Raw genomic sequence first — 107032 nt, 5'->3', positions numbered from 1 at the left:
GGAGAGCTTCCGCCGCCCCTGAGGGCTCCGGTCCTCGCGGATCTCGAAGGTCATCGCATCCCCTGAACTGGGGTGTTGCAACAACCACTAGAACCCAAGATCGAGCGTCCCGGGCCCTGCCGCGTTCCGGAAGCCGTTCCGGAAGCCGCTCCTGAGGCCGCTCCTGAGGCCACGGAGCTCCCGGGTCAGCCCGCCTTGTTCCACGGCTGGGTGGACATCAGCGCCTTCACATTGGCGACGTACCCCGGGTTGGGGATGGACAGGCTGCCGACGACCTCGCCGGTGGTCGGGTCGGTGACGGTGTTGTAGTGCACGTTGCCCGCGCCCGCGTTGTACGCGGAGACGACCAGGTCGAGCAGCGGCGTCCTGCCGGTGGCGGGGTCGGGGGAGAGGTCGTACTTGCCGCCGAAGGAGGAGTCGCCGTAGTAGGCGACGAGCCAGTCGAGCAGTTGGGAGCCCAACTGGACGTTCCCGGCGAGCGTGTTGGCGTCCGAGGTGGTGCCGAACTTGCCGTTCATCCAGCTGACGGTGTTCGGCATGACCTGCATGGTGCCGATCCCGCCGTCGCACGCGAGGATGCCGGACTGCCAGCCGCTCTCCTGCCAGGCGATCGCCTTGACCAGGTTCACGGGCAGCGGCGGGAGCTGGTCGGTGCCGCCGCTGCTCAGCTTGAGGGCGCGGGACTGTCCGGCGGCCGACGTGAGGGCCGCGCCCACGGCCTCCTTGGGGTCGTCCGGGCGGGGCTTGCTGGGGGTGCAGCCGCTCTGCAGCGGTGGCACGTGCGGGGTCGGCGGTGCGGGCGGCGGCGGGGGCGCGACCGGGCCGGGCTTGGCGGTCGGCACCGGGGCCGCGATGACGGGCTTGGCGACCGGCGGCTGGGTGGTCACGCCGGCGGGCAGGTTGCCGCCGCCGGCGGCCTTGGGGACGCTGCTCGGCTGAGTGCCCGGCTGCGTTCCCGACCCGGCCTTCGCGGACTTGCTCGCGCCGGCGGTCGGGCTCTGCGGGGCGCCGGGGCCGGCGCTCGCCGAGGCGGTCGGGCTCGGGGTGCCGCTCGCGGACGGGCTCACGCTCGGTGGCGCGGCCGGCGTCTCGGTCGGCGCGGTGCTCGCGGCCACCGGCGTGCTGCCCGAGCCCGCGTCCTGGTGCGTCCCGGCGTGTTCGGTGCCGCAGCCGGTCAGGACTGCGGTCGACACGGCGACGGCCGACACCAGCACCAGCGCTCGCCGCGTGGTGGTCGTTCTCATCTGTGGTCCCCCCGGGTGTCACCGGTGGTCCCGGCGAGTGGCGGTCATCCTATGGGGCGTCTTTCCCGTCCCCGGCGGGCGGGTGCCGGTCGAGTGCCTGCCGCAGGACGGCCGGGGCGGTGACGAGGGACGGCCCGTACCAGGTCAGGTGCCGTCCGCTGACCAGCGCCACCGGTGTGCCCGGGAACGCCTCGGGGCCGTCCTCGGCGGTGAAGCGGTACGGCTCGTCCGGGAGTACCACCAACTCCGGTCGGCAGGCGAGCAGTTCGGGCAGGGGAATGGCGGGGTAGCGCTGCGGGTGGTCGGCGTGGACGAGCCGAAGGCCCAGGCGGTGCAGCAGGTCCCCGGCGAAGGTGTCGCGGCCGAGGACCATCCACGGGCGGCGCCAGACCGGCACGATCGTGCGCGGGCCGCCGGGCTCGCGGAGCGTTCCGCCCGGGGCGATCCGTGCCCAGGCGGCCTCCGCCTCGTCCAGCCAGGCGGGGCGCGGCAGCCGGCAGGCGGTGGTCAGCAGCCGGTCCAACGAGCGGAAGGCGTCGTCCAGGGTCCGGATGTCGGTGACCCAGACCGGGACTCCGGCCGCCCGCAGGGCCTCCAGATCGGGGCGCCGGTTCTCCTCGTCGTTCGCGAGGACGAGGTCCGGTTCGAGCGCCAGGACGCGCGGGACGTCCGGATTCTTGGTGCCGCCGATCCGGGTGACGGCCAGGTCGGCGGGGTGACTGCACCAGTCGGTGGCACCGACCAGCAGCCCGGGCGCGGTGACGGCGACCGCCTCGGTCAGCGAGGGCACCAGCGAGACCACCCGCCGGGGCGGCCGGGGCCCGAGCCGGACGGGCAGGCCGAGATCGTCACGGACATCACTGCCGTCACGGACATCACTGCCGTCGCGGACATCACTGCCGGCACGGACGTCACTGCCGTCGCGGACATCGCCGATGGTGCGGTGGCAGTTGCCGTCGCGGTCGGCGGTGTCGTGGCGCGGGGTGGTGGGGTCGGCCATTCGGCCAGCCTACGGGGGGCCGGGGCCAGGCATCGGAGCCCGACTCGGATCGATCGGTTCGTTCGAAGATCCCCGGAACCCGCCGCCCGGGCCGTCCGACTACCTGGTCCGGGTCCGCAGCACGGGCCCGAGCACGGACCACCGACCGGGAGAGTTCTCATGCGTCCACGCGTTGCCTGCGGAATCGCGGCCGCCGTCGCCCTGTTCGCCACGGCCTGCGGAAGCAGCGGCGGAAACGGAACCGGAAGCGGGGGCGGTGGCGGGGGCGCCGGACAGGGCTCCTCCGCCACCGTCCACCCCGCCCCGGCCGGCACCTACCCGGTCGAGGTCGCCGACTGCGCGGGCAAGGAGACCACGATCGCCAAGGCGCCCACGAGGATCGTCACCAGCAACGCGGCGAGCCTGGAGATGCTGCTCCGACTCGGCGTCGGCGACCGGGTGATCGGCACCGGATTCCCGCCCGGCAAGGGCACCCTGCCGGCGGCGCTCGCCGAGCAGGGCGCCAAGGTGCCGGTGCTCGGCGAGAAGGGCATCCCCAAGGAGAAGCTGCTCGGCTCCGGCGCCGACCTCTACCTCGACACCTTCGGTGCGATGCCGATGATGGGCGGCGGGGCCACCGGGCCGAGCGAGGAGGAGTACGCGGCGGCCGGGATCCAGCACGTCTACCTGCTCTCCACCGCCTGCGCCGGGACGCCGAAGGCCGCCAAGGCGCCGCGCACCGACTTCGCGGAGATCGAGAACGACCTCCGCCGGCTCGGGGCCGTCACCGGCACCGGCGCCCGCGCGGAGGAACTGGTGGCCGGGATGGAGAAGCAGGTCGGCGAGGTCCGCGCCGCGCTGGCCGCCGTGCCGCAGGAGCAGCGGCCCAGCTACTTCGTCTTCGACTTCGACGCCGGCACCAAGCAGCCGGTGGCGGTCTGCGGCCGCCAGGTCGCCAACGCCGTGATCACCCAGGCCGGTGCGCGCAATGTGTTCGCCGACTGCGACGCCGACTTCAAGCCCGGCTCCTGGGAGGACGTCGTCGCCAAGGACCCGGACTGGATCCAGCTCGCCGTCCGCAACCGGGGGAGCGAGGAGGCCACCCGCAAGGCCTACGACGACGCCGAGGCGTTCCTCAAGGGCTTCCCCGCGACACAGGGCCTGAAAGCCGTCCGGGAAGGCCGCTTCGTCCGGCTCGGCTCCGAGGTGACCACCATCGCGGGGGTGCGCAACGCGGACGCCGTCCGGCAGATCGCCGCGACCGTCCACCCCGACCTGATGCCCGGCTCCGCCAAGGACGGGCAGTAGAGCGTGACTTCGCCCGCCCCCGCAGAACCGCGCGCCAAGCGGCGCGACAAGCCGCAGGACGAGCCGCGCCCGGCCCGCACGCTGCGGGCCGGACCGCTGGCCCTCGCCCTCACCGCCGCCCTGGTGCTCGCCCTGACCGCAGCCGTGTCGCTCGGCTCGGTGGACGTCCCGCCCGGCGAGGTCTGGACGGTGGTCGCCCGCCGCCTCACCGGGCACGCCGCCGAGCCCGGCACCCGGGACCTCATCGTCTGGCAACTACGCGTCCCCCGCGCCCTGTTGGCGGCCGTGGTCGGCGCCGGGCTCGGCCTGGTGGGCACCGCCGTCCAGGCCCTGGTCCGCAACCCGCTCGCCGACCCGTACCTGCTCGGGATCTCCTCCGGTGCCTCCCTCGGGGCGGTCGCCGCCATCGTCCTCGGCACCACCCTCGGGCTCCGGCTCTCCTTCGGCGGCTCGCTCGGCCTCACCGTCTCCCTGGCGGCGTTCGTCGGCGCGCTCGCCGCGTTCTCGCTGGTCTGGCTGATGGCCCGGCGCGGCGGTGGCTTCTCCCCGCTGCGCTTGGTCCTCGCGGGCATCGGCATCGCCCAGTTCCTCGGCGGCCTCACCAGCTACCTCGTCCTGCAGACCCGCGACGAACAGCAGACCCGGGGCGTGCTGTTCTGGCTCATGGGCAGCCTCGGCGGCGCCGTCTGGGCCCAACTCGCCCTTCCCGCCCTCGTCGTGGCCGTCGGACTGGCCCTGCTGCAGGCCCGTGCCCGTGGGCTCAACGCGATGCTGATGGGCGACGAGACGGCCGCCGGGCTGGGCGTGGACGTCGCCCGGCTGCGCCGGGAGGTCTTCGTCGTCACCAGCGTGCTGACCGGGGTGCTGGTCGCCGTCTCCGGCGCGATCGGCTTCGTCGGGCTGATGGTGCCGCACGTCTGCCGACTGCTCGTGGGCGCCGACCACCGGCGCCTGCTGCCGCTGTCCGCGCTCACCGGCGCGCTGCTGCTGGTCGTCGTCGACACCGTGGCGCGCACCGCCCTCGACGGCCAGGAACTGCCGATCGGCGTGGTCACCGCCGTGCTCGGCGCCCCCACCCTGCTCTACCTGCTGGACCGACGACTGGAGCGCAGTTGAGGATCGCCGTCGAGGAATTGAGCGTCACCCTGGCCGGTCGGACCGTGGTGGCCGGTGTCCACCTGGTCGCCGAGGAGGGGGAGATCGCCGGACTGGTCGGGCCCAACGGGAGCGGCAAGTCCAGCCTGCTGCGCACCGTCTACCGGCACCTGCGGCCGAGCGCCGGCCGGGTGCTGCTGGCCGGTCAGGACCTGGCCGGGCTACGGCCCGCGCAGTCCGCCCGGCATGTCGGGGCGCTGCCGCAGGAGCGCGGCGGGGACTTCGAGTTGAGCGTCCGGGAGGTCGTCGCGATGGGGCGCACCCCGTACAAGCGGGCCTTCGCGCCCGACGACGCCGAGGACCACCGGATCACCGCCGGGGCGCTGGCCCGGGTCGGCATGGCGCAGGCCGCCGACCGGCGGTTCGCCCAACTGTCCGGCGGTGAACGGCAGCGGGTGCTGCTGGCCCGCGCGCTCGCGCAGCAGCCGGACGTCCTGGTACTGGACGAGCCGACCAACCACCTGGACGTCCGGCACCAGGTCGAACTCCTCGCCCTGCTGCGGGAACAGCGCCGCACCACCCTGGTCGCCCTGCACGACCTCAACGCCGCCGCCTCCGTGTGCGACCGGCTGCACGTGCTGCACCGCGGCACCCTGGTGGCCTCCGGGGCGCCGCGGGAGGTGCTGACCGCCGAACTGCTGGCGGAGGTCTTCGGGGTGCGGGCCGCGGTGGTCGAACACCCGCTCACCGGTGATCCGTTGATCGCCTTCGACCACCGCAGCCCGGTCGCTGCGAAGGCGGCCGCCGCCGACGCGTAGACCGGTGCTCAGCAGGCCTCGTCGGGGCCCACGTGGTGGTCCTCGTAGTGGCTCGGCCGGCCGTCTCGCAGCACCAGCCGGCCGCGCCGCGCGGCCTCCTCGTTTCGCAGGAACTCCCAGGTGCCGTCAGCCCGGTGGAGCAGCGAGGAGTGCCAGGGCGTGGTCCAGGCGTCGGCTGCGGCCAGCAGCCGGATGCCGAACTTCGCCACGCCGGCCGGCTGCGGGTGGATGGAGAGCCGGACGGCCCGCGGGTGGTGCTCGGCGATCAACTCCCCCCAGGCCCGGCTGCGCTGGATCACGCCGTAGGCGCGACGGCGGCACTCCCGCTGCAGGGCGGAGCGGGTGCCGGGGAAGCCGACGGTGTCCTCGGTGAGGAAGCGGGTGATGCCGCGGTACAGCCGCAGGGTCTCCTCCTCGGCCAGCACCTGCTCGCGCAACTCCTCGGCGCTGGGCGCGTACTGCTCGTGCACCCGGGCGCGCTTCTCGTCGTACGACAGGTCGCCGAGGACGGCCCGCAGGTCGAAGGTCGAGAGGTGGTCCAGGCCTTCGCGGTCGATCATCGCGGTCAACTCGTCGGAGTAGGCGTCGATGTGGTCGTCCGGGACGTTGATGAGGTCGCCGAAGACGTGGCCGTCGGAGCAGATCAGGATCCGTGCCCCGGGCTCGTGGAGGCGGCCGATCTCGGCGCAGAGCCGGTCCAGGAAGGTGAGTGACAGCCGCTCGCCCTCGTCGGGCAGCCGGCCGAGCACTTTCGCCGGGTTCGGCGACTTGCACGGGAAGCCCGGCAGGGTGAAGACGATCGGTTCGCCGGCGGCGATGAAGTCCGTCAGCTGGGCCAGTTGGAGCGGGAAGTGCTCGGGGCGGGCGTCGAGCCGAGGATCGGAGGCGCGTCGGTGCGGGAGCAGCAGGCCGAGGACGCGGGCGGCGAGCCGCACCGGCGAGGCGCGGTCCTCGGTGCCGGTGGTGAGGGGAGTCGGGGCGGTGGCGGTGCCGACGGGCGGCATGGCGGGTCCTCCACGGGTGGTGGTGTCGTACGGGTCGCGGGCGGGTGGAGCCGGGCTGCTTGCCGGCGGGGGGCGCGTCGGCGTCCCGGATCAGCGGCGACGGTCGTAGGAGACGGGCAGGCGGTTGACCCCGCGGGCCAGGACGGCGGGGATCCAGGTGAGGTCGTCGAGGCCGTCGCCGGGGGCATCGGCGGGGCGGAGGCCGTCCAGGCGGGCGAGCAAGGTGGCGATCGCGATCCGGAGTTCGGCCCGAGCCAGGGCGGCGCCGGGGCAGTAGTGGATGCCGTGGCCGAACGCGAGGTGGGCGTTGGGGGAGCGGTCGAGGTCGAGGCGGTCGGCCGCGGGGAACTGCTCCTCGTCGCGGTTGGCGGCGCACAGTGAGACGATCACCGAGTCGCCCGCCGGGACGGTGGTGCCGAACAGGTCGCTGTCCTCGGCGAAGAACCGCCAGGTGGTGAGCTCGAACGCGGCGTCGTGGCGCAGCAGTTCCTCCACCGCCCGGGCGAGCAGACCCGGTTCGCCGATGCCGTCGCGCAACCGGTCGAGCTGCTCGGGGTGGCGCAGGAGGGTGATCAGCATGGTGGTGATCTGGTTGGTGACCGGTTCCTGCCCGGCGACCAGCAGCTGGAACACCATCGAGTCGAGTTCCTCGCGGCTCAACTCGCCCGCGTCGTGGGCGGCGACGAGCCGTCCGAGCAGGTCCTCGGATGCCGCCCGGCCGGGGGTGAGGCAATCGGCGCGCTTGCGGGCGACGACGTCGGCGATGTACGTCTGCAGGCCGCGCAGCCGTCCTTCGTATGCCGGGCGGCCAGGGTCCTGCGGGCCGACGGGCTGGACCACCTTGCCCCAGTCGCGGTCGAAGCGGGCCGCCAACTCGGCTGGCAGTCCGATGACTTCGGCAAGGACACGGAAGGGGTAGTGGGCCGCGAAGCCGGCCACCAGGTCGGCGCCGCCGGTCTCGGGGAGTTCGTCGACCAGCGCGTCGGCCAGCTCCTGCAGCCGGGGGAGCAGGCAATCCACCCGGCGCGGGGCGAAGGCGTCCAGGACGAGCCGGCGCATCGAGGTGTGCTTGGGCGGGTCCTGGTGGAGCAGGTGGACCTGGAGCTGCGAGTGCTGCGGCTCGGGCATGATCGACGCGAGCCGGCGCCAAGTGTCGTTGCCCAGCGCGTGGTTCTTGCCGAGGCGTGGGTCGTTGAGGGTCGCGTGGGCGGCGCGGTATCCCGTCACCAGCCAGGCGTGGATGCCGCTGGGGAACTCCACCCGGTGCACCGGCCCGGCCTCGCGCATCCGCCGGTACAGCGGGTACGGGTCGCTCTTGTACGCCGGGCCGTGCAGGGGCACGGGGGAGGGGAGGCGGTCGTGTCCGTACGGGCAGTGCGGGGTGTCGGTCCCGGCCGGGCCGGGGAGCGTGTCGGTCATCTGGGGGATCCTCCGGTGCGGGGGTGGGGCGGTGTGGACTGGGGTGTGGGGCGCCCGGGGCGTCAGGTCGTTGGGCGTCAGGTCGTGGGGCGGCGGGCGGTGGGGCGTCAGGTCGTGGGGGTGCGGTGGAGGGCGAGCAGCGCGACGGCGGCCGCCGCGAGCGCGGCGGCCAGGGCGATCCCGACCCGGGCCCCGGTGGTGTCGCCCGGGCCGGCCGGGGAGGCGGCGGTGGCGAGGGCCGGGCCGAGGGCGAAGCCGAGGCTGCGGGCCGACTGGACCGCGGAGCCGGCGGTGGCCAGCGTCCCGGGTGGGGCGGCGGTCATCACCAGGGCCTGGGTGGGGCCGCCGTTGAGGCCCATTCCGGCACCGGCGAGGGCGAGCCTGGCGACGAGGTCGAGGGCGGACCAGTCGGCGTCCAGCGGGACGAGCAGGGCCAGGCCGAGTGTGGTGACGGCGGCGCCGGTGAGCGCGGTCGGGCGGGCGCCCCAGCGGTCGGCCAGCCGGCCCCCGACCCGTCCGGCGAGCACCATGCCGAGCGGGAAGGCCAGCATGGTCAGCGCGGTGGCCGTCGCGCTCTCGCCCCGGGGGCCGCGCAGGTGCTGGACGAGCAGGTACTGGCAGGCCGCGAAGCCGGCGGCCAGCGCCAGCACCGAGGCGTTGGCCCCGGCCGTCCCGGCGGCCCGCACCACCTCGGCCACCGGCCGACCGCCGGGCCGGCGCAGCCACAGCAGCACCAGTGGCACGGCGGGCAGCGCCAGGAGCAGCCACTGCGGTGCGTCGGGGGCCAGGGTGAGGCCGAGCAGGACGGCGGCCACGGCACCGCCTATCAGGGCGGCGTCCCCGAGCGAACCCCGCTCGGGCGGGCGGAGCGCGCCGCGGCGCGGGGCGCACCGCAGCACGATCAGCACGGCGGCCAGGCAGACCGGAAGCTTGACCAGGAAGACCGCCCGCCAGTCGAGGTGGTCCAGCAGCAGGCCGCCGATGACCGGGCCGGTGACAGCGCCGAGCGGGCCGAGGGTGGCGGGCACGCTCATGGCCCGGCCGCGCAGCTCGGGCCGTACGGACGTCGCGGCGAGCACCGGCATCAGGACGAAGAGCACGGCCCCGAAGGCGCCCTGCAGCAGGCGGGCGGCGATCAGCCAGGCCGCCCAGGGCGCGCAGGCCGCCAGGACGCTGCAGCCGGCGAAGCAGCCGACCGCGAGCAGCAGGGCGGCGCGGGTGCCGACCTGGTCCAGCCACCGGCCGGCAGGCAAGAGGAGGGCCACGAGCGGGAGTTGGTAGCCGAGGACGGCCCACTGGGCGACCCCGGGGGAGACATGGAGGCCGGCCGCGATGTCGGTGAGCGCGAGGTTGACCACGTTCATGTCGAGCATCGCGACGAACGAGAGCAGGCCGGCTGCCACGACCAGGCTCCAGCGGTCGGCTTCCTCGGAGTGACTGACCGTCAGTGCTGGCGCTGTCTTGGGCGGTTGTGCTGCCATGGCGGGCCCTCCGTTCCCGAGCTGCTGTACCGGCCACCGCCTCGGCGGCGGGGTCCGGTACAGCAGTCGGGGGCGCGGTGGCTCCGGTTCCGAACACTTGGGGGAATTTTTCCGGTGGCAGCGTTCGGTGTCCGTCAGCTGTTCGCCGACCCGGTCATCATCAGGCGGCCGCGAGCTCCCCGGCCTCGGCCGCCCGCAGGCGCGCCACCAGTTCCTCGCGTGCCCGGGCGACCCGGGAGCGGACGGTGCCGACGGGACAGCCGACCACCTCGGCGGCCTCGGCGTAGCTCAGGCCGACCACCTGGGTCAGCACGAAGGCCTCCCGCCGCTGGGCGGGCACCCGGTCGAGCAGGTCGTCGAGGGCGATGCCGTCCTCGAACCCCGCCTCCGGCAGGCCGCCCTGCCGCTCCGCCGCCTCCTGCCAGTCCGGCAGCGCCGCGCAGCGCGGCCGGGCGGCGGCCATCCGGTACCGGTCGATCACCGTGCGCCGGGCGATCGACAGCAGCCAGGTGCGGGCCGAGGAGCGCCCCGCGAATGCGGGCAGGCTGCGGAGCGCCCGCAGGAAGGTCTCCTGCGCCAGGTCGTCGGCGGACTGCACGTCGGTCAGGTGGGCGACGAAGCGCCAGACGTCCCGCTGCGTCGCGCGGACGAAGGCCTCCACGTCGGCCGCCCGGCCGGAGCGGGCGGTCAGCGCGAGGGCGGTGAGCTGTTCGTCATCCATGCCGGCCTCCGACCCGGCCGGTCCCGGCACAGGGGCAGTGCGGGACGATGGTCCTATGAGATGCGCGCAGTTCCGGACCGCACTGTCCGCCCGGCTCGATGGCGAACCGAGCGGTCTGTCGAACGCTCGGCTCGACAAGCACATCGCGCGCTGCACCGGCTGCCGTGAGTGGCTGGCCCGGGCGAAACAGCTGAGCGGCCACGTACGGGCGGCTGCCGCCGAGGGGCCGTCGGGTGAGTGGTCCGCCCGGCTGCTGGCAGGTCTGGAAGCGGCAGCGCCGGAGCGGGCTTCGCCGGGCCGGGTCGGAGCGGAGCGGGCCGGACCGAAGGCGGCTGGAGCGAAGATCGCTGGAGCGAAGGTGGCCGAGCCGGAGGAGGCCGGTCGCAAGGAGGCGGGGCCGGTCGGTCACGCTACGGAAGGCCCGCAGGCCGCCGAGCGGTAGGACGGTGGCGCCGGCCCGAGCCGGTGCGCCGTCGTAGTCAGGCATGGAAAGGTCCCGAGGGGAAGGCGGGGGCGGCGCCGCGCAGGCGGCACCGTCGGCGTCCGTGGGCGACCGCGCGGCACGGCGCGCCTCCCGGACAGCCGGGCCGGCGCGGCGGCGGACGCGGGCCCGCACCTTGGCAGCACGGCGGCGGAAGACGCGGCCGTGCGGCAGGGCGACCTGCCCGTCGCGGGGCTCCGAAGGCCGGGGCGGCCGGGGAGCGCAGCGGCGGGCGCGTCAGCAGGCGAAGGCGAACGCCGGCGGCCCGCGCCGGACCACGGTATGGGTGAGCAGCACCGACCGGGGCGGTCGGGCCCGGTCGTCGGCCGGCCGGGGCGGCGCCGGGGCCCGGTGGCCGAAGGGGCGCGCGAAGAGCGCCAGCAGCGGGAGCAGCAGCACCCCCGCGACGACGGTGCCGAGCGCGCCGAGGAGTTCGAAGAGCCGGACCAGTGCCGCGTCACCGCGCCAGAGCAACAGTGCGCAGGCCAGCGCGGCCAGCGCGTGAGCGGAGACCATCCCCGGCGACGTGCCGTGCGTCATGCCGGCCGCCGTTCCGTCGGACAGGGCGCCAGGCATCGGGTGCATCATCCCCGGCATCCCCGGCATCCCCGGCATCCCCGGCATCCCCGGCGTTCCGGGTACCCCCGTCATCCCGGGCAGGCCCGTGTGCAGGGCGATCCCGTCGGCCGAGGTCCCCAGGCCCGCAGCTCCGTGGTGCATCGCCGTCATCGGGCGGAGGCCGCCGGTGGCCGGCGTGGCGTCGGGATCTATGCCCGCCATCCGGGCCAGTTCGACCGGAGAGAGCCCGCCGGGCATGCGGTCAGGGTTGCAGAGCAGCAGGGCCGCCCAGTCCGTGGTGGCGAGTCGACCGAGGCCACCGCCTTCTCGTGCGAGCGCCCCGGCTTGTTCGAATGCCAGGTGCAGGGCGGTCTGCGCTGCGACCATCCACGCGCTGATCGCGCCGAGCCCGCGCCGTTTCCCGGCGAGCAGCCAGGTCAGTCCCAGGACCGCCCCGAACGTGCCCGCCAGCACCGCCGGCGAGACGCCGGAACCGGCCATGGCGACGTGCGCCGTGGCAGCCATCGCCACGCACAACGCGGCGAAGACCGCGGCGCGCAGGAGGCGGATCCGGTCGGTCATCACGATGGCACTCATCGTCGCACTCGCCGTGCCCGGCGCGTACCGCACCCTCCGGTTCGGCCGGTTCCCGCCCGTGAGACCATGCCCGGCCGCTCGTTCGGCACCCCTGTGACGGCCGCCTGGCCCGGGGGCGGGCGCCGCGGCTGGGGTCGATGCCGTCCGGCCCGCGCGATCGACCCGAACAACCGCTTGCAGGGCCGTCAGGGCGACTTGACAAGCACTCACCGGTTGCTCACTAAATGTGCACGGTCCGATGCGTTCCGTGCGGGTCCTTGCGCCCGGGCGCTCCGGACGTGTCGGAACCATCCCGTCCAGAAAGAGGAGGTTCGGCCTTGGAGACCCCGGCGGAAGCGACGGAGCCCTGTGCCGACTTTGCCGACCTTGCCGAGTCCGCGGACCCGGACCGTCCCGTCGGCCCCACGGACCCGGACCGTCCCGTCGGCCCCGCCCGTCCCGCCGACCCTGCCGACCCTGCGCCTTCCGTCGACCTCACGGCCCCCGGCTTCTGGCGGCTGCCCGCCCCCGCTCGCGCCGCCGCCTTCGCCGAGCTGCGCCGCCGCCCCGGCCCGGTGTTCTTCGGTGACCGCGCCAACGGCAAGGGCTTCCACGCCCTGGTCCGCCACGCCCACGTGGCCGAGGCCAGCCGCACCCCGGCCGTGTTCCTCAGCGGCCCGGGCGTCACCACTCCGGCCCCCGCCCGCTGGGTCCGGCTGCTGTTCGGCGACTCGATGGTCAACCTGGACGATCCCCGCCACGCCCAGCTGCGCCGGATCGTCTCGCGAGCCTTCAGCCCGCGGTTGCTCACGCGGGTGGAGGAGGACGTCCACCGGATCAGCGCGGCCCTGGTCGATCGGGTCGAGCGGGACCGGCCGGAGGACTTCGTCACCGCGGTTGCCGCCGAACTCCCGTTCCAGGTGATCTGCACCATGATGGGCATCCCCGAGCAGCCGCGTCGCGCCATCCTCGACCTGGTCGACCGCACCTCCGCGGAGATCGGCGTCGCCCGCCCGCTGCGCAGCCGACTCCGGGCGCCCGGGCGTGCGCTGCGCGCGCTCGCCCGGATGCAGGGCATCGTGGCCGGGATCGGCCGGGAGCGTCGCCGACGGCCCGCGGAGGACCTGATCTCCGCACTCGTCACCGCCGACGTCGACGGCCGTCGGCTCAGCGGCCGCGAACTCGGCGCCTTCTTCACCCTGCTGCTCGTCGCCGGAGTCGAGACGACCCGCAACGCGCTCGCCCACGGCCTCCACCTGCTGACCGCCCATCCCGAGCAGCGCGCCCTGCTCCTCTCCGACCTGGACGGGCGGCTCGGCGGCGCGGTGGAGGAGATCGTCCGCCACGCGACGCCGATCATCCAGTTCCACCGGACCCTCGCCGTCGACCACGAACTCGGCGGCCCCGGCGGCCCGCTGCTGCGCACGGGAGAGAAGGTCGCGCTGTTCTACGGCTCGGCCAACCGCGACGAGGCGGTCTTCCCCGACCCGGACGCCTTCGACATCACCCGCACGCCCAACCCCCACCTCGGCTACGGCGGTGGAGGCCCGCACTACTGCCTCGGCGCCCACCTGGCCCGGCAGGAGATGGCGGCCCTGTTCCGCGAGCTGTTCACCCGCCTGCCCGACGCGCGTTCGCTTGGGGAGCCCGTGCTCGTGCCGTCCAGCTTCGACCACCGGGTCCGCTCGTTGCGCTTCACCTTCTGAGTGCTCTCCCGCCCGGACGGAAGGCCTACTCGCTCGGCTCCCACACCGCGTGGTCGTGTGCGAACAGCACCCGGCGCGGCCCGACTGCGGCCACCCGGTCGAGCCACGCCCGGTAGCCGGGCAGCGGAGCCGCCACGCCTTCGTGCGCCGCCCGCCGGGCGAGCACCGCCTGGCCGTACTCGGAGGCGAAGTCGTACGCCTGACCGGCCAGCAGTACCGGGCCGTCCGGGCGCTCGATCAGCAGCGACTGGTGGCCCGCGGTGTGGCCGGGGGTGGGCAGCACCCGGACACCGGGCCAGACCTCGGCCTCGCCGTCGAGCAGGCGGTAGTCGGCGCCGGGGAAGTCGACCAGCGCGTCGATGGTGTGACCGCCGCTCCTGGCGGTGGCCAGTTCAACTGCCTGGACCAGGACGGGGGTGCCGGCGAGCAGTGGGTTCCCGCCGCAGTGGTCGAAGTGCAGGTGGCAGTTGACCACGAGGTCGATGTCGGAGGCGGAGACCCCGGCCGCGGCGAGCGCCTCCGGGAGCGGACGGCGGACCGGCCGGTAGTGCGCCTCGGTCTCCGGCTCCCCGCCGCCGATCCCGGTGTCGAACAGCAGCAGTCCCTCCGGGCGCCGGACCAGGTACGCGAGCACGGGCTCGACGCGTGGCTCCGGGCCGCCCACCTCGGAGGCGGGCCGGACGAAGTACCCCAGGTCGAGCCGGCGGATCACGTGCATTCGTCCCCCCAGGTCCTGCCGCGTTTCACCCTGTCCCCGTACGGGCCGCCTCGGCGCCCCGGTTCGCACCCTACCCGCCGACCGGCAGCCCCCGATCGGCCTTCACCTGCTTCATCGTCAGGTGGGAGTTGACCTGGGCGATGCCCGGCAGGCCGGACAGGACGTCGGTGATGAAGCGCTCGTAGGCGGCGATGTCGGCGACCGCGATCCGCAGCAGGTAGTCCGGCTCGCCGAACAGCCGGTGTGCCTCCACCACCTCCGGCAGCTCGGCCACCCGGCGCTCGAACTCGGCGACCGTCACCTGGTCCTCGTGACGCATGGTGATCGTCACGAACGGCTGGAACCCGCGTCCGACCGCCGCGCCGTCCAGGACCGCCCGGTAGCCGCGGATCACGCCGTCCTGTTCCAGTTGGCGCACCCGGCGCAGGCAGGGCGAGGGGGTGAGGTCGACGCGGGCGGCCAGTTCGGCGTTGGTGAGGCGGCCTTCCTGCTGGAGCTCGCGGAGGATTCTGCGGTCGATTCGGTCCATGGCGCAACATTCTGCCAAAACGCCGCTCCGACGAGCAGGAAGTGGCCATCGCGTGCCGGTCGTCTCGGGCTACCTTCAGTGACCGCACCGGTCCCGCTCGCGCGTACCCGTACCCAGGCTCCCGGGTACCGGGGTACCCGCGACCCGCCGCCCGGCCGCACCCGGACCACCCCGGTACCCCACCGCGACGAGCACGACAGGCCACCCACGCCCATGGACACCCACGCCCTCCTCCTCTTCCTCGGAGTCGACCTCCTGCTGGTCTGCACCCCGGGCCCGGACTGGCTCTACATCGCCGCCCGCGGCCTCGGCCAGGGCCGGCGCGCCGCGCTCGTCGCGGTCGGCGGCGTCTGCGCCGGGTACGCCGTCCACACCCTGCTCTCCAGTGCCGGACTGGCCGCCGCGCTGCGCGCCGTCCCCGCCGCTCTGCCCGTGCTGCGCCTCACGGGAGCCGCGTACCTGCTGGTGCTCGCCGTCACCATGCTGTTCGCGCTGCGCAAGGGCGGGGGCACAGCCGCCCTGGCCGCACCCAAGCCGCAGCCCACCGCGACGGTGCTCCGCCAGAGCATGCTGACCGCGCTGCTCAACCCCAAGGGCCTGCTGCTCTACCTCTCCCTGGTGCCGCAGTTCGTCGACCCTGGCGCCGCCCTGCCCGTCGGCGGGCAGGTGCTCGCGCTCGGCTCGCTCAACGTGCTGGCCTGCGCGGTGGTGTACGGGCTGGTCGCGCACGCCAGCGGGCGCCTCGGGGGCCGGTTCGGCGGCTCCCCGCAGGCCGCCCGCCGGATGACCATGGTCTCGGCGGTACTGCTGATGCTGGTGGCGGGCGTCACGGCGAGCGCCTGAGAAGGGGAGCACAATGCCGGGCATGACCGATCGTTCGTTGCCCGAAGCGTCCTCAGGATCCGCATCGCCCGCAGGGTCCGAATCGCCCGAAGAACCTGCGACGCCCGCAGGATCCGCACCATCCACAGGATCCGCCGACCGTGGGGCCGCCGACCGGGAGCCCGCCGACGGTGCCCTCGCCGACGCCTGGGCGGCCCTCGGCGGCCCGGCCGAGCTGTTGGCGCGGGTGGGTTTCCACGGTCCGGTCGACGTCCTGCCCTCCGGCCTGCCGGTGCGGCGCCTCGCCCGGGCCACCGTGGCGGCCTGCTCGCTCGCCGCCGCCGAGCTGGCCGCCCTCCGCGGCGGCCCGGTCCCCGCAGTCCGGGTGGACCAGGGCGCGGTCGCCACGGCATTCGTCAGCGAACGGCACCTGGCGATCGACGGCCGTTCGCCGGTCAACTTCGCCCCGCACTCCGGTTTCTGGCGCACCGCCGACGGCTGGGTGCGCACTCACGCCAACTATCCGCACCACCGCACCCGGCTGCTCGCCGCCCTCGGCCTCGCCCCGGACGCCGGGCCCGAGCAGCTCGCCGAGACGCTCGGCAAGCTGCCGTCCGAGCAGGTCCAGGAGCGTGCGTACGCGGCGGGGGCGCTCGCGGTGGCCGTCGCGCCGGTGAGTGCGACCATGCACCCCCTCGTGGAGCACCTGGAGGTCACCACCTCGAACTCCGCGAACGCCGGAAGCGCCTCGAACGCCGGAAGCGCCTCGAACTCCGCGAACGCCGGAAGCGCCTCGAACGCCGCGAGCCTCCCGGCCGCGCGTCCGCTCGGCCCGGCCCCGGTGGACCGGCCCGCCGCCGGGATCCGGGTCCTCGACCTCACCCGGGTGATCGCGGGACCGGTCGCCACCCGTACCCTTGCCCTCCTCGGCGCCGACGTCCTGCGCGTCGACTCGCCCCGACTGCCCGAGTCCGACGACGCCCACGCCGACACCGGCTTCGGCAAGCGCTCCACCCGCCTCGACCTCGCCGATCCCGCCGACCGCACCGTCTTCGAGGACCTGCTGGCCACCGCCGACGTCGTCGTCACCGGCTACCGCCCCGGCGCCCTCGACGCCCTCGGCCTCGGCCCCGACGCGCTCTTCACCCGCCGCCCCGACCTGATCGTCGCCCAGGTGTGCGCCTGGGGCTGGACCGGTCCGTGGGCCGGGCGGCGCGGCTTCGACAGCCTGGTCCAGGCGGGCGTCGGGATCGCCGCCCACGAAGCCGCCCCCGACGGCCGCCCCGGCGTCCTGCCCGCCCAGGCCCTCGACCACGGCACCGGCTACCTCATCGCCGGCGGCGTCCTGCGCGCCCTCACCGACCAGCGCACCAGTCGCCCCGGCGGCCGCCACCTGCGCTTCTCCCTCGCCGGCACGGCCTCCTGGCTCCTGCACGGCATCGAACGGCGCGAGCCGGACCGGGTCGGCTCGGAGCCCTACGACCCGTCGAGGTGGCTCGTCGAGACCGACTCCGCGTACGGGCGGCTGCGCCACGCCCTGCCGCCGATCGGGTACGAGGGCGCGCCCGCCGACTGGTCGCGCCCGCCGGGGCGTTGGGGCACGGACGCGCCGGTGTGGCGCTGAGCCAGGGGCGCTGAGCCCGGCCGGGGTGGGCCCTGGGCGCCGATTCCGGGGGCGGTGGGGCCGGATGTCGGACCCGTCTGACAGCATCGGCCCATGACCGCCGCACACGCCACCGACTACACCTGGTTCGAGAAGCGCTACCCCGTCCTGGGCGAGGCCTACTGCCTCACCCAGGTCCAGGGGATCTCGGCCGGAGAACTGCTGCGCCGCTTCGACGCCCTGCCCGGTCGCGAGGTGACCGGCCTGGAGGCGGTGGTCGAGGCCTGGGAGACGTTCGACGACGGCGAGGACGAGGAGGCCGCGGCCCTGCTCGGCGAGGACGACGACCGGCTGCTCGTCGCCGTCACCGAGGCGGACGGCTGGGCCCTCGCCGTCGAGGTCTACGGCTACCTCGGCAGCCTGCACGAGGTCATACCCGGGCTCGGCGACGGCACCCGGCTGGTCTCGCACTTCCGCAACGTCAACGCGGTGGACCACTTCAACTGGTGGGAGCACGGCACCTGCCGGCTCCGCTTCGAACCGCTCTTCGCCGACCAGCGGGACGGTTCGGACGCCGACGCCCCGGGGACCGTCGAGCTGATGGCCGCCTGCGGCTTCCGGCTCGACGGGAACCGCTACGACCTGCACACCGAGGCCGCGTTCGCGCTGGCCGAGCGGCTGACCGAGGTCCGGCTCACCCCGGAACGGCTGGAGGCCGCCACCTTCCGGCTCGGCTACGCCCCGCGGCCGTAACGGCGGCGGGGCGGTCCGGCCGGAGGCGGCGGCCTCCGGGCCCTCTCCGGCTCGGGGGCCCCGTGGGTCAGGCCCCCGACGGGAGCCGCTTGGCCCGGCTGCGCACCTGGATCGCCGTCGCGAGCTCGACCACGCCCAGGATCACCAGCCAGCAGCCGGCCAGCACGGCCAGCGCGGTGATCGACCCGGCCGGCCAGACCATCAGCAGCACACCGGCCAGTGTGTTGGCCACGCCCGCGAAGGCCTGCCAGCTGCGGGCCGGCATCAGGGGGTCGGAGATCGCGGCGGCGAGCTGGGTGATGCCGCGGAAGAGCCACCCGATCCCGATCCAGAGCGCGAGCAGCAGCACGGACTGAGCCGCGCTGCGGAAGCAGAGCAGCCCCAGCAGCACGCAGATCGCGCCGCTGATGAAGGCCAGCACCCGCAGCGCGGTGGTGGCGTGCGTGCCGAACGAGGCGACCAGTTGCACGACGCCGATCACGAGCAGGTAGAGCCCGAAGAGCACGCCCACCACGAGAAGCGTCTCGCGGGGCCAGGCGAAGACGACGATGCCGAGGGCGAGCGAGGCGAGTCCGGCGACCATCAGGATCTGCCAGGCGGCCTTGGCGAGCATGCCGAGCGGGCCCTGGACCGGGGAACCGTCGGGGGTGATGATCGGAGAGACCACGGTGGTGTACTCCTCGGGCCGGCGACGGTGACGTCGGGCTTGGCGGGGCGGACAGGGAACGGGCCCAGCCTTTCCGAGAGGCCTTCGGGTCGCGCGCCGGATACCGCCGTTCGGGCGGTCCGCCGCGGTCGCCGGAACGACACCCGCCGGACACCAGCCGTGGATATCATCCGTCGGTATGACTTCTGAAGGGTGGGGGACCCCTCCGGTCGAGCCGATCAGCCAGCACTACATCGTCTGCGGGGGCAACGCGCTGGCACACCGACTGGTCCTGGAACTCGTCGAGCACTACGAGGTACCCGTCGTCGTCCTGGTCGCCGACCGGACCCGCGACCACGCCCCGCGGATCGAACAACTCACCGGCGTCGCGGCCGTCGTGGAGTACGCCAGCATCACCGACGAGGCCCTGCGGGCGGTGTCCATCGGCACCGCCCGCGGCCTCGCCCTGGTCGAGGGGAGCGACCAGGAGAACATCCACGCCGCGCTCAGCGCCCAGAACCACAACCCCGACATCCGCATCGTGTTCCGGATGTTCAACCAGCGGCTCGGCGAGAACATCGAACGGCTGCTCAAGAACGGTGCCGCGCTCTCCGGCTCCGCCACCGCCGCCCCGGCCTTCGCGGCCGCCGCACTCGGACGGCCCAACTCGGTCGAGATCGACGGGCGTTACCTGCACATCGCGTTCGACGACGCCATCACCGCCGACCGGGTCTGCGTGGTCGCCGACCAGATCGACCGGCAGGACCTCAGCAAGATCCGGCTCCTGCCCGAGCAGCAGGGCGACTCGGCCGAATTCGTCAGGCTCGCCGCGGAGTTCGGCGACGACGGACCCGTCCGGCCGGGAGGCGCGCGGCGCGAACCGGAGCCGACGGCGGACCCCGGGGCAGCCGCGGCCCGTGAACCGGCTGCGGCCCACGAACCGGGGACGGAGCCCGCGTCGGTGGGAGACCCCGATTCGGTGGGAGACCCCGAACCGGCCAGAGACCCCGAACCGGCCGCGGAAACGGGCGGTACCGCCGCGCTGCAGGTGCTGCGGATCGAGCCGCGGGAGCCGACCGGCTGGCGGCGGCGGTTGCGCTGGCGGCTGCTCGACACCATGCGTTTCTTCACCAGCGCCCGGATGCGGCTGGTGCTGCTCACCGCCTTCGCCGCCGTGCTGATGTCCTTCGGTGTGCTCTGGTACCTCAACCGGAACTTCGGCTGGACGGTCTACATCTCGCTCCTCGACCTGGCCGGAGCCGCCCAGCCCGACCAGCTCGCCGACATCGCCGCCGGGACGGGCACCGGCGGGCTGTGGCAGCGGGTCGCGCAGGTGGTGATCACCATCTGCGGGATCACCTTCGCGCCGGTCGCCACCGCGATCGCGGTCGAGGTGCTGGCCTCCGGGCGGCGCGGACAGCCGCGCACGCCCGGGGCCGGCACCCGCGACCACGTCATCGTCGTCGGCCTCGGCAACGTCGGCACCCGGGTCGCGACCCAACTGCACGACCTGGGCGTCCCGGTGGTCTGCATGGAGCGGGATCCGCAGGCGCGCGGCGTCGCCGCCGTCCGGGCGCTCGGGATCCCGGTGGTGATGGGCGACGGCCCGTTCGAGGAGCAACTGCGCCGGGCCCGGCTGAAGCACAGCCGGGCGCTGGTCGCGGTCAGCGGTGACGACGCCACCAACCTGGAAGCGGCACTGGAGGCGCGCCACGGAAATCCAGAGGTCCGCGTGGTGGTGCGGCTGTTCGACGACGACTTCGCCGGGCACTTCTACCGGACGCTGGACAACGCCGCGTCTCGGTCGGTCTCCTACCTGGCCGCGCCGGCCTTCGCGGCGGCACTGATGGGGCGCGAGGTGCGCGGGACACTGTCGGTGTTCCGGCACGCGCTGCTGATCGCCGAGTTGACGGTCGAGGACGGCAGCGGGCTGATCGGCCTGAACCGGCACGACCTGGAGGACCCGGGCGGCGTGCGGGTCATCGCCGCCCGCTTCGCCCGTACTGCGCAGCTGCAGTGGAACGTCCCCGACCGCACCCGACGGCTCACCCCGGGCGACCGGATCGTGGTCGCCGCCACCCGCAGCGGTCTGGCCCGGCTGAACACGGTCGCGGTGGACGAGGGGTGAGCGCGCAGCGGGGCCCCACTGCGGAGGGCGAACAGAGTTCAGCTGACAGATTTCATCATCTGAAGTCTGTCAGCTGAAACTCGTCAACGAGCGCCGAGCCGCCAACCGAGCGCCGTCGGCCGAAGGTCGGTCGGGCCGAGCGCCGCCGGCCGCAGGTCCGTCGACCGGGCGCCGTCAGCCGAGCGCGGTGAGCCGAGCGCGGTCACTTGAACGCGGGCAGTTGAACGCGGTCAACTGCCGACCGTCAGCGGTTGGTGAACGACGGCGGCCGCTTCTCGGCGAAGGCCGCCATGCCCTCCTTCTGGTCCGCCGTGGCGAACGCCGCGTGGAAGAGCCGCCGCTCGAAGCGGACGCCCTCGGCGAGCGTCGTCTCGAAGGCGCGGTTGACGCTCTCCTTCAGCATGACCGCCGCCGGGGTGGACATCGCCGCGACGGTCTCGGCGGTGGCCAGGGCCTCGGCGAGCAACTGGTCGGCGGGGACGATGCGGGAGACCAGTCCGGCCCGCTCGGCCTCCTCGGCGCCCATCATCCGGCCGGTCAGGCACAGCTCCATCGCCTTCGCCTTGCCGACCGCCCGGGTCAGTCGCTGCGAGCCGCCGATGCCGGGGATGACGCCGAGCTTGATCTCCGGCTGCCCGAACTTCGCGGTGTCCGCCGCCAGCAGGATGTCGCACATCATCGCCAGCTCGCAGCCGCCACCGAGCGCGAACCCGGCCACCGCCGCCACCACCGGCTTGCGCAGGGCGGCGAGCCGGTCCCACGGGCCCAGCCAGTCGTCCAGGTAGACGTCCGGGAACCGGTTGCCCTGCATCTCCTTGATGTCGGCGCCGGCCGCGAAGGCCTTCTCCGAACCGGTGATCACCAGACAGCCGATCTCCGGATCCCGGTCGAAGGCGGTCGCGGCGGCGACCACCTCGTTCATCAGCCGGGTGTTCAGCGCGTTGAGCGCCTTGGGCCGGTTGAGGGTGATCAGCCCCACCCGGCCCTTGCGCTCGACCAGGATCGTCTCGTAGGTCTCGGTCTCGGCCTCGGTCATCGCCGTTGACTCCCATTCCGCTGCTCGGCGCCGCGCGGGCGCGCCCTGACCACCCAACGATCTACGACCCGGCCCGCCTCGCGCCAGTCTTGACATGCGAGACACCGGTCACGAGTCGGCGGGGCGCCAGGCCGGGCGCCGCTCGGCGGTCCGGCCCGTGGGCAAGGTCGGGGCAAGGTTGGGGCAAGGTCGGGGCCAGGGCCCTCGGCGGTTCAGGCCAGGCCGAGTTCGTCGCCCTCGCGGGGGGCGAGGAAGCGGGCGACGTCCACCTCCGTCACCCCGGCGAGGGTGGCGGGTTCCCAACGGGGGTTGCGGTCCTTGTCGATCACCTGGGCGCGGATGCCCTCGACCAGGTCGTGGCCGTCCAGCGCGGCGCAGGAGACGCGGTACTCCTGGTCGAGCACGGCTTCCAGCGAGGGCAGCGTACGGGCCCGGCGCAGCGCGGCCAGGGCCGCCTTGACGGCGGTGGGGGAGTTCCCGAGGAGCAGTGCGACGGCCTCCTTCGCTTCTGGGACGCCGGAGTTCAGCAGGCGCTCGACGATCTCCTCGGCGGTGTCGGCCGCGTAGCACTCGTCGATCCAGGCGCGCTGAGCGGCCAGGGCGGCGGGCGGCGCGGGCTCGGTGTGCGCGGCGACGACGGCGTCGACGGCGGCGGTCGTGACGGAGGCGGTCGTCACGGCGGAAGGCGTGGTGGCGGAGGTCGGGTCGGCGGAGGTCGACGCGGCGCTTCGGGTGAGGGCGTCGAGCAGCTCGGGGATCCGCGCGGAGGGCACGTAGTGGTCGGCGAACCCGCACAGGAGCGCGTCGCCCGGGCCCATCGAGGCCGAGGTGAGTCCGAGGTGGATGCCCAACTCGCCCGGGGAGTGGGCGAGCAGGCGGCTGCCGCCGACGTCCGGGACGAGCCCGATCCGGGTCTCCGGCATCGCGACGGTGGAGCGCTCGGTGACGATCCGGATCGCGCCGTGGGCGGAGAGGCCGACGCCGCCGCCCATCGTGATGCCGTCCATCACCGCGACGTACGGCTTCGGGTAGCGGGCGATCAGCGCGTTCAGGCGGTACTCGTCGCGGAAGAAGGCCCGGGTGCCGGCCCCGCCCGCCTTCGCGTCGTCGTGCATCGCGCGGATGTCGGCGCCCGCGCACAGGCCGCGTTCACCGGCGCCGCTCAGTACCACGACGCGTACGCGCTCGTCGGCCGCCCAGGCGTCGAGCGTCGTGCGCAGGGCGGTGATCATGCGGTGGGTGAGCGAGTTGAGCGCCTGCGGGCGGTTCAGCACGATCCGCCCGACGCCGCCGTCCAGGTACGTCCGGACCTCCGGAACCTCTGCGCTCATCGGGCCCGCTCCCGTTCCTCGGTGATGTCGGTGTCCGTCGCCGCCTCGCGACGTCCGCCGTTCGCTTCCACTGCTTCCGCCGGTTTCCGCCGGTTCCTGCCGCCCACCGTACCGGGGGCGGTGCGGAGTTGTGATCACCGGGCCGGGGGCTCGACCGGGATGGCCGGGATGGCCGTGCGGTCCGGGGCCTGCGGCTCCGGTCACGGCCAGGCGCGCAGGGCGAGTTCGGCGGTGCGGGTCAGGTCGGCGGTGGTGGCGCCGTCCCTGGCCTGCTGCGACATGCCCTGGATGACGGTGGCGAGGAAGCCGGCCAGCGCCTTCGGATCGGCCTCGGGAGCCAGCTCGCCGTCCTCCTGGGCCCGGCGCAGCCGCGCCTCGAAGACCCGCAGGTTCCCGGTGCGAAGCTCGCGCAGGTGGGCCTGGACCCCGGCATCCTGCGGGGAGACGTTGGTGGCGGCGGAGATCACCAGGCAGCCGGCCGGATGGGACGGGTCGGTGTAGACGGCGGCGGCCTCCCGCAGGATGCGGGCGAAGGCGCCGTGCGCGGTGGGTTCCTCCTCCAGCGCCACGGCCGCGAAGGCGCCGACGGGAGAGCGGCCGTACTGGCGGACGACCTCCTCGAACAACGACCGCTTGTCTCCGAACGCCGCGTAGAGGCTGCCCGGGCGCATGCCGGTGGCCTCGGTCAGGTCGCTGACGGAGGTGGCCTCGTAGCCGCGCTCCCAGAACAGCCGGGTGGCGGCGGTCAGGGCTTCGGCGCGGTCGAAGGCCGGCGGGCGGCCTCGCCTGGGGCGGGGCGGGGCGTCGGCCGGGGCGCGCTCGGGCACCGGCACCGGCGCTTGCTCCTGCCGATGTTCCCGACGCTGCTTCCGCGCCTGCTCCTGGGCCCCTGCCTCGGTCATGGGTCGAATTTTAGAGCACTCGCTCAAAAAGTACGTGTTAGGTTATTTATTGAGCGATCGACCAACAATCATTGGACGCAGGAGGAGGGGGCTCTGCCATGGGTGTGTACGGACTCCGGGGCAAGACGGCGCTGGTCACGGGCGGCAGCCGGGGGATCGGCCGGGCGATCGCCCGTCGACTCGGACGGGACGGTGCCACCGTCGCCGTGGGCTACGCCCGCGACGAGGCGGCGGCGGAGGAAGTGGTGGCGGGCATCCGCGCCGGCGGCGGCCGGGCGTTCGCACTCCGGGCCGCACTCGGGCGGCACGGTGACGCGGCCGCGCTGTGGGAGGCCTTCGACGCCGCCGTCGGAGCGCATGCGGCGGACGGCGGGGTGGACATCATCGTCAACAACGCCGGGATCGGCCGCAGTGCGGACCTCGACTCGCTGACCGAGGAGCAGTTCGACGAGGTGTTCGCCGTCAACGTCCGGGCGCCGTTCTTCGTGGTGCAGCACGGGCTGAAGCGGCTGCGGGACGGCGGCCGGATCATCAACGTCTCCAGCGGGGCCGCCCGACTGGCGATGCCGGAGATCATCGCCTACGGCGCGACCAAGGGGGCGCTGGACACCTTCACCCTCAACCTCGCCAAGCAACTCGGGCCGCGCGGGATCACCGCGAACTCGGTCGCGCCGGGCATCGTGGACACCGACGTCAACGCGGGCTGGCTGCGCGGCAACGCGGAGGCGCAGAAGTACGCGGCCTCGGTCGCGGCGCTCGGCCGGGTCGGGCAGCCGGAGGACATCGCGGACATCGTCGCGTTCCTCGCCTCGGATGACGCCCGTTGGGTGACCGGGCGGGTCATCGACGCCACGGGAGGCGCGGGGCTGTAGGGGCGGCCGCAGGCGACGACGGCCGCCGGCTGACGGCCGGCAACCGACAACCGACAGATGACAGCTGACAGATGATGAAATCTGTCAGCTGTCATCTGTTCACCGTCTGCCGTCTGCCGTCTGCCGTCAGCCGTCTGTCCTCGTCGTGGAGGCAGCTCCCCCGGCTACCCGCGCACCCGCCCGGTGACCTCGCCGAACCCGACCGCGGCGCCGTCCGGCCCCGGCGCGGTGGCGGTGATGGTGACCTCGTCGCCGTCCTCCAGGAAGGTCCGGGTCGTCCCGTCCGCGAGCTTCAGCGGCTCCTCACCGTTCCAGGTCAGCTCGATGAGCGCGCCCCGGGTGTCCGGCTCGGGCCCGCTGACCGTGCCCGAGGCGAACAGGTCGCCGGTGCGCAGCGAGGCGCCGTTGACGGTCATGTGGGTCAGCTGCTGCTGGGCCGTCCAGTACATGGTGGCGAACGGCGGGCGCGAGACCATGTGCCCGTTCAGCCGGACCTCCATGGCCAGGTCCAGGCCCCATGGCTCGCCGTCCCGGTCGTCCAGGTACGGCAGCGGCTCGACGTCCCGCCGCGGCGGCGAGACCCGGGCGTGCTGCAGTGCGTCCAGCGGGACGATCCACGGCGAGATCGACGTGGCGAAGGACTTGCCGAGGAACGGGCCGAGCGGCACGTACTCCCAGGCCTGGATGTCGCGTGCCGACCAGTCGTTGAGCAGGCAGACGCCGAACACGTGCTCGCGGAAGTCGTCCAGTGGGACCGGCGTGCCCAGCTCGGACGGCGTGCCGACGACGAAGCCGACCTCGGCCTCGATGTCCAGTCGGCGCGACGGCCCGAAGCTCGGCGCGGCGTCGGCGGGGGCCTTGCGCTGCCCGTGCGGCCGCACCACCGGCGTGCCGGAGACCACGACCGTGCCCGCCCGCCCGTGGTAACCGATGGGAAGGTGCTTCCAGTTGGGGGTGAGCGGCTCCGAGCCCGGGCGGAAGATCCGGCCCAGGTTGGTGGCGTGGTGCTCGGAGGCGTAGAAGTCGACGTAGTCGGCGACCTCGAACGGCAGGTGCAGCTCGACGTCGCCCACCGGCAGCAGAGCAGGCGACAGCGCCTCGCGGAAGGATTCGTCCGTGAGCCAGGTGGTGAGGTCCGCCCGGACCTGCGTCCAGGCCGAACGCCCGGCGGCCATCAGCGGGTTGAGCGAGTCCGCGGCCAGCAGGACGGACGGTGCGCCCGCCGCGCGGGCGGCCGCGCCGGCGTCCAGCACGAAGTCTCCGACACGCACGCCGATCCGCCGCCGGCCTGGCGAGTCGGCGGCGGTGAAGACGCCGTACGGCAGGTTGTGCACGCCGAACGGCGAGTCCTGGGCGCTGGCGAGCCAGCTGCGGGCGGTGGTCAACGGTCCTCCTGGTGCAGTGGACTGGGAGGCGACAGCAGGCCGAGCGCGGCCAGGTCACCCAGGGGTTCGACGATGCTGCAGGTGCCGAACCCGGTGAACGAGTTGCGGATCACCGTAACCTGACGATCGGTCAGCGCGCGTACCGCCTTGGCCAGTGCCTCGCCGTCGCGCTCCGCCAGTACCGTCGCGGCGGCTGCCGGGTCGGTCTCCTGCGCGGCGAGCAGCACGTTCAGGAAGCCGTGGTGCTCGAAGCCGGTTTCCGGGTCGGTGTGCCGGACGGCGTTGTGCAGTCCGGCGGTGCACTTGTACGGCAGCCCGCGCTGTGCGCAGCCGGTGAGGAAGGCGGCCAGCTCCTCCTCGTCCGGGAACGCCTCGGCGACCAGTCCGCCGGTGCGGAACTTCGCCCGGTACGGGCTGTCCACCAGGATGTCCAGGACGGCGTCCAGCCCGTCCCCGCGCAGGAGTTCGCGCGGCAGCTCGATGGCGGCCGGGACGTCCGGCGGCAGCAGCCGGTCGAGTTCGGCGACCGCCTCGGCGGCGTCCCGGGTGGCCAGCTCGACCCCGGCCAGCTCGAACGGTGCGGCGGCGGAGAGCGCGGGGGCCAGCTCGGGGCTGCCCCCCGGCAGCACCAGGCCGACCCTGAGCGGCGCGCCGCCCGCCCCCACCGGGCCGCCCGCGGCCGAGGCCGAGGCCGACGGTGCGGTCGAGGCGGGCGGTGCGGTCGAGGCGGCCGCGGCCAGCTCGTCCAGACGGCCCGCCCCGCAGAGGAACGGGCCGACCGCCTCGGCGTACCAGGCCGTGCGGTGGGCGCGGTGCGCGGGCACCGCCCGGACGACCGGCAGGTTCCCCGGCGGGAACACCGCCGCGTCGTCGAAGAGCCCGCGGAACAGCTCCGGAATCACCCCTCCGGAAGGCACTGCCCCCGAGGGCGCCTCTCCCGAAATCCGCCCGCCCGAAGGCATCCCGCTCATTGTCCGGGCCCCCGGCCGGACCAGGTCCAGGCGTAGCGGGTGTCCTCGCCGGCCCGGCCGCCCTCGCCGAGCTCCAGCGGGCGGAAGGTGTCCACCATGACGGCGAGCTCGTCGAAGAACTCCGCGCCGATGCTGCGCTCGTACGCGCCCGGCTGCGGTCCGTGGGTGTGCCCGCCGGGGTGCAGCGAGACCGAGCCCTGGCCGATGCCCGAGCCCTTGCGGGCCGCGTAGTCGCCGCCGCAGTAGAACATGACCTCGTCGCTGTCCACGTTGGCGTGGTAGTAGGGCACCGGGATCGACAGCGGGTGGTAGTCCACCTTGCGCGGGACGAAGTTGCAGATCACGAAGTTGTTGCCCTCGAACACCTGGTGGGCCGGCGGCGGTTGGTGGATCCGGCCGGTGATGGGTTCGAAGTCCCGGATGTTGAAGGCGTACGGGTACAGGCAGCCGTCCCAGCCGACCACGTCGAAGGGGTGGTGCGGCACGGTGTAGCGGGTGCCCGAGATGCCGTTCGGGCCGCGGTGCTTGACCAGCACGTCGACGTCCCCGGCGGTGTCGGCCAGCAGCGGGCCGACCGGCCCGCGGAAGTCCCGTTCGCAGTACGGCGCGTGTTCCAGCAGCTGCCCGTACTTGGAGAGGTAGCGCTTGACCGGGGTGATGTGGCTGTTGGCCTCGATGCAGTACGCACGCAGCGGTTCGTCGCCCGCCGGCACCCAGCGGTGCGTGGTGGCGCGCGGGATGAGCACGTAGTCGCCCTGGCCGATCTCGATCGAGCCGAACACCGTCTCGACCGTGCCGGAGCCGGACTCCACGTACACGCACTCGTCGCCGAGCCCGTTGCGGTAGAGCTCGCTCGGGGCCCCGGCGGCGACGTACGAGATCCGTACGTCGCCGTTGCCGAGGACCAGCCGGCGGCTGCTCACGACGTCGGCGGACTTCCACTCCTGGCCCGCGAACAGCTCGTGCAGCTTGAGGTGGCGGGGCAGCAGGGGGTGGTTGGGCACGGTGGACTGGTCCGGCAGCTCCCAGGGCACCGCGTTGACCACCGCCGAGGGGATGCCCCGGTGGTAGAGCAGGGAGGAGTCCGAGGAGAACCCCTCCTCGCCCATCAACTCCTCGTAGTACAGCCCGCCTTCGGGGGTGCGGTGCTGGGTGTGCCGCTTGGGCGGGATGCTTCCCAGCTGCCGGTAGTACGCCATCTCCGTGGTCCTCCTCGACCGTTCGTCAGAGCTCTCCGAGGCTCACAGGTTGCCGCGCCGGTCCTGCTCGCGCTCGATCGACTCGAAGAGCGCCTTGAAGTTGCCCTTGCCGAAGCCCAGCGAACCGTGCCGCTCGATGAACTCGTAGAAGACGGTCGGGCGGTCGCCGATCGGCTTGGTGAAGATCTGCAGCAGATAGCCGTCCTCGTCGCGGTCGACCAGGATGCCGCGCTTCTTCAGCTCCTCGATCGGCACGCGCACCTTGCCGATGCGCTCGCGCAGCTCCGGGTCGTCGTAGTACGCGTCGGGGGTGTTGAGGAACTCCACGCCGCGCGAGCGCAGCACGTCGACGGTGGTGAGGATGTCGTTGGTGGCGAGCGCCATGTGCTGGCAGCCGGGGCCGGTGTAGAACTCCAGGTACTCGTCGATCTGGGACTTCTTCTTGGCGATGGCCGGCTCGTTGAGCGGGAACTTCACCCGGTGGTTGCCGCTGGCGACGACCTTGGACATCAGCGCGGAGTACTCGGTGGCGATGTCGTCGCCGACGAACTCGGCCATGTTCACGAAGCCCATGACCCGGTTGTAGAACGCCACCCACTCGTTCATCCGGCCCAGCTCGACGTTGCCGACGGCGTGGTCGAGGGCCTGGAAGAGGCGCTTGGGCGAGCCCTCCGGGTGGGTGACCTTGCTCTCCGCGACGACGTAGCCCGGCAGGTAGGGGCCGTGGTAGCGGGAGCGGTCGATCAGGGTGTGGCGGGTCTCGCCGTAGGTGGCGATGGCCGCGCGGCGCACGGTGCCGTTCTCGTCCGAGACGTCGTTCGGCTCCTCCAGGACGGTGGCGCCGGCCGCGCGGGCGTGCGCGATGCACTTGTCGACGTCCGGGACCTCCAGGGCGAGGTCCACGACGCCGTCGCCGTGGCGGCGGTGGTGGTCCAGCAGTGCGCTGTCCGGCTGGACGCCGCCCTTGATCACGAAGCGGCAGGAGCCGGAGCGGAGCACGTACGCCTTGCGGTCGCGGCGGCCGGTCTCCGGACCGGAGTAGGCGACCAGCTCCATGCCGAACACGACCTGGTAGAACTGGGCCGTCTGGGTGGCGTTGCCGACCACGAAGACGACCGCGTCCTGGGCCGTGACCGGGAACGGGTCGGCGGCCGCGTCGTGCTCGACGAGGCCGACGAGGCGGCGCAGCTGGTCGGCGTCAAGACCGGCCTCCCGCTCCTCGGGGGTCAACTCAAGGGCGTCGGACTGCGTGGTCATCGCTCGTTCCTCCACTTCGGGCCTCGGTTCCGAGGCTCCCGCTGGATCGCGACCGCACCGCGGACGGGTGGGCGGTGCGGTTGCGGAGAGCTTGCTCCTGTCGGGGTGGTTGGGCAACAGGTCGGTTTTCCACTGCTCAATGTGTACAAGCTGATCAGGAATTCCCGCGCCGAGCTGAGCAGAATGTGCTGCCGATCCGGGTGGACGCACGAAGTCTGCGCAATCACCGCTCACGGCGTCTCGGCCGAGGACCCGGGTAGGGGGAGGTGGCGCAGGAACCAGTTCCGGGCCAGGTCAGCGACCTGGTCGAGGGTGCCGGGCTCCTCGAACAGGTGGGTCGCGTGCGGCACCACCGCCAGTTCACTCTCGCAGCGCAGCCGGCTTTCGGCCCGCCGGTTGAGGTCGAGCACGGTGGTGTCCAGGGAGCCGACGACGAGCAGTGTCGGGGCGCTCACCCGCTCCAGCGCCTCGGGCCCGGCGAGGTCCGGGCGCCCACCTCGGGAGACCACGGCGCGCACGGCCGGGCCCAGCTCGGCGGCTGTGTGCAGGGCGGCGGCGGCGCCGGTGCTGGCGCCGAACAGGCCCAGCGGCAGGCCTCGGGTCTCGGGTACGGTCCCGGTCCCCGTTCCGGCGTCGGTTCCGGGGGCGGCGCCGGTCCGGGGACCCGCGGTGTCCTCGGCGCCCAGGTGCCGGGCGACGGAGGTCAGCCGGAAGCCGAGCAGCCCCACGTCGAAGACGTTGCGCCGGTCCGGCTCTTCGGCGTCGGTGAGCAGGTCGAACAGCAGCGTGGCCAGTCCGGCGCGGTTCAGGTACTCGGCGACGTACCGGTTGCGCGGGCTGTGCCGGCTGCTGCCGCTGCCGTGTGCGAAGAGCACGACGCCCCGCGCACCGGCCGGGACGGTCAGCCGCCCCGCGAGCCGGACCCCCGCCACGGGCAGGGCCAGCTCGCGGTCGACTCCGGCGGCCACCGCGGGCGGAGCGTTCCAGGCCTCGGCGAGCAGCCGCAGCACTTCGTCGTCCGTGGTCTGCGAGAAGTCGACGTAGAACGCCCCGATGGCGAAGAACGGCGACGGCGTGTCGACGCAGACCAGTTCGTCGGCGACCTCGTCGAGGCGGTCGGTCCAGTCCCCGGGCGCCACCGGCACGGCCAGCACCACCCGGGCCGCGCCCCGCTCCCGGACGATCCGGCAGGCCGCCCGGGCGGTGGAGCCGGTGGCGATGCCGTCGTCCACCACCACCACCGTGCGGCCGCGCACGTCCGCAGGCGGGCGGTCGCCCCGGTAGCGGCGGGCCCGGCGCTCCAGTTCGGCGCGCTCGCGCCGCTCCACCTCGGCCAGCTGGTCACCGGTGACCGACGCGACCCGGATGACGTGCTCGTTCAGCACCCGGACGCCACCCTCGCCGATCGCGCCCATGCCCAGCTCGGGTTGGTAGGGCACACCGAGCTTGCGGATCACGCAGATGTCCAGCGGTGCGCCGAGCGCCGCCGCCACCTCGGCGGCGACCGGCACCCCGCCCCTGGGCAGTGCCACGACCACGGTGTCGGGGCCGCTCAGCTGCCCGAGGCGGGCGGCGAGCCTCCGGCCGGCGTCGGTGCGGTCGGCGAAGGGGGTGAAGTGGGTTCCGGTGACGTGCATGACACGGCCTCCGGTTCCACCGTACGTCGTTCCGGGCGTGGCCGTTCCGCCCGCGCCCTGTCCCCGGTCCGCCTGCTCTCCGTCCGCTCCGGCCGGCCCGCGCCGGGAGCGGGATCCGGCCGGGATCCGGGTGGGATCCGGGTGGGACCGGGCCGGGATCTCGCCGGAGCCGACCGGGATCCGGGTGGGCCCGGGACGGGACGGAACCCCCGTGCGGTCGGGACAGCGGGCGCCGGACGGTGGATCACAGAGGCGGACCGGAAGGCCCGCCGACCGACCGGAAGGAGCGCCCGACATGCCGGGCACCGTCATCACCGATCTCCGCCGACGCGGCGCCGTCGACCCCGGCCGCCTGCTCGCGGGCCCGCTGCGCGGCGTCGGCCTGCAGCGACTCGAACCGGGCCGCAGCACCGAGGTGGCCGCCGCCGGCGTCGAACACGCGCTCTACGTCACCGCCGGCTCCGGACTCGCCCGACCGCCGGAGGCCGCGGCACGGTGCGATGCCGAGGCACCGGACACCGAGCCGTCGGAGGCCGAGGCGCCGGACACCGAGCCGTCGGAGGCCCCGTCGTACGGCTTCGAGCCGCCGGACCCAGGCATCCCCCTCGTCGAGGGCACCGCCGTCGTCCTCCCGCTCGGCGCCCGGACCGTCCTCACCGCCGGCACCGCCGGGATGGAGTACTTCCACGCCGTCCTGACCGTCCCCGCCGACCGCCCCGCCTCCCGTCCCGCCCCGCTGAGCGGAGATGAACCCGCATGATCGTCACCACCGACACCGGCGCCGCCATGGTCGTCCTCGGCCCGAACGGCGAACGCGTACGGATCCGTTCCCTGGCCCGGCGCCCGCTGCTCGCCAGCGCCTGCGAGGCCTTCGACCACCTGCGGCTGAGCCCGGGCGCCCAGCACGTCCTGACCGGGCGGCCCGACGCCGAGACCGTCCTGCACGTCCTGCGCGGAGCCGCCGTCGTCGGCAGGCTCTGCGACGAGCCGGACCACCTGGCCTCCGAGGGGGACCTGCTGCTGGCCGGCCGGGGCCGCACGCTGCACCTCGAAGCCGGGCCGCTCGGCGCGGAACTGCTCTGCCTCACCCTCGCCGTTCCCCGGCGCCGGGCCGGTACCCGGGCCGCCCGGGCTCGGCGCGGTGCCGCCCGCCGCGACCGGCCCTGAGCCCGCGCTCCACACCTCCCTTCCGTCCCCGGCGTGTTCGCCCCCGTCCGAGGAGGCCCCTCGTGATCGTCGTCCCCGCTGCCGTCCCCCGCACCGCGCCCGTCTTCCGGCGCCTGATCGACCCGGAGCAGCGGCCGTCCGTCCGCGCCGGCCTGACCGTCGAGACCCTGCCGCCCGGTGTCCGGGTCGATCAACTCCCGTACGGTTCGGCGGAGTCGGTGACCGTGGTGCTCTCCGGTCGGCTGTTCGCGGCCGGCCGGGTCCTCACTCCGGGAGAGGCCCTGCACCACCGGCCGGGCAGCACCTGCCGGCTCGCCGCCGTCCGGGGCGCGCCGACCGCTCTGCTCACCGTCCGCCCCGTTCCGTCCCGCTCCGACATCCCTGCCCAGCGGTCGGGCCCCGCGACGGCCCGGGCCTGGCGGCAGGTGGACGTGGATTCGGTGGAGCTCGAACCTGGCGGCCTCTGCGGACCGTACGAGGACCGGGCGGCCGACGCCTTCCTGCTGGTCCTCTCCGGGCCGGGCGCCTTCCTCGGCGATCTCGGCGAAGTGCCGGTTTTCCCCGGTGACTTGGTCTACGTCAGGGCGGGAGAGCGGTACGGCCTGCGGGCCGGGTCACGCAAGCCGGTCACCGCCGTGCTGGGCCGGATCGGCGCCCCGGGCGCCGTCCCGGGGGCGGCGCGGGACGCCGGGCCCGTGCGCTCGGAGCGGGTCCGTCCGTGGAGTTGAGAGCGAGTGCTCGGCTCCGACCGATCCTGGGCCTGGCTCCGACCGGTCCCGGTCCCGGTCCCGGGGCCGGATCGGAGCGGTCCCAGCCCGGATCCGCTCCCGCCCCGCCCGCCACGCGGACGACTCCGGGGCACGTCACGGAAAGTAGCGGGATCGCCGCTGATAGTGTCGGCCGGGTGGATGAAAAGCTGCCGCCGGCACCCTCGACCCCGGGTGACACAACACCCGTCCGTGTACTGATCGTCGATGATCACCCCCTCTTCCGGGAGGGGCTCAAAGCGGCGCTGGAGAGCGCCGCGGGCGTCCTGGTGGTCGCGGAGGCCGAGCGGGTCGCCGAGGTGCCGGAGGCGGTCGCCGGGCACCGCCCCGACGTGGTGATCATGGACCTCTCGCTGCCCGACGGCTCGGGGCTGGAGGCCGTCCGCGCGCTCGCCGCGCAGGAAGCGCCGCCGCCGGTGCTGATGCTGACCATGTCGGACGACGACGGCAACCTGCTCGCCGCACTCCAGGCCGGTGCGCGCGGCTACCTGGTCAAGGGCGCCGGCCGGGAGGAGGTGCTGCACGCGGTGCGGACGGTCGCGGCGGGCGGCGCGGTGTTCGGCGGCGAGGTGGCCGGGCGGATCGCCGCCCTGCTGGCCGGGGCCCGGATGCGGGAGGCGGGGCAGCTGTTCCCGGACCTCACCGCCCGTGAGGCCGAGGTGCTGGGCCTGGTCGCGCGCGGGCTGGACAACCGGCGGATCGCCCGGGAGCTGGTGGTCGCGGAGAAGACCGTCCGCAACCACATCACGCACATCTTCGAGAAACTGCACGTCGCCACCCGTGCCGAGGCGGTCGCCCGGGCCCGCGACATGGGCCTCGGCGACGGCTGAGGCCCGCCCGTGCCGCCCGCCCGGAGGGCCGCCCGGGCGCGGGGCCGTGCGCCCGCCCGGAGGTGAGCCCGGGGTGCCGGTCCGCCGACCGGCACCCCAGGGGGCCTTCCGTGCCGCGGCCGTCGTTACGGCTGCATCTCGTACGCGCCCGAGAGCGCCTCGACCCGGCCCCAGACCCGCTCGGCCCGCGCCGCGTCCGACACCGGCCGGCGCACGTTCGCGAGCGCCCAGGCGGCCTGCTCCTCGGTGGTGGAGGCCTTGCCGTGCAGCTCGGTGGCGTGCGCGGAGAAGTCGCGGACCAGGGCGTCGAAGATCTGGTCCAGCACGTCGCGGCCGTCTTCGGTGGCGTCCAGGCCGGTCAACTCGGCCTGCTCCAGCACCAGCTGGCCGTAGACGAGCAGCGCGAAGAGCTGGCCGATCTCCAGCAGGAAGTCCAGGTCGGCCTGCTGCTCCTTGCTCGGCGCGTGGTTGAGCAGCAACTCGCAGAAGCTGTCGGCCTGTTCGCGGAACCGGGCGACGTTGGGCAGCTGCGCCTGGCGGTCGTAGGCGGTGCGCCAGTCGTGGAAGCGGATCGCGCCGAGGCCGCGGGCCGGGCCCTGGCGGAACAGGAAGGCGTCGTCGGCGGCGTCCAGCCGGCTCGGCACCGGGGCGTAATCGGCCGGGGCGAACAGGTAGTTGCCCATGAACTTGAGGATCAGCGCCAGGTTGACGTGGACGGTGCCCTCCAGCTTCGGCAGGCCACGGATGTCCTTCGCCGCCTTGTCGAAGTAGGTGTCCGCCTCGAAGCCCTTGGCCGCGATGACGTCCCACATCAGGTCGATGACCTTCTCGCCCTCGGTGGTGACCTTCATCTTGGTCATCGGGTTGAACAGCAGATACCGGCGGTCCTCGGGGGAGGCGGTGCGGAAGTAGTCCACGGCCCGCGCGCTGAACAGCTTCATCGCGACCAGGCGGACGTAGGCGTCGGTCAGCTCGCGCTTGACGTGCGGGAAGTCGGTGACCCGCTTGCCGTACAGCACCCGGTTCTGCGCGTGCGTGACGGCCTCGTACATCGCGTGCTCGCAGATGCCGATGGAGGCGGTGCAGAGGTTGAACTTGCCGACGTTGACCGTGTTCAGGGCGGCGTCGAAGGCGGCCGGGCCGGTGTGCAGCACGTCCTCGGCGCGCACCGGGTAGTCCTCCAGGCGGAACTCGCTGACGTACATCTGGGCGTTGACCACGTTCTTGACCAGGTGGTACGCCTCGTGGCGGCTGTCGGCGGCGAAGAACACGTAGCCCTCGGGGCCCTCGACGTCCGAGCGGCGGCCGAAGACCGAGACCAGGCCGGCCACGTTGCCGTTGCCGATGTAGTACTTGGAGCCGGTCGCGGTGAAGCCGCCCTCGCCGTCCGGGGTGAGGATCATGTCGGTGGAGTAGATGTCGGCGCCGTGGGTGCGCTCGGAGAGGCCGAACGCCATGACGTGGCCCTCCGCGAGGAGCTTGGCCGCGCGGGCCCGGACGGCCTCGTTCTCGCTCTGCCAGACCGGGCCGAGGCCCAGGATGGTGACCTGCCAGGTGTACCAGTAGCCGAGGCCGTAGAAGCCGAGGATCTCGTTGAGTTCGGCGATCCGGGCGGTGTCCCAGCGCTTGTCGGGGTCCGCCGCCGAGGGGGTCAGGAACTCCGCGAACAGGCCCTCCTTCGCGGCGAATTCGAGGAAGTCGGCGTACCAGCTGCGGTCGATGTAGGTGTCGATCAGCGCCTTCTTGCCGCGGGACTCGAACCAGTCCACGGTCGCGCGCAGCAGCCGGCGGGTCGGCTCGTCGAACTGCGCGGGGTCGTAGGTGCGCGGGTTGAACAGCATCGAGGACTCCCGGGGGTCGAGGGTTCGGGAAGGAGCGGGGAATGCGGGGAACGCGGGCATGGCAGTGGGCGCGGCGGACGCCGGAAGGGCGGTCCGGAACGCGGGGCGCGCGGCCGGTCGGCGCGTCAGGTCGGCCGGTCGGCGGCGAGCCGGCGCAGGGTGGCGAGCACGTCGTCGAGCCAGGCGAGGGTCATCCGCTCGTACTCGATCCCGCCGCGCAGCACCACGTGCTGCAGCTCCTGCCGGGTGTCGAGCGCGGTGAGGTCGGGGAAGTCCCGTTGCTCGCCGTGGAGGTAGCGGGCGAGCAGCGTGGCGTGGCTCTCGCGGTGCCGCTCGACCTCGGAGACCAGTGCGGCCGGATCGTCGAAGGCGGCGGCCCGGATCTTGACCGCGAGCTCGTGCCGGACGGACTCCGGTTCGACCGGTTCCCGTAGCCAGCCCGCCAGGGCGGCCCGTCCGGCCTCGGCGGCCGAGTACACCTTCTTGTCCGGGCGTCCGTCCTGGGAGACCTCCTCCGCGGCCACCCAGCCGTCCGTCTCCATGCGCCGCAGCACCCGGTAGATCTGCTGGTGGGTGGCGGTCCAGAAGCGGCCGATGGACCGGTCGAAGCGTCGGGCCAGTTCGTAGCCGGAGCCGGGCTGCTCCAGCAGCGAGACGAGGATCGCGTGCTCCAGTGCCATGCCCGCATCCTGCTATGCAACGAGTTGCATAGGCAATGGCCCGGCGGCTGGGTGAGACACAGGTCACCGGCGTGATCGGATGGTTATCGCCTATCTCGGACAAGTAGGTGCAAAACATTGGAGAAGGGACAGAATGGGTACGGGGCGAAGCGCTTCACGCGATCGCCTTCCAGGTTCCGGACCACAGGAGGTGGTATCGGTGGCAACCCATATCCCGACGGGCATGGAGCACCATCCGGACATCGTCGAACTACGCGAACACTACGAGCGGGTCACCTCGACCCCACGCGCCCAGGGCATCGAAGCCCTGGCCGTACTGGCCGGCCTCTTCCTGGCAGCATCGCCATGGATCGTCGGCTTCACCGCGTTCAGCACCCTGACCGTGACCTGCCTGATCGTCGGTCTGGCCTACACGGTGCTGATGGCAGGCTACGGAACGGCCTACGAGCGCACCCACGCGAGGGCCTGGGCGGCCACCGCGCTGGGCGCCTGGACGATCATCTCGCCCTGGGTGGTATCGGGTTCCGTCGCGCACGGCAAGAACATCGTCACCTGCATCATCGTCGGTGCCGTGATGTTCCTGCTGGGCCTGGCAGCGATCTCGATGGCCACTATGACGTCGAACGGAGCAGCAATGCGACGCGGCCGGGCAGGCCGTGCGCGAGCCAGGGGCTGACCTTCCCCGCAGCCCGTGACCGGGGCGCGGCGGGCGTGACCGCCCACCGCGCCCCGGCGCACGCCCCACGGCGTACCGGCCCCTGGGGCGCCCCGCTCGCCTCCTGGGTGCCCGGTTCGCCCCGGGCCGGTCCAAGGCCGGTCCCGGGCCGGCCGGGGTGCCTACGGGTGCGTCATGCGCAGCACGTCCAGCGCCTCGTCCAACTGCGCCTCGGTGAGCCTGCCCTGCTCGACGTAGCCGCGCTCCAGCACCACCTGGCGGATCGTCTTGCGCTCGGCCAGCGACTGCTTGGCGACCTTCGCGGCCTCCTCGTACCCGATGTAGCGGTTCAGCGGCGTCACCACCGAGGGGGAGGACTCGGCGTACTCCCGGGCCCGTTCGACGTTGGCGGTGATGCCGTCCACCGTCCGGTCCGCCAGCAGCCGGGCGCTGTTGGCGAGCAGCCGGACCGACTCCAGCACGTTGCGGGCGATCACGGGCAGCATCACGTTCAGCTCGAAGTTGCCGCTCGCGCCGGCCAGCGTCACCGTCGCGTCGTTGCCGACCACCTGGGCGGCGACCATCAGCACCACCTCGGGCAGCACGGGGTTCACCTTGCCCGGCATGATCGACGAACCCGGCTGCAGGTCCGGCAGGTTGATCTCGCCGAGGCCGGTGCGCGGACCGGATCCCATCCACCGCAGATCGTTCGCGATCTTGGTGAACCCGACGGCCACCGTGCGCAGTTGACCGCTCAGTTCGACCAGGGCGTCCCGCGCGCCCTGCGCCTCGAAGTGGTTCCGCGCCTCGGTCAACGGCAGGCCGGTGACGCGCGCCACCTCCGCGATGACCGCCTCGGGGAAGCCGGGCGGGGTGTTGATCCCGGTGCCCACCGCCGTGCCGCCGAGCGGGAGTTCGGCGACCCGGGGGAGGGTGGCGAGCAGCCGCTCCCGCCCGTGCCGCACCTGCGCCGCGTAGCCGCCGAACTCCTGGCCGAGCGTGACGGGCGTGGCGTCCATCAGGTGCGTGCGGCCCGACTTGACCACCTGCGCGAACTCGGCGGACTTGCGCTCCAGCGCCTCCGCCAGGTGCTCCAGCGCCGGGACCAGGTCATGGGTGACGGCACCGGTGGCGGCGATGTGGATCGAGGACGGGAAGACGTCGTTGGACGACTGGCTGGCGTTGACGTGGTCGTTCGGGTGCACCGGGCGCCCCAGGCGCTCCCCGGCCAGGGTGGCGATCACCTCGTTGGTGTTCATGTTGGACGAGGTGCCCGAGCCCGTCTGGAACACGTCCACCGGGAACTGGTCGTCCCAGCGCCCCTCCGCGACCTCCTCGGCCGCCGACGCGATCGCCGCGGCCGTCTCCTCGTCCAGCACCCCGAGTCGGGCGTTCACCCGCGCCGCGGCGGCCTTGATCCGGGCCAGCGCGGCGATGTGCGCGCGCTCCAGCCGCTGACCGGACACCGGGAAGTTCTCCACCGCCCGCTGCGTCTGCGCCTGCCACTTCGCGGCAGCCGGCACCCGGACCTCGCCCATCGAGTCGTGCTCGACCCGGAACTCCCGGGGCTTGGTCTGCTCGTCACCCATCGCGCGCTGCACCTCCTGTACGGGCCGGACCGGCCCGGAACGGATCTCCGATCACCACAGCCGCGAGCGGGCCCCGGGTATTTCCGGCGGGGCCACCCGGTGCTCAGCCGCCTTGCCCCATGACGAGGATTTTCAAAGAGCAAACGACCGATACTCACTCGAAGGAGTGAGTCGCGGGGGAGATCGCTTCAAACCGGCGTACGGCCCTTCGTACGCTCCTCCCGGGCCGGGCGCACGCCGGCCGGACCCGCAGGGCCGCAGTTCGGCCCGGGGGACCAGCGCGAGGGGCGGACGGATGACCACACGACGCGGCGTGACCGGTAGCACCGGCGGGACGGACAGGCCCGGCGAGGCGGGGCCGACGGAGGCAGCGCAGGACGGCGCTCCGCGTCGGGGCGGCGGGCTCACCCGGCGGCGGCTGCTCGGCGCGTCGGCCGCGCTGGGCGGCGCGGCCTGGGTGCTGCGCGGCACCGTCGGCCCGGACAGCGCCGAGGCCGCCGCGCCCGTGCCGCCCGCCCTGCCCGCCGGGACGGAGCTCTACCAGCGGGTCTTCCAGAACTGGTCCGGCGAGATCCGCACCGACCAGCTGTGGACCTGTGCGCCCCGCACCCCCGAGGAGGTCCCGGCCCTCGCCGACTGGGCGCACGCCAACGGCTGGCGCCTGCGCGCCTCCGGCTACCGGCACACCTGGGCGCCGCTGACCGTCGCCGACCGTACCCCGGAGGACGCCCGCGTCCTGCTGGTGGACACCAGCCGCCACCTCACCGCCATCACCGCCGACTCGCCCGACACCGTCCGGGTGCAGACCGGGGCCACCATGGAGGCCCTGCTCGCCCACCTGGCCGACCGGGGCCTCGGCCTGACCGCCTGCCCGGCTCCGGGAGAGCTCACCGTCGGCGGCGTGCTCGCCATCGGCGGGCACGGCACCGCCGTCCCCGCCGCCGGGGAGGTGCGGCCCGACGGGCAGGGCTACGGCTCGGTCGGCAACCAGGTCGTCCGGCTGACCGCCGTCGTCCTCGACCCCGCCGCCGGCCGGTACGCGCTGCGCACCTTCGACCGCGCCGAGGCGGACAGCGCCGCCTTCCTGGTGCACCTGGGCCGTGCCTTCGTCACCGAGGTGGTCCTTCGGGCGGGCGCCGACCGGCCGCTGCGCTGCGTCAGCCGGCTCGACATCCCGGCGAGCGAACTCTTCGCCCGCCCCGGCGGGACGGGCGCAGGCGCAGGGACGGGGGCGGAGACGGGCGGTGGGCTGCTCGGGGGACTGCTGGGCGGTGGGGGTGGTCCGCGCACCTTCGCCGAGTTCGTGGAGCGGGACGGCCGGGCCGAGGCGATCTGGTTCGCCTACACCGACCGACCCTGGCTCAAGACCTGGGCCGTCGCCCCGACCAAGCCGGTCGGCTCCCTGACCGTCGAACACCCCTACAACTACCCGTTCTCCGACAGTGTCCCGGAGCCGGTCGCCCGGCTGGCCGGCCAAATCATCGGCGGTGCCTGGGGATCAGCCCCGCTCTTCGGGCAACTCCAGTACCTGGTGGCCAAGGTGGCGCTCACCGGCGACCTCACGGACGTCCTGCTCTCCGGCGCACTGCTCCGGGGACTGCTCAGCGGTGACGTGCTCACGCACCTGCTCGCGGGCGGCCTGCGCTCCGACCTCTGGGGCCCGTCACGCACCCTGCTCCAGTACGTCCGGCCCACCACGCTGCGGGTCACCGCCAACGGCTACGCGGTCCTCGCCCGGCGCGCCGATCTGCAGTGGGTGGTCAGCGAATTCGCCGCTTACTACCAGGAGTTGCTCGCCGCGTACCAGGCCCGGGGCGAGTACCCGGTGAACGGCGCGGTGGAGATCCGGGTCACCGGCCTGGACGACCCGGCCCACTCCGGCGTCCCCGGGGCCCGCCCCCCGCTGCTGTCCGCGCTGCGCCCGCGCGCCGACCGCCCGGAGTGGGACACGGCGGTCTGGTTCGACGTCCTCTCCTTCCCCGGCACCCCCGGACTGGAGCGATTCGCCCGGGACTTGGAGCAGTGGCTGCTGCGCACCTTCGACGGCACCCGGGCGGGGCTGCGCGTCGAGTGGTCCAAGGGCTGGGCCTACACCGCCGACGCGGCGTGGGCCGACCCGGAAGTGCTCGGCCGGGTCATTCCCGAGAGCCTGCGGGCAGGCGGCGGGCCCGGCTGGGACGAGGCGGTCGCCGTCCTGGACCGGTACGACCCGCACCGGGTGTTCGGAAACCCCTTCCTGGACGCCCTGTTGAGGTGAATCCACCTCGCCTGTCGGTGCGTCAGATGTGCTCCATCACGATCACTGCCAGGGTGTCCGGGGCAAGGGCGCGGAACACGTGCGGGGCGTCGCCCGGGTAGCTCACGTAGTCGCCGGGGCCCAGTTCGACGGGGGCGTCCGTCGGTCCGGCCAGCGCCCGCCCGGAGCCGATCATCACGTGTTCGACGGTGCCGGGCATGTGCGGGTCGGAGGCCCTCGTCTCGCCGGGCTGGGCCTCGATCCGGTAGATGTCGCGCCTGGCGTTGGGCGGGCAGGAGGAGAGCACGGTGGCGGCGTAGTCGGCGCGCTCGGAGTGGGTCACCGGGCCCTCGCCGGCCCGGATCACCTTGACCACCGGGCGGGGCGGGTCGACCAGCCGGCTGAACGGCACGTTCAGCGCCACCCCGAGCGCCCACAGCGTCTCCACGCTCGGGTTGCCGGCGCCCGACTCCAGTTGCGAGAGCGTGGACTTGGCGATGCCGGCGCGCCGGGCCAACTCGGCCATCGAGAGTCCGCTGCGCTCGCGCTCGCGTCGGATGGCGACGGCGATCTGGCCGATCAGCTCGGTGCCGGAGCCACTGGGGTTGCCGGCGCCGCCAAGGGCACCGACGTCGGCGGCGCTGCCGCCGGCGCCGATGGTGCCGCCGGCACCGGTCGGGCTGGGGGTGGCGGCCGGGGTGGTCTGGTCGCTCATGTCGCCGCTCACGCTTTCCTCTGGCTCCTTCTCCGGCCGCCGGACCTCGGTGCGGCTGGTGCCCGTTCATGCTGCCACGGCCGACCGGCTCGCAGGAGGCGCCCGGGCAGGTGAACGTTCGGTCTGCCGGTACCTTCGTTCGACTTGACGAACCACGGGTGAGCGGTTCACTCTGATGAACATGCGTTCGCTACCCCGAACACTGGAGCGCGCCACTCTCCGCGACATCGCTCTGGTCTGCCTGGCCGACGCCCTCGTCGGCGCTTCCTTCGGCGCCGTCAGCGTCTCCGGCGGTCTGCCCCTCTGGGTGCCGATCGCGCTCTCCGTCCTCGTCTTCGCCGGCGGCTCCCAGTTCGCGGCGGTCGGCGTGGTGCTGTCCGGCGGCGGGGCGCTCGCGGCCGTCGCCACCGGACTGGTGCTCAACGCCCGGCTGCTGCCCTTCGGCTTCACCGTGGCCGACGTCCTCGACGGCCCGAGGTGGCGGCGACTGGTCGGCGCTCAGCTGATCACCGACGAAACCGCCGCCTTCGCCCTCCAGCAGGGCGAGCCGCGTCGGCGCAGGGCCGCCTTCTGGCTCTGCGGAATCGCGCTGTACGTGGTCTGGAACGTCTCGGTGCTGCTCGGCGCCCTCGCGGGCGGCCTCATCGGCGACACGGACGCCCTGGGCCTGGACGCCGCCTTCCCCGCCGTGCTGCTCGCGCTCGTACTGCCCTCGCTCGCGGACCGCCACGCCCGCACGGCGGCGGTGGTGGGCGCGGTGGTGGCCGTCGCGGTCACGCCGTTCGTGCCGGCCGGGCTGCCGGTGCTGTTCGCCCTCGTGGGCCTGCTCTTCGCCGGGCGCCCGGCGGGCGGGGCGGAGGCGGTGGACGGGGCGCGTCCGTCGGAGGCGGCGGAGGCGGCGGAGGCGGCGGAGGCGGAGAAGGCGGCGAAGTCGGCGAAGTCGGCGGAACCGGCGGAGTCGGAGAGGTCGACGGAGCCCGCGAAGTCAGCGCAGAGAGAGCAGGTCCGATGATGCCGCCGTACGCCGTGCTGCTGCTGGCGGTCGGGACGTTCGCCTTCCGGGTCGCCGGGCCGCTGCTCGGCGGCCGGCTCACCCTCTCGGACCGGCTGCGGCACCTGCTCGCGGTCGCGGCGGCGGTGCTGCTGGTCGCCCTGGTGGCGACGGGCGCGCTGACCCAGGGGCACGGCTTCGCGGGCTGGGCCCGCCCGGCGGGAGTGCTGGTCGCGGGGGTGCTCGCGCTGCGCCGGGCGCCGTTCCCCCTGGTGGTCGTCGCGGGCGCCGCGACGACGGCGGTGCTCCGGTTGTGCGGGGTCGGGTGAGCTCGGTGCTCCCGTCAGCCGTCCAGCGTCTTGAAGAAGATCGTCGTCGGCTTCGGGGCTCCCGTCGGGTCCGTCGCGTAGTCCGGGACCGACCCGACCCTGGTCCAGCCCGCCGCCTCGTACATCCGCTCGGCCGGGCTGCCCGTCTCGGTGTCCAACACCAGGAGCCGCAGCCCCAGTTCGCGTGCCCGGTCCTCCAAGGCCGCCAGCATCCGCCCGGCCAGCCGGTGCCCTCGGTCCGCCGGACGCACCATGAGCTTGGCCACCTCGCCCCGGTGCCGACCGTTGGCGGGCACCGCCGGGCGCAGCTGCACCGTTCCGGCCAGCCGGCCGTCCGCCCCCGCCCGGGCCGTCCACAGCAGCAGCCGGCCGTCGGCGACGTCCGGGCCGAGCGCCCGCCACCACGCGGTGGCCTCGCCGTGGTCCAGCGGGGCGAGGAAGCCCAGTGAGGCGCCGCCGTGGACGGTCTCCACCAGCAGCCCGGCCAGTTCCTCTGCCGCGCCGGGCAGTTCCTCCGCCGTCACCAGGGCGACGGTGTAACCGTTCCCGCCGCTGCCGGTCCTGCCGGTCCTGCCGGTCCTGCCGGTCCTGCCGCCGCCGGTCCCGTCCACGCCGGTCCCGGTCCCGGCCCCGAAGCCACCCATGTCGCTTTCCTCACTCACTCGTGCCCGCCCACCGCCAGGCCGCGTGCGGGATACTCGCCGGTGCTCCGACACTCCACCGACTCCCCGACTCCCCGCTCCCCGACTCCACCGACCCCGCTGGTTCCCCCGAGTCCCCCGACTCCGCCGAGACTACAAGGAGCTTCGATGACGAAGCCGACCCGGATCGACCCGTCCGACCTGCTCGCCGTCGGCGACCTCCTCTCCGACGAGGAGCGGCTGATCCGCGACACCGTCCGCCGGTTCACCGAGGAGCGGATCCGCCCGCACATCGGTGACTGGTTCGAGCGCGGCGTCTTCCCGGCCCGCGAACTCGCCCCGGAACTCGGCGCCCTCGGCGTGCTCGGCATGCACCTCGACGGCTACGGCTGCGCGGGCGCCGACGCGGTGGCGTACGGGGTGGCCTGCATGGAGCTGGAAGCGGCGGACTCCGGACTGCGCAGCTTCGTCTCCGTCCAGGGCTCGCTCGCCATGCGTTCGATCCACGCCTTCGGTTCGGAGGAGCAGAAGCAGCGCTGGTTGCCCGGCATGGCCGCCGGTGAGCTGATCGGCTGCTTCGGCCTCACCGAACCGGACTTCGGCTCGGATCCGGCCAACATGCGCACCCGGGCGGTCCGGAAGGGCGGCGAGGCCGGTGACTGGGTGCTGTCCGGCAGCAAGATGTGGATCACCAACGGCAGCATCGCCGACGTCGCGGTCGTCTGGGCGCAGACCGAGGAGGGCGTCCGCGGTTTCCTGGTCGAGCGCGGCACCCGCGGCCTGACCGCCACCGACGTGCACGGCAAGCTCTCGCTCCGGGCCTCCGTCACCAGCGAGCTGGCCTTCGACGACGTGGTCCTGCCCGCCGACGCCGTCCTCCCCGGGGTGGTCGGCCTGCGCGGGCCGCTCTCCTCCCTCAACGAGGCCCGCTACGGAATCCTGTGGGGCACCGTCGGGGCCGCCCGCGACTGCTACACCGCGGCCCTGGACTACGCCAAGAGCCGGATCCAGTTCGACCGTCCGATCGCGGGCTTCCAGCTGACCCAGCAGAAGCTGGTCGAGATGATGCTGGAGGTCGAGAAGGCCTACCTGGTGGCGCTGCGGATCGGTCGGCTCAAGGAGGAGGGCGCGGCCCGGCCGCCCCACGTCAGCTTCGGCAAGCTCAACAACGTCCGTGCCGCGCTGGAGATCGCCCGCAGCGCGCGGACCGTCCTCGGCGCCAACGGCATCACCACGGAGTACCCGGTGCTGCGGCACGCCAACAACCTGGAGTCGGTGCTCACCTACGAGGGCACCAGCGAGATCCACACCCTGGTCCTCGGTGAGGCCATCACCGGCGAGTCGGCGTACCGCTGACGGGCCGTCCGACCCCCGGCGAGCAGCCGATATCCGGTAGCCGGGCCGGCCGCGGCCCGGCTACCGTCCTCGCTCATGAACAGCACGCCCGCCCCGACGCCCTCGACGACCACCCTCTGGCGCCCCACCGGCCCGGAGGAGCTGGCCCTGGTCGAGGCCGCCGGCTGGCGTGCCTGGCCGCCCCGCCTGCCCGATCAGCCGATCTTCTACCCCGTCCTGAACGAGGACTACGCGATCCGGATCGCCCGGGACTGGAACGTGCCCGCCTCCGGCGTCGGCTACGTCACCCGCTTCAAGGTCGAGACCGACTTCCTCGCCCGCTACCCCGTCCGGCAGGCCGGCGGCCGGACCATCCTCGAACTCTGGGTGCCCGCAGACGAGTTGGCCGAGTTCAACCGGCACATCGTCGGCCGCATCGAGGTCGTCCACGAGTTCCGGCCCCAGTCGTGACGCGTCCGGCCGCGGCGGCGCGCACGGCGCCCGGGACCGACCGCGTCCTGCTCACCTCCGCCCAGCGGACCAGCACCACCCTGCTGCTCGCCGAGGCCGCCGCCCGGCGCGGCCTCGTCACCGCCGTCCTCGACGGTCCGGGGACGGTCGGACGCCTCGCCGGGCGGCCCGTCCACTGGTACGGCGGCCCACTCGCCGCCGCCCGGATCGCCGGGCCGCTGGGTCTCGCCCTGCTCGAACCCGACGACGACTGGCTGGCCCGCCTCCCCGAGGAGTTCACCCGCCGCCGGATCGAGCTCACCACCCTCGCGGAGGCGTGGACACTGCGTCACCCGGCGTTCGTCAAGCCGCCCGCCGACAAGTCGCTGCCACCCGCCGTCTACCCGGACGGCTCCCGGCTGCCGCGCACCGGCGAGCGGATCGGCCCGGACACGCCCGTCCTGGTCAGCGAGCCGGTGACCTTCGCCGCCGAGTACCGGCTGTTCGTCCGCGACGGGGAGGTGCTCACCGGCAGCCGCTACGCCCGCTTCGGCCGGCTCGACCCCGCGCCGCCGACCGCCGCCGCCACCGCCTTCGCCCGCCGCCTGCTCGCCGCCGTCGGCGACACCCTGCCCAGCGCCGTCGCCCTGGACGTCGGCCCGATCGCCGACCCGTACGACCCGGCCGAGCACTGGGCCGTGGTCGAGGCCAATCTGCCGTGGTTCGCGCACAGCTACGCCGCCGACCCGGACCGCGTCCTGGACGTGGTGCTGCGCGCCGCCGGACCGGCCGCCGAGTTGGCGGAGGCCGACCGCCGGTTCGTTCGCACGGCGGTGTGACGCCCCGCGCGACGGCGGTGCGGACGCCTCGCGTGACGGCGGTGCGGACGCCTCGCGGACGGCGGCGTGATGCCCCGCGCGAGGCCCGGTCGACAACCGTCTCGGCACCCGGGCCGCGCCCGCCCGACACCCGGCGGACACCCGCCGTTCGACAGTGCGACGCCGACTGGTGCGGCGGCCGGTGGAGCATGGCGCGGTCGGCCGCGCCCCCGGCGGGGGCGGCCCGACCGTGCGCACAACCGAAGGGAAACCCCATGTCCGCTGCCCAGTGGCCCCGCCCCCGCGTGCTCGTCGTCGGAATCGACGGCGTCCGCCACGACTACCTGGCGCAGGTGCCGATGCCGCGCCTCCAGGACGTCGCCGAGGCGGGGTTCCTGGTGCCGGTCACCGTGGCGGACACCACGCCCACCATGTCCGGACCGTGCTGGGCCACCATCGTCACCGGGGTCGAGCCCGCCAAGCACGGCGTCTGGGGCAACCACCTGGGCGGCAACCGGCTCGACGTGTTCCCTGACTTCGCCACCCGCCTCAACCGCGGCGACCGCCGCCGCACCTTCGTCGCGGCCGGCTGGGATCCCCTGATGATCAGCGAGTCCGGCGGCCCGCTCTTCCGCGCCCCCGGCCGACTCTCCTACGTCGCCCCGGCCGAGGACACCCCCGAGGCGTGGGAGGCCGTGGACGAGGAAGTCACCCGCGAGGCCGTCCACGTCCTCGCCACCGCGGACCCGGAGGCCTCCTTCGTCTACCTCGGCGCCGTCGACGAGACCGCCCACTTCCTCGGCTGCGGCGACGAGTACCGGGCCGCCATGCGCACCGCCGACGAGCGCCTGGGCCGCCTCCTGGACGCCGTCCGCGGCCGCGCCACGTACGCCGAGGAGCAGTGGACCGTCATCGTCGTCACCGACCACGGCCACGTCGACGCCGGCGGTCACGGCGGCCGCACGGTGGAGGAGCGGACCGCCTGGGTCGCCTGCGCCGGGCACGGCATCCCGGCGGGGCCGCCCGCCGGCGAGATCCGGCACCCGGACGTCGCCGCCCAGGTGTACGCCTCCCTGCTGCGCCCGATCGACCCGCACTGGACCCTCGACGGCCGGCCCTTCCCGGTCGCCCGCGTCGACGGCGCTCCCCGCCCGGTGCCCGCGAAGGTCTGACGGGGCGGCCCGAGGGGTGGTCGGAGCGCTCGGCGGAGGGGCTCGGCGGAGGGGGCCGGCCGGACGCGGCTCGGAGGCGCTGGGCCGAGGGCTGGTCCGATCGGCGGAGCAGGGTGACCGCGACCCGGCCGCCCGATGCCCTCGGGTGCAGCACCCCGGGCTGCGGCGGAGCCGCGCCTGAGCGAGGCTCGACCGGGGCCCGGGCCGCGCTCGACCCGGATGCGCCGACCCGTGCGGGGCTCGGGGCCTGCGGAGCCTCAGGGCCTGCCGGCCTCAGGGCCTTCGGAGCCTCAGGGCATCTGCCGAAAGGCGTACGCCGGAAGGTGGAGACCGTACCCCGTGGGTCGGAGACCGGATCACGACTTGGTGGTGACGCTTCGCCGGTCCGCCGCGGGCCACGATGGTTACCCGGACGGTGGACCCCGCCGCCCGGACAGGCAGCGTCACGAGGGCCACGCTCATCGGCCCGGCCCACCGGCCGGACGAACCGGCCACGGACACGGACACGGAGAGGGCAGTCGGGCATGAAGAGCATCGTGAGCAAGGTCGCGCTGGGAGTCGCGGGCACCGGCATGGCCGTCGCCGTGGCGGTCGTGGCGATCGGCCCGCGTGCGTCCGACTGGTACGCCGAGCGCCACCAGGAGCAGACCGCGTACGAAACCGGCACCCAGGCCAAGGCCGACCGCCGCTCGGTGCCCGCCTGGCTCCCCGACAACGCCTCCGGTGTCAAGTACCTGATGTCCACCACGGGCGACGACCGCCTGCTGCGCGCCACCCTCCCGGAGGGGCGGCTGCCCGCCGGCTGCACCGCCGGTCTGCCGGGCAAGTCGGCGCACCAGGTGCCGGAGTCGCTGAAGGCCGGCTGGTTCCCGGAGAACGTCGCGACCAAGGCCAGCGGCACCTGCGGGCACTACAACGTGGCCCTGACCGGGAACCAGCTCTACGCGTGGCAGGACGGCGCGGCGGTGCAGGCGGCGCTTCGCGCCGAACGCGTCGCCAAGCACTGACCCGGGTGCCCTGCCGAGCGGTCCGGTCGGGCGGCCCGGGCGGGGCGCACTGTCCGGGCATCAGCCTTCCGATCAGGGAACGAAAACGGCCCCCGAGCGGCCCGCCGAGCACCGGAAGGTGCGGGCGGGCCGCCGTCGTGTATGTGCCGCGAGGAGCCGCAGAGCACCCCGGGGGCATCGGCACACGGCGGCACAGGGTGCAACCGTGCAGCGGCACAGCGGCACAGCGGCACAGCGGCACAGCGGCACAGCGCGCATCGGCACAGCGGCGCACCGGCGCGCGGAACACGGCGCACCCCCTGCTGTCGGAACCGGACCGGGCTGCGATAGGACGGAACGCGCACGAACCCGACGCCACCCGTCCGTAAGGAGCGCCATGCCCGGCCCGACCGTCGGCCCCGCCGACGACACGTCGACCGCTGCCGCCACCCCACCCCACACCGGCCGGACCGGCCCCGGCCGGGCCACGATCGCCGTCCTCGGCGGCCTCACCGCGCTCGGACCTCTCACCACCGACCTCTACCTTCCGGGCCTGCCCGCGATCGCCGACGACCTGGCCGCCGAACCGGCCGCCGTCCAACTCACCCTCACCTTCTCGATGTTCGGCGTGGCGGCCGGGCAACTGCTCTTCGGACCGCTCAGCGATCGCTTCGGGCGCCGCCCGCCCCTGCTCGTGGGGCTCGCCGTCTACACCCTGTCCAGCGTGCTGTGCGTCCTCGCGCCGAACCTTCCGGTGCTGATCGCCGCCCGCTTCGTCCAGGGCGCGGCCGGCTCCGCCGGGCTGGTCATCGGGCGCGCCGTCGCCCGGGACCGCTTCCAGGGCGTCGCGATGCTGCGGTTCCTCGCCTCGATCGCCCTGATATCGGGCCTGGCGCCGATCCTCGCCCCGATCATCGGCGCTCAGCTGATGCGGTTCACCTCGTGGCGCGGCACTTTCGGCGCGCTGACGGCGCTCGGACTGCTGCTCACCCTGGCTGCGTTCGGAGCGCTGCGCGAGTCGCTGCCCGCGCGGGCCCGGCGCGGCGGCGGGGTGGGGGCCACCCTGCGGACGATGGGGCGGTTGCTGCGCGACCTGCCGTTCCTCGGGCTTGCGCTGACCAGCTCGCTCGCCTTCGGGGCGCTGTTCGGTTACATCAGCGGGTCGTCGACCGTGCTCCAGCACGTGTACCAGGTCTCGCCGCAGACCTACAGCCTGCTGTTCGGGCTGAACTCGGTGGCGATCGTGGTCATGACGCAGCTGAACGGACGCGTGCTGGCACCGCGCTTCACGCCTCGGGCGCTGATGCTGGGTGGGCTCGCGGCGGCGGTCGTCGCCGGGGTGGCGCTGGTGCTGCTGACGACGGTGTGGGACTTCGGTCTGGCCGGGTTCTGCCCGCCGCTGTTCGTGATGATGGGCAGCCTGGGGGTGATCCTGCCGAACACCGCGGCGCAGGCGCTCAGCCTGGTCGAGCCGCAGGTGGCGGGCACGGCGTCGGCCCTGCTCGGGACGAGCAACTTCCTGGCCGGAGCGTTGGTCGCGCCGCTGAGCAGCCTCGGTGGGCGGCCGTCCGCGGTGCTGCTGGCGCTGGTGGTCCTGGCCTGCACGGTGTCGGCGGCGACGGCGTACCTGGTGCTGTGCCGACCGGGGCGGGTGACGCCAACCGCTGACGGCGGGCGCGCCGGTCATCAGCCGGCAGGAGACGGGCGTCGGGTGACGGGCGACAGATAGCACCTGACAGCCGACAGCCGACAGCCGGCAGGTAACGGGTAACAGGTAACAGATGACGGATGACAGCTGACAGACGATGAAATCTGTCAGCTGTCATCCGTTCGTTCGTCATATGTCAGGCGTTACCGGACGCTTCCCGGTCTGCCCTGGCTCAGGCGATCGAGAAGTCGTCCCCGTACACGTTGCCCTGGCCGTACCAGCCGTGCAGGTACACGGTGACGGTGCCCGAGGCGCCGGTGGTGAAGGGGACGGACAACTTCGTCCAGCCGGCGGAGTTGGCCCAGGAGCTGGCGGTGGCACCGCCGCTGACGCCGACGTAGGCGTAGTTGCCCTGCACCCAACCACTCAGTGTGTAGCTGGTGTTGGGCTTCAGTGTCACGGTCTGGGAGCACTCGCCGGTCTGGCTCGCGGTGGCGGCGGCCTGCAGCGCGTGCGCGCCGGAGTGCACCGGGGTGGCGACCACGGCGCCGCCGCTCTGGCAGGTCCACGGGGCCGGACTGCCGCTCTCCAGACCGCCGTTGACCAGCCCGGTCGTCCCGCCCGTCCCGGTGACGGTCAGCGCGTAGGTCGCGGTGTGGGTGCCGGAAGGTGCGGTGGCGGTCACGGTCAGCGGGTAGGTGCCGGCCGCCGCGGCGGCGGTGGTGGTGATGTTGAGCGTGGCGCCGCTGCCGGCGGTGACGCTGCCGGGGGTGACGGTCGCGGTGACCCCGGCCGGGGCGCCGCTGACGGTGAGGTTGACGCTTTGCGCCGAACCGGCCGTCACGGCCGTCGCGATACTGGCGGACGCGGCCGAACCGGCTGCGACCGTACCGGAGTTCGGGTTGACGGCCACCGAGAAGTCGTTGCTCACCGTCGAGCCGCTGGTGAACGGCGCGAAGATGTGGGTGAAGTCCCAGGTGTTCTGGGTGATTCCGGAGCAGGAGTCGCTTCCGGCCGTGCCCGGGCAGCCCCCGTTGTCGCGCTGGAGTGCCCAGAAGGAGAGGGTGTTGATGCCCTTGGAGACGGCCCAGTTGTACACGGTGGTGGCGTTGGCCACGGTGAAGGTCTCGGCCGCGCCGTAGTCGTCGATGCCGAGCATCTCGGTGATCCCGATCGAACCCCACAGCTGGGCGGGGGACTTGCTCGGGTACAGCTTGGCGAGCTGGTTGTAGAGGCCCTGCGCGGAGGTCTGGGTGTCAGCCGCCATGTCGTGGCCGGCGCCGTCGTAGTAGTCGAAGGTCATCATGTTGACGACGTCGATCCGCGCGTTGTTGCTGACCGCGTTCCGCAGCACCGCGAGGCCGTTGTCGGCCAGTCCACTGGTGGTGGTGGGCAGCGTGTAGGAGAACTGGATGCTCCGGCCCTTGGTGGCGGCCCAGTCCTGCACGAGCTTGATCGCCTTGTTGCGGCGGTCGATCCCGGCGGTGTTGGTCAGCGAGTTGTCCTCGATGTCGAGGTCGATCCGACTGATGTCGTAGGTCGTGATGACGTTCTCGAAGGCGGCCGCGATCTGGTTGACGTCGGTGCAGCTGTCGGCCAGCTCGGTGCCGGTGTTGTCGGCGGTGTAGCCGCCGAACGACGGGATCACGTCCCCGCCGTTGGCGCGGATGGTGGCGATGTCGGCGCCGAAGGTCGAGGAGGCGACCGGCATCGACGAGTCCCCGTTCCAGTACGGGGTGCACGAGCCCTTGGTGGCGGCCTGCAGGAACGCCATGGTGAGGTGCTTGGCACCGGACTGCGCGGCCAGCGCGGCCGGGCTCTGGCCGGTCCACGCCTCGAAGTAGGGGGCGAAGACCCGGTTGGGGAGCGGAGTGGCGGCCTGGGCGGAGCTCGTCCCGGTGGCTACCAGGCCGGCCGAGGCGGCCAGCGTGACGCAGGCCGTCAGCGCGGCCTGGATCGTTCTGCGAAGGCGCATGGATTCTCCAACAGACTTGGTGGGGCAGGACGTTGGGGAGATTTCGGTGGCCTGGGCCGCGGCGGTCGTGTGGGGTCGACCGGGCGGTCCTGGTCCGAGGTGTCGGGATCGGGTGGAGCGCGGTGGGGCGGGGGTGGAGATCGGGGCGGGCGGAACCCCACCGACTCGCGTGGACGCGGGCGGCGGTGCGCGTGCACGCGCCGTACGGAGCGGGGGTGGGGCGGGTCAGGGCAGGGCGGTGCCTCAGCCGCCGGTGGTCACACCCCCACAGTGCATCCCGGTCGGATCGACATGCCTATGTTTGGACTAGACCACTTGTCTGTCAAGAGACCTAACAGTTCGTCGGCATACGGGCCGCGAATGGGAAGGGAGTGGATCGGCGGTCGGGGCAAGGCAGTTGCCGGGGCCGGGGCGGCCGGGAGCCGCGTGGGCCGGGAGGTGAGTCACCCGGGAGTCGAGTCACCCGGGAGCCGCGTCGGCCGGGGCGGGACCGTCCGGAGGCCGGACGGTCCGGAAAGCAGAAAGGCCGTGGCCGCGCGCCCGACGGGGGCGGCGGCCACGGCTGCCCGGAGTCCAGGACGCCGGGCGTTCGGGGTGTCGTGGGTCAGTGCGGCGCCGGGCAGAGTGTGGCGCGCAGCGCGTCGTTGATCTTGGCGGCGGTGTCCGCCCCGAAGCCCTGTGGGTGGTCGGGCGTGGTGAAGCGCTGGTTGGCCAGCTCGACCAGCTTCCCCGCGTCCTTGGGGAACTGGTACATCGACTGGCACTGGTTGCGCGCCCGGTCCACGGCCTGGTCGGGCTTGCCGCCGACGATCGCCGGGTCGATCGCGTCCAGCGCGGCGACCAGCTTTGCGGTGACGTCGGCGGCCGGCTTGGCGGGCAGTCCGGCGTCGGCGGGCGGCGCGGGCTTGGCCGGCGCGGGGGCGCCCGAGGCGCCGCCGTCGGGCGCGGGCGGGCTCGTGGTGCCGCCGGGCGCGGGGGCGGCCGGGGTGGCCGCGCCGGGCGCGGGGGCCGACGGCGTCGAGGCCGCGTCCGGGGCCGCATCGGTGGGCGCGGCGGAGGTCGCGGTGGTCGAGGCGGCGGTGGTGGGGGAGCCGGCCGCGGAGGTCGCCTTGCCCGAGCTCGATCCGGAGCTGGAGCAGGCAGCGAGGCTCACCGCGGCGAGTGCCGTGAGGGTGGCGGCGAGGAGTCGAGTGCGCATGGCGCCCACCCTGTCATGTGCGCGGCGCGGAAGGGAAGGTCCTTCGGGAGGGCGGCCGGAGCGGTGCCCGCTCGCCCGGGCAGGGCCTCGTACAGGGCCCCCGGACGGGCGTCGGGCCGGGCCTCGGGACGGGCGGACGGCGGACACCCGTCCGCCCGTCCGCCCGTCCGTGCCGGGGATCAGCCGAGACCGTTGGACTTCAGCCAGTCCTTGGCCACCGCCGACGGGTCCTCCTTGTCGACCGCGACCCGCTTCATCAGCGCCGTCAGCCCCGCCGTGTCGAGCTTGGCCGACACCGCGTTGAGCGCCGCGGTCGCCGTGGCGTCCACGCCCGCCTTGTTGACCAGCGGGGTGACGTTCTGCGCACCGAAGACGTTCTTCGGGTCGCTCAGCGGGACGAGCTTGTACTGGACGATCTTCGGGTCGGTGGTGAACACGTTGCCGACCTGGACGCTGCCGTCCTTGATCGCGTTCGCGGTGGTGTCGGCAGTGGGCTTCCACTCCTTGAAGGTCAGCCCGTAGGCGTCCTTGAGCTGCTGCTCGCGGCGGGACTTGAACTCCGGCGGGCCGCCGATGGTGAACTCGCCGGCCTTGGCGGCCAGGTCCGAGATGCTCTTGAGGTTGTCCTTGTCCGCGACCTCCTGGCTGACGCTGAGCGAGTCCTTGTCCTCGGCGGGGGAGGAGTCGAGGATCCCGAGGGCCGCGGGCAGGGCCTTGGCGAGCGCCGCGTTCACGTCCTGCGTGGTGACGGCGGTGGACTTGGCGTCCAGGTAGGCGAGCAGCGCGCCGTTGTACTCGGGCAGGACGGTCAGGTTGCCGCTCTGCAGCTGCCCGTAGAGCACCTCGCGGCTGCCGATGTTGAACTTCTCCTCGACCTTGACGCCCTTGGCCTTGAGTGCCTGTGAGTAGATCGAGCCGAGCAGGACGTTCTCCGGGAAGTTCGCGGAGCCGACGACCACCGTCGAGCCGGCGCCTCCGCCCGAGCCGCCGGAGCCGCCCGCTGACGAGGAGGCGCTCGAACCCCCGCCGAGCGGGTCGCCGCCGGAGGAGCCGCAGGCGGTGGCGCCGAGGGCGAGCACGGCGAGCGTTCCGAGGGCGACGGCGCGTCGGCTGGGCTTCATTGTCGACATGGTGACAGATGTCCTTCCGGAGGGAATGGGAGAGGGCTTTCAGCGAGCGGTTCAGCAGGAAGTTCGGCAGGCGGCGCCGCAGAGCGTGCGGCAGCACGTTCGACAGCACATCCGGCAGGGCGTTCGGGGCCGTTCAGCGGTCCTGGCGCTGGGCACGCACCCCGGGCGGGAGCGCGAACCGGGCGAGGAGGGAGAAGAACAGCTGGGCGGCGACCGCGAGCAGCACCACCAGCAGCGCGCCGCCCACCGTCACGGCGTACCGGCGGGTCGCCAGGCCGTCGATGACGTAGCGGCCGAGGCCGCCGAGCCCGACGTAGGCGGCCACCGTCGCGGTCGCGATCACCTGGACGGTCGCGGTGCGGAAGCCCGCCAGCATGGTCGGCGCGGCCGACGGCAGGCAGACCTGCCACAGCACCTGCGGGTGGGTCAGCCCGATCCCCCGGGCGGCGTCCCGGACGTCCGGATCGGTGCCGCGCACCCCCTCGACGGCGGCCACCAGCAGCGGCGGCGCGGCGAGCGCGACCAGCGGGATCAGCACGGCCGTGTCGCCGACCCCGGCGAGCAGCACCGCCAGCGTCACCAGGCCGAGAGTGGGCAGGGCGCGGGCGGCACCGGCGAGCGCGGTCACCACGGTGACGCCGCGCCCGGTGTAGCCGATCAGCAGCCCGAGCGGGACGGCGATCAGTGCCGCGAACAGCAGGGCCTCGCCCGAGAGCAGCAGGTGCTCGGTGACCCGGTGCACGATCGCGTCGGAGCCGCTGCGGTGGTCCGGGGCGGTGAAGAAGTCGCCCAGCCAGTTCAGCCAGTTCACGAACCCGCCCCCTTCTCCCGGACGGCCCAGGGCGCCAGCAGCCGCCGGGCGCCCACCAGCACCAGGTCGACGGCCAGCGCCAGGACGGCGATCAGCACGATGCCGGCCAGGATCGGCGTCGGGAAGGTCCGCTGGAAACCGTCGATGAACAGGTAGCCGAGCCCGCCGCGGCCGACCAGCGCGCCGACGCTGGCCAGCGAGATGCTGGACACCGCGGCGACCCGGAGGCCGGCGATCAGGTACGGGACGGCAGCGGGCAGTTCGACCGACGTCAGCCGGTGCCACGGCCCGTACCCCATCGCGGTGGCGGCCTGCCGGACGGCGTCCGGGACGGCGCGCAGCCCGTCCACGGTGGTCGGCAGCAGGACGGCGAGGGCGTAGAAGGTGAGCGGGATCATCACCGTCGCCTGGGTGGCGAGCCCGGTGTAGGGGATGAGCACGACGAACACGGCCAGCGAGGGCAGCGCGTAGACGATGTTGAAGACGGCGGACAGCGGCTGGTAGAGCCGGGGGAAGCGGGTGCAGGCCAGACCGAGCGGGATGGCCAGCAGCAGTCCGATGAGCACGGGGACGAGGGCGATCACGGCGTGGTCGGCGAGCAGGTGGCCGAGGTAGCCGAGGTGGTCGCCGATCCAGTACCAGCGGACGATCGGTTCATCGTCCACCGTCGGCTCCGTCCGCCCCGACTGCTCTGCCCGCGTCGTCCGCCCCGTCCGTGTCGGCGCCGACCTGGCCGGTTCCGGCGGCGGCGCTCGCGCGACCGCCGGCCTCGGGCCGGAGCGCCGCCAGGACGGCCTCGCGGCTCGCCGTGCCGGTGGCGCGGCCGTCGGCGTCCAGCGCGACCGCGACCCCGGAGGCGGAGAGGACGGCGGCGTCCAACGCGGTGCGCAGGGTGTCGACGTCGGGCCGGAAGCCGGTGGCCGGGTGCAGCTCGGCGGAGACCGCGTCGCGGTCGATCCAGCCGATCGGGCGGCGCTCGTCGTCCAGCGCCAACTCCCACCCGCCGTACGTGAGTCCGTCGCTCACCGGGCGAAGTGCCACGGCGCGGGCGGGACGCAGGCCGAGGCCGCGCAGTCCCCGGTCGCGGCCGAGGAAGGCGGCCACGCCGTCGTCGGCGGGGGTGGTGAGCAGGGTGTGCGGGTCGGCCAGCTGGGCGACCCGGCCGTGCTCGCGCAGCACCACCACCTGGTCGCCGAGCCGGACGGCCTCCTCGATGTCATGGGTGACGAACAGCACTGTCTTGTGCAGCTCGGACTGCAGCCGCAGCAGCTCCTCCTGGAGTCCCGCGCGCACCACCGGGTCGACGGCGCTGAACGGCTCGTCCATCAGCAACACCGGTGGATCGGCGGCCAGCGCGCGCGCCACGCCGACCCGCTGCTGCTGGCCGCCGGACAGCTGGAACGGGTACCGCTTGGCGGTCTCGGGCGCGAGGCCGACCAGTTCGAGCAGTTCGGCGGCCCGGGCGCGGGCCTTCTTGCGGTCCCAGCCGAGCAGGTAGGGGACGGTGGCGATGTTGTCGATCACCTTGCGGTGCGGAAAGAGTCCGGCCTGCTGGATCACGTAGCCGATGCCGCGCCGGAGCTTGGCGGGCTCCAGCTTCGCGACGTCGGCGCCGTCCAGCAGCACCCGGCCCGAGGTGGGCTCGACCATCCGGTTGACCATGCGCAGCAGGGTGGTCTTGCCGCAGCCGGACGGTCCGACCAGGACGGTTATCCGGCCGGTCGGGACCTCAAGGTCCAGGCCCTCGACGGCGACGGTCCCGTCGGGGTGGCGCTTTCCGGCGCCCTCGAATCTGATCACGGGGTGTTTCCTCGTCAGGGCGCCCCGCGGAGGCGGCGCCTGTGTCGGTCGGTCGTTCGGTTGATGGCGGTTCGGGGCAAGCGCTGGTGCGGGTTGTGGTGGCGCCTGTCGTACCAGCCGCCCGGGCGTTCTTCCGCCCGCCTGGCTGCCCAGGTTCGGACCTGCGGAAACTCTGATCAGACTATGACCTGCATCATCTCCTGTCTCTGATTTACCGCTCGGCGCGTGCCGGGGGCCCGCCCGCCGCGGGAGTGCGCCCGGCCTGCGCCTGCTGCGCGGCCCCTGCCTCAGCCGCCCTGACGGGTCGGCAGCCCGGCGGCCGCCCAGCCGACGAAGCCGCCGTCCAGGTCGGTCGCCCGGTGCAGGCCCAGCTCCCGGAGCGAGGCGGCCGCCAGGCTGGAGGCGTAGCCCTCGGAGCAGACCACGACCACCTCGACGTCGTAGCCCGAGGCCTCGGGGATCCGGTGACTGCCCGTAGGGTCGAGCCGCCACTCCAGCACGTTGCGCTCGATGACCAGCGCGCCGGGGATCTCGCCCTCGGCGGCCCGCTGCGCCGCCGGGCGGATGTCCACCAGCAGCGCTCCGTCCAGCTGGGCCTGGTACGCCTCCCGAGCACGTGGGCGGTGGACGCCCTCGCGGGCCCGCTCCACCAGGTCGTCGATCGTGGTCACCATTGCTCCGGTCCTTCCTCCGAGGTGGGGACGAGCCCTCCGGCCCGCAGGTCGTAGTGCGCCATCGAGTCCAGCGGCGGCGAGTAGGCGTGCAGGGTGACGGCGGGGCCGGACCCGGTGTTCCGCACATCGTGCACGTACTCGGGGCCGAAGGCGCGGGCGGTGCCGGCCTGGATCCGACGGATCAGCAGGCCTTGGTCGGGACCGCCGAGGGACAGCTCCTCCAGCTCCCCGAGCGCCACGGCGAAGGCGCCGCGGGAGCCGCCGTGGTCGTGGAAGCCGGTGGACTGGCCGGGCAGCCAGCTGATCAGCCACACCTCGTGGTCGTCCTCGGCCACCAGGCGCCGGTACCAGCGCTCGTCGGTGGACAGGCGGACGAGGTGGATCCACCGTTCGGGCCGCTCGGCCAGCTCGCGGACCACGGTCCGCAGGGCGCTGGGCGTGAGCGGGGCGTGGGCTTCCCGGGTGCGGGCTTTCCCCGCGGCCTCGGCCGCCTGTTCTGCCTCGGCCGCCTGTTCTGCCTCGGCCGCCCGTTCGGCCTCGGTAGTCCCGGCCGTCTCTGCCGCCTCCGCTGCCCCGATGGTGGTCGGGGCGGCCCGGGCGACTTCCGTGGTCCGGGCGGTGGGGTCGGCGGGGCAGGTGGGGTCGGCCTGGGTGGTGTGGGCGGTCGAGTCGGGCGTCGGGGCCTCGGAGGCGAGGTCCAGGCTCGTGTTCAGACTCATCAAGGCGTCCTCGGGTGCGGCGGGAACGTCGGCAGGGTGGGCCCCGGCTCCGGTGGCGGTGAGCGGGCGCTCGGCCGACGGAACGGCCCGGCGCGCACGGATGCGCCGGTGCGGGGGCGGGAGGTCAGAACTGCGGGTGCGGGTGCGCGGCGCGGGCCCTGGCAGGATTCACAGGGCGGGAGCGGCGGGGGAGTGCAAGGTCAACAGGCACAGATGGAACTCGCCTGGCGTCGCAGATCGACGTGCAGGCGGCAGACCAGAGTGGCGCCGGATTCCATGCGCCGGATCCTTCCCGAGCGAACCGGACGAAGTCAAGCCGGGCCGGCGGCCAGTCGAGGTCCGTACCCGGTGCGGGGGCGCCCGTCGGCGACACCGCGAACGACCGGCCGGCTACCCGTCGGCCTGACGGCGCGGAGCCGGGGGAGCGGCGGCGGACGGCCCCGAGGCGGTACCGCCGGGCGGCTGCGCCGGCAGCGGCGGGGGCACCGGTGCGGCGGCGCCCGCGGCCGCGGTGCCTTCCGGGGGCGCGGTGCCTTCCGCGGCCGCGGTGCCTTCCCCGACCGAGGAGCCTTCCGCGGCCGTAGCGGCAGTGGCCAGGGCCTCCTCGATCAGTGGCCCGGCCTGCTCGCCCAGGTAGCGGCCGAGGGACTGGTAGGCGTCGAACTGCCGGTGGTCGAACCACTGGTCGCTGGTGCCGTCGTTCGGGAAGGCCCGGTTCTCCATCGCGTAGGCGTGCAGCTCGTAGGGCAGGTCGGGGGTGAGCGCCGCGCGGAGGACGATCAGCCGGCCGCGCCGGTCGGACTCGGGCCCGTCGGTCACGTCCGGGTAGCGGATGTCGCCGGTGATCACCGCTCGGGCCGAGAGCCGGGCGGACAGCTGCGCCGCGAGCCCCTGCAACGGTGGTCGGCCGCCGCAGCCGTCGTCCGCTGCGCAGGGCCCCTGCGCAGCGGCGCTGCCGCGGAGCAGCAGTTCCGGCTGGTGCAGCCCGATCTCGACGCCCAGCTCCTCGCGGGCCAGGGTGATCGCGGCGGCCAGGGCCGCGGGGTGGTCGACGTCGCTGCTGGCGTCGATGCAGACCGCCGTGCGCACCCGGTGCCGCAGCAGCTCGACCAGCCCGAGCCGCTCGTAGTGGCCGCCGTCGGTGGTGAGCAGGAACCGGTCGTCGGCCGGGAAGCGGCCGGTCAGTTCCCGCAGCTGGTACGGGAGCCGACGGACTGCGGGCTGCCCGGGGCGGCGCCAGTCGTGGGTGCCGGACCAGTCCGGGCCGAGCACCGCCGGGTTGGGCAGCCACGTGCCGAGGCGTGCGTTGGTGACCGCGAACAGCCCCTGGTAGACGCGGGATTCACGCCCCATGGCGGAGGAGAACGCGGCCCCGGAGACGGCCATCGCGGACTGGACGGTGAGGTCCCGGGCGATGTGCCGCCGGGTGCGCCGCTCCAGCACGTCGGTGCGCGCGTAGCCGACGTCCGGGCCGCCCACGTAGTCGTGCGAGAGCGAGAAGGAGACCGCCCGGCGGCCCGGTGGCGTACGGGAGTTGCCGGACAGGTTGGCCGCCGCGGAGAAGATCACCTGCGGGAAGTCGGGGTGCCGGGCGCCGTAGTGGCTCAGCCAGGTCTGCTCCTGGAAGAACCGGTACGGGCGGGCCGCCGACCGACCGCCCTCGGTGACCCGGCGGACCGCGAACGCCGAGGCCAGCCGCAGGCGGTAGAACGGGTGCAGGCTCATCCAGGTCTGGTCGAGGTTGAGCCCGACCGCGCCGAGCACCAGCGGCAGCAGCACCTGGACGGCCGTCGGCCAGGCGTACCCGGTGGCGACGGCCCAGCCGAGGGCCAGCAGCGCACCCGCCGTCAGCGCCAGCACGGCCGCCCACACCACCGCGTACCGGGGGAGGTCGGCGAGGAGGCTGCCGCCCGGCCGACCGGTGCGGCGCAGCGCACCGCCGATCGCGGCCGCGCCCCGGCCGATCGCCCGGCGGTCGCGCCACAGTATGCCGGGCAGCAGCGCCAGGTAGCTGAGCACGACGGTCAGGCTGAGCCCGGCGCCCGTCAGCCGGGGGCCGGCCGACAGCGCCTGCTGGAGCCGCACCGCCCCCCAGGCCAGCCCCGGGACGGCGAGCACCCCGACGGCCAGCAGGCCGGCCAGCCCGAGCGCGGCGAAGTAGAGGCGGCGGAGCAGTCGCGGCAGCAGGGCGTGCCAGCCGAGCGGGGGGAAGGCCAGCAGCCACAGCAGCCAGCACCCGGCGGCTGCCGCCAGCAGTGTGCCGAGCGCGGCGACCGCGGGTCGGCGGAGCGCCAACGGCCCCGGCGGGGCACCGATCCGGCGCAGGCCGACGGCCGCCAGGTGGCCCAGGTCCGTGAGCGGGACGACGTGGTAGAAGCGGCTGAGCCCGAGGCCGAGCACCAGGACGGCGGCCAGCAGCAGGGTGAGGGCCGACAGCACGCCCCGCAGCAGTGTCCCGAGGGCGACCAGCCACTCGTGGGCGCCGTCGGCGATGTACTTCCCGTGCCGGCGGAGGTGGTCCTCCTCGGGGGAGCCGGGCTCCATCACGGTGTCGGCGGTGAGGCCCGAGACGGCGCGCACCGGGCTGTCGGGTGCGGAGTCGCTGAGCGCGAGCTGCAGCGCGCCGACCGTGTAGCCGCCGCCGGAGACGGAGACCAGGTAGCGGGCCCGCTTCAGCCAGGGCCGCAGAGCCTGGAGTGCGCCGAGTGTGACGCAGGCCGAGCGGATCCCGCCGCCCGAGGCACAGAACCCGAGCCCGCCGGGCTCGCGGCCGGGAGGCACCCGGGAGGCGTCGCGCCAGTGGGCGTGCCGCTCGGGCGCGGGCGCGGCACCCGGCGGGTGCGGGCGCGGCGACCGGCCGGCTCCGGCTGTCGGCGTCCCGTGTCGCGAGGTGGTCGGCCACGGTGGGATCAGCTCCGGTGGATCGGAGGAGCCGCTGGCCGCGGGGGAGCCGGATGTGCCGGCCCGCGACGGCCGGAGCCCGCGTGCCGCCCGGGCGGCGGTGACGACCAGGACGCCCAGCGCGACCGACCCGGCGGGCAGGAGCAGCAGCCACTTGACCGTGGCGAACGCGGTGGCGGCGGCGAAGGGAGCGTCCGAGGCGCCGCCGCTGGAGCCGGCGGGACTGGTGGGGCCCGTGGAGCCGTGGGCGCCGAAGCCGTCGAGTCCGGCGCGCAGCAGTGCGTCCTCGGTGAGGTCGCAGCAGGCGGCGAGCAGTCCCGCGCCGCCGAGCACGAGCGCCAGGGGTCGGGGGCGCGACCGCCCGAGCAGGTACCCGCCGAGCAGCGCGGCGGCCACCAGCGTCAGCGCGTAGCCCCCGGTCAGCCAGACGTCCGCCCGCAGCGCGGCCAGGTAGTCCGAGGCCCGCCCGCCCACCACCGCCTCGGCGGCGGCGCGGGAGCCGGCCAGCTGGAGGGCGACGTCCCGCACGTCGGGCGCCCGACGCTGGAACAGCAGCGCGCCGACGGTGACCGGCAGCAGCGCACCGAGCGCGAGCAGCAGCCCTGCCCAGGCGGGCAGGGCGGGAGGGGCGGGCGGCCGCTCCGCCGGGCCCCCGCCTGCCGCCGGATGCGCCGTACCCGCCGCGTCCTTCGTCACCGCCGTCATCCGTCACCCCCCGTGCGGCCGCTCCGGTCCCCGTGGCCGGCCCACCGAACTCGTCTGGAAACACTGCGGGCTGAGACCGGCAGTGATCTTCGGGCGCGTCCTACCCGGCGATGACCGGCCCCGCACCCGGAACGCCTCGGTTCACTCGAATGAGTAAGGAGGGCACTCACGGGGTAGATGTGCCTTTCATCCCACCCGGGACCTCCCGCGTGTCCGCACGACAAGATCGCCCCAGACGTGTTTCCGCCGACGTATTGTCAGGCCACCGAGGCCCGGCCTACGGTCTAGAGATCGCTTTCTACGCACGTAGACCCATGCGGATCCCCGAGCGGATCCGCGGGTCAGACCCGCCCCGTCAACCCTCATACCGCGGGCCCGACCGCACGGCCGGGCCGCGGAGTTGCGGAGGTACCCATGTCGCAGATCGTCCGTGCCGCGCTCGTCCAGACCCGCTGGACCGGCGACCAGGAGAGCATGATCGCGCTCCACGAGCGGTACGCCCGGGAGGCCGCCGCCCAGGGTGCGAAGATCATCGGCTACCAGGAGGTCTTCAACTCCCCCTACTTCTGCCAGGTCCAGGAACCCGAGCACTACCGCTGGGCCGAGGCCGTCCCCGACGGTCCGACCGTGCGCCGGATGCAGGACCTCGCCCGCGAGCTCGGACTGGTCATGGTCGTCCCGGTCTACGAGGAGGAGCAGACCGGCGTCTACTACAACACCGCCGCCGTGATCGACGCCGACGGCAGCTACCTCGGCAAGTACCGCAAGCACCACATCCCGCAGGTCAGGGGCTTCTGGGAGAAGTACTACTTCAAGCCCGGCAACCTGGGCTGGCCCGTGTTCGACACCGCCGTCGGCAAGGTCGGCGTCTACATCTGCTACGACCGCCACTTCCCCGAGGGCTGGCGAGCCCTGGGCCTGGCCGGCGCGCAGATCGTCTACAACCCCTCCGCCACCAGCCGCGGTCTGTCCGCCTACCTCTGGCAGCTCGAACAGCCCGCCGCCGCCGTCGCCAACGAGTACTTCGTCGCCGCCATCAACCGGGTCGGCACCGAGGAGTACGGCGACAACGACTTCTACGGCACCTCCTACTTCGTCGACCCGCGCGGCCAGTTCGTCGGCGACGTCGCCTCCGACAAGGAGGAGGAACTCGTCGTCCGGGACCTCGACCTCGGCCTGATCGAACAGGTCCGCCAGCAGTGGGCGTTCTACCGCGACCGTCGGCCCGACGCCTACGGACCCCTCGCCGAGGCCTGAGGAGCAGCGAGATGACCACCCCCGACCCGCACCGGCGCACCATCGTCCGCGGCGGCCTCGTCATCACGGCCACCGAGGAACTCCCCGCCGACGTCCTGATCGAGGGCGAGCGCATCGCCGCCCTCGCCACCACCGGCAGCTCCGCCGCCGAGGCGTGGAGCGCCGACACCGTCCTCGACGCCACCGGCCACTACGTCATCCCGGGCGGCGTCGACGCCCACACCCACATGGAGCTGCCGTTCGGCGGCACCGCGGCCTCCGACACCTTCGAGACCGGCACCAGGGCCGCCGCCTGGGGCGGCACCACCACCATCGTCGACTTCGCCGTCCAGCCGGTCGGCGGCTCGCTGCGCGAGGGCCTGGACGCCTGGCACGCCAAGGCCGACGGCAACTGCGCCATCGACTACGCCTTCCACACCATCGTCTCCGACGTCAACGACGGCGTCCTCAAGGAGATGGACACGCTCGTCGACTCCGGCGAGTCCACCTCGTTCAAGCTCTTCATGGCCTACCCCGGCGTCTTCTACAGCGACGACGGCCGCATCCTTCGCGCCATGCAGCGCGGCGCGGCCAACGGCGGGCTGATCATGATGCACGCCGAGAACGGCATCGCCATCGACGTGCTGGTCGAACAGGCGCTCGCCGCAGGGAAGACCGCCCCCCGCCACCACGGCGAGGTCCGCCGCGAACTGCTGGAGGCCGAGGCCACCCACCGGGCGATCAAGCTCGCCCAGGTCGCCGGCAGCCCGCTCTACGTCGTCCACGTCTCCGCCGCGTCCGCGCTCGCCGAACTCGCCCAGGCCCGCGACGCCGGGCTCAACGTCTTCGGCGAGACCTGCCCCCAGTACCTCTTCCTCTCCACCGACAACCTCGCCGAGGAGGGCGCCGACGGCTTCGAGGGCGCCAAGTACGTGTGCAGCACGCCCCTTCGGCCGCGCGAGCACCAGGAGGCGCTCTGGCGCGGGCTGCGCACCAACGACCTCCAGGTCGTCTCCACCGACCACTGCCCGTTCTGCTTCGCCGGCCAGAAGGAACTCGGTCGCGGCGACTTCTCGAAGATCCCCAACGGGCTGCCGGGCGTGGAGAACCGGATGGACCTGCTGCACCAGGCCGTCGTGGACGGGCACATCAGCCGACGCCGCTGGATCGAGATCGCCTGCACCACGCCCGCCCGGATGTTCGGGCTGCACCCGCGCAAGGGCACCATCGCGCCGGGCGCCGACGCCGACCTCGTCGTCTACGACCCCACCGCGGTGCAGACCGTCTCCGCCGCGACCCACCACATGAACGTCGACTACTCCGCGTACGAGGGCCGCCGGCTCACCGGCCGGGCGCGCACGGTGCTCTCCCGGGGCACCGTCGTGCTGGACGACGGCAACTGGCTGGGCCGGGCCGGCCACGGCACGTTCCTGCGCCGCGACACCTGCCAGTACCTCGTCTGACCCTGCCGTCCCCTGCCGTCCCCGCTGTCCGCGCCGTCCCCAGGCCTCCTGCCGGCCGATCCGCTGCTGCCTGGCCCCTCGCTGTCAACCTTCCGTTCCCCGTTGTCAACCTGCCGCCGCCCGGGCCCGAGACCGGCGGTCGGGCGGCGGCCCATCCCTTCTCGGAGCCACCCATGGACATCGGCCTCGTCCTGCAGACCGACCCGCCCGCCCGCCTCCTCATCGACCGGATGATCCGCGCCGAGCAGGCCGGGTTCAGCCACGGCTGGACCTTCGACTCCTGTGTCCTGTGGCAGGAGCCCTTCGTCATCTACAGCCGGATCCTCGCCGAGACCGAACGCCTGACCGTCGGCCCGATGGTCACCAACCCCTCCACCCGGACCTGGGAGGTCACCGCCTCCCTGTTCGCCACGCTGAACGACATGTACGGCAACCGCACGGTCTGCGGGATCGGCCGCGGCGACAGCGCCATGCGGGTCGCCGGGCGCCGCCCCGCGACCCTCGCCCGGCTCTCCGAAGCGATGCACGCCATCAAGGAGTTGGCCGAGGGCCGCACCGTCGAGGTGGACGGCACCGAGATGCACCTGCCGTGGGTCGGCCCGGACGCGTCGCTGCCGATCTGGATGGGCGCGTACGGGCCCAGGGCGCTGGCGCTGACCGGACAGCAAGCCGACGGATTCATCCTGCAGTTGGCCGACCCCTACCTCACCGAGTTCATGGTGAAGGCGGTGCGGGCCGCCGCCGTCGAAGCGGGCCGCGACCCGGACTCCGTCACCATCTGCGTAGCCGCCCCGGCCTACGTCACCGCCGACGAGTCGCCGGCCGCGCTCGCCCACGCCCGAGAGCAGTGCCGATGGTTCGGCGGGATGGTCGGCAACCACGTCGCCGACCTGGTCAACCACTACGGCGAGCACTCCGACCTGGTGCCGGAGGCGCTCACCGACTACATCAAGGGCCGCCAGGGGTACGACTACAGCCATCACGGGCGGGCCGGGAACCCCGACACGACCTTCGTCCCCGACGAGATCGTGGACCGCTTCTGCCTGATCGGCCCGGCCGAGGCGCAGCGCGCCCGACTGGCCGAACTCCGCTCGCTCGGCGTCGACCAGTTCGCCGTCTACGCCATGCACGACGCGATCGAGGCCACCATCGACGCCTACGGGACGGACGTCATCCCGCACGTGTGATCCCGTGACGCCGTGACCGCCCGACGCTCCGTCCCGTGGTACCCCGATCCCCATGTGATCCCAGTTGCAGCAGACGGGAGTTACCCATGCCCGACACCGCGACCGACGGCGGCAGACAGCGGCAGTACCCCGACGGCCGGGTCGAACTCGACTCGTCCGCCGGGGATCTGCCTCCCAACGGCTTCACCAGCGACGACCTGCGTCCGGTCCCGGTGGCACGGCGCACCTGGACCACGTACAACTTCCTCGCCCTCTGGGTCGGCATGGCCCACAACATCCCGTCCTGGACCCTGGCTTCGGGCCTGGTCGCGATCGGTATGGACTGGAAACAGGCGGTGCTGACCATCGCGCTCGCCAACCTGATCGTGCTGGTACCGATGCTGCTCACCGGGCACGCCGGCACCAAGTACGGCATCCCCTTCCCGGTGTTCGCCCGCGCCTCCTTCGGGCTGCGCGGCGCCAACCTGCCCGCCCTGCTCCGGGCGGCGGTGGCCTGCGCCTGGTTCGGGATCCAGACCTGGATCGGCGGCGAGGGGATCTTCCTGCTGGCCGGCAAGTTGCTCGGCCAGTCCTGGCGCACAGCCGGGGAGTTGGGCGGCTACCCGTGGACGCAGTGGCTCTCGTTCCTGCTGTTCTGGCTGCTGGAGATGGCCATCATCGCCCGGGGGATGGAAGCGCTGCGGCGCTTCGAGAACTGGGCGGCGCCGTTCGTCATCGTCGGCGCGCTCGCACTGCTGGCCTGGATCACCGTCAAGGCGGGCGGATTCGGCCCACTGCTCGACCAGCCGTCCACGCTGGGGTGGGGCGGCGGGTTCTGGAAGGTCTTCTTCCCGTCGTTGATGGGCATGATCGGCTTCTGGTCGACTCTGTCGCTCAACATTCCGGACTTCACCCGCTTCGGTGGCAGCCAGCGGGCCCAGATCCGGGGGCAGGCGCTCGGCCTGCCGACGACGATGACGCTCTTCGCGTTCCTGTCCGTGCTGGTCACCTCCGGCTCCCAGGCCGTTTACGGCACACCGGTATGGGATCCGATCCAGCTCGCCGCCAAGATGGAGAGCCCCGTCGGCATCCTGTTCGCGTTGCTGACCGTCCTGGTCGCGACGCTGTCGGTGAACATCGCCGCCAACGTGGTCTCGCCCGCCTACGACCTGACCAACCTCCTGCCCCGGTTCGTCAACTTCCGTACCGGGGCGCTGATCACGGGCGTGGTCGGCATCGCCATCTTCCCGTGGCGGCTGATCGCCGATCCGCACGTCTACATCTTCACCTGGCTGGGCGTGGTCGGCGGGCTGCTCGGCACCGTCGCCGGTGTCCTGATCGCGGACTACTGGCTGCTGCGCGGCACCCGCCTCCGACTCGCCGAGCTCTACCGCCCGGGCGGGGCGTACTGGTACACCGGGGGGTGGAACTGGCGGGCCGTCACGGCCCTGCTGGTCGGCGGCCTGCTGGCCGTCGGCGGCTCCTACTCGGCCGTCGACGCCCACGGCGCGAAGCAGGGCCCCTTCCCGGCGGACGGCCTGATCCCCCTCCTCAAACCCCTGGCCGACTACGGCTGGGCGGTCGGTCTCGCGGGGGCGTCGGTGGTCTACGTCCTTCTCGCCGGCCTCCTGGGCGGTCAGTCCGGATCGCGGCGGCGGGCAGCAGGCGGTCGGCGGCGGGCGGCGGCGGAGTGACCGTGGGCAGGTGGTGGCCGGTGAGTGACAGGGGGTGCACGACAGCGGGTGGATGACATCCGACGGCGAACAGTTGACAGCAGACAGCTTTCGAAATCTGTCGGCTGTCATCTGTTCGCTCTCCGTTGTTCCCTGTCACCCGGCCGCCGCCGCCGCGCGTTCCACGGCGGTGAGGACCTTCGCGGTGCCGTCCTCGCTCGCGAGGGTGGCGGCGACGGACTGTGCGCGGGCGAGGTGGTGCGGGTTGTCGAGGGCGCTGCGGATCGCGGCGGCGAGCCGGGCGGGGGCGAGGGCCCGGAGCGGGACGGGGCCGGGGGAGACGCCGAGGGCAGTGAGTCGGCTCGCCCAGAAGGGCGCGTCGAGCTGGCCGGGAACGGGGATGCTGGGAGTTCCGGCGCGGAGGGTGGCGGCCGTGGTGCCCGCGCCCGCGTGGTGGACCACGGCCGCCATCCGGGGGAACAGCCAGTCGTGCGGGGCGTCCCCGATGGTCAGGACGGTGTCCGAGTCCTCGGCGGACAACCCGCTCCAACCCGACTGCAGCAGGAGCCGCACCCCGGCGGAGCGGGCGGCGGCGACCGCGGTCGCGGTGAGCCGTTCCGCATCGCCCACCACGAGGCTGCCGAAGCCGACGAAGACCGGCGGCGGCCCCGCGCCGAGGAAGTCGAGCAACCGGGCCGGGGGCTGCCAGTCCGGCTGGGCGGGCGGCCACCAGTAGCCCGCCACGTCCAGGCGGGGGTGCCAGTCGGCAGGCCGGGGGACCACCGTCGGCGAGAACCCGTGCAGGACGGGGCGGTGGCGGCGGGCCCGGGCGATGCTCTGCGGCGGTAGGCCGAGCCTGCGGCGCAGCCCGCGGACGGCGGGCGCGAACAGCTGGTCGATCCCGGTCTGCACGGCGTGCCCGGCGAGCAGGTTGCCGGGCCGGGAGAGCGATCGGGTGCCGGTGACAGCGGGCGCGAACTCCCGGGTCGGGTCGAGGGGTTGGAGGAGCAGTTCGATGATGGGGACGCCGGCGGCCTCGGCGGCGACCTGGCCCAGCGCGCTGGTGGTGCCGGTGGTCAGCAGGACGTCGGTGCCGAGGGCGACGGCCTCGACGATGCCGTCGCCCAGTGCGGGCATGAACTTCCGGCCGAGGCGCAGGAGTTGGAGGATGGCCCCGGCGCCACTGCCGGCCCGCAGCAACCGCTGCCCCTGTGCGGAGGCGAGTTCGGCGCGCGGGTCGAGCGGCAGCGCCCGGAACTCCAGTCCGGCCGCCCGGACGGACTCGGCGAACGAGGCATGGGTGGCGACGGCCACCTGGTGGCCGGCCGCCCGGAGGCGGACCCCGAGCCCGGCGAACGGCGCCACGTCCCCCCGGGACCCGGCGGTGGCGATCAGGATGCGCATGGCCGCAGTATTCCGGCGCGGAGGGCCTGCGGGGAGCGCGCCACGCGTGGCGGCGTGGCGGCGTGGCGGCGCAGCGGCGTGGCGAAGGCGGTCGGTGGCCGGTTGGTCGGTGGCCGGTACCGACACTGCGCCCTGCGGCGTCGGAACCGGGCGCCGAGCGGTGGCGTCCTCCGGAGCAGAGCGGACGGGCGGGGCCGTCGCGCCGATACGGGAGGGACGACGGATGAGCATCATCGCGTGGATCGTGCTGGGCCTGCTGGCGGGTGCGCTGGCCAAGCTGCTGCTGCCGGGCAAGGACCCGGGCGGCCTGATCGTGACCACCCTGATCGGCATCGCCGGGTCCTTCGTCGGCGGCTGGGTCGCGTCGCACTTCCTGCACCGGTCGATCACGGCGCACTTCTTCGACGGGGCGACCTGGGTGTCGGCGATCGGCGGCGCCCTGGCACTGCTGATCGTCTACCGGCTGCTGTTCGGCAACTCCCGCCGCTGAGAGGCGGGCTCGGCGCGGATCCGGGCCGGCGGGCACGGCTGCGCGGAGCTGCCGGACGCCCCGCACGTCGGAAACCAAGCGGCGGCGGCGTCCGGCGTTCTCCGGAGCTGATCCGGTGGCTCGGCGGGGTTGTCAGGCTGCGCCCGTCGACGCTTCCGGGTCCGGCCGCCGCCGAACACACCTCACGCGCGATACCTGATGCGGCATCATCTCAGCTTCAGACCGCCGAGGACGAGCTTCCAGACGGCCTCGAATCGGTCGTCGGCGCCCGGGGCGGTCCAGGTCGACGCGTAGGCCGGATCGTGGAACGGGGCGGTGGCGTCGAAAACGGCGCGGGCGGTGTTGACGATGTGGGCCGGCTTGAACTCCTTGCTGTCCATGCCGTCCTGCACGATCTGCGAGATCTGCCTGACCAGGGTGTCGATGTGTGCGTCGACGGTGTCGCTGTGCTCCTCGACCAGCGCCATGTAGGTCGCGAACAGCTCCGGGTCCTCGAGCGCCTTCTTCCGCTTGGCCGCGAACAGGGTCGTCAGCCAGCGGTGCAGCCGCTCGGAGGCGGGGCCGCCCTCGATGGAGATCGTCGAGAGCTCGTAGTGCGCCTGGTCGAGCCAGCGCTGGGTGACCGCCTCGCGCAGCGCGGCCTTGCTCGGGAAGTGCCGGTAGACGCTGCTGTGACTGACGCCGAGGATGCGGGCGACATCCACGACGGTGGCCTTGGCCGGGCCGAACCGCCGGAGGACGTCCTCCGCCGCGATCAGGATCTGCTCGGCGGTGAGTGTGGTGTCCGTGGTCACGGGGCGGGTCCGTCCTTAGGGTCGTGCGGTCGGGTGGCGCTGCGGTCCGGACCGGCCGGTGGAGCCGGTCGGCCGGACCACCTGGTGGGGCTGGTGGGGCTGGCGGGGCGGGCGGCGTCGGTCGGCCGGGCCGGTCAGCGCTCGCTGTCCAGGTGGGACATCTGCGCGGCAGCGTACCGGTCGCCTGCGGCGGAGTCGGCGGGGACGGCCGCCTCGATGGCGGTGAGGTCGGCCTCGGACAGGGCGACGTCCAGCGCGCCGAGCGCCTCGGTCAGACGCTCCCGGCGGCGGGCGCCGACCAGCGGGACGACGTCCTCACCGCGCGAGGCGACCCAGGCGATGGCCACCTGCGCGACGCTCGCCCCCTTCGCGGTGGCGATCGCGCGCAGCGCCTCGACCAGGGCGAGGTTGTGGGCCAGGTTCTCGCCCTGGAAGCGCGGGCTGCGGGTGCGGAAGTCGGTGCCGGCGAGGGCGCGGTCCTGGCTCCAGTGGCCGCTGAGCAGGCCGCGCGAGAGCACGCCGTACGCGGTGACGCCGATGCCGAGCTCGCGGGCCGTGGGAAGGATGGCGGCCTCGATCGAGCGGGTGAGCAGCGAGTACTCGATCTGCAGGTCGCCGATCGGGTGGACGGCGGCGGCGCGGCGCAGGGTGTCCGCGCCGACCTCGGAGAGGCCGATGTGGCGGACGTAACCGGCCTTCACCAGGTCGGCGATGGCGCCGATGGTCTCCTCGATCGGGACCTTCGGGTCGAGGCGGGCCGGACGGTAGACGTCGATGTGGTCGGTGCGCAGGCGGCGCAGCGTGTACGCGAGCGCGGTCTTGGTGGCGGCCGGGCTCGCATCGTAGCCGAGCCACTGGCCGTCCGGGCTGCGCTGGGCGCCGAACTTGACGCTGATCTCGACGTCCTCGCGGTTGCGGCCGCGCAGGGCCTCGTGGATCAGCAGTTCGTTGTGGCCCATGCCGTAGAAGTCGCCGGTGTCGAGCAGGGTGATGCCGGCGTCGAGGGCGGCGTGGATGGTGGCGATGCTCTCGGCCTCGTCTGCCGGGCCGTACATGTCGGACATGCCCATGCAGCCGAGGCCGAGGGCGGAGGTGACGGGCCCGGCGGTGCCGAGTCGGCGTTGGGCGGGGCGCGTGGTCGAGGACATGGGGCACTCCGAGGTTCGGGGGCGGGCGCGACGCCTGGGGATTGACGGCGGGGCGCGGGCAGGGCGGCCCGGGTGCCACTATGGCACGAACAGCGAACAGATTTCAAAATCTGTTCTCTGTCGTCTGTCATCTGAAAGTTGAAATCTGTTGACTGTCATCTGTTCGGCGCTCGCGGGCGGCGCCGAAGGCCGGCGCCGCCCGGGCCCAACGCCCCGGGGCCGTGGAAGGTCCGCAGAGCCTCGGCGAGGAACGGCGGGCGGTCTCGGTGGGTGGCAGGGGACTGTCTCGGTGCGCGGTGGAGCCGGGCCCGGGGTGAAGTTGGTCGGTGGTCGTGCCGGCGACGCCGGGCAGGGCGGAAGCGCCGCGAATCGTCGGGTCAGCGGCGCAGACCCCCGGCGGAAGTCGAGGGTGCGGTCGCCCGGAAGGCCGGGGCGCTCCGGAGCCGACCGGCCCCTAGCATCGAGTCAGTCCGACGCACCGGACCGCGCTGCACCGGACTGCACCGGTCCGGTCCGGGCCGGTCCGGTCCGGGCCGGAGAGGGCGCGGGGGCGGGGACGGCGTCGGCGGAAGGCGCAACGCGCCACGGGCAGAAGGCGCTTGGGGCGAGGGAGGGAGCTCCTGATGCGCAGGACGGACCGGGCGCCGCGGACGACGCCCGGTCCGGTTCCCGGGCCGACGCCCGTGCGCGGGCCGGGTCGTAGCGATGGGAAGCAATCGGCTCAGCAGCGAAGGAGGACGCGTGATCCGAACCATGGTGGTCGACGACGACGCACTCGTCCGCCTCGGCCTGGTCGGCCTCCTCGCCCAGGACCCGGCGCTCGCTGTGGTCGCCGAGGCCGCCGACGGGTTGCAGGCGGTCGAGCTCGCCAGGCGTCGGCGGATCGATGTCGCGCTGATGGACATCCGGATGCCCCGGCTCGACGGCATCGCCGCCACCCGTCGCCTGTGCGAACTGCCCGACGGGCCGCGGGTCATCGTGCTCGGCACCTTCGACCTGGACGAGTACGTGTACCGAGCGCTCGCCGCGGGGGCCGACGGCTTCCTGCTCAAGGACACCCCGCCCACCGAGATCGCCCGGGGCGTGCACGTCGTCGCGGAGGGCCAGGGGATGTTGCACCCGGCGGCCGCACGGCGCCTGATCGACCGCTACCACCGCGTCGGCGCACCCCGGTCGGTTGCCGCCCGCAGCCGGGTCGCCGGGCTCACCCCGCGCGAGACCGACGTGCTGCGCGAACTCGCCGAGGGGCTCTCCAATGCCGAGGTCGCGGGCGTCCTGGGGATGCGCGAGAGCACGGTCAAGGTGCACGTCAGCCGGATCCTGGCCGGCCTCGGTGTCGGCAACCGGGTCCAAGCCGCGCTGCTGGCGCGCGATGCGGGACTGGTCGGGGACGGCCGCTGAGGGCGGCGGGACCGTCAGCCTTCCAGCGGCCGCGGAGTCACCCCCCATCGTGCGGGCGGTCAGAGCGGTCAGAGCGGTCAGAGCGGTCAGAGCGGTCAGAGCGGGCCAGAGCGGGTCAGAGCGAGTCAGAGAGGTCGAAGCAGTCAAAGCGGTCAGGGGAGTCGGGGCGCGGTCAGGGGAGTGGGGGCGCGGTCGGGGCGACGCGGGGCGGTGCACGGCGGGGGCGCCGAGGCTCGTCGGGGCATCGCACCAGCCGGTGTTCATGCGGGCGTTCCCCGGACGTCCCTGCGGAGACAGGCCCGGCGGAGGATGGGCTTCCCTGAGCCGTCGCGTGCTCCCGATTCGTACCGAGTGCTGAGCTGTTGTCACCCATCCGGCGTGGAAATGCCGTGCCTTGGCGGTTTGCGATGCCGAACTCGGGCGGCGGGTCCATGGTGGAGATGGGCGCGATCCGGCGACCGTGTCCGCGCGCCGAACCAGGCCCGCGTGCCGTGCGCCCGCCGCGGTTTCTCCGGCGGGTGTCCGAGGTCGGGCCCGGAACCGGCACGCTGGGAGCAGGGCCACCTCGCAGGAAACCGAACGGTTCTTCTAGGCTCACATCTCGGCTTCCCTGCGGCGGGCCGGCCACTGTGCCCGCCGCCAGGAGGCCGCCGTCCACGGGGCTCCGGGCGGACCGGGGCCACCGGATCGAGCGAGGAGGACGCAATGCCAAGCACGCCGCCCAGCCGTTGCACCGCACTTGGGCCAGACGGGCCGCTCCGGCGGGCCGCCGGCCATCCCGGCCGATCGGGGCGGTCCGGTCGGGCCTGGTACCCCGGTGGGAGCGGCCGGCCGGTACGGCCGCTGAATACCGGCGGCGGCCGCGGAGGCGAACGTTGAGTCCCCAGATCGTCGGGTCGCCCGCCGCACCGGGAGCCGCCGCGGAACCCGACCGCGCCCAGGTTTCGCTCCCGACCGCCGCCGACGGCGAAGCCGCCGCCGCAGCTGCTGTCACCGGTGCGACTTCCGCAGCCGCTGTGACTGCCGCAACTGCTGTGGCTGCCGCAACTGGCATCACCCCGGCGACTTCCGTCACTCGCGGAACGGCTGCAACCCCCGCAACCACCGCAGCGACAGCCACGGTCTCCGCCACCACCGTGACCGTCCCCGCCGTGACGACCCCCGCCGTGACCGACCCCGCCGCGCCCGCGGCCGCGAACGCTCCGGTCACCGCGGCGCTGCCCGGCCTGCCGCAGGCACTCAGCGCCCGTGCCCGTACGCTCGCCGGTGCCGTCCGGCGCCGCTGCGTCGACCTGGCCCGGATCGAGTCGCCCAGCGGGGACGCCCCCCGACTCGACGCCCTCGCCGAGGAGTTGGCCGCGGGTTTCCAAGCCACCGGGGCCACCGCCCGCCGCGAACCCGGTCCGGCGGGGGATCACCTCGTCCTGGAGTGGGCGGGGCGGGACGAAACCCTGCCGCACCTGCTGATCGTGGGCCACCACGACACCGTCTGGCCGGCCGGGACCTTGGCGGACTGGCCGGTCACCGAGCGGGACGGTCGACTCACCGGCCCCGGTGTGGTCGACATGAAGGGCGGACTCGCGATCCTGGAAGGTGCGTTGGCGTTGCTCGCCGACCTGGGCGAACGGCCGCACCGGACGGTGCGCCTGGTCGTGGTCTCCGACGAGGAGGTCGGCAGCCCGGACGGACGACGGCTGGTCGAGCGCCAACTACGCGGCGCAGCAGCAGTGTTGGGTCTCGAACCGCCGCATCCGGACGGCCGGTTGAAGACCGCGAGGAGGGGCAGCACCCGGGTCCGGCTCACGGTGACCGGCCGCGAGGCGCACGCGGGCAACGACGCCCACGACGGCGTGTCGGCGGTCGACGAGCTGGTCGACCAACTGGTGGTCGTCCGCGGTATCGCCGGCCAGCCCGGTACCGAGCTCAACGCCGGTCGGATCAGCGGCGGTTCGCGGGCCAACGTGGTCGCGGGACGGGCCGAGGCCGAGCTCGGCCTGCGGTTCGCCACCGGTGAGGCGCAGCGCCGCACGCTGGACAACCTCGCCCGGCTCACCGCACTGCGCCCGGGTGCCCGGGTGCGGACGGAGGTGCTGTCCAGCCGCCCGGCCTGGCCGGAGCGGACCGGCAACCCGCTGCTGCGGCACGTGCGTTCGCTCGCCGCCGTGCTCGGGCAGCAGCTGGACGGCGCCCCGGCCGGCGGGGCGGGGGACACCAACCTGCCGGGCTCGCGCGGGCTCCCGACCCTGGACGGTTTCGGTGCGGTGGGTGCCGGGGCCCATGCCCGGCACGAGTACATCCGGCTGGACCAGCTCGCCCCCCGGATCGCCCTGCTGGCGGCGTTGCTCGCCGTCCCCTTGCCGCGACTGCGCGACCGCACGGAGGGGTGAGCGGGTGGTGGGCTGACGGCGAGGTGGCGGTAGCGGCGGCGGTCACGGCAACGGCATCGGTGACGGCATCGGCGACGACATCGGCGACGCACCGAACCGGCAACAGCTGACGGCAAACGGATAACTGGTAACAGGTAACAGATGACAGATTTCGTAATCTGTCATCTGTTACCTGTTACTCGTTTCCGTGCCTTGCCATCCCTCCACCCCGCCGCGCAGAATGGTACCGACCGAACGGTCAGTCGGTTGGGCTTCGGGCTCGGCACGGCAGGACTCAGCAGGACACGAGAGGGGACCGTGGTGACAGCAGAGGTGGCCGAGGCGCTCCCCGCCCAGACACCGGAGGACCGGTTCGAGGCGGTCGTCGCCGCCGAACAGCGGATCGAACCCAGGGACTGGATGCCGGACGCCTACCGGGCCACCCTGATCCGCCAGATCGCCCAGCACGCCCACTCCGAGATCATCGGCATGCAGCCCGAGGGCAACTGGCTCACCCGGGCCCCGTCTCTCCGCCGCAAGGCCATCCTGCTCGCCAAGGCCCAGGACGAGGCCGGCCACGGCCTCTACCTCTACGCCGCGGCCGAGACCCTCGGCGTCGACCGCGCGGAGCTCACGGAGAAACTGATCTCCGGCCGCCAGAAGTACTCCTCGATCTTCAACTACCCGACCCTCACCTTCGCCGACGTCGGTGTGATCGGCTGGCTGGTGGACGGTGCGGCGATCTGCAACCAGGTCCCGCTCTGCCGCTGCAGTTACGGCCCGTACGCCCGCGCGATGGTGCGGATCTGCAAGGAGGAGTCCTTCCACCAGCGCCAGGGCTACGAGCTCCTGATGACGCTGATGCGCGGCACCGAGGCCCAGCGCCGGATGGTCCAGGACGCCGTCGACCGCTGGTGGTGGCCGTCGCTGATGATGTTCGGGCCCTCGGACGCCGACTCGCCGAACTCCGCCCGCTCGATGGCCTGGCGGATCAAACGGCACAGCAACGACGAGCTGCGGCAGCGGTTCGTCGACATGTCCGTCCCGCAGGCCCAGCACCTGGGCGTCACGCTTCCCGATCCCGAGCTGCGCTGGAACGAGGAGCGCGGCGGCTGGGACTTCGGCGAGCCGGACTGGTCCGAGCTGAACCGGGTCATCCGGGGCCAGGGCCCCTGCAACGCCCAGCGGATCGAACGCCGTCGCGCCGCCCACGAGGACGGTGCGTGGGTGCGCGAGGCGGCCGTCGCCTACGCGGCCAAGCACGCCGCCGAGCAGGCCGCCTCGCATGTTGCCGAGCAGGCCGCCTCGCGTGCCGCCGAGCCCGTCCAGCACGCCACCGAACAGGAGAACGGAAAGTGACCGAGTCCAAGGCCGGCTGGCCGCTGTACGAGGTGTTCGTGCGCCCCCGGCGCGGGCTGAACCACGTCCACGTCGGCTCGCTGCACGCCTCCGACGACCGGATGGCCCTGCTCGCCGCCCGAGACCTGTACACCCGCCGCAACGAGGGCGTCAGCCTCTGGGTGGTCCGCTCGGACGCGATCACTGCCTCCACCCCGGACGAGCGCGACCCGTTCTTCGAGCCGAGCGGCGACAAGGTCTACCGCCACCCGACCTTCTACGACATCCCCGAGGATGTCCCGCACATCTGACGGGGGAACCGCCATGCAGGACCGCACCGCCACCACCGCCGCCGCGGACCAGGACGACCACGTCTACCTGAGCCTCACCGAGGCCGCCCCCGGCCCCGAGGGCGAGGGCCGCTGGGCGTACGGGACGGGCTTCGCTGACCCGCTGCTCGGCGTGGACACCGCCCTGCCCGCCGGTCTCGACGGCGCCGACCTCGCCGCCTACTGCCTGATGCTGGGCGACGACGCGCTGGTCCTCTCCCAGCGGCTGATCGAGTGGTGCACCCGGGCGCCCGAGCTGGAGGAGGAGGTCGCGCTCGCGAACCTCGGCCTCGACCTGCTCGGCCAGTCCCGACTGCTGCTCACCCGGGCCGGCCAGGCGGACGGCTCCGGCCGCACCGAGGACGACCTGGCGTACTGGCGCGAGGACTACGAGTTCCGCAACGTCCGGCTGGTCGAGGCACCGAACGGCGACTTCGCCCACACCGTCGCCCGGCTGCTGCTGTTCGCCACCGCGCGCGGCGCCCTCTACGAGGCGCTGAGCGCCCACCCCGATCCGGTGCTGGCGGCGGTCGCCGCCCGGGGCGTCAAGGAACTGGCGTACCACCGCGAGTACGCCACCGCCTGGACGCTGCGCCTCGGGGACGGCACGCCGTACTCCGCCGAGCGGATGCAGGCCGGGCTGGACGCCGTCTGGCCGCTGCTGGAGGAGCTGTTCACGGCGCACCCGGTGGAACTGCGGGTGGGCGTCGACCCGGAGACCCTGCGCGAGCCGGTGCTGCGCGCACTCGCCGCCGTCCTCGCCGAGGCCGGGCTGGCCGTGCCGGACGTGCCGCCGCTGGCCACCGTCCTCGGCCGGGCCGGCCGGGACGGCGTGCACACCGAGGCCCTGGGCCTGCTGCTCGCCGAACTGCAGGTGGTGGCCCGCGCCCACCCGGGGGCGACGTGGTGACGAGCGGCGCGGCGACGAACCCTGCGGGCGCGGCGACGAACCCTGCGGGCACGGCGGCGGAAACCGCTATGGCGGCGGACCGCGACCTGGCCTGGGCGGTCGCCGCAGCCGTCCCGGACCCGGAGCTGCCCATGCTGACCCTGGCCGACCTGGGCGTCCTCGCCGGGGTCGAGGTGGACGGCGGCAGCGGCGCGGTCACCGCCTGGCTGACCCCGACCTACTCGGGCTGCCCCGCCGTCGCCGAGATGGCCGCCGACGTGGACCGTCGCCTGCGCGCGGCCGGGTACCCGGACGTCCGGGTGCGCCTGCGGCTGGACCCGCCGTGGTCCACCGACCTGATCACCGCGGAAGGCCGCCGCAAGCTCGCCGAGGCGGGCATCGCGCCGCCGCGGCCGACCGAGGCCGCCGGGCCGACCGGACCGGTCGCGCTGACCCTGGGCCCGACCCGTGCCGGAGCCGTGACCCGTGCCGGAGCCGTGACCGGTGCCGCCGCGGCCGCCCCCGTGCCCTGTCCGCTCTGCGGTGGCGCGGAGACGGAGGAGCTGTCCCGCTTCGGTTCCACCGCCTGCAAGGCGCTCTGGCGCTGCCTCGCCTGCCGGGAGCCGTTCGAACGCGTCAAGGAGATCTGAATGCTCGCCGCTTCCCCCGCCGGCACCCCGGCGACCGGTATCCGCCCGGCCCGCCGCCCCGCCTTCCGTCGGCTGCGGATCGACCGGGTGGAGCGGCTCTGCGAGGACGCCGTGGCGGTCACCTTCGCGGTGCCGGACGAGCTCGCGGACGAGTACGCCTTCCGCCCCGGGCAGACCCTGACCCTGCGCAAGGTCGTGGACGACGTCGACGAGCGCCGCTCGTACTCGATCTGCGCCCCCGTCGGAGGCCCGCTGCAGATCGCCGTCCGGGAGGTGCCGGGCGGGCTGTTCTCGCGCTGGCTGGTGCGCGAGGCGCAGCCGGGCGAGGAGGTGGAGGTCCTGACGCCCTCGGGCCTCTTCACCCCCGAACTCGGTGTCCCGGCCGACCACGTGCTGCTCGCGGCCGGTTCCGGCATCACCCCCATGCTGTCGATAGCCGGCTCGGTACTGGCCGCCGACCGCTGCTCCACCGTCACCCTGCTCTACGGCAACCGGCGCAGCGACACCGTGATGTTCGCCGATGAGCTGGCGGACCTGAAGGACCGCTACCTCGGCCGCTTCCAGCTGGTCCATGTGCTCTCCCGGGAGACCAGGGACGCCGAACTGCTCAGCGGCCGCCTCGACCCGGAGCGGGTGCGGGCGCTGCTGGCGGCGCTGGTGGACGTCGGGAGCGTCGGGCACTGGTGGCTGTGCGGCCCGTTCGGCATGGTCGCCGGGGCCAAGGAGCTGCTCGGCGAGCTGGGCGTCCCGGGCGAGCGCGTGCATCAGGAACTGTTCCACGCCGAGGACGAGCCGTTCGCGGAGCGCGACGACGACCGGGACGGGGCGGACACCTCATCCGACGGCGCGGGCGCTGTGCACAGCGAGGTCACCGTCGTCCTCGACGGCCGGGGCAGCACCCTCTCCCTCCCGCGCGACCGCTCGATCCTGGACGGCGCCCAGCGCTCCCGCCCCGACCTGCCGTTCGCCTGCAAGGGCGGTGTCTGCGGCACCTGCCGCGCGCTGGTCACCGAGGGCGAGGTGGAGATGCGCCGCAACTTCGCCCTGGAGGAGAAGGAGCTGGCCGCCGGCTACGTGCTCACCTGCCAGGCCCGACCGCTCACCGACCGGGTGACCGTCGACTACGACCGCTGAGGCGCGACCCCGGGGTGCGACCCCCGGGGTGCGACCGCCGAGCCGTGACTGCTGCGGAGCCCGGTACCCGGCCACCGGTGGCCGGGCGTCCGGCGGTCAGGCGGTGGCCGGCACGGGCAGCTTCGCCGGATCCCCGAGGAGCTCGACCAGGTCGTTGACGGCCGCGCGCCCGGCCCGGTTGGCGCCGACCGTGCTGGCGGACGGGCCGTAGCCGACCAGGTGGACGCGCGGATCGGCGGTGGCCCGGGTGCCGGTGAGCGCGATGCCGCCGCCGGGAGAGCGCAGTCCGAGTGGGGCGAGGTGGCCGACCTCGGGCCGGAAGCCGGTGGCCCAGACGATCGCGTCCACCGCCAGCTCCTCGTCGCCCCAGGCGACCCCGTGCTCGGTGAGGCGGTCGAACATCGGCCGCCGGTGCAGCGCACCCAACTCCTCGGCACGCCGGTAGGCGACGGACGGCCCGAGCCCGGTCACGCTCACCACGCTGCGCACCGGCAGGCCCTGCCGCACCCGCTCCTCGACCCGGGCGACCACCGCCCGCCCGTACTCGGGGGTGAACGGCCCGTCGTGGAAGACGGGTTCGGAGCGGGTGACCCAGACCGTCTCGCCGACCGCCGCCACCTCCGACAGCACCTGGATCGCCGAGGCTCCGCCGCCCACCACCAGGACGCGTTTGCCGGCGAACTCCTCGGGGCCGCGGTAGTCGGCGTAGTGGAGCCGGCGGCCGGCGTAGTGGCCGGGATAGTGCGGCACGAACGGGCGGGTCCAGGTGCCGGTGGCGTTGATCAGCGCGCGGGTGGACCAGGTGCCGCGGTCGGTCTCGACCAGTAGCCGGGAGTCCGGGCGCTCGGACTCCGCGCGTACGGCGTGCACCGCGACGGGGCGTACGACGGGGAGCGCGTGCCGGGCCTCGTACGCCGCGAAGTACCCCGGCACCACCTCGCGGGCGGGGGCCTGGGGATCGGGCGGCGGCAGCACGGCGTCCGGGAGGTCGTGGAAGCCGTGCACGGTGGCCATCCGCAGGGACGGCGAACGGTGGGCCCAGGCGCCGCCGGGTGCGGGGTTGGCGTCGAGGACGACGAAGCCGCCGTCGGCGTCGGCCCGGTGGGGGGCGAAGCCGCGGCGGCGCAGGTGGTAGGCGGCGGACAGGCCCGCCTGTCCGGCGCCCACCACCACGACGTCCACACGCTGGGGAGCGCTGTTCGTTGCACCGTAAACAGTCACGCCGGTGAAACATCGGGGGCCGGACGACTGTTCCCGCGGCTCCCGCCGTTCCCGCAGTTCCCGCAGTTCCCGTCGTCTGTGCCGCTTGGGCCGCTCGCGTCGCCTGTGCCGTCTTCCCCGAGCGGGCGACTCAGGCGATGGGCGAGATCACCGCGGCGGTGCCGTAGGCACAGACCTCGGTGCCGACGTCGGCGGCCTCCGTCACGTCGAAGCGCATCATCAGGACGGCGTTGCCGCCGCGCGCTTTGGTCTGCTCGACCAGCCGCTCCATCGCCTCGTTGCGGCTCTCGACCAGGGTCTTCGTCAGACCGCGCAGCTCTCCGCCGATCAGCGACTTCAGCCCGGCGCCGATCTGGCTGCCGAGGTGGCGGCTGCGGACGGTCAGCCCGAAGACCTCGCCGATCACGTGGTCGACCCGGAAACCGGGGATGTCGTTGGTGGTCACGACCAGGACGTCGGCGTTCGGGCCCTGCCCACCGCCGTACTCATTGATGTCAGCCATGGCACTCATCCTGCCGATGCCACGCGTCCGAGTGACAGAGGCGGGGCCGGTCGGTGGCCGAGAAGGCTTCCGGAACCAGGCTCGGACCGGTGATCGGGCGACCGAAAGGCCGTACCGTAGCCCCATGGGCGAGCGAAGCGATCATCCACAGGGGCCGGGCGCGGCGGAGGACTCCGGTGCGCAGGAGATCGAGGCGACGGTGGTGCTGGGCCTTCGGATCACCGACTGGCCGGCTCTGCGCGCGGCCGCGATCAGGGCCGTCGAGGAACTGGACTTCGAGGGCATCGACCCGGCCGGCCAGCGCCGCGAGCTGCTGCGCGAGGTCACCGAGGACGCCAACGCGGCGCTCGGTGCCCTGCTGCACCCGGACCGGCTGGTGGCCGCCATTCCCGGGGTCGAGGCCGTCGGCGGGACGCTGGAGATCAGCGTCACCGAGGACTTCACGCCCGACTTCGCCGAACTCTTCCCGCTGGAGGGCGAGGACGAGGACGGCGGCGCGGGCGGGGACTGGACGCTCACCCCGCGCACCGCCTGCCTCCTGCACGCCCAGCTCCTCGGCCTCGCCGACGCGGCCTACGACGACCTCGACGAGCACGGGGACGAGGCGGTCGTCGACGGCGAGGACGTGGACTGGACGGTCTTCGCCCGGCTGCCCCAGCGCACCTGGCGGATGCACCAGGGCTGGCGCCGCGCGATGGCCCGGGCCTTCGACGACCTCGCCGACGACCTCGCGCTCGGCGAGTGGCCGCTGCCGCGCTGCCTGGCCGAGGAGATCGCGCTGCGGATGGCGCTGCTGGACGCCCGGACGCTGCTCGGCGCACAGCCCGAGTCGGTGGCGGACATGATGGGCGACCTTCCGGCCGACCTCTACGACTACGACTGGGACGGCTGCCACGACGAACTGTTCGGGGTCTTCGGGCCGGACGACGGAGATCCGGAGCTGACCGCGGAGCAGCGGACGGAGGTGCTGCTCGCCGCCACCCACCCGGAGGGCTGGTTCCTGATGTACGAGGACGCGGAGGAACGGGACCCCCAGCGCGGCTACCGGCGCTGACCGGACGTTGTGCTGACCGGCGCTGACCGGACGCCGCGCCGCCCGGTCCGGGGGCGTCGGAGCGCCCGGTGCCGGGCGGGGCCCCGGCGGACGGGGCGACTCCGCAGGCGGCCCGTTAGGCTGCGGACATGTCCCATGTGTCTGGTATGTGCGATCCGTCCACGGGTGGTCCGGGTGACGAGGACGGCCTGGTGGCCGCCGGCGAGGAGCCCGAGACCGAGCCGGAACTGGCTCGGATCGCGCTCGGGCTGGACGGCGTACGGGCGGCGCAGCGCGGACGGACCGCCGAGGCGCGGGCCGGCTTCGAGGCGCTCTGGGAGGCCCTGGGTGAGCAGGACGTCTTCCACCGGTGTGTGCTGGCGCACTACCTGGCCGACCTGCAGGACGACCCGCAGGCCGAGCTGGAGTGGGACCGGCGGGCCCTGGCGGCCGCCGACTCGCTGACCGTCGAACGCGCCCGCACGTACGGGTCGACCGTCCAGGTGCGCGCCTTCTACCCCTCGCTGCACCTGAACCTGGCGTCGGACCACCTCAAACTCGGCGAGCCCGACCTCGCGCGCGAGCAACTGGAGCGGGCGGTGCGCAGCCTCGACGCGTTGCCGGAGGGCGCCTACGGGGCGAGGATCCGGGCGGCCGTGGACGAGCTTCGGCAGCGACTGCGCTGAACGGGGCGGGCCGAACCGGGCGTGGAGGGGCTGGCATGCTGGACGGGTGACTTCTCCGTTCGATGCCCCGGCTTCCGCTGCCCCGGCTTCCACTGGCCCGGCTTCCACTGCCCTGCCTTCCGGCCCCACCCCCGACCCTGAGTCCCGCCCCGGCGCCGGCTCCGGCGACTCCCCGGCCGGCGAGGACCGCGACGCGCGGCCGCAGTACGTGCTGCCGCTGCTCGTCCGGCTGGAGCGGGCCACCCCGCCGGGGCGGACGGACGCGCTGGAGACCTCGGCCCGGGCGGTGCTCACCCTGCTGGCCGACCCCCGGGTGACCGACGCCGACGGCGAGTGGGCGGAGCGGGTCGAGGCGTGGGAGGACGCCAGGATCCGCAAGGTGGTCCGCCGGGCCCGGGGCGGGGAGTGGCGCCGGGCGGGCGAACTGCCGGGGATCACGGTGCGGGGCCGGGAAGCGGAGGTGCGGGTCTTCCCGCCGGTCCTGCTGGACGGCTGGCCGAAGGAGCTCGCCAAGCTGCAGGTCTCCGGGACGGACCTGGAGGAAACCGTCGAGGTCGGCGCACCCGAGCCGGGAGTGCCGGTGCTGTGGCTCAACCCGGAACTGGAGATGAGCGCGGGAAAGACGATGGCGCAGACCGGACACGCCGCCCAGCTCGCGTGGTGGCGGCTGGACGGCACGCAGCGCAAGGAGTGGGCCGAGGCCGGTTTCGCGCTGGCGGTGCGGACGGCCTCGCCGGAGACGTGGGAGGAACTCCTCCGCAGTGAGCTGCCGGTGGTCCACGACGCGGGCTTCACCGAGATCGCCCCCGGGCCGACCGTCGCATTCGAAGGGGGCGAGCGCTACTGCCGTCTCCCGCGCCTTCGACGTTCGTGACGCACCGTCCGGCCCCAACCCGGCGACGCGACAGGTCAGGTACGCGCTTCCCGGGCGGGCCGGGCGTCCCCAGCAGGTCTTCTTGGCGGAGCAAGGGATGGCGCTCCCGCCGACGGGCACGGACCGTGCGGCCGGAACACGCCTTGTCGGCCGCAGCCCGGTCAGGCCGTGCCCTGGGCCGCCCGGGAACCATCCCGGAACCGTTCGGGGAGCGCAAGCCCGCGAATGCCACAGAGCGGTGATCGGATATCCGTGCGGGCGGTCCGGGGCGGCTGCGACAATGAGGAACGAGCAGCGGATGCGGCCGGGGGAGCAGCAGACGCACCCGGTCCGCGTGACCGGAACATGCGATCCGGGGGACCATGCCGAAGAAGCGCAACGCCGCCCAGCGCATCGGGGCGATCGGAGAGGCCCGGTTCCGGCTCTCCTGCGAGCAGAACCTCATCATCCCCAACAAGGTCGAACACGACTTCGGGTTCGATTTCCTGTGCCAGCCGGACCTGGCCGCGGGCTTCGGCCGGACCGGGCCGGTATCCGGAGTCTTCGTCGGCTTCAGCGTCCGGGCGACGGACCGGGACGACGGGCGGATCAGGCTGAACCGGGCGGACGCCGAGTGCCTGCTGGCAGCCCAGTTCCCGACCGGTCTGGCCTTGGTGAAGCTGACCGGGCCGGAGTCCGCGGCCGTCCATTTCCGGATGATGGACGCCGCCTTCATCGTGGAGCTGTCCCATTTCCTGGCGTCCGCCAAGAAGTCCAAGCACTTCACCCCCAAGGACATGCGGCCCGTGGCGGAGATCCGGGACGCGATCAGGGAGGTCAGCGCCCCCGGCTACCTCGAGCAGGCGCGTGCCGACGCTGCCCGGAAGATCGCCGAACCGATCACCGGACCGGTCCGGATCCAGATCCACCGCGATGCCGACAGCCAGGCGAGCCTCATCACATCCCTGGACCTGTACGCGTGGTTCGAGCAAGGAACACCCGCCGAGCGGGAGGCGCTCTACCTGGCCACCTTCGGAGAACCGGCGCGACGCGACCGAAGGATGCGCGAACTCGCGCTGAGCGGCAAGGTCATGGGAGGCCTCGCGCACCTGCCCCAGCCCTATGTGCTGGCAGGTTTCGTCATGGACCACCCCACCGGGGTGTGCGTCGAGACCACTCCCGCGTCCGCGGAACTGCCGGTGCTGCGTACCGCCAACGAGCACCACTTCGGTTACGTCCACCCGGCGGGCTTCGCCCTGACCGTTTCCGCCCGGGTCGAGAAGGACGGTCAGCACGTGCACCTGATGCGGGCGCTCGCCGACCCGGACAGCGACGCTCTCCTTGGCGACCATCCGCTCCTGCTCGACTTCCTCACCACCTGTGCCCCCGAGTCGGTCCTCTGTTTCGACGACGGCGACGGACTGACCCTCGACGCGACGTACTTCGACGGCTTGGGCGACCTGGCCCGGTGCGCGGCGGCCTACCGCGCTGCGCAGAGCCTGGACGGCTGGGACGCGGTGCCTGTCATGGTCAAAGACATGGCCGGCCCGGAATCCCGGAACTCCCTGATGTTCCTCGGCTCGGCAGCCGACCCGCAGGCCCAACTGATCCCCCGGGCACTCCTCCTGGCGGCGCCGGAGGTGCAGGAGAAGGACTGCGACACCGCGTCCGGGACCATTGACGTCCCGGTTGTCTGCAACCTGGCCGACTCCAGCGTCGTCGCCTGGTTCTCCGGCCACGGATCCGTGCTGTTCCATGAGGGCGATCCGTGCGGATTCAAGGTGCCCGCCTTCCGCGTGGACACCATCGAGGTGCTTCCCCGGGTGCCGAGCCGGTCCCCGTTCCCACGAGTTCTGCTCGGGCCGCGGACGCTGATCCATGACAACGGACGGTGGCAGGAGGGCGACGCCGAAACAGGGCAGTGGGCAGAGGACGTCCGCCTGCGCTTCCGGCTGGACTAACCAGGCAGCGCCCTCGCCACAGCCGGCCGGAACGGTCGGGAGGACCCTCTGTGCGCTCGGTGCGTACCGGCGCTGGTGGAGCAGGTCGGTGAAGCGGTGGTGGCGGGCGCCGCGGGGGTGGGCAGTACCTGGTAGGGGTTGCTGCCTCAGCGGGTGCTGTGACGGTCGACCGCTCAGGCGTGGAACACGGCGTTGCGGCGTAGCTGTCCTGCACACCACCGGAAGTGCCAGTCACGGTCGTCGAGGCCGAAGAGGTCGTAGGTCGTGAGGGCGTATGCGGCCTGGTAGGCGGTGAGGGTGGCTGGCGGGTAGCCGAGCTCGTGGGCGAAGAGCCGGGTGAGTTCCTCAGTGTGCTCCTCGGCGTGCGGCCCGTACATGTCGTAGACGGAAGCGGTGACGGCGGCCTCGAAGGCAGGGTCGCCCGCGGTCGTGTAGAAGCCGAAGTCGAGCACCGCGACGGGCCGACCCGCTGCGTCGATGTGGATGTTGGGTGGGACCAGGTCGCCGTGGATCGCGGTCACCGGCGCGTCGGGGAGGACGCGCAGTGCCTGTTGCGTGCGTTCGACCCCCGCCTCGAAGTCCGGCACGCAGGCAGCCAAAGCCGCTCCGTGCCGGGCCGCGGCCCTGGCGACCAGGGCCGCGAGCGCGTCGCGGAAGTGGTCGTGATCCCGCCACAGCGGACGGTCGTCACCCTGAACGGTCAACCGGCGCATCGCGTCGGTGCCCGGTACGGAGGCCAAGCCGCGCAGAACGGCAAGTAGCGCGTCGCGGTGCCGGGTGGGCAGCTCGCGCTCGTAGGCGGCGTGTGCGGAGTCGACTCGCATCGCGTCTCCGGGCAGCTCGCGCTCGTACGTCACCACGACGCCGTCGTGGTCCTCGATGTCGAAGATCTCCGGAGTGGAGAACGGCAGCGGGTGCCGCGCAATGTCCGCGTACACCTGGCGGGTGAGATCGAAATCGGTTGGCGGCCGACCACTCCACACCTTGGCGGCCCGGCCATCGCCCAGCCTGTAGACGACACCCTCGACACCGGCGCCGACACGGCGGACAGCCGGGTGCCCGCGGTCGGCGAAGTACGCGAGCCAGGGGTCGGAGAGGGGGGCTTCCGCGTTCGGGAGGTTCTCCATTCGTGTATTAGACCAGCAACCGCAGCCGACGATCTCGCGCTGGGCTGGGGCGACGGTGAGTTGACGATACGTCAGGTCTCTTGTCCGGTGCGCTCCGCTGTGCCCGGCTCTTCGTCGTACCGGCCGGGCGGCGAGCAAGTGGCGGTGGACGTCGAACGGCTGACAGCTGGCGGATGGCGGATGGCGGCTTCCGAAATTCGCCATCTGCCAGCTGTGATCTGTCGGCCGGCGGCCCGGGAGCGGCTATCCGCCGGAAGGCTCGTACCGGCGCATGGCCCGCAGCCCGCCGTAGACCGCGAGAGCCGTCCAGGCCGCCATGACCAGCAGTCCGGTCCAGTGGCCGTAGTGGACGTCCGGTTCGGGCTGGGTGCGCATCGCGTGCAGTCCGGCCCGGTCGGGCAGGAACTGGCCGACCTCGCGCACGCCCGGGATGGCGGCCAGCCAGGTGGTGCCGAGGAAGACCATCGGAGTCAGCAGGCCCAGCGCGGCGCTGAAGTTGCCCAGCATCGCGGTCAGTCCGAGGCAGATCAGCACCATCATCGGGTGGTAGAGCACGCCGGCCAGGAAGCTGCGGGACAGCCCCGGGGTGGACAGGTCCAGGCCGGCGGTGGCGCGGACGGCCAGGAACGATCCCGCCGTGGAGGCCAGCCCGAGCAGCAGGCCCACTCCGGCGCCGAACGCGAGCTTGGCGCCGTACAGTCGGCTGCGGCGCGGGACGGCGGTCAGCGAGCTGCCGATCATGCGGGTGTTGAACTCCTGCCCGATCAGCAGGATTCCGAAGCAGGCGACGGCGACGTGGCCGAAGAGCAGCCCGTAGTAGATCCCGCCGGCCGGGTCCTCGCCGGCGGTGTGGTCCTTCGTCCCGTAGGCGCCGTTGACCGCTGCGGTGATGCCGACGGTCAGCGCCAGCGCGACCAGTGGGGCCGCCCACTGCGAGGGCAGGGTGGTGAACTTGACCCGTTCGGCGCGCAGGGCGTTGGCGAGGGTGGTCATGGGATCTCCCATCTCCCGTTCGGTCACGTTCACTTGGCGGAGTTCAGGCCGCGCAGGGCGCGTAGGCCGCCGTACGCCGCCAGGGCCGCCCAGGCCGCCGTGATCAGCAGTCCGGTCCAGTGGCCGTAGGAGACCTGCGGGTCGTCGACGTACCGCATCGCGTACTGGCCGGACCGGTCGGGCAGGAACTGGACCACCCGGCGGACCCCGGGGACACCGCTGAGCAGCGGCGACAGCAGGAAGACGGTCGGGACCAGCAGCCCCATCGCGGCGGTGAGGTTGCCGAGCAGGGCGGTCACCCCGAGGCAGAACACCACCAGTAGCACCTGGTAGAGCACCCCGGCGACGGCGCTGCGGACGAGGGCGGGTCCGTCCCAGGAGCCGGGAACGGTGGCCGCGTACCCGGCGAAGGCGCCCGCCGTGCCGACGGCCCCGACGACGAGGCCGACCAGGGCGCCCAGCGCCAGCTTGGCGCCGTACAGTCGGCCGCGCCGGGGGACGGCGGTGAGCGACACGTCGATCATGCGGGTGTTGAACTCCGGGCCGATCAGCAGGATGCCGAAGCAGGTCAGGGCCGCCTGGCCGAAGTTGAGCCCGTAGAAGACGCCGACGCTCGGGTCGTCGATGATGCTGTGGTCCTTCCCGCCGAGGATGGCGCCGACGGCGGTGGTGACCCCGGCGGTCAGCAGGAGGGCGAGCAGCGGGGTGACCCAGAGCGAGCGGAGGGTGGTGAGCTTGATCCGTTCGGCTCGGAGGGCGTGGAGGGCGTGGAGGGCGTGGAGGGCGTCGGTGGTGCGGGTGGTGCGGGCGGTGTGGGCGGCGCTCATGCGGCGGCCTCCGACCGGTACTCGACGCTGTCGGCGGTCATCCGCATGAACGCCTCCTCCAACGAGTCCTGCTGGACCGCGATCTCGTACAGCACAACGCCGTTGGCGGCCGCGAGCGCGGCGATCCGCTCGGGTTCGGCGCCGCTCACCTCCCAGGCGCCGCCGCCGATGTCGGTGGCGTCGAGGCCGGTGACGTCGGAGTCGCGGCCGGTGCCGCCGAGCAGGGCGGCCAGCTTGGCCGGGTCGACGGCGCGCACCCGGATCCGGGTGCGGCCGTGGCGGTCGATGAACTCGGAAGTGGCGTCGTCGGCGAGCAGTCGGCCGCGCCCGATCACCACCAAGTGGTCAGCGGTGAGCGCCATTTCGGTCATCAGGTGGGAGGACACCAGCACCGCCCGCCCCTCGGCGGCCAGATCGCGCAGCAGGGTGCGGATCCAGCGGATGCCCTCCGGGTCGAGGCCGTTGACCGGCTCGTCGAGCATCAGGACCGGCGGGTCTCCCAGGAGTGCGGCGGCCACCCCGAGGCGCTGGCGCATGCCGAGCGAGAAGCCCCGGATCCGGCGCCCGGCCGCCTCTGTCAGGCCGACCTGGGCGAGCACCTCGTCGACCCGGCGCCCCGGCAGCCCGTTGCTCGCGGCGAGCCAGCGCAGATGGCCGTGGGCCGTCCGGCCGCCGTGCAGGGCCTGGGCGTCCAGCAGTGCGCCGACGTGGCGCAGTGGGTCGGCGAGTTCGGGGTACGGGCGGCCGCGGACGAGGGCGCGTCCGGCGGTGGCGCGGTCGAGGCCGAGGACCAGGCGCATGGTGGTGCTCTTGCCGGCGCCGTTGGGGCCGAGGAAGCCGGTCACCACGCCGGGGCGGACCTCGAAGGTCAGGTCGTCGACGACGCGCTTGCCGTCGTACTCCTTGGTCAGGCCCTGGATCTCGATCACGGCGGGGCTCCCCTCATTGTCGGTGGTCTGCGCCGGTGCGGCGTGCGCGTCGGCGTGCTTGTTCGGCTCGCTTGGCCGGCTCGCCTTGCCGACGGGGTTCGTCGGCTCTCGCGGTGCCTGCTCCGGGCGGTGGTTCCATTGGACCGGCGGAGGCCGGTCCGGCGGATCCCGCCAGGGCGGGGAGTCGCCTCCCTCCCGGGAGGGAGCCACCGGGCTACCCGCGCGGGAGCCGGGGGCCTGCGCTGACCTGGCAGGATGGCCCAATGCCCAGGAACCGAGCGGCCAGGAGCCGAGTGCCGGGGACCGTTGCGTCGGGGACCGTTGCGTCGGGGACCGTTGCGTCGGGGACCGTTGCGTCGGGGACCGTTGCGTCGGGGACCGTTGTGCCCGGCGCCGTTGTGCCCGAGCCTGCCGTGACCGCCACGGCACGTCCCGCCACGGCGCGTCCCAGTACTGCGTTCGGTGCGGCCGTGGCCAGGGCGCTCGCCCCGCTGCTGGCCGGCGCCACGTACGCACGGCTGTTGCACCTGCTGGTCGGGTGGATCTTCGCGGGCGTGGTGCTGATGATCTATCCGGGGACCTACCGGAAGAGCCTCGGCGAGATCCTGACGGTCAGCGTCACGCTGGACGCCGTGCTCCTCGGGTTGGTCGCCCTCGTCCCGGCGGCGCGGCGGGCCGAGGGGGTGCAGGCGCGGCTGCTGCTGGTGCCCGACCGGGAGGAGGACATCGGCACCGAGCCCTCCCGTACCTGGGCCGACCGGCGGCGGACGGCCGGTTGGCTGATCGGGCGGGTCGCTCTCGGTTCGGCGGTCGGCTTCGCGACGGCTTTCGGTCTCGCGCCGTGCTTCGAGCTGCTGACCGGTCCGCACGCGCTCCGGTACCTCCCGCTCGTGCCGCTGATGGCGCTCGGCTTCGGCTGGTTCCTGGTGCTCGCGGGGAGGGCCCAACTCTCGATGGCTGTCAGGTGGTTGGGGCCGTCCCCGGCGGATCGGCTGGCGGAGGCGGAGCTGCGGGCCGAACGCCTGCTGGAACGCAACCGGTTGGCCCGCGAGCTGCATGATTCGATCGGTCACGCCCTGACGGTGACGGTCCTCCAGGCTGGCGCGGCGCGCGAGGTCGGGGATCAGGCGTTCGTCGCGAAGGCGCTCGAGGTCATCGAGGAGACAGGGCGACAGGCCATGGAGGACCTCGAACGCACCCTCGTCCTGCTGCGCGAGAGCCCGGCCGGGGCGAACGGCGGGGCCACCGAACAGCCCGGCATCGCCCAGCTGCCCGCGCTGTTCGACACCGTCCGCGCGGCGGGCAGCCCGGTCGAGGCGCGGATCCGGGTGCAGGCCGGCACGCTGCCCGGGGTGCTCTCCCGCGAGTCCTACCGGATCGTGCAGGAGGGCGTCACCAACGCGCTCAAGTACGCGCCCGGCGAGCCCGTCGACGTCCGGATCGCCGTCATCGAGGGGCAGTTGGAGCTGCGCTGCGCCAACCGGCTGCCCAGCGGCGGCGGTCGGCCCCCGGCGGGCGGGGTCCGCAAGGGCGGCAAGGGCCTGCGCGGCATCCGCGAGCGCGCCACGCTGCTCGGCGGTGCGGCTGCGGCGGGAGCGGGCACGGCGGAGGACGGGAGCGGGGAGTGGGTGCTGAGCGTCCGGCTGCCCCTACGCTTGGGCTCGTGACGAACGATCTTGTGGCTGACGGCCCGACCGGGGACGGCGGCGGGGTGGCCGGGGGTGGCAGCGGCCCGACCGGGGACGGCGGCGGGATGACCGGGGGCGCTACCGGAATGACGGACATCCTGCTCGCCGACGACGAGGAACTGGTCCGGGCCGGCCTGCGGGCCGTCCTGGAGGCCCAGGGGGATCTGCGGGTGGTCGGCGAGGCGTCCGACGGCGCCGAGGCGGTCGCCCTGGCGCGTGAACTGCGTCCGCACGTCGTGCTGATGGACGTCCGGATGCCCGTCATGGACGGACTCGCGGCCACCCGTGAGCTGCTGCGCCCGGGAGCCCCGGGGGAGCGGCCGCCGCGGATCCTGGTCGTGACCACCTTCGAGAACGACGACTACGTCTACCAGGCGCTGCACGCCGGCGCCGACGGCTTCCTGCTCAAACGCTCCCGCCCCGCCGAGATCGCCCACGCGGTCCGGCTCGCGGCGTCGGGCGAGTCACTGCTGTTCCCGGCCGCGATCCGCCGCCTGGCGGCCGGCCACGGCAACCCGACCGCCCGTACGGCCATGGAACGGGCGGCGCTGACCGAACGCGAGGCGGAGGTGCTGCGGCTGGTCGCGCGCGGCCTCAGCAACGGGGAGATCGCCGAGCGGCTGTTCCTCGGCGTGCAGACGGTGAAGACGCATGTCAGCAGCGTGCTGGCGAAGCTGGGCGCGCGGGACCGCACGCAGGCGGTGATCGCCGCGTACGAGTCGGGGTTCGTCGCGCCGTCGGAGTAGGCGGCGGGGTCAGGCCGGGTAGGCGTGGGTCTGGGTGGCCTTGACCGCGGCCCAGACCGCGACGCCCGGCGCCAGCTCCAGCTCCGCGACGGCGGCCGGGGTGAGGTCGGCGGCCATCGGCAGGTCGCCGGCCAGGTCGGCGCGGACCCGGTCGCCGTGCAGGTCCAGGCCGGTGACCTCGACCTTCCAGACGTTGCGCGCACTGGACTGCGGCCGCTCCCGGTGGAGGGTCACGGCGGAGGGCGGGAAAGCGACGAACGCGGGGCCGTCCAGGTCGTCGGTGGTGGCCAGGACGGTGCCGTCCGGGAGCGTGACCCGGTGGCCGTCGGCCCGGCCCTGGTAGAGGTTCAGCCCGACCAGGCGGGCGATGTAGTCGGTGCGCGGCCGCCGGGCGACCTCGGCCGGGCTGCCGGACTGCACCTCGTGCCCGTCCTCGATGACCACCAGCCGGTCGGCCAGCACCATGGCGTCCAGCGGGTCGTGCGTCACCAGGACGGCCACCGCCTCGAACTCGGCCAGGTGGCGGCGGAGTCGGGACCGGACGTCGAGCCGGGTGCGGGCGTCCAGGGCTGCCAGCGGTTCGTCCAGCAGGAGCAGCCGGGGGCGGACCGCGAGCGCCCGGGCCAGTGCCACCCGCTGCGCCTGGCCGCCGGAGAGTCGGCCGGGGCGGGCCGCAGCGTGGTCGGCCAGCCCCATCCGCTCCAGCCAGACGGCCGCCTCGGCCCGGGCGGTGCGCTTGGGCAGGCCCTGGCAGCGCGGGCCGAAGGCGATGTTGTCGAGCGCGCTGAGGTGCGGGAACAGGAGGTAGTCCTGGAACACCACGCCGACCGGCCGCCCCTCGGCGGGGGTGTGCACGCGCCGCGCCGGGTCCTCCAGGAGCCGGCCGTCCAGGCGCAGATGGCCGCCGGTGAGCGGGAGCAGCCCGGCGAGGGCGCGCAGCGCGGTGGACTTGCCGGCGCCGTTGGGGCCGAGCAGTGCGACCACCTCGCCGGGGGCGGCGGTGAGGGCGAGGTCGAGGGTGAACGCGGCGCGCTCGACCCGCAGTCGGGCGTCGAGGGCGCCGCCGGTGGTGTTCTCGGTGCTCATCGGGTCGGCGTCCTGGTGTCCGAGGGGGCGGCGCCGGGGGTGTCCCGGGCGACGCCCGAGGCGATGTCCGGGGTGGTGCCGGAGGTGGTGCCCGGGGTGGGGTGCGCGGTGGCGGCCGGGGGTGCGGGCGGCGTCACGGGGCGGACAGCCAGCGGTCGCGCAGGCCGACCAGCACGGCGACGGAGACCGCCAGCAGCACCAGCGACAGCGCGATCGCGGCCTGTGGGTCGGACTCCATGGCCAGGTAGACGGCCAGTGGCATGGTCTGGGTGCGGCCGGGGAAGTTGCCCGCGAAGGTGATCGTCGCACCGAACTCGCCGAGCGCCCGGGCCCAGGCCAGGACGGCCCCGGCGGCGATCCCGGGGGCGATCATCGGCAGGGTGACCCGCCGGAACGCGGTCAGCCGGGAGGCGCCCAGGGTCGCGGCCGCCTCCTCGTACCGCGGGTCGGCGGCCCGCAGCGCACCCTCGACGCTGATCACCAGGAACGGCATCGCCACGAAGGCCTCGGCGATCACGACCCCGGTGGTGGTGAAGGGCAGCGTGACGCCGAAGGCCGAGTCCAGCCAGGAGCCGACGATGCCGCGCCGCCCGAGCACCAGCAGCAGTGCCACACCGCCGACCACCGGCGGCAGCACCAGCGGCAGCGTGACCAACGCCCGGACCACCCGTCGGCCCGGCAGGTCGGTACGGGCGAGCAGCCAGGCCAGCGGCACGCCCAGGACCAGCGACACGGCGGTGGCCGCCGTCGCACTGACCAGCGACAGGCGCAGCGCGCTCCAGACGGCGGCACTGGTGAGCTGTTCGGACAGGTCGCTCCAGGGCGCCCGGACCAGCAGGCCGACCAGCGGCAGGATCAGGAACGCCAGCCCGAGCAGCGCCGGGAGCAGCAGGGTGACCGGGACGCGGTGCGTGCGGGGTCGGGGCCGGTGGCGCGGCAGGGCCTGCGTCGGCCCCGTCGTCCCGGAGGCCGGTCCGTCCCAGCCGGAGCCGGTGGTGCGGCCGTTCACGGCGCCTGGAAGCCCGCCGCGGTCAACACCTGCTTGGCCTCGGGCGACTGGACGTACGCGACGAAGGCGGCGGCGCCGTCCTTGTTCGGGGCCTTGGCGAGCGCGGCGATCGGGTAGTCGTTCACGGCCTTGCCGGCCTCGGGGAAGTCCACACCGTCGATCTTCGCAGCATCGGCCTGCACGTCGGTCCTGTACACGAGCGAGGCGTCGACCTCGCCGAGCTCGACCTTGGTGAGCGCGCCCTTGACGTCCTGCTCCAGGGTGACCGGGGTGAGGTCGACGCCGGCGGCCTTGAGTGCGGTCAGGGCGGCGGCGCCGCACGGCACCTCCTTTGCGCACAGCGCGACCTTCACGCCGGAGCCGGTGAGGTCCTTGAGGCCCGCGATGTGCTTGGGATTGCCCTTGGGGACGGCGATGGTGAGCGTGTTCTTGACGAAGGTCGCCGGCCGGCCGCTCGCCCCGCCCGCGTCGGTCACGGTCTTCATGGTGGCCGGGCTGGCGGCGGCGAACACGTCCGCCGGGGCGCCGGAGTTGATGCTGGTCGCGAGGCTGGAGCTGCCGCCGAAGTTGAAGGTGACCTTGGCGCCAGGGTTGGCGGCCTCGAACTTCTTGCCGAGCTCGGTGAATGTCTCCTTGAGCGAGGCCGCGGCGAACACGGTGATGCTGCCGCCGGCCTTCGGCACGCCGCTGGCGGCTGTGCCGGCGGCCCCGGGGGCGCCGGTGGAGGGGGAGGAGCCGGAGGACGTGCCGCCGTCGCTGCCGCACGCGGTGACCCCGAGGCTGAGGGCGAGGGCCGCGGCGGCGGCGACGGCGAGTCTGCGGCGGGTGGTGGTCGTACGGATGCTCATCGGTGCTTCCCCTCCGGGGTGCGCGCCGGAAGGGGCGCGGAGGCCTGGCTGCAGGTGCGGCCGTTACGACGATCATAGTGCCGCAAATGCGAGCGATAAATCCTCTGTTGCTTCGCACAGGCGGGTGGCGGGACAGCCCTCGGGGCGGCTGTGGGATGGCTCAAGCGGAGTGCGGAGGGCGCGGTCGGCGCGGGCGGCCGGCCCTGCGGTCTGGGCTGCGGTCGGGGTGGTGGAGGCGAACGCGAGGCGCGCGGAAAATGCATCGCGCCGTTGGGGTCGAGCGGCCAGAGTGATCCCCGTCCGTATCCGGCGGGGCCGCTGAGGAGCACCGCCGCGGTCGGGCCGAGGGGAGGAGTCCGTCCATGTCCACGCTGCGCGTCACCGCCGAGAAGCTGACCATCCTGGCGCACCCGAACGCCGACGCCCTGGAGCTCGCCCAGGTCGGCCTCTACCGGGCGGTGGTCGCGAGGGGCGTCTACCGGACCGGGGACCACGCCGTCTACATCCCGGAACAGTCCGTCCTCCCGGAGGAGTTGGTCGAGGAGCTGGGCCTGACCGGCAAGCTGGCCGGGGCCCGGGCGAACCGGGTGAAGGCGGTGCGGCTGCGCGGGGAGATCTCCCAGGGCATCGTCTGCCGGCCCGCCGCGCTCTCCGGCGTCGACCTGGCCGCCGCGGCCGAGCACGGCGAGGACTTCGCCGAGCTGCTCGGGGTGGTCAAGTGGCGGCCGCCGGTGCCGACGTCGATGAACGGCGAGGTGGTCAGCGCTCCGGACCTGCTGCCCTGGGTCGACATCGAGAACCTCAAGCGCTACCCGGACATCTTCGAGCCCGGCGAGCCGGTGGTACTGACCGAGAAGCTGCACGGCAGCTGCTGCCTGGTCACGTACACCGCCGCCACCGGCGAGGTGCAGGTGTCGTCCAAGGGGATCGGCGCCCAGGGGCTGGCGCTGGTCGAGGACGAGCGCAACCTCTACTGGCGGGCCGTGCGCGGGTACGACATCCCGGCGGTGGCGGCCCGGCTGGCGGAGCGCCTCGGTGCCGAGCGGGTCGGCATCTTCGGCGAGGTCTTCGGCGAGGGCGTGCAGGACCTGAGCTACGGGGCCTCCGCACGGGCCGACCGGCCCGGCTACGCGGCGTTCGACGTCGCGGCCGTGGTCGACGGGAAGCCCGGCTGGCTGTCCGCCGCCGAACTGCTGGACGGCGAACTGCCGTTGGCGCCCGAAGTGTGGCGCGGTCCGTTCGACCCGGAGACCGTGCTGGCCCACGCGCAAGGCAAGGAGACCTGTTCCGGGCGTGAACTCCACGTCCGCGAGGGCGTGGTGGTACGCCCCGTGACCGAGCGCTGGAGCCTGCGGCTCGGCGGGCGGGCGATCGCCAAGGTGGTCAGCGATGCCTACCTCACGCGCAAGGGCGGCACCGAGTACGAGTAGTACGAGTAGGCCCCTCACCAGCCGATGACAGGTGACCGGGACCAGATGGCGGACAGCGGCTGACAGCCGACGGGTGATGAACTCCGTCGGCTGTCGGCTGTCGTCCCTGGTCCCTGCTCCCTGGTCGTGCCGCCCGTCAGCCGTTCCCCGCATTCGGGGCGGCGGTCCGGCGGGTGTTCAGCTGTGCCACTGGAACACGATCTTCGTCCAGCTGGACCCCGGGCAGTTGCCCCAGACGTCCCACGCCTGCGGCCGCGCGCCGATCCACAGGCCGGTGGTGTGCGAGCCGTTGGCGCAGTACGTGATGGTGCGCAGCTGCCCCGAGTAGACGTTGCAGTAACCCTCCCAGCGCCAGCCGTAGTTCGCGGTGATGACGCAGTGGTAGGGCGAGGCGGCGACGGTGTTCGAGGCCGCGACGGCTCCGGGGGTGACGGTCTGGTCGGGGGCGGGTGCCGCCGCGGCCGGCAGCGTGGTGGCCCCGAGCGCCCCGAGGGCGGCGACGGCCGCCAGCCCGAACGTGGCGGTCTTCCTGGCGATGCGACCTCGCATGGCGGTTTCTCCTTGCTGGGTGGTTCCCATCGGGCGGAGTCCGCCGATCGTCCGGGATCCGCGGCGGAGTGAATTCCCGCCTCCCGCACGATCGGTGACCTATTGCACACGAATGACCGCGCACGGTGAGAGGACGAACTATGATGTGACCTGTGTCACAACGCGTCCGCCGGGCCGTGACCAGGCTCGATCGGACGTGCGGAGTGCCGATTCCCGGGGAGAGCGGCATGGCGGACTGCAGGGGACGATGTGTCGGCGACGGGTCGGGAAAGGACTTCGGCCCATGCGCGGCCGGGGGGCAACCAGCCGAGTTCAACCGGATGTTCACCGAACTGCTGCCCAGGCTCCAGCAGGCGGCCGCCTCGCTCACCGGGAGTCCGATCGCGGCCGGGGACATCGTCCACGACGCGTACCTGCGGATCGCCCGCCGACCCGAGCGCTTCCTCGGCCATCCGCAGCCGTACGCCTACGCGTTCACCACGATGGTGAACATCCTGCGTGACCAGTGGCGCCGGGAGCGCCGCAGGATCCCGATGCCCGAGGTGCCGGAAGTGGGCGAGGGGCCCGAGCGCAGCCAGGCGGCGCGCGATCCGCGGGCAGGCGGGGTGGCCGAGCTGCAGGCGCGCTGGGAGGCGGTCCGGCTGCTGGGCTTCCTGACCGCCAAGCAGGCCCGCGCGGTGGCCCTGGTGGACCTGGACGGCTCCAGCGTCGACGAGGCCGCCGAACTGCTCGGCCTGCACCGCAGCACCCTGGCCGTCACCCGGCGCCGCGCCCACGGTCGACTGCGCGCCGTCCTCGAACGGGAGCGCGAACGGGAGCGCGAAGGGGAACACGAACGGGAACGCCACCGGGAACGCCACCGGGAACGCGAGCGGGGCCGGGGTTAGCGATCGCCTCGCCGGGGGCCTGCCGGGCCGACGCACCGAGCTGACGGCAAGTCGGCTGATGCGCGGCCCCCGGCCCGTACGCTGAAAATCGTGATCACGGACGAAGACGACCGCCTGCGTGCCCTGGCCGAGGACGGCCGCTGGCACGAGCTGCTCGCCGCCTACCGGCAGGGCCGGGCGGCCGCCGTGGCCGAGGCCGGGGACGAGGCCGCGGCTGCCCTGACCGCGCCGCTCGGGCACCTGATCGCCTACGCGGCGCCGCCCGAGCTGGCCGTCCGACTGTTCGACCGGGACGGCGGTGAGGGGACGGTCGCCGGGGTGGCCGACCACGATGCCGGTCCGCTCTGGGAAGTCCTGGCGACCAGGCACTCCTGGCTGAGGCTGGCCCCGCTGCTCGGCCCCGCGCCGGTGCGCCGACTGGTCGCGCACACCCGGGTGCTGCTCGGCGAGGACCTCTCCTACGGGGCCGAGCCCGATCCGGAGGGCGTGCCGCTGCGGCTGGAGCCGTGGGAGGCGGCGGGGTGGGAGGAGGCGGCGCGGGTGCGCGAGTACCTGCCCGGCGGGGGCGCGCGCAGCGCGCTGCTGACCCTGCCGGCCAGCCGTGAGGGCCTGGGTGAGGTGGAACTGCCGACGCCGGTGGAGCGGACGGACGTACGGCCCGACGGGCAGCGGGTCGCCCGGGCGCTGGACGAGCTGGGCGCGCTGGCGCCGTGGGCGCAGGTGGTCTGCGTCCGCGGCCAGGCCCCGCTGGCGGCCGCTCTGCTGGCCAGGGACCGGCGGGTGGTCGGCGGGTACCTGCCGTTCGCCCTCGCCTACCCGGCGCTGGTGCGCGCCGCCGCGGTCGGCCGGACGCAGGGCTGTGCGCACGGGCGGCTGGGGCTGTGGCGCGCGCTGGCCGCGATGGCGGGGGTGGACGGACCGGACCGGGGCGAGGTGAACGCCCTGGTGGCGCGGATGCGCTGCTTCACCTGGCAGGAGCCGTCCGCCGGGCTGCACCACCTGCACCTCGCGCTGGAGGACCCGGCCAGCGGGGTGGCGTGGGCGGTCAGCGGCTCGCAGGAGCTGTGACGCCGAGCGTCGTAGTGGGCGGCGGGCCGGGAATTGCCGAGGGCCGGGGAAAAGGGAGGCCCCCGGCCCGGCGCCGTTTCCGGGGGATGGGGGAGGCGCCGGACCGGGGGAGTGAGGGGGAGGGGTGCGCCGCGGCTCAGACGGCGGCGGGCGTGGCGCCCTGGGTGGGGACGCCCTCGGGCGAGGCTTCGGGGGAGGCTTCCGGTGCGGCCTCGGCTCCCGGCCGCTCCGCTGCCGGGTTCCCGGCTCCGTGGCCGTCGACCAGCGTCAGTTCGTCGAACGGCAGCTCGCCGGCCAGTACCCGCTGGGCGCGTTCGGCGTCGAGTTCGCCGGTCCACCGCCCGATCAGCACGGTCGCGACGGCGTTGCCCGCGAAGTTGGTGAGGGCCCGGGCCTCGGACATGAAGCGGTCGATGCCGACGATCAGGCCGACGCCGTCCACCAGTGCGGGCTTGTGCGACTGCAGCCCGCCGGCGAGGGTGGCCAGGCCGGCGCCGGTGACTCCGGCCGCGCCCTTGCTCGCGATCACCATGAACACCAGCAGGGAGAGCTGCTCGCCGATCGACATCGGCTTGTCCATCGCCTCGGAGATGAAGATCGACGCCATGGTGAGGTAGATCGCGGTGCCGTCGAGGTTGAAGCTGTAGCCGGTCGGCACGGTGATGCCGACGACCGGGCGGCTGACGCCCAGGTGCTCCATCTTGGCGATGAGGCGGGGCAGGGCGCTCTCCGAGGAGGAGGTGGAGAGGATGAGCAGGAACTCGCGGCCGAGGTACTTCAGCAGCGCGAACACGTTGATCCCGGCGACCAGGCGCAGCAGCGCGCCCAGCACGACGACGACGAACAGCGCGCAGGTCAGGTAGAACCCGATCATGATGACCGCGAGGCTCTTCAGGGCGGCCGTGCCGGTGGCCCCGACCACGGCCGCCATCGCCCCGAAGGCGCCGATCGGCGCGACCCACATGATCATCGCCATGACCCGGAAGACCAGTCGCTGCACGTGCTCGATCCCGCGCAGCACCGGGGCGCCGACCGGGCCCATCGCCTGCAGGGCGAAGCCGGCGAGCAGGGCGACCAGCAGGGTCTGCAGCACCTTGCCCTGGGTGAGGGCGGAGAGCATGGTGTCGGGGATCATCCCGAGCAGGAAGTCGGTGGTCGACTGGGCGCCGCCGGCCGCTGCCTGGGCGTGGCCGGACTTGGCGAGGGCGGCGGTCAGGTGGAGGCCGCTGCCGGGCTCCAGCAGGTTGCCGACGACCAGGCCGATGGCCAGGGCGACGGTCGACATGGCGAGGAAGTAGCCGAGGGCGAGGCCGCCGACCTTGCCGACCTTCGCGGCCTTGGTCACCGAGCCGATGCCCAGCACGATGGTGCAGAAGATGACCGGGCTGATCATCATCTTGATCAGGTTGACGAAGCCGGTGCCGACCGGCTTGAGCTCCACGGCGAAGCCGGGGGCGGCCAGCCCGACCACCACACCCGCGACCACCGCGGCGATCACGGCGAGGTAGAGGTAGTGGGTCCGGTCCTTGCGTCTGGGTCCCCCCGCCGTTGCGGCTCCAGCGATCGACATCTGCGGCTCCTTCGCCCTGCAGTCCTGGCGGCCCCGGGTGGTGGGCCGCTCCGACTATGGGCCTGCGGCGTGACGGAGGTCACGTTTGCGTTCATAGAGTTCACCATCGGTGCACCCGGGTCGCCCGGGCGGACCGTGGTGCACACTGGCTGACATGTCCGAGCGCACCGCCCCCGCCCGCTCGCGCCGCCGGTGGCCCCTCCTGCCGAGTCGGCTGGTCCGCAGCCTGGCCGGGCAGCTGTTCGTCGTCCAGGTGGTGATCGTCGCCGCGGTGGTCGCGGGCGGCGCCGTGCTCGCCTACCTCTTCACCGCCGAGCGCGCCGAGGACGCGGCCCGCCGCGAGGTCACCGCCGTCGCCCACGCCGTCGCGGAGTCGCCGTCCGTCCGGTCCGCCGTCACCGGCCCGGACCCGACCGCCGTGCTCCAGCCGTACGTCGAACAGGTGCGCATGGACACCGGGGTCTCCTTCATCACCGTCATGGACACCGACGGGGTGCGCTGGACCCACCCGCTGCCCGAGCAGATCGGCAAGCGCTACCTCGGGCACATCGACTGGGCGCTCGCCGGACAGACCCGCAGCGAGACGTACACCGGCACGCTCGGCCCGTCCGTCCGGGTGGTCACACCGGTGTGGGACGACCGGCACCGGGTCGTCGCCCTGGTCAGCGCGGGCCTCACGGTCGAGTCGATCTCCGCGCAGCTGAGCGGCCCGCTGCTGGCCCTGGTCGGGGTGGCGGTCGCCGCCCTCGCGCTCGGCGGCGCCGGCACCTACCTCGCCAACTCCCGGCTGCGGCGCCACACCCACGGCATGGGGCCGGCCGAACTCAGCCACCTCTACGAGTACCACCAGGCCACGCTGCACTCCGTCCGTGAGGGGCTGGTCCTGCTCGACCGCTCGCACCGGGTCGTGCTGTGCAACGATGCCGCCCGTGAACTGCTCGGCCTGGCGGGCGACGTGGACGGTCGGCCGGTGGCGGACCTCGGCCTGCCGGAGGCGCTGGTGGCGGCCGTGCTGGGCGACGAGCCGGTCCGGGACGAGGTCCACCTGACCGCCGAACGGGTGGTGGTGCTCAACACCTCCACCATCGGCACCGGTCTCGGCCGGGTGGTCACCCTTCGGGACCACACCGAACTGCAGGCGCTCAGCGGCGAGTTGGACTCCGTGCGAGGTTTCACCGAAGCGCTCGGCGCGCAGGCGCACGAGGCCGCCAACCGACTGCACGCGGTCGTCTCGCTGATCGAACTCGGCCGCCACGAACAGGCGGTGGAGTTCGCCACCGCCGAACTCGAACTCGCCCAGCAGCTCACCGACCGGGTGGTCGCGGCGGTGAGCGAGCCGGTCCTGGCCGCACTGCTGCTCGGCAAGGCGGCCCAAGCCGCCGAACGCGGCGTCGAGTTGACCCTTGCCGAGGACAGCAGGATCGATGACGGGGTGCTGCCGACCGGGCTCTCCGCGCGGGACCTGATCACCGTGCTCGGCAACCTGATCGACAACGCCGTGGACGCCGCCATCGCCGGGTCCGCGCAGAGCCCCGTCCCGCCGGAGGTCACCGTCACGGCGCGGATCGACGGGGACGGCACGCCCGGCGCGTGCCTGCTGCTGCGGGTCGCCGACACCGGTGCGGGCATCGACCCGTCCGCCGTCGAGGACGTGTTCCGACGGGGCTGGAGCACCAAGCAGGACGGTCGCGGGCACGGCCTCGGGCTGGCCCTGGTCGCCCAGGCCGCCCGGCGCAACGGCGGGACTGTCGAGGTCGGCCGGGAGCGCGGCGCGATCCTCACGGTCCGGCTGCCGCTGGCCGGGCGACCGGGGGAGCCGGGCGGGCGCGGGCACGCGGTGAGCGGGCGCGCCGGGGACGAGCAGGCGGGGGGCGACTGGGCGGAGGCCGAGCGGGGCCTTTCCGAACCGGTCGAGCCCCAGGGGGAAGGGCGCGAGCGGGCTGGACACGACGAAGGGCGCGAGCCGGCCGGACACGACGAAGGGCGCGAGTGGGCTGGGCGCGAGCGGGAAGGGGCGCCGTCATGACCGCGAGCGCCGCCGCCGCACCGGCGGGGATCTCCGTCCTGGTCGTCGAGGACGACCCGGTGGCAGCCGCCGCCCACGCCCTGTACGTCGAGCGCGAGCCCGGCTTCCACGCCGCCGGGACGGTCCACAGCTGCGCCGACGCGCTGCGCTTCCTGGACCGGGCCCGCGCCGCCGGGACGCCCGTCGACCTCACCCTGCTCGACCTCTACCTGCCGGACGGCCACGGCCTGCAGCTCTGCCGGACGCTGCGCGCCGTCGGCCACAGCACCGACGTCATCGCGGTGACCTCGGCCCGCGACCTCGCCATGGTCCGGCAGGCCGTCTCGGCGGGCGTCGTGCAGTACCTGCTGAAACCGTTCAGCGCCGCGGCCCTGCACGACCGGCTGGAACGCTACGCCCGCTACCGCGACAGCCTCGGACGCACCGGCGAGGCGACCGGCCAGGACGAGGTCGACCAGGCGTTCGCCCTGCTCCGGACGCCCGAGCGCACCACCCTGCCCAAGGGGCTGAGCGCTCCCACCCTGGACACCGTCGCCTCGGTGCTGCGGGACGCCGCGACCGGGCTGTCGGCGGCTGCCGCGGGCGCCGCCGCCGGGGTCTCGCGGATCACCGCGCGGCGCTACCTGGAGCACCTGGTGGACACCGGACGGGCGGTGCGGGAGCCGCAGTACGGGAACGTCGGCCGGCCGGAGCTCTGCTACCGGTGGCGCGCGAAGCCCTGACGGCTCGGCAGCCGGGGCGGCCGGGGTGGGCGGCGGTCGGGGTGGTTGGGGCGGTCGGGGCGGTCGGGGCGGCCGGGGCGGCCGGGGTGGCCGGGGTGGCCGGGCGTTGGCCCGGGCGTGACCTTTCGGCGCGCTGGTCGTTGGAGGGCACGGGGGACGTTCACTCGCTCGGGTGGTTCTGGGTGCCCCGACCGCATTCCGCCAGGTCATGAGAGATAAAGTTAGGCTAACCTAACTTCTCCTGGGGGTTTGTCGTGTCGCTCGCTGCCGTACCTGCCCAGGCCGCCTCCGGCGCTCCCACCGCGTCCGGCGGCCCGACCGCGTCCGGCGCCGCGGCGCCGACCCCCGCCGGCGGTGAGGCCATCCTGCGCCGTCAGCGCGTCCGCGAATCCGCCGCCAGAACGTACGCCCGCTCCTTCCCGATCGTCCCGGTCCGCGCCAACGGCATGACCGTCGAGGGTGCCGACGGGCGGCGCTACCTCGACTGCCTCTCCGGCGCCGGCACGCTCGCCCTCGGCCACAACCACCCCGTGGTGCTGGAGGCCATCCGCCGCACCCTCGACAGCGGCGCACCGCTGCACCTGCTCGACCTCGCCACCGCCGAGAAGGACGACTTCACCAGCGCACTGTTCGAAAGCCTGCCCGCCGAGTTCGCCGCCCGCGCCCGGGTGCACTTCTGCGGCCCGGCCGGCACGGACGCCGTCGAGGCCGCGCTCAAGCTGATGCAGACCGCCACCGGCCGCTCCGGCGCGCTCGCCTTCACCGGCGGGTACCACGGCATGACCGCCGGCGCCCTCGCGCTCACCGGCAACGTCGCCGTCAAGGAACCGCTGCCCAGCGGCGGCGAGGTCGCCCGGCTGCCCTACCCGTACGGCTACCGGTGCCCCTTCGGCGTCGGCGGCGAGGCGGGCACCGGACTCGCCGCGACGTACGTCGAGCGGCTGCTGGACGACCCGTCGGGCGGCGTGGTGCCGCCCGCGGCGATGGTGCTGGAAGCCGTCCAGGGCGAGGGCGGCGTCGTGCCCGCGCCCGACGGCTGGCTGCGCGACATGCGCCGGATCACCGCCGACCGCGGCATCCCGCTGATCGTCGACGAGGTCCAGACCGGCGTCGGCCGCACCGGCGCGATGTGGGCGGTCGAGCACAGCGGCATCGTCCCGGACGCCATGGTCCTCTCCAAGGCCATCGGCGGCAGCCTGCCGCTCGCCGTCGTCGTCTACCGCGAGGACTACGACGGCTGGCAGCCCGGCGCCCACACCGGCACCTTCCGCGGCAACACCCTCGCCATGGCCGCCGGCGCCGCGACCCTGCGGTACGTCGCCGCGCACGGGCTGGCCGAGCGCGCGGGCGCCGTCGGCGATCGGATGGCGGCCCGACTGCGCGAACTCGCGGCCGAACTGCCGGTGATCGGCGACGTGCGCGGCCGGGGGCTGATGCTCGGCATCGAACTGGTCGACCCGTCGGCTCCGGCCGACACCTGCGGCGCCCACCCGGCCGACCCGGCGCTCGCCGTACGGGTGCGGGAGGCGTGCCTGGAACGAGGCCTGATCGTCGAACTCGGCGGCCGCCACGACGCGGTGCTGCGGCTGCTCCCGCCGCTCACCATCACGGACGAGCAGGTCACGGCGGTGCTCGACCGGTTGGCGGAGGCGATCGCGGCCGCCTCCGCTCCCGGCGCGGGAAGGGGCACCGCTGCTCCCGGGGCAGGGAGGGGCACCGCTGCTCCCGGGGCACAGGCGGTCGCCGCCGCTACTGCCGGCGGCGCGGGAAGGAAGGAGCGGTGAGTCGGCCCGCGTCCGGTCCGGTCGGGCTGCCCGAGGGTGACGTCCCGCCGGACGCCCTGGCGGGCGGTGCGGGCGGCCCCGGTGCGCTCGGACCCCTCCTGGCCACCGTCCTGGACTCCCTCGACGCGGGCATCGCCATGCGCTCCGGACCACTGCCCGCGGGCAGCCCGGCCGAGATCGCCGCGCTGGTCCGCGACGCCCTCGCCGACGCCGGCGGACGCGGCGCGCTCGCCCGGCTCACCGAACTCCTCGCCTACGGCGCCGCCGACCCCGCCGACCCGGCGTGCGCCGCGCACCTGCACTGCCCGCCGCTGGCCGTCGCCGCCGCGGCGGACCTCGCCGTGAGCGCCCTCAACCCCTCCCAGGACTCCTGGGACCAGGCCCCCGCGGCCACCGCCCTGGAAACCTCCCTGCTCGCCGAACTCGCCGAACTGGTCGGCTACGACCCGCAGCGCTCCGCCGGAGTCCTCACCTCCGGCGGCACCGAGTCCAACCTGATGGGACTCATGCTGGCGCGCGACCAGAAGCTCGACGGCATCGTCGAGTTGGACGGACTCCCGCCCGGCGTCCGCCCCTGCATCATCGCCTCCGAGGCGGCACACTTCTCCGTCCAGCGCGCCGCCGCACTGCTCGGGCTCGGCGAACGGGCCGTCGTCCCCGTCCCGGTCGACCGGCAACTCCGGATGCGGGAGAGCGAGTTGGAACGGGCGCTGGCCGAGGCCGGTTGGGCGGGCCGGACCCCGATCGCCCTGGTCGCCACCGCCGGCACCACCGACACCGGAGCGATCGACCCGCTCGCCGCAGCCGCCGACCTCGCCGCCCGGTACGGCGCCTGGCTCCACGTGGACGCCGCGTACGGCGGCGGGGCACTCCTCTCCGACCGGCTCGCCCCGCTGCTCGACGGCATCGCCCGCGCCGACTCCGTCTCCCTCGACTGGCACAAACTCGGCTGGCAGCCGGCCGCCGCCGGGGTCTTCCTGGTCCGCCGCGCCGAAACCTACGTCTCGCTCGCCCGCCGTGCCGAATACCTCAACCCGGTCGACGACGAACAGGCCGGCTACCCCAGCCTGCTCGGCCGCTCGCTGCGCACCACCCGCCGCGCCGACGCCTTCAAACTCGCCGTCACCCTGCGCACCCTCGGCCGGGACGGCCTCGGCCGCCTCGTCGACGCCTGCCACGACCTGGCCCACGCGGCCGCGGACGCCGTCCGCGCCGACCCCTCGCTCGAACTCCACGCCGAGCCCGTCCTCACCGCCGTCCTCTTCCGCTACCGCCCGCCCGGCGTGACGGACGAGGCGACGCTGGACGAGATGAACGGCCGGCTGCGGCGCCTGCTGCTACGCACCGGCCGGGCGGTGGTGGGCCGTACGGAGTTGCCGGGGGCCGGGCCGGGTCGGGTGCGGCTGAAGCTCACGCTGCTCAACCCGCACACGACGGCGGGCGAGGTCGGCGCGCTGCTGCGGGAGGTGGTCGGCGCGGGCCGCAAGGTGGCGGGGGAGCGCGCGGGGTAGGAGCGGTGGGGCGGCCGGCCGACCGGCGCCGGGCAGGCGGGGCGGTCGGGACGGTCGGGCAGGCGGGACGGTCGGGCGGGCGGGGCGGCAGGCCGCCGGGACCGGTCGGCCCCGGGCGGGTCAGTCGCCCAGGAGGACCCTGCGGCTGAGCTCCCAGGTGTCGGGGTCCGAGGCGACCAGGAGGCCGTCCTCGCAGCCGGGCGCCTCGGGACGGTACGGGCTGCCGTCCAGGCGGGCCGAGACGCCGCCCGCCTCGGTGACGAGCAGGGAGCCGGGGGCGTGGTCCCAGGGGAGGGTGCGCCAGTAGAGCAGGAAGTCGAAACGGCCCTCGATGAGGTCCGGGTACTCGATCCCGGCGGCATGCCGACCCGGGGAGATGTCGCCGAAGGCCGCGACGTTGGCCTGCAGGCGGGTGCGGTGCTCGGGGTTGAGGTAGCGGCTCTTCACCGAGCCGCGCAGCTTCGCGGCGTCCCGGGGTGCGGGCGGGCGGGTGAGGCGCTCGCCGTCGCGCCAGGCGCCCGAGCCCAGCTCGGCCCGGTAGGCGGTGGCGGTG

The 107032-nt window shown here is 73.8% G+C and carries 98 protein-coding genes (1 of these 98 only partly in view); 49 read left to right on the top strand and 49 right to left on the bottom strand.

The window, feature by feature from the left end:
• Window positions 1-185: 185 nt before the first annotated feature.
• Both IF30_RS43340 and IF30_RS0108855 read right to left on the bottom strand, forming a co-directional pair.
• Entirely contained in the window at window positions 186-1244 is a 1059-nt protein-coding gene (locus IF30_RS43340; protein ID WP_158834845.1) for a lytic transglycosylase domain-containing protein, read from the bottom strand.
• Window positions 1245-1293: 49 nt separating this feature from the next.
• Window positions 1294-2082, bottom strand: a complete 789-nt coding sequence (locus IF30_RS0108855; protein WP_051709563.1) for a helical backbone metal receptor — start codon at window positions 2080-2082, stop codon at window positions 1294-1296.
• 321 nt (window positions 2083-2403) lie between these two features.
• Here IF30_RS0108855 and IF30_RS0108850 point away from each other — a divergent pair, with 321 nt between their 5' ends.
• The 3 genes from IF30_RS0108850 to IF30_RS0108840 are packed head-to-tail and all read left to right on the top strand — an operon-like array spanning window position 2404 to window position 5444.
• Entirely contained in the window at window positions 2404-3531 is a 1128-nt protein-coding gene (locus IF30_RS0108850) for an ABC transporter substrate-binding protein (protein ID WP_030234427.1), read from the top strand.
• 3 nt (window positions 3532-3534) lie between these two features.
• Window positions 3535-4647 carry an iron ABC transporter permease gene (locus tag IF30_RS0108845; protein ID WP_078891237.1) on the top strand — a complete coding sequence of 371 codons (1113 nt, stop codon included), beginning with the start codon at window positions 3535-3537 and terminating at the stop codon, window positions 4645-4647.
• Window positions 4644-5444: an ABC transporter ATP-binding protein gene (locus IF30_RS0108840; protein ID WP_030234421.1), complete on the top strand. Its 801-nt coding sequence runs from the start codon at window positions 4644-4646 to the stop codon at window positions 5442-5444. Before IF30_RS0108845 ends, IF30_RS0108840 begins: the two co-directional genes overlap by 4 nt.
• A gap of 8 nt (window positions 5445-5452) precedes the next feature.
• Here IF30_RS0108840 and IF30_RS0108835 read toward each other — a convergent pair whose 3' ends face one another.
• The 4 genes from IF30_RS0108835 to IF30_RS0108820 form a co-directional block, all read right to left on the bottom strand.
• Complete coding sequence (locus IF30_RS0108835; protein WP_051709529.1) at window positions 5453-6448, bottom strand: L-tyrosine/L-tryptophan isonitrile synthase family protein; 996 nt, start codon at window positions 6446-6448, stop codon at window positions 5453-5455.
• A 90-nt stretch (window positions 6449-6538) separates the two neighbouring features.
• Window positions 6539-7867 carry a cytochrome P450 family protein gene (locus tag IF30_RS0108830; protein ID WP_051709527.1) on the bottom strand — a complete coding sequence of 443 codons (1329 nt, stop codon included), beginning with the start codon at window positions 7865-7867 and terminating at the stop codon, window positions 6539-6541.
• 107 nt (window positions 7868-7974) lie between these two features.
• Window positions 7975-9348 carry an MFS transporter gene (locus IF30_RS0108825; RefSeq protein ID WP_051709525.1) on the bottom strand — a complete coding sequence of 458 codons (1374 nt, stop codon included), beginning with the start codon at window positions 9346-9348 and terminating at the stop codon, window positions 7975-7977.
• 160 nt (window positions 9349-9508) lie between these two features.
• Window positions 9509-10069: a sigma-70 family RNA polymerase sigma factor gene (locus IF30_RS0108820; RefSeq protein WP_037899312.1), complete on the bottom strand. Its 561-nt coding sequence runs from the start codon at window positions 10067-10069 to the stop codon at window positions 9509-9511.
• Between IF30_RS0108820 and IF30_RS50165 the strand changes: the two genes are divergently transcribed.
• On the top strand, window positions 10068-10511 hold the full coding sequence (locus tag IF30_RS50165; RefSeq protein ID WP_324605631.1) for a zf-HC2 domain-containing protein: 444 nt from the start codon (window positions 10068-10070) through the stop codon (window positions 10509-10511). The two genes, IF30_RS0108820 and IF30_RS50165, sit on opposite strands and share 2 nt — an antisense overlap.
• Window positions 10512-10787: 276 nt before the next feature.
• Here the strand turns inward: IF30_RS50165 and IF30_RS0108810 are convergent, their stop codons facing one another.
• The gene (locus tag IF30_RS0108810; protein ID WP_158834842.1) at window positions 10788-11705 is read right to left on the bottom strand and encodes a hypothetical protein; all 918 of its coding nucleotides are present in this window, start codon (window positions 11703-11705) and stop codon (window positions 10788-10790) included.
• A 317-nt stretch (window positions 11706-12022) separates the two neighbouring features.
• Here IF30_RS0108810 and IF30_RS0108805 point away from each other — a divergent pair, with 317 nt between their 5' ends.
• Window positions 12023-13390 (top strand): cytochrome P450, encoded by a 1368-nt coding sequence (locus IF30_RS0108805; RefSeq protein WP_234322631.1) that lies wholly within the window; start codon window positions 12023-12025, stop codon window positions 13388-13390.
• A gap of 25 nt (window positions 13391-13415) precedes the next feature.
• Here the strand turns inward: IF30_RS0108805 and IF30_RS0108800 are convergent, their stop codons facing one another.
• Both IF30_RS0108800 and IF30_RS0108795 read right to left on the bottom strand, forming a co-directional pair.
• On the bottom strand, window positions 13416-14108 hold the full coding sequence (locus IF30_RS0108800; protein ID WP_030234402.1) for an N-acyl homoserine lactonase family protein: 693 nt from the start codon (window positions 14106-14108) through the stop codon (window positions 13416-13418).
• 70 nt (window positions 14109-14178) lie between these two features.
• Window positions 14179-14637, bottom strand: coding sequence for an Lrp/AsnC family transcriptional regulator (locus IF30_RS0108795; protein WP_030234399.1), 459 nt, complete (start codon window positions 14635-14637; stop codon window positions 14179-14181).
• A gap of 213 nt (window positions 14638-14850) precedes the next feature.
• On the opposite strand from IF30_RS0108795, the gene IF30_RS0108790 reads away from it, so the two are divergent.
• The 3 genes from IF30_RS0108790 to IF30_RS0108780 all read left to right on the top strand — a co-directional run bounded on the left by IF30_RS0108790 (window position 14851) and on the right by IF30_RS0108780 (window position 17815).
• Window positions 14851-15480 carry a LysE family translocator gene (locus tag IF30_RS0108790; protein WP_030234397.1) on the top strand — a complete coding sequence of 210 codons (630 nt, stop codon included), beginning with the start codon at window positions 14851-14853 and terminating at the stop codon, window positions 15478-15480.
• Window positions 15481-15706: 226 nt separating this feature from the next.
• Window positions 15707-17083 carry a CoA transferase gene (locus IF30_RS0108785; protein ID WP_324605630.1) on the top strand — a complete coding sequence of 459 codons (1377 nt, stop codon included), beginning with the start codon at window positions 15707-15709 and terminating at the stop codon, window positions 17081-17083.
• A 93-nt stretch (window positions 17084-17176) separates the two neighbouring features.
• A complete protein-coding gene (locus tag IF30_RS0108780; protein ID WP_051709522.1) occupies window positions 17177-17815 on the top strand; it encodes a DUF6461 domain-containing protein in 639 nt (212 codons plus the stop codon).
• Window positions 17816-17882: 67 nt separating this feature from the next.
• Here the strand turns inward: IF30_RS0108780 and IF30_RS0108775 are convergent, their stop codons facing one another.
• Window positions 17883-18482 carry an HdeD family acid-resistance protein gene (locus IF30_RS0108775; protein WP_051709520.1) on the bottom strand — a complete coding sequence of 200 codons (600 nt, stop codon included), beginning with the start codon at window positions 18480-18482 and terminating at the stop codon, window positions 17883-17885.
• 178 nt (window positions 18483-18660) lie between these two features.
• Here IF30_RS0108775 and IF30_RS0108770 point away from each other — a divergent pair, with 178 nt between their 5' ends.
• Window positions 18661-20589: an NAD-binding protein gene (locus IF30_RS0108770; protein ID WP_030234387.1), complete on the top strand. Its 1929-nt coding sequence runs from the start codon at window positions 18661-18663 to the stop codon at window positions 20587-20589.
• A 244-nt stretch (window positions 20590-20833) separates the two neighbouring features.
• Here IF30_RS0108770 and IF30_RS0108765 read toward each other — a convergent pair whose 3' ends face one another.
• The 3 genes from IF30_RS0108765 to IF30_RS0108755 form a co-directional block, all read right to left on the bottom strand.
• Complete coding sequence (locus IF30_RS0108765; RefSeq protein WP_030234384.1) at window positions 20834-21625, bottom strand: enoyl-CoA hydratase; 792 nt, start codon at window positions 21623-21625, stop codon at window positions 20834-20836.
• Window positions 21626-21837: 212 nt separating this feature from the next.
• Entirely contained in the window at window positions 21838-22956 is a 1119-nt protein-coding gene (locus tag IF30_RS0108760; RefSeq protein WP_030234383.1) for an enoyl-CoA hydratase/isomerase family protein, read from the bottom strand.
• Window positions 22957-23156: 200 nt separating this feature from the next.
• On the bottom strand, window positions 23157-23858 hold the full coding sequence (locus IF30_RS0108755; RefSeq protein WP_078891233.1) for a TetR/AcrR family transcriptional regulator: 702 nt from the start codon (window positions 23856-23858) through the stop codon (window positions 23157-23159).
• Between the two features lie 98 nt (window positions 23859-23956).
• Between IF30_RS0108755 and IF30_RS0108750 the strand changes: the two genes are divergently transcribed.
• Complete coding sequence (locus tag IF30_RS0108750; RefSeq protein ID WP_030234375.1) at window positions 23957-24730, top strand: SDR family oxidoreductase; 774 nt, start codon at window positions 23957-23959, stop codon at window positions 24728-24730.
• Between the two features lie 164 nt (window positions 24731-24894).
• Here the strand turns inward: IF30_RS0108750 and fahA are convergent, their stop codons facing one another.
• The 5 genes from fahA to IF30_RS0108725 form a co-directional block, all read right to left on the bottom strand.
• Complete coding sequence (fahA, locus tag IF30_RS0108745) at window positions 24895-26115, bottom strand: fumarylacetoacetase (RefSeq protein WP_030234372.1); 1221 nt, start codon at window positions 26113-26115, stop codon at window positions 24895-24897.
• A complete protein-coding gene (locus tag IF30_RS0108740) occupies window positions 26112-27017 on the bottom strand; it encodes a hypothetical protein (protein WP_030234369.1) in 906 nt (301 codons plus the stop codon). Before IF30_RS0108740 ends, fahA begins: the two co-directional genes overlap by 4 nt.
• 65 nt (window positions 27018-27082) lie before the next feature.
• Window positions 27083-28285 (bottom strand): homogentisate 1,2-dioxygenase, encoded by a 1203-nt coding sequence (locus tag IF30_RS0108735; RefSeq protein ID WP_030234367.1) that lies wholly within the window; start codon window positions 28283-28285, stop codon window positions 27083-27085.
• Window positions 28286-28327: 42 nt separating this feature from the next.
• Window positions 28328-29542: a 4-hydroxyphenylpyruvate dioxygenase gene (gene hppD, locus IF30_RS0108730; RefSeq protein WP_030234364.1), complete on the bottom strand. Its 1215-nt coding sequence runs from the start codon at window positions 29540-29542 to the stop codon at window positions 28328-28330.
• Window positions 29543-29772: 230 nt separating this feature from the next.
• Window positions 29773-31179, bottom strand: coding sequence for a phosphoribosyltransferase family protein (locus tag IF30_RS0108725; RefSeq protein ID WP_030234362.1), 1407 nt, complete (start codon window positions 31177-31179; stop codon window positions 29773-29775).
• Between the two features lie 295 nt (window positions 31180-31474).
• Between IF30_RS0108725 and IF30_RS0108720 the strand changes: the two genes are divergently transcribed.
• The 4 genes from IF30_RS0108720 (at window position 31475) to IF30_RS0108705 (ending at window position 33943) form a co-directional block, all read left to right on the top strand.
• Complete coding sequence (locus tag IF30_RS0108720) at window positions 31475-31939, top strand: hypothetical protein (RefSeq protein ID WP_030234361.1); 465 nt, start codon at window positions 31475-31477, stop codon at window positions 31937-31939.
• Window positions 31936-32346: a hypothetical protein gene (locus IF30_RS43335; RefSeq protein ID WP_051709516.1), complete on the top strand. Its 411-nt coding sequence runs from the start codon at window positions 31936-31938 to the stop codon at window positions 32344-32346. The genes IF30_RS0108720 and IF30_RS43335 overlap by 4 nt, the downstream gene beginning before the upstream one ends.
• 62 nt (window positions 32347-32408) lie before the next feature.
• Window positions 32409-33074 carry a cupin domain-containing protein gene (locus tag IF30_RS0108710; RefSeq protein ID WP_030234359.1) on the top strand — a complete coding sequence of 222 codons (666 nt, stop codon included), beginning with the start codon at window positions 32409-32411 and terminating at the stop codon, window positions 33072-33074.
• A gap of 176 nt (window positions 33075-33250) precedes the next feature.
• Window positions 33251-33943: a response regulator gene (locus IF30_RS0108705; protein WP_234322630.1), complete on the top strand. Its 693-nt coding sequence runs from the start codon at window positions 33251-33253 to the stop codon at window positions 33941-33943.
• 125 nt (window positions 33944-34068) lie between these two features.
• Here IF30_RS0108705 and IF30_RS0108700 read toward each other — a convergent pair whose 3' ends face one another.
• Both IF30_RS0108700 and IF30_RS0108695 read right to left on the bottom strand, forming a co-directional pair.
• A complete protein-coding gene (locus tag IF30_RS0108700) occupies window positions 34069-35784 on the bottom strand; it encodes an acyl-CoA dehydrogenase family protein (protein ID WP_030234356.1) in 1716 nt (571 codons plus the stop codon).
• Between the two features lie 125 nt (window positions 35785-35909).
• The gene (locus IF30_RS0108695) at window positions 35910-36464 is read right to left on the bottom strand and encodes a PadR family transcriptional regulator (RefSeq protein ID WP_030234353.1); all 555 of its coding nucleotides are present in this window, start codon (window positions 36462-36464) and stop codon (window positions 35910-35912) included.
• 199 nt (window positions 36465-36663) lie between these two features.
• On the opposite strand from IF30_RS0108695, the gene IF30_RS0108690 reads away from it, so the two are divergent.
• On the top strand, window positions 36664-37140 hold the full coding sequence (locus IF30_RS0108690) for an SPW repeat protein (protein WP_234322629.1): 477 nt from the start codon (window positions 36664-36666) through the stop codon (window positions 37138-37140).
• A 161-nt stretch (window positions 37141-37301) separates the two neighbouring features.
• Here IF30_RS0108690 and IF30_RS0108685 read toward each other — a convergent pair whose 3' ends face one another.
• The gene (locus IF30_RS0108685) at window positions 37302-38708 is read right to left on the bottom strand and encodes a class II fumarate hydratase (protein WP_030234349.1); all 1407 of its coding nucleotides are present in this window, start codon (window positions 38706-38708) and stop codon (window positions 37302-37304) included.
• A gap of 295 nt (window positions 38709-39003) precedes the next feature.
• Between IF30_RS0108685 and IF30_RS0108680 the strand changes: the two genes are divergently transcribed.
• Window positions 39004-40965 carry a cholesterol oxidase substrate-binding domain-containing protein gene (locus tag IF30_RS0108680; protein WP_078891232.1) on the top strand — a complete coding sequence of 654 codons (1962 nt, stop codon included), beginning with the start codon at window positions 39004-39006 and terminating at the stop codon, window positions 40963-40965.
• A 22-nt stretch (window positions 40966-40987) separates the two neighbouring features.
• On the opposite strand, the gene IF30_RS0108675 is transcribed toward IF30_RS0108680, so the two are convergent.
• Complete coding sequence (locus IF30_RS0108675) at window positions 40988-41671, bottom strand: XRE family transcriptional regulator (RefSeq protein WP_324605629.1); 684 nt, start codon at window positions 41669-41671, stop codon at window positions 40988-40990.
• Window positions 41672-41840: 169 nt separating this feature from the next.
• Between IF30_RS0108675 and IF30_RS0108670 the strand changes: the two genes are divergently transcribed.
• Window positions 41841-42671, top strand: a complete 831-nt coding sequence (locus IF30_RS0108670; protein ID WP_078891243.1) for an AzlC family ABC transporter permease — start codon at window positions 41841-41843, stop codon at window positions 42669-42671.
• Window positions 42671-42979, top strand: coding sequence for an AzlD domain-containing protein (locus IF30_RS0108665; RefSeq protein ID WP_030234341.1), 309 nt, complete (start codon window positions 42671-42673; stop codon window positions 42977-42979). Before IF30_RS0108670 ends, IF30_RS0108665 begins: the two co-directional genes overlap by 1 nt.
• Window positions 42980-42993: 14 nt before the next feature.
• Here IF30_RS0108665 and IF30_RS0108660 read toward each other — a convergent pair whose 3' ends face one another.
• Window positions 42994-43623 (bottom strand): GNAT family N-acetyltransferase, encoded by a 630-nt coding sequence (locus IF30_RS0108660; protein WP_078891230.1) that lies wholly within the window; start codon window positions 43621-43623, stop codon window positions 42994-42996.
• Window positions 43624-43788: 165 nt separating this feature from the next.
• On the opposite strand from IF30_RS0108660, the gene IF30_RS0108655 reads away from it, so the two are divergent.
• The 6 genes from IF30_RS0108655 to IF30_RS41150 all read left to right on the top strand — a co-directional run bounded on the left by IF30_RS0108655 (window position 43789) and on the right by IF30_RS41150 (window position 50110).
• Entirely contained in the window at window positions 43789-44976 is a 1188-nt protein-coding gene (locus IF30_RS0108655) for an acyl-CoA dehydrogenase family protein (RefSeq protein WP_030234337.1), read from the top strand.
• Between the two features lie 75 nt (window positions 44977-45051).
• Window positions 45052-45426 (top strand): hypothetical protein, encoded by a 375-nt coding sequence (locus tag IF30_RS0108650; RefSeq protein WP_030234336.1) that lies wholly within the window; start codon window positions 45052-45054, stop codon window positions 45424-45426.
• Window positions 45423-46244 carry an ATP-grasp domain-containing protein gene (locus tag IF30_RS0108645; RefSeq protein WP_420791129.1) on the top strand — a complete coding sequence of 274 codons (822 nt, stop codon included), beginning with the start codon at window positions 45423-45425 and terminating at the stop codon, window positions 46242-46244. Before IF30_RS0108650 ends, IF30_RS0108645 begins: the two co-directional genes overlap by 4 nt.
• 254 nt (window positions 46245-46498) lie before the next feature.
• Window positions 46499-47395 (top strand): alkaline phosphatase family protein, encoded by an 897-nt coding sequence (locus tag IF30_RS0108640; RefSeq protein WP_051709515.1) that lies wholly within the window; start codon window positions 46499-46501, stop codon window positions 47393-47395.
• A 524-nt stretch (window positions 47396-47919) separates the two neighbouring features.
• Window positions 47920-48402, top strand: a complete 483-nt coding sequence (locus tag IF30_RS0108635; RefSeq protein WP_030234333.1) for a hypothetical protein — start codon at window positions 47920-47922, stop codon at window positions 48400-48402.
• 376 nt (window positions 48403-48778) lie between these two features.
• Entirely contained in the window at window positions 48779-50110 is a 1332-nt protein-coding gene (locus tag IF30_RS41150) for a multidrug effflux MFS transporter (RefSeq protein WP_063752546.1), read from the top strand.
• Between the two features lie 151 nt (window positions 50111-50261).
• On the opposite strand, the gene IF30_RS0108625 is transcribed toward IF30_RS41150, so the two are convergent.
• From IF30_RS0108625 to IF30_RS0108585, 10 genes are all read right to left on the bottom strand, one after another.
• Window positions 50262-52004: a glycosyl hydrolase family 18 protein gene (locus tag IF30_RS0108625; RefSeq protein ID WP_037899309.1), complete on the bottom strand. Its 1743-nt coding sequence runs from the start codon at window positions 52002-52004 to the stop codon at window positions 50262-50264.
• Window positions 52005-52608: 604 nt separating this feature from the next.
• Entirely contained in the window at window positions 52609-53202 is a 594-nt protein-coding gene (locus tag IF30_RS48575; protein WP_199807840.1) for a hypothetical protein, read from the bottom strand.
• 179 nt (window positions 53203-53381) lie between these two features.
• Window positions 53382-54323, bottom strand: coding sequence for an ABC transporter substrate-binding protein (locus tag IF30_RS0108615; protein ID WP_030234320.1), 942 nt, complete (start codon window positions 54321-54323; stop codon window positions 53382-53384).
• Between the two features lie 142 nt (window positions 54324-54465).
• On the bottom strand, window positions 54466-55143 hold the full coding sequence (locus tag IF30_RS0108610) for an ABC transporter permease (protein WP_030234317.1): 678 nt from the start codon (window positions 55141-55143) through the stop codon (window positions 54466-54468).
• Window positions 55140-55808 carry an ABC transporter permease gene (locus IF30_RS0108605; protein ID WP_030234316.1) on the bottom strand — a complete coding sequence of 223 codons (669 nt, stop codon included), beginning with the start codon at window positions 55806-55808 and terminating at the stop codon, window positions 55140-55142. The genes IF30_RS0108610 and IF30_RS0108605 overlap by 4 nt, the downstream gene beginning before the upstream one ends.
• Entirely contained in the window at window positions 55798-56943 is a 1146-nt protein-coding gene (locus tag IF30_RS0108600; RefSeq protein ID WP_078891229.1) for an ABC transporter ATP-binding protein, read from the bottom strand. The genes IF30_RS0108605 and IF30_RS0108600 overlap by 11 nt, the downstream gene beginning before the upstream one ends.
• A gap of 287 nt (window positions 56944-57230) precedes the next feature.
• Window positions 57231-57617 (bottom strand): rhodanese-like domain-containing protein, encoded by a 387-nt coding sequence (locus tag IF30_RS0108595; RefSeq protein ID WP_030234311.1) that lies wholly within the window; start codon window positions 57615-57617, stop codon window positions 57231-57233.
• Window positions 57611-58336 carry a cysteine dioxygenase gene (locus IF30_RS44980; RefSeq protein ID WP_078891228.1) on the bottom strand — a complete coding sequence of 242 codons (726 nt, stop codon included), beginning with the start codon at window positions 58334-58336 and terminating at the stop codon, window positions 57611-57613. The genes IF30_RS0108595 and IF30_RS44980 overlap by 7 nt, the downstream gene beginning before the upstream one ends.
• Before the next feature lie 200 nt (window positions 58337-58536).
• Window positions 58537-58614 carry a putative leader peptide gene (locus IF30_RS50765; protein ID WP_107054354.1) on the bottom strand — a complete coding sequence of 26 codons (78 nt, stop codon included), beginning with the start codon at window positions 58612-58614 and terminating at the stop codon, window positions 58537-58539.
• 112 nt (window positions 58615-58726) lie between these two features.
• Complete coding sequence (locus IF30_RS0108585) at window positions 58727-61942, bottom strand: hypothetical protein (RefSeq protein ID WP_051709510.1); 3216 nt, start codon at window positions 61940-61942, stop codon at window positions 58727-58729.
• 414 nt (window positions 61943-62356) lie between these two features.
• Between IF30_RS0108585 and IF30_RS0108580 the strand changes: the two genes are divergently transcribed.
• From IF30_RS0108580 to IF30_RS0108565, 4 genes are all read left to right on the top strand, one after another.
• Window positions 62357-63199: a nitrilase-related carbon-nitrogen hydrolase gene (locus IF30_RS0108580; protein ID WP_030234304.1), complete on the top strand. Its 843-nt coding sequence runs from the start codon at window positions 62357-62359 to the stop codon at window positions 63197-63199.
• An 11-nt stretch (window positions 63200-63210) separates the two neighbouring features.
• Entirely contained in the window at window positions 63211-64641 is a 1431-nt protein-coding gene (hydA, locus tag IF30_RS0108575; protein WP_030234301.1) for a dihydropyrimidinase, read from the top strand.
• Between the two features lie 173 nt (window positions 64642-64814).
• Window positions 64815-65828 (top strand): TIGR03842 family LLM class F420-dependent oxidoreductase, encoded by a 1014-nt coding sequence (locus IF30_RS0108570; RefSeq protein WP_030234297.1) that lies wholly within the window; start codon window positions 64815-64817, stop codon window positions 65826-65828.
• Between the two features lie 86 nt (window positions 65829-65914).
• Window positions 65915-67501, top strand: coding sequence for an NCS1 family nucleobase:cation symporter-1 (locus IF30_RS0108565; protein ID WP_051709509.1), 1587 nt, complete (start codon window positions 65915-65917; stop codon window positions 67499-67501).
• A 135-nt stretch (window positions 67502-67636) separates the two neighbouring features.
• Here IF30_RS0108565 and IF30_RS0108560 read toward each other — a convergent pair whose 3' ends face one another.
• Window positions 67637-68884 carry a glycosyltransferase gene (locus tag IF30_RS0108560; RefSeq protein WP_030234292.1) on the bottom strand — a complete coding sequence of 416 codons (1248 nt, stop codon included), beginning with the start codon at window positions 68882-68884 and terminating at the stop codon, window positions 67637-67639.
• A gap of 223 nt (window positions 68885-69107) precedes the next feature.
• Here IF30_RS0108560 and IF30_RS0108555 point away from each other — a divergent pair, with 223 nt between their 5' ends.
• Window positions 69108-69374 (top strand): GlsB/YeaQ/YmgE family stress response membrane protein, encoded by a 267-nt coding sequence (locus tag IF30_RS0108555; RefSeq protein WP_030234289.1) that lies wholly within the window; start codon window positions 69108-69110, stop codon window positions 69372-69374.
• A gap of 206 nt (window positions 69375-69580) precedes the next feature.
• Here IF30_RS0108555 and IF30_RS0108550 read toward each other — a convergent pair whose 3' ends face one another.
• Together IF30_RS0108550 and IF30_RS0108545 are read right to left on the bottom strand one after the other, a co-directional pair.
• Window positions 69581-70168 carry a TetR family transcriptional regulator gene (locus tag IF30_RS0108550; protein WP_030234287.1) on the bottom strand — a complete coding sequence of 196 codons (588 nt, stop codon included), beginning with the start codon at window positions 70166-70168 and terminating at the stop codon, window positions 69581-69583.
• Window positions 70169-70302: 134 nt separating this feature from the next.
• Window positions 70303-71316, bottom strand: coding sequence for an aldo/keto reductase (locus tag IF30_RS0108545; protein WP_030234284.1), 1014 nt, complete (start codon window positions 71314-71316; stop codon window positions 70303-70305).
• 741 nt (window positions 71317-72057) lie between these two features.
• Between IF30_RS0108545 and IF30_RS0108540 the strand changes: the two genes are divergently transcribed.
• The 7 genes from IF30_RS0108540 to paaE all read left to right on the top strand — a co-directional run bounded on the left by IF30_RS0108540 (window position 72058) and on the right by paaE (window position 79423).
• A complete protein-coding gene (locus IF30_RS0108540) occupies window positions 72058-72717 on the top strand; it encodes a response regulator (protein ID WP_030234279.1) in 660 nt (219 codons plus the stop codon).
• A 1151-nt stretch (window positions 72718-73868) separates the two neighbouring features.
• A complete protein-coding gene (locus tag IF30_RS0108535) occupies window positions 73869-75104 on the top strand; it encodes a M20 family metallopeptidase (protein ID WP_199807839.1) in 1236 nt (411 codons plus the stop codon).
• Window positions 75105-75401: 297 nt separating this feature from the next.
• Complete coding sequence (gene paaA / locus IF30_RS0108530; protein ID WP_107054351.1) at window positions 75402-76442, top strand: 1,2-phenylacetyl-CoA epoxidase subunit PaaA; 1041 nt, start codon at window positions 75402-75404, stop codon at window positions 76440-76442.
• Window positions 76439-76732 (top strand): 1,2-phenylacetyl-CoA epoxidase subunit PaaB, encoded by a 294-nt coding sequence (paaB, locus tag IF30_RS0108525; RefSeq protein WP_030234269.1) that lies wholly within the window; start codon window positions 76439-76441, stop codon window positions 76730-76732. The genes paaA and paaB overlap by 4 nt, the downstream gene beginning before the upstream one ends.
• Window positions 76733-76745: 13 nt before the next feature.
• Window positions 76746-77660 (top strand): 1,2-phenylacetyl-CoA epoxidase subunit PaaC, encoded by a 915-nt coding sequence (gene paaC / locus IF30_RS0108520; protein ID WP_051709507.1) that lies wholly within the window; start codon window positions 76746-76748, stop codon window positions 77658-77660.
• 68 nt (window positions 77661-77728) lie between these two features.
• Window positions 77729-78289 (top strand): 1,2-phenylacetyl-CoA epoxidase subunit PaaD, encoded by a 561-nt coding sequence (paaD, locus tag IF30_RS0108515; protein ID WP_030234264.1) that lies wholly within the window; start codon window positions 77729-77731, stop codon window positions 78287-78289.
• Entirely contained in the window at window positions 78290-79423 is a 1134-nt protein-coding gene (gene paaE, locus IF30_RS0108510; RefSeq protein WP_030234262.1) for a 1,2-phenylacetyl-CoA epoxidase subunit PaaE, read from the top strand.
• A gap of 96 nt (window positions 79424-79519) precedes the next feature.
• Here paaE and IF30_RS0108505 read toward each other — a convergent pair whose 3' ends face one another.
• Window positions 79520-80644, bottom strand: coding sequence for an NAD(P)-binding domain-containing protein (locus IF30_RS0108505; protein ID WP_037899305.1), 1125 nt, complete (start codon window positions 80642-80644; stop codon window positions 79520-79522).
• Between the two features lie 130 nt (window positions 80645-80774).
• Window positions 80775-81146, bottom strand: a complete 372-nt coding sequence (locus IF30_RS0108500; protein WP_030234257.1) for a YbjQ family protein — start codon at window positions 81144-81146, stop codon at window positions 80775-80777.
• A 124-nt stretch (window positions 81147-81270) separates the two neighbouring features.
• Between IF30_RS0108500 and IF30_RS43325 the strand changes: the two genes are divergently transcribed.
• The 4 genes from IF30_RS43325 to IF30_RS0108480 all read left to right on the top strand — a co-directional run bounded on the left by IF30_RS43325 (window position 81271) and on the right by IF30_RS0108480 (window position 85679).
• On the top strand, window positions 81271-82200 hold the full coding sequence (locus IF30_RS43325; RefSeq protein ID WP_030234254.1) for a hypothetical protein: 930 nt from the start codon (window positions 81271-81273) through the stop codon (window positions 82198-82200).
• 128 nt (window positions 82201-82328) lie between these two features.
• On the top strand, window positions 82329-82865 hold the full coding sequence (locus tag IF30_RS0108490) for a hypothetical protein (protein WP_199807838.1): 537 nt from the start codon (window positions 82329-82331) through the stop codon (window positions 82863-82865).
• A gap of 46 nt (window positions 82866-82911) precedes the next feature.
• Complete coding sequence (locus IF30_RS0108485) at window positions 82912-83739, top strand: peptidyl-tRNA hydrolase (protein ID WP_107054350.1); 828 nt, start codon at window positions 82912-82914, stop codon at window positions 83737-83739.
• Between the two features lie 362 nt (window positions 83740-84101).
• Window positions 84102-85679, top strand: a complete 1578-nt coding sequence (locus IF30_RS0108480; RefSeq protein ID WP_030234246.1) for a hypothetical protein — start codon at window positions 84102-84104, stop codon at window positions 85677-85679.
• A 173-nt stretch (window positions 85680-85852) separates the two neighbouring features.
• Here IF30_RS0108480 and IF30_RS0108475 read toward each other — a convergent pair whose 3' ends face one another.
• From IF30_RS0108475 to IF30_RS0108460, 4 genes are all read right to left on the bottom strand, one after another.
• On the bottom strand, window positions 85853-86806 hold the full coding sequence (locus IF30_RS0108475; RefSeq protein ID WP_030234243.1) for an aminoglycoside phosphotransferase family protein: 954 nt from the start codon (window positions 86804-86806) through the stop codon (window positions 85853-85855).
• 243 nt (window positions 86807-87049) lie between these two features.
• Window positions 87050-87799, bottom strand: a complete 750-nt coding sequence (locus IF30_RS0108470) for an ABC transporter permease (RefSeq protein WP_030234239.1) — start codon at window positions 87797-87799, stop codon at window positions 87050-87052.
• A gap of 29 nt (window positions 87800-87828) precedes the next feature.
• Window positions 87829-88626: an ABC transporter permease gene (locus IF30_RS0108465; protein WP_051709505.1), complete on the bottom strand. Its 798-nt coding sequence runs from the start codon at window positions 88624-88626 to the stop codon at window positions 87829-87831.
• The gene (locus IF30_RS0108460) at window positions 88623-89555 is read right to left on the bottom strand and encodes an ATP-binding cassette domain-containing protein (protein WP_037899303.1); all 933 of its coding nucleotides are present in this window, start codon (window positions 89553-89555) and stop codon (window positions 88623-88625) included. The genes IF30_RS0108465 and IF30_RS0108460 overlap by 4 nt, the downstream gene beginning before the upstream one ends.
• Window positions 89556-90025: 470 nt before the next feature.
• Here IF30_RS0108460 and IF30_RS0108455 point away from each other — a divergent pair, with 470 nt between their 5' ends.
• Both IF30_RS0108455 and IF30_RS0108450 read left to right on the top strand, forming a co-directional pair.
• Complete coding sequence (locus IF30_RS0108455) at window positions 90026-91222, top strand: sensor histidine kinase (protein WP_030234231.1); 1197 nt, start codon at window positions 90026-90028, stop codon at window positions 91220-91222.
• A gap of 107 nt (window positions 91223-91329) precedes the next feature.
• Complete coding sequence (locus tag IF30_RS0108450; RefSeq protein WP_030234229.1) at window positions 91330-91989, top strand: response regulator transcription factor; 660 nt, start codon at window positions 91330-91332, stop codon at window positions 91987-91989.
• A gap of 9 nt (window positions 91990-91998) precedes the next feature.
• On the opposite strand, the gene IF30_RS0108445 is transcribed toward IF30_RS0108450, so the two are convergent.
• From IF30_RS0108445 to modA, 4 genes are all read right to left on the bottom strand, one after another.
• Window positions 91999-93075, bottom strand: a complete 1077-nt coding sequence (locus tag IF30_RS0108445) for an ABC transporter ATP-binding protein (protein ID WP_030234226.1) — start codon at window positions 93073-93075, stop codon at window positions 91999-92001.
• Window positions 93072-93212: a hypothetical protein gene (locus tag IF30_RS47595; protein ID WP_158834839.1), complete on the bottom strand. Its 141-nt coding sequence runs from the start codon at window positions 93210-93212 to the stop codon at window positions 93072-93074. The genes IF30_RS0108445 and IF30_RS47595 overlap by 4 nt, the downstream gene beginning before the upstream one ends.
• A complete protein-coding gene (locus IF30_RS0108435; RefSeq protein ID WP_051709547.1) occupies window positions 93209-94015 on the bottom strand; it encodes an ABC transporter permease in 807 nt (268 codons plus the stop codon). The genes IF30_RS47595 and IF30_RS0108435 overlap by 4 nt, the downstream gene beginning before the upstream one ends.
• Window positions 94016-94080: 65 nt before the next feature.
• On the bottom strand, window positions 94081-94932 hold the full coding sequence (gene modA, locus IF30_RS0108430) for a molybdate ABC transporter substrate-binding protein (protein WP_030234223.1): 852 nt from the start codon (window positions 94930-94932) through the stop codon (window positions 94081-94083).
• A gap of 362 nt (window positions 94933-95294) precedes the next feature.
• Here modA and IF30_RS0108425 point away from each other — a divergent pair, with 362 nt between their 5' ends.
• A complete protein-coding gene (locus IF30_RS0108425; protein ID WP_030234221.1) occupies window positions 95295-96362 on the top strand; it encodes an RNA ligase (ATP) in 1068 nt (355 codons plus the stop codon).
• 177 nt (window positions 96363-96539) lie between these two features.
• On the opposite strand, the gene IF30_RS0108420 is transcribed toward IF30_RS0108425, so the two are convergent.
• Window positions 96540-96911, bottom strand: a complete 372-nt coding sequence (locus tag IF30_RS0108420; RefSeq protein ID WP_030234219.1) for a hypothetical protein — start codon at window positions 96909-96911, stop codon at window positions 96540-96542.
• A gap of 320 nt (window positions 96912-97231) precedes the next feature.
• Here IF30_RS0108420 and IF30_RS0108415 point away from each other — a divergent pair, with 320 nt between their 5' ends.
• Window positions 97232-97798, top strand: coding sequence for an RNA polymerase sigma factor (locus IF30_RS0108415; protein ID WP_063752542.1), 567 nt, complete (start codon window positions 97232-97234; stop codon window positions 97796-97798).
• A 90-nt stretch (window positions 97799-97888) separates the two neighbouring features.
• On the top strand, window positions 97889-98866 hold the full coding sequence (locus IF30_RS0108410) for a hypothetical protein (protein WP_030234217.1): 978 nt from the start codon (window positions 97889-97891) through the stop codon (window positions 98864-98866).
• Window positions 98867-99002: 136 nt separating this feature from the next.
• Here the strand turns inward: IF30_RS0108410 and IF30_RS0108405 are convergent, their stop codons facing one another.
• Window positions 99003-100436, bottom strand: coding sequence for a cation:dicarboxylate symporter family transporter (locus IF30_RS0108405; protein WP_051709501.1), 1434 nt, complete (start codon window positions 100434-100436; stop codon window positions 99003-99005).
• Between the two features lie 154 nt (window positions 100437-100590).
• On the opposite strand from IF30_RS0108405, the gene IF30_RS0108400 reads away from it, so the two are divergent.
• The 4 genes from IF30_RS0108400 (at window position 100591) to IF30_RS0108385 (ending at window position 106479) form a co-directional block, all read left to right on the top strand.
• A complete protein-coding gene (locus tag IF30_RS0108400) occupies window positions 100591-102462 on the top strand; it encodes a sensor histidine kinase (protein ID WP_063752540.1) in 1872 nt (623 codons plus the stop codon).
• The gene (locus IF30_RS0108395) at window positions 102459-103184 is read left to right on the top strand and encodes a response regulator (RefSeq protein ID WP_030234214.1); all 726 of its coding nucleotides are present in this window, start codon (window positions 102459-102461) and stop codon (window positions 103182-103184) included. The genes IF30_RS0108400 and IF30_RS0108395 overlap by 4 nt, the downstream gene beginning before the upstream one ends.
• Window positions 103185-103546: 362 nt before the next feature.
• Window positions 103547-104968, top strand: coding sequence for a diaminobutyrate--2-oxoglutarate transaminase (locus IF30_RS0108390; protein WP_051709545.1), 1422 nt, complete (start codon window positions 103547-103549; stop codon window positions 104966-104968).
• Window positions 104965-106479: a pyridoxal phosphate-dependent decarboxylase family protein gene (locus IF30_RS0108385; RefSeq protein ID WP_234322628.1), complete on the top strand. Its 1515-nt coding sequence runs from the start codon at window positions 104965-104967 to the stop codon at window positions 106477-106479. Before IF30_RS0108390 ends, IF30_RS0108385 begins: the two co-directional genes overlap by 4 nt.
• A gap of 120 nt (window positions 106480-106599) precedes the next feature.
• Here the strand turns inward: IF30_RS0108385 and IF30_RS0108380 are convergent, their stop codons facing one another.
• On the bottom strand, window positions 106600-107032 hold the 3' portion of the coding sequence (locus IF30_RS0108380; RefSeq protein WP_030234204.1) for an inositol monophosphatase family protein. 365 nt of this gene lie beyond the right edge of the window; 433 of the gene's 798 nt are visible here — the last part of the coding sequence; the start codon falls outside the window, past its right edge; the stop codon is at window positions 106600-106602.

It is taken from the genome of Streptomyces sp. NRRL S-350, assembly GCF_000719705.1.
Taxonomy (GTDB): domain Bacteria; phylum Actinomycetota; class Actinomycetes; order Streptomycetales; family Streptomycetaceae; genus Kitasatospora.
This window is presented reverse-complemented; position numbering and strand designations above follow the sequence as displayed.

What these genes read in the sequence shown, in the direction of transcription:
- IF30_RS43325 (WP_030234254.1), top strand. Translation starts at nt 81,271, where the DNA reads ATGGGCGAGCGAAGCGATCATCCACAGGGGCCGGGCGCGGCGGAGGAC.
- IF30_RS0108400 (WP_063752540.1), top strand. Translation starts at nt 100,591, where the DNA reads ATGTCCGAGCGCACCGCCCCCGCCCGCTCGCGCCGCCGGTGGCCCCTC.
- IF30_RS43340 (WP_158834845.1), bottom strand. Translation starts at nt 1,244, where the DNA reads ATGAGAACGACCACCACGCGGCGAGCGCTGGTGCTGGTGTCGGCCGTC.
- hydA (WP_030234301.1), top strand. Translation starts at nt 63,211, where the DNA reads ATGACCACCCCCGACCCGCACCGGCGCACCATCGTCCGCGGCGGCCTC.
- IF30_RS0108565 (WP_051709509.1), top strand. Translation starts at nt 65,915, where the DNA reads ATGCCCGACACCGCGACCGACGGCGGCAGACAGCGGCAGTACCCCGAC.
- modA (WP_030234223.1), bottom strand. Translation starts at nt 94,932, where the DNA reads ATGAGCATCCGTACGACCACCACCCGCCGCAGACTCGCCGTCGCCGCC.
- IF30_RS0108835 (WP_051709529.1), bottom strand. Translation starts at nt 6,448, where the DNA reads ATGCCGCCCGTCGGCACCGCCACCGCCCCGACTCCCCTCACCACCGGC.
- IF30_RS0108760 (WP_030234383.1), bottom strand. Translation starts at nt 22,956, where the DNA reads ATGAGCGCAGAGGTTCCGGAGGTCCGGACGTACCTGGACGGCGGCGTC.
- paaC (WP_051709507.1), top strand. Translation starts at nt 76,746, where the DNA reads ATGCAGGACCGCACCGCCACCACCGCCGCCGCGGACCAGGACGACCAC.
- IF30_RS50165 (WP_324605631.1), top strand. Translation starts at nt 10,068, where the DNA reads ATGCCGGCCTCCGACCCGGCCGGTCCCGGCACAGGGGCAGTGCGGGAC.
- hppD (WP_030234364.1), bottom strand. Translation starts at nt 29,542, where the DNA reads ATGACCACGCAGTCCGACGCCCTTGAGTTGACCCCCGAGGAGCGGGAG.
- IF30_RS0108420 (WP_030234219.1), bottom strand. Translation starts at nt 96,911, where the DNA reads ATGCGAGGTCGCATCGCCAGGAAGACCGCCACGTTCGGGCTGGCGGCC.
- IF30_RS0108830 (WP_051709527.1), bottom strand. Translation starts at nt 7,867, where the DNA reads ATGACCGACACGCTCCCCGGCCCGGCCGGGACCGACACCCCGCACTGC.
- IF30_RS0108450 (WP_030234229.1), top strand. Translation starts at nt 91,330, where the DNA reads ATGACGGACATCCTGCTCGCCGACGACGAGGAACTGGTCCGGGCCGGC.
- IF30_RS0108770 (WP_030234387.1), top strand. Translation starts at nt 18,661, where the DNA reads ATGACTTCTGAAGGGTGGGGGACCCCTCCGGTCGAGCCGATCAGCCAG.
- IF30_RS0108780 (WP_051709522.1), top strand. Translation starts at nt 17,177, where the DNA reads ATGACCGCCGCACACGCCACCGACTACACCTGGTTCGAGAAGCGCTAC.
- IF30_RS0108665 (WP_030234341.1), top strand. Translation starts at nt 42,671, where the DNA reads ATGCCGCCGTACGCCGTGCTGCTGCTGGCGGTCGGGACGTTCGCCTTC.
- IF30_RS0108625 (WP_037899309.1), bottom strand. Translation starts at nt 52,004, where the DNA reads ATGCGCCTTCGCAGAACGATCCAGGCCGCGCTGACGGCCTGCGTCACG.
- IF30_RS0108850 (WP_030234427.1), top strand. Translation starts at nt 2,404, where the DNA reads ATGCGTCCACGCGTTGCCTGCGGAATCGCGGCCGCCGTCGCCCTGTTC.
- IF30_RS0108695 (WP_030234353.1), bottom strand. Translation starts at nt 36,464, where the DNA reads ATGGCACTGGAGCACGCGATCCTCGTCTCGCTGCTGGAGCAGCCCGGC.
- IF30_RS0108660 (WP_078891230.1), bottom strand. Translation starts at nt 43,623, where the DNA reads ATGGGTGGCTTCGGGGCCGGGACCGGGACCGGCGTGGACGGGACCGGC.
- IF30_RS0108580 (WP_030234304.1), top strand. Translation starts at nt 62,357, where the DNA reads ATGTCGCAGATCGTCCGTGCCGCGCTCGTCCAGACCCGCTGGACCGGC.
- IF30_RS0108480 (WP_030234246.1), top strand. Translation starts at nt 84,102, where the DNA reads ATGCCGAAGAAGCGCAACGCCGCCCAGCGCATCGGGGCGATCGGAGAG.
- IF30_RS0108595 (WP_030234311.1), bottom strand. Translation starts at nt 57,617, where the DNA reads ATGGTGACCACGATCGACGACCTGGTGGAGCGGGCCCGCGAGGGCGTC.
- paaD (WP_030234264.1), top strand. Translation starts at nt 77,729, where the DNA reads ATGGCGGCGGACCGCGACCTGGCCTGGGCGGTCGCCGCAGCCGTCCCG.
- IF30_RS0108765 (WP_030234384.1), bottom strand. Translation starts at nt 21,625, where the DNA reads ATGACCGAGGCCGAGACCGAGACCTACGAGACGATCCTGGTCGAGCGC.
- IF30_RS0108475 (WP_030234243.1), bottom strand. Translation starts at nt 86,806, where the DNA reads ATGGAGAACCTCCCGAACGCGGAAGCCCCCCTCTCCGACCCCTGGCTC.
- IF30_RS0108560 (WP_030234292.1), bottom strand. Translation starts at nt 68,884, where the DNA reads ATGCGCATCCTGATCGCCACCGCCGGGTCCCGGGGGGACGTGGCGCCG.
- IF30_RS0108640 (WP_051709515.1), top strand. Translation starts at nt 46,499, where the DNA reads ATGTCCGCTGCCCAGTGGCCCCGCCCCCGCGTGCTCGTCGTCGGAATC.
- IF30_RS0108795 (WP_030234399.1), bottom strand. Translation starts at nt 14,637, where the DNA reads ATGGACCGAATCGACCGCAGAATCCTCCGCGAGCTCCAGCAGGAAGGC.
- IF30_RS0108425 (WP_030234221.1), top strand. Translation starts at nt 95,295, where the DNA reads ATGTCCACGCTGCGCGTCACCGCCGAGAAGCTGACCATCCTGGCGCAC.
- IF30_RS0108555 (WP_030234289.1), top strand. Translation starts at nt 69,108, where the DNA reads ATGAGCATCATCGCGTGGATCGTGCTGGGCCTGCTGGCGGGTGCGCTG.
- IF30_RS0108825 (WP_051709525.1), bottom strand. Translation starts at nt 9,348, where the DNA reads ATGGCAGCACAACCGCCCAAGACAGCGCCAGCACTGACGGTCAGTCAC.
- IF30_RS0108700 (WP_030234356.1), bottom strand. Translation starts at nt 35,784, where the DNA reads ATGCTGTTCAACCCGCGCACCTACGACCCCGCGCAGTTCGACGAGCCG.
- paaE (WP_030234262.1), top strand. Translation starts at nt 78,290, where the DNA reads ATGCTCGCCGCTTCCCCCGCCGGCACCCCGGCGACCGGTATCCGCCCG.
- IF30_RS48575 (WP_199807840.1), bottom strand. Translation starts at nt 53,202, where the DNA reads ATGCGCACTCGACTCCTCGCCGCCACCCTCACGGCACTCGCCGCGGTG.
- IF30_RS0108395 (WP_030234214.1), top strand. Translation starts at nt 102,459, where the DNA reads ATGACCGCGAGCGCCGCCGCCGCACCGGCGGGGATCTCCGTCCTGGTC.
- IF30_RS0108810 (WP_158834842.1), bottom strand. Translation starts at nt 11,705, where the DNA reads ATGAGTGCCATCGTGATGACCGACCGGATCCGCCTCCTGCGCGCCGCG.
- IF30_RS0108585 (WP_051709510.1), bottom strand. Translation starts at nt 61,942, where the DNA reads ATGACGGCGGTGACGAAGGACGCGGCGGGTACGGCGCATCCGGCGGCA.
- IF30_RS0108655 (WP_030234337.1), top strand. Translation starts at nt 43,789, where the DNA reads ATGACGAAGCCGACCCGGATCGACCCGTCCGACCTGCTCGCCGTCGGC.
- IF30_RS0108615 (WP_030234320.1), bottom strand. Translation starts at nt 54,323, where the DNA reads ATGAAGCCCAGCCGACGCGCCGTCGCCCTCGGAACGCTCGCCGTGCTC.
- IF30_RS0108820 (WP_037899312.1), bottom strand. Translation starts at nt 10,069, where the DNA reads ATGGATGACGAACAGCTCACCGCCCTCGCGCTGACCGCCCGCTCCGGC.
- IF30_RS44980 (WP_078891228.1), bottom strand. Translation starts at nt 58,336, where the DNA reads ATGAGTCTGAACACGAGCCTGGACCTCGCCTCCGAGGCCCCGACGCCC.
- IF30_RS0108500 (WP_030234257.1), bottom strand. Translation starts at nt 81,146, where the DNA reads ATGGCTGACATCAATGAGTACGGCGGTGGGCAGGGCCCGAACGCCGAC.
- IF30_RS0108415 (WP_063752542.1), top strand. Translation starts at nt 97,232, where the DNA reads ATGTTCACCGAACTGCTGCCCAGGCTCCAGCAGGCGGCCGCCTCGCTC.
- IF30_RS0108755 (WP_078891233.1), bottom strand. Translation starts at nt 23,858, where the DNA reads ATGACCGAGGCAGGGGCCCAGGAGCAGGCGCGGAAGCAGCGTCGGGAA.
- IF30_RS0108545 (WP_030234284.1), bottom strand. Translation starts at nt 71,316, where the DNA reads ATGTCCTCGACCACGCGCCCCGCCCAACGCCGACTCGGCACCGCCGGG.
- IF30_RS0108750 (WP_030234375.1), top strand. Translation starts at nt 23,957, where the DNA reads ATGGGTGTGTACGGACTCCGGGGCAAGACGGCGCTGGTCACGGGCGGC.
- IF30_RS0108790 (WP_030234397.1), top strand. Translation starts at nt 14,851, where the DNA reads ATGGACACCCACGCCCTCCTCCTCTTCCTCGGAGTCGACCTCCTGCTG.
- IF30_RS0108465 (WP_051709505.1), bottom strand. Translation starts at nt 88,626, where the DNA reads ATGAGCGCCGCCCACACCGCCCGCACCACCCGCACCACCGACGCCCTC.
- IF30_RS0108570 (WP_030234297.1), top strand. Translation starts at nt 64,815, where the DNA reads ATGGACATCGGCCTCGTCCTGCAGACCGACCCGCCCGCCCGCCTCCTC.
- IF30_RS43335 (WP_051709516.1), top strand. Translation starts at nt 31,936, where the DNA reads ATGATCGTCACCACCGACACCGGCGCCGCCATGGTCGTCCTCGGCCCG.
- IF30_RS0108800 (WP_030234402.1), bottom strand. Translation starts at nt 14,108, where the DNA reads ATGCACGTGATCCGCCGGCTCGACCTGGGGTACTTCGTCCGGCCCGCC.
- IF30_RS41150 (WP_063752546.1), top strand. Translation starts at nt 48,779, where the DNA reads ATGCCCGGCCCGACCGTCGGCCCCGCCGACGACACGTCGACCGCTGCC.
- IF30_RS0108405 (WP_051709501.1), bottom strand. Translation starts at nt 100,436, where the DNA reads ATGTCGATCGCTGGAGCCGCAACGGCGGGGGGACCCAGACGCAAGGAC.
- IF30_RS0108670 (WP_078891243.1), top strand. Translation starts at nt 41,841, where the DNA reads ATGCGTTCGCTACCCCGAACACTGGAGCGCGCCACTCTCCGCGACATC.
- IF30_RS0108725 (WP_030234362.1), bottom strand. Translation starts at nt 31,179, where the DNA reads ATGCACGTCACCGGAACCCACTTCACCCCCTTCGCCGACCGCACCGAC.
- IF30_RS0108685 (WP_030234349.1), bottom strand. Translation starts at nt 38,708, where the DNA reads ATGGGTGACGAGCAGACCAAGCCCCGGGAGTTCCGGGTCGAGCACGAC.
- IF30_RS0108650 (WP_030234336.1), top strand. Translation starts at nt 45,052, where the DNA reads ATGAACAGCACGCCCGCCCCGACGCCCTCGACGACCACCCTCTGGCGC.
- IF30_RS0108680 (WP_078891232.1), top strand. Translation starts at nt 39,004, where the DNA reads ATGACCACACGACGCGGCGTGACCGGTAGCACCGGCGGGACGGACAGG.
- IF30_RS0108735 (WP_030234367.1), bottom strand. Translation starts at nt 28,285, where the DNA reads ATGGCGTACTACCGGCAGCTGGGAAGCATCCCGCCCAAGCGGCACACC.
- IF30_RS0108720 (WP_030234361.1), top strand. Translation starts at nt 31,475, where the DNA reads ATGCCGGGCACCGTCATCACCGATCTCCGCCGACGCGGCGCCGTCGAC.
- IF30_RS0108470 (WP_030234239.1), bottom strand. Translation starts at nt 87,799, where the DNA reads ATGACCACCCTCGCCAACGCCCTGCGCGCCGAACGGGTCAAGTTCACC.
- IF30_RS0108490 (WP_199807838.1), top strand. Translation starts at nt 82,329, where the DNA reads ATGTCCCATGTGTCTGGTATGTGCGATCCGTCCACGGGTGGTCCGGGT.
- IF30_RS0108635 (WP_030234333.1), top strand. Translation starts at nt 47,920, where the DNA reads ATGAAGAGCATCGTGAGCAAGGTCGCGCTGGGAGTCGCGGGCACCGGC.
- IF30_RS0108445 (WP_030234226.1), bottom strand. Translation starts at nt 93,075, where the DNA reads ATGAGCACCGAGAACACCACCGGCGGCGCCCTCGACGCCCGACTGCGG.
- IF30_RS50765 (WP_107054354.1), bottom strand. Translation starts at nt 58,614, where the DNA reads ATGGAATCCGGCGCCACTCTGGTCTGCCGCCTGCACGTCGATCTGCGA.